This window comes from Streptomyces sp. NPDC002779, from assembly GCF_042888685.1.
Taxonomy (GTDB): Bacteria; Actinomycetota; Actinomycetes; order Streptomycetales; family Streptomycetaceae; genus Streptomyces.
In genome coordinates, this window is the sequence record NZ_JBIAQC010000011.1 from 228,426 (window position 1) to 314,651 (window position 86,226).

Here is an 86,226-nt window from a genome sequence, read left to right on the forward strand (position 1 = left end):
ACGGTGATCGTCAACACCGAGAACATCCAGGCGATCCTGGGCGAGGACGCGGGCGTCCCCGAGGCCCGGGTGTTCCTGCGCAACGCCCTGGGCACCAACAGCCGGGCCACCCTGGGCCACGCCAAGACGTACGCCGAAGCCAGGGCGCGCACATGACCGGGAGTACGGCGCTGGAGGACGCGGTGCTGGAGGACGCGGACGCGTTCCGGCAGTGGTTCGCCGAGCGGCGGGCGGCGAACCACTACCGCGTGACGCCGGTGCCGCTCGACGAGCTGGACGGCTGGCACTTCGACCCGGCGACCGGGAACCTCGGGCACCGCAGCGGCGGCTTCTTCACCGTGGAGGGCATCGAGGCGTCCCTGGGCGAGGACGTCGGCAGCTGGACGCAGCCGATCATCATCCAGGACGAGATCGGCATCCTGGGGATCCTGGTCAAGCGGTTCGGCGGCGTCCCGTACTGCCTGATGCAGGCGAAGATGGAGCCCGGCAATGTGAACACGCTCCAGCTGTCGCCGACGGTCCAGGCGACGCGCAGCAACTACACGCGCGTGCACCGCGGGAGCGCGGTTCCCTTTCTGGACTTCTTCGTGGACCCCCGGCGGGGCAGGCGGGTCTTCGACTCCCTGCAGTCCGAGCAGGGCTCCTGGTTCCTCGCCAAACGCAACCGCAACATGATCGTCGAGGTCCCCGAGGACGCCGAGGTGCCCGCGCACGACAGCTTCCGCTGGGTGAACCTCGCGCTGCTGAAGGAGCTGCTGCGGATCGACAACGTCGTCAACATGGACTCCCGGACCGTGCTGTCGGGGCTGCCCTTCCTGTACGACGACGCGCCGGACCGGGGCCTGCCGGCACCGCACACGGCGGCGGAGATCCTCAGCTGGTTCACCGAGGCGCGCAGCAATCACGTACTGGAGCGGCGGCGGATCCCGCTGAACCAGGTCAAGGGCTGGAGCCGGGGCCCGGAGCGGATCGAGCACGAGCGGGGCGCCTTCTTCACCGTGCTCGGGGTCGACGTGGAGGCCAGCAGCCGGGAGGTGGCCCGCTGGTCGCAGCCACTGCTCGCCCCCGTCGACCGGGGCGTGGTCGCCTTCCTGGCCCGGCGCGGCGGACCGGACGCGGACTGGCAGTTGCTCGTGCACGCCCAGAGCGAGGCGGGCACCTCCGACGTGGTCGAGATGTCGCCGACGGTGAACTGCGTGCCGCAGAACTACGCCCATCTGCCCGAGCGGCAGCGGCCCCCGTTCCTCGACGCCGTGCTGTCCGCGCCGCCGTCCCGGATCCACGTCGACACCGTGCTCTCCGAGGAGGGCGGCCGGTTCCACCACGCCGAGAACCGCTATCTCCTGGTGGAGGTCCCGGACGACTTCCCCGCCGACGTGCCCGAGGACTACATCTGGATGACCCGGCGCCAGCTCACCGGCTTCGTCCGCTACGGCAACCACGTCAACGTGGTCGCGCGCTCACTGCTCGCCTGCCTGATGGACTAGGGAGACCCCGGATGTCCGACCCGGTACGCCTGGGGCTCCTCGGCTGCGCCGACATCGCGGTCCGCAAGGTGCTCCCCGCCCTGGCCGCGGCCCCCGCGAGCGGGCTGCGGCTGGCCGCGGTGGCCAGCCGTACGCCCGAGAAGGCCGAGGAGGTGGCCGCCCGCTTCGGCGCGCGGGCCGTCGCCGGGTACGAGGAGCTGCTGGCGGACCCCGAGGTCGAGGCGGTGTACATCCCGCTGCCGCCCGCGCTGCGCGCGCCGTGGGTACGGGCGGCACTCGACGCGGGCAAGCATGTGTTCGCGGAGAAGCCACTCACCACCGACCCGGCGCGAACGGCCGACCTGGCGGCGCGGGCCGAGGCGTCCGGTCTGGCGCTGATGGAGAACTACATGTTCGTCCACCACTCCCAGCACCACTGCGTACGGGACCTGGTGGCCGACGGTGCGATCGGCGAACTGCGCTCCTTCCAGGCCGCGTTCACCATCCCGCCCCGCCCCGCCGACGACCACCGGCTGCGCTCCGGCCTCGGAGGCGGGGCCCTGCTGGACGGGGCGGGCTATCCGATTCGGGCCGCCCAGTTCTTCCTCGGCGACGACCTCGAAGTGCTCGGGGCGAGCCTGAAGCCGCACGCCACCCATGACGTGGACATCGCGGGCGACGCCCTGCTGCGGCACTCCGGCGGTGTCACCGCCCAGATCGGCTTCGGCATGGAGCACTTCTACGTGTCCCGCTACCAACTCCTGGGCAGCACCGGCCGGATCACCGTGGACCACGCCTTCACCACACCCCGGGACCACCGCCCGGTGATCCGCGTCGACCGCCAGGACCACCAGGAGCTGCGCACCCTGCCGGCGGACGACCAGTGCGCGAACACCCTCTCCCGTTTCGCCGCCGCCGTCCGCACCGGCGCCCCCACGGGCCTTGCGACGAGCGTCGCCCAGAGCCGTGTCATCGCGGCGATACGACATTTCCCGGAATCGCCCGGCCGTTCAGGAAAGGTTCAGTAAAACATTGCGCGGGCCGGTTGCGGAAATCGATTCGGCCCATTGACGACTGCCGCCGTGGCGGCCACCTTTGTGGCGAAAAGCAATTCCCTCGGCCACGAGAGCTGGTACGCCCATGAGTAGAATGCGGCGCTGCGTCACTTCCGTCCTGTCGGCCGCAGCCGTCACCGCGACAATCTTCGTCTGGCCCACGACGGAATCCGCGCGGGCATTTCCCGCGACGCCCAAGCAGACCGTGCTGAACTACCTCCGCACCATCACGGGGAACTCCATCGTCTCCGGACAGCACAACAAGGAGCCCGCTACCGCGCCCGGCCAGTACACGCAGCAGGTCAAGGACGTGACCGGGCAGTACCCCGGGCTGTGGGGCGGTGACCTGATGTTCAACGCCACCGACGTGGCCAACCGCCAGCGGGTGATCGACCAGGCGAAGACCGAGTGGGCGAACGGCTCGCTGGTCACCCTGACCTGGCATGTCTGCCCGCCGACCGGCGGCAGCAGCTGCCCCTTCGAGGGCGGCGTGAAGTCGAACATAACCAACGCGCAATTCTCCCAGATCATCACCTCGGGAAGCGCCCTGAACAATGCCTGGAAGCGGCGTCTCGACGAAGTCGTGCCCTACCTCCAGCAACTGAAGAACGCGGGCGTTCCGGTTCTCTTCCGGCCACTGCACGAAATGAACGAATCGTGGAACTGGTGGGGAAACCGGCCCGGAGCGAACGGCAGTGCGCGCCTCTATCAGATCACCCGCGACTACCTCGCCGGCACGAAAGGGCTGGACAATCTGATCTGGGTCTGGAACGTCCAGGACAATCCCGCGGGCGGCTGGAACACGTACTACCCGGGCCATCAGTACGTGGATGTCGTCTCGCTGGACGTCTGGTACAAGAACCACCCCAGTGCCGCCGACTACCAGCAGATGCAGAGCATCGCGGGGACCAAGCCCATGGCCCTCGCCGAAATGGGCAAGGTGCCGAACTCCACCCTGCTGAACAGCCAGACCAGGTGGGCGTGGTTCATGATGTGGTCCGAGCAGCTGCGCGGGAACAACACCAACGCCGAGATCCAGGCGGCGTACTTCCACCCCCGTGTGCTGAACCAGGGTGAGGTCGTGCTGCCCTGACGGTGCCGGTCACAGCCAGCCGTGCAGTGCCCGCAGGAACCCCGCCGGATCGTCACGGTGGACGGTGTGCCCGGCACCGTCCACCGTGCGGACGTGCCAGCCGCGGCGGCGCAGTGCGGCGGCGGGCGCCGGCGGGATCCGCTCGCTGGGACCGGCGAGCAGGACGAGCGAGGGGACGGCGGGGGCGCCCGGCAGGCCGGGCAGGTGCTGGAGCGCGGTGACCGACGCGGGGTCCCAGGTCGTGAGGGCCTGCCGTTCGGCGGTGATGTCGTCGTCGTGCCACCTCGGATGGGCGGCGCGCAGTTCCCGCCGGCCGGCGTGCTTGCCGGCCCGCAGGGCGTCCAGGTCCCGTGGCCGGGGCAGCCAGACGGGATCGCAGTGGACGGCTCGGGCGCAGCCGAGTCCCGGTACGGCGAGCAGCAGGGCGGCCGAGCCCAGGGAGTGCCCGATGGCGAGGTCGGGCGCCACGGGCAGGGCGTCGAGCAGGGCGGCGGCGAGCGTGGTGGGCGTGTACCCGGGGGCGGGCCCGCTGGCGCCGTGGCCGGGCAGGTCCACGGCGACCACCCGGTAGCCGTGCCCGGCGATCGCCGGGGCGACCCGGCTCCAGCCCCGCGAGTCCGACATGATGCCGTGCACCAGGACGGCCGTACGGGGCCCGTCGCCCCAGACCCGGACCGCGAGCATGGGTCCCTCCCGGTGAGGTCAGCCGGCGTCCCGCGGCGGCGGCGCGCTGCTGCCGCGGGGCAGCAGCACCGGGGTCGCGGCCGGGCCGGACGAGGGGTTGCGCCGGTGGACGACGTCGAACAGCCGGCGGGTGACATCGGCCCCGAACCCGAAGACGTCGTGGCTCATGGCCGACAGGTTGGGATGGGTCAGCTGGCACAGCTGGGAGTCGTCCCAGGCGATCAGGCTGACGTCCTTCGGCACGCTCAGGCCCATCTCGGCGGCCACGGACAGACCCGCCACGGCCATGATGTCGTTGTCGTAGATGATCGCCGTGGGCCGCTCCCGGGAGGCGAGCAGCGACCGGGTGGCCCGGGCGCCCTGCTCCCCGGAGTAGTCGGTGGTGAGGCTGCGGGCGGGCTCCAGGCCCAGTTCCGCCACCATCGCGTCGAGCGCGGCGGTACGGATCATGGTGTGGCCGAGCGCCGGGTGGCCGCCCACCCGGGCGATGCGCCGGTGGCCGAGGGCGGCGAGGTAGCGCACCGCCTCGTGCACCGCGGTCGCGTCGTCGGTCCACACCGAGGTGAAGTCGCCCGTCAGGGACGGGTGTCCGACGGCGACGGCGGGCAGCCCGATCGTCGCCAGCTCGGTGATCCGCGGGTCGTCGTGCTGGATGTCGACCAGGATCGACCCGGCGATCCGGCGGGACTGCCACCACTGGCGGTGGACGGCGATCTCCTGGGCGGTGTCCCGCACGAGGTGCAGCAGGAGCGAGCAGCCCTGCTCCTCCAGCACGGACTCGGCGCCGGAGATGAACTCCATGTAGAAGGGCTCCAGGCCGAGTTGCCGCGCCGGCCGGGCGATGACCAGGCCGACGGTGTCGCCCGCGCCGGTCGCCGAACCGGACAGCTTGATCGCCGCCTGGTTCGGCACCCAGCCCAGCTCCGCGACGGCGGCCATGATGCGCTCACGCGTGGCCTCCGAGACCCCGGGGCGGTTGTTGAAGGCCAGGGAGACCGCGCCCCGGGACACACCGGCGCGGGCTGCCACGTCCGAGATCGTGACGCGCCTCGGCCGGCGTGCCCCCTCATTCACGGACGGCTCCCGGCGTTGACGCAGAACAGCGCCGCCCGGGCGGCCTCCGCGGCGGGCCGCGCACCGGTGACCCGCCATGTCGTGCTCTCGCCGGGCAGGAGCGTCACCCGCCCGTGGTCGGTACGGGCGTCCGCGTCCAGCCGGTCGGCCTGCAGCAGCAGGTCCCGTACGAGCGTGCCGGCCGTGACCGTGATCAGCGCGCCGTCGTCGCCGTCCGCGCTCACCTCCACCTCGTAGGAGGCGGCGGGGTAGGCGAACTCCCGGTCCGGGCAGGCGAAGTGAACCGCGCGCAGCCCGTCCGCGTCGGCGACCAGGAACTCCCGGCGCGCGTCGCCGAAGCGTGCCACCGACTCCGGCAGCCGCTCCAGGGCCACCTCCCGTCCGGCCGCCTTCAGCGCGACCTCGGCGTGGGCCAGCACCGCCCCGTCCGCACCGATCCGGCGGACCGTCACGGTGGTGTCCCAGACCGCCGCGCCCTGGTTGCAGCCCGCGAGCACCAGCTCGCCGTCGCGGTCCTGGATCGTCAGCAGCCGGTCGGCGTACAGGCGGCGCAGCTCGAACCAGAGGGGCTTGAGGCGGCCGTCGCCGTCGATCGCCGCCCAGGACGTGACCGGCCAGCAGTCGTTGAGCTGCCACAGCACCGTGCCGGCGCAGCGCGGCCAGTGGGAGCGCCAGTGCTCGACGCCCGCGGCCACGGCCCGCGCCTGGTTGAGCTGGGTCAGGTAGTGCCAGGTGTCGAAGTCGGCGGGCTCGGTGAAGTGCGGGGCGAGGCCCCGGTTCAGCTTGCCGTTGCCGTCCTCCGCCTTCTGGTGGTGCAGCATGCCGGGTGAGTCCGCCGCCAACGGCCGCTCCGTCAGGGCGCGTTCCAGCGTGGCGAGCGCGGGCGGCGCTTGCCAGCCGAACTCGGCGACGAAGCGCGGCACGGTGGTGAGGTAGTCGCTGTAGTCACGGCGGTTCCACACCTCCCAGGAGTGCGCGGTGCCGTGGTCGGGGTCGTTGGGAGTGTGGTCCCACGATCCCGACCAGGGGCTGCCCGCCCAGTACGGCCGGGTCGGGTCCGTCTGCGCCACGATGCGCGGCAGCAGGCCGAGGTAGTAGCCCTCGCCCCAGGAGTCGCCGGCCAGGGCCTGCTCCCAGTCCCAGTCGGCGAAGCCCCACAGGTTCTCGTTGTTGCCGTTCCACAGGACCAGCGACGGATGGGGCATCAGCCGGGTCACGTTCTCCCGGGCCTCGGCCTCGATCTCCGAGCGCAGCGGCTGCTCCTCGGGGTAGGCGGCGCAGGCGAACAGGAAGTCCTGCCAGACCATCAGGCCCAGTTCGTCGCACACGTCGTAGAAGGCCCGGTCCTCGTAGATGCCGCCGCCCCACACGCGCACCAGGTCCACGCCCGCCTGGGCGGCCTGGGTGAGGCGGGTGCGGTAGCGGTCGGCGGTGACGCGGGCGGGGAAGGCGTCGTCGGGGATCCAGTTCACGCCCCGGGCGAAGACCGGGGTGCCGTTGACGACCAGGGTGAAGGCGCTGCCGTGGGCGTCCGCCGAGGTGTCGAACTCGATCGTGCGGAAGCCGATGCGGCGCTCCCAGCTGTCCAGGGCCTGGCCGCGGTCGGCATCGCTGAGGACGACGGTGCACCCGTACAGCGGCTGCTCGCCGTACCCGCGCGGCCACCACAGCCGCGCGTCCGGCACCCGCACCGTCACCGTCGCGGCGTGCTCCCCGGGTGCGACGGCGATCTCCGCGGACGCGTCCCCGACCGTGGCCACCAGCCGCAGGGCGCGGTCGTGTCCGGTCGCCGTGCGGTCCAGGTCGACGACGATCTCGGCGACACCGGTGCCGTCCTCGGCGACGGTGACCCGCGGACGGACCGCGGCCAGCCGGGCCGTGGACCACTGCTCGATGCGCGCCTCGCGCCACACCCCGGCCGTCACCAGGGTGGGACCCCAGTCCCAGCCAAACGAACAGGCCATCTTGCGTACGTAGTTGAACGGCTCGGGATAGGAGTTGGGCCGCTCCCCCAGCGCGGTCCGCACCGCCTCGGCCTCGGTGTAGGCGGAGGTGAAGGCGATGTCGAGCGGGGCGGGCCCGTCCGCCAGCAGGTCGGTGACGTCGTACCGGTAGGACCGGTGCATGTTGCGGGTACGGCCCAGCAGCCGGCCGCCCACGCGTACCGCGGCGACCGTGTCCAGACCGTCGAAGACCAGGTCCGCACGCTCGAACGCCCCGTCCCGCGCGGGCAGTTGAGTCGCATATGTCCAGTCGGCACGGCCCACCCAGGCGACCTCTTCCTCGTTGCGGTCGAGGTAGGGGTCGGCCAGCCATCCCGCCGCCATCAGGTCGGTGTGGACGCAGCCGGGAACCCGGGCCGGCACGGCGGTCCCGGCCAGCCCCGGGGGCGCCTGCTCGGGGGTGTGACGGTCGGTGTTCAGGCGCAGCGTCCAACCCTGGGACAGCGGGGTGCGGACCTTCATGCGGGACTCCTCGTGAGACGTGGTGCGGGCGCGGTGCGGGCGGGTCATTTGGTGGAACCGGCCGCGAAGCCGCTGTAGATGAAGCGCTGGAGCGCCAGGAAGACGATCAGGGTCGGCACGATCACCAGGATCGCGCCGGCGGAGATGGTCTCCCAGTGGGCGCCGAAGGGACCCTTGAACCGGAACAGGGCGGTGGAGATGGTGCCCAGCTCGGGGTCGGGCATGTAGAGGAAGGGCACGTAGAAGTCGTTGTAGACGGCGATGCCCTTGACGATGACGACCGTGGCCACGGCCGGCCGCAGCATCGGAAAGATGATCTTCCGGTAGATCGTCCAGTGGCTCGCCCCGTCGATACGCGCGGCCTCGTCCACGGACATCGGGATGGAGCGGATGAACTGCAGGAAGATGTAGATGGAGACGATGTCGGTACCGGTGTAGAGCAGGATCGGGGCCCAGCGGGTGTTGAAGGCGCCCAGTTCGTCGATCACTTGGAAGGTGGCGACCTGGGTGGTGACACTCGGGACCAGCGTGGCCAGCAGGAACAGGCCCATCACGAGCTTCTTCAGCCGGAACTGGAAACGGTCGATGGCGTAGGCGGTCATCGAGCCGATCAGTACGGTCCCGACGGTGGAGACCACGAGGATCAGCGCGGTGTTGCCGAACGCCCGCAGCATCGCGCCCTGTTCGAAGGCGGTGGCGTAGTTGGCGAAGTTGAACCAGTTGCCGGGGGGTGACAGCGGCCCGCCGTTCGCCACCTCCGACTGGGTCTTCAGCGACGTCAGCAGGACGACGCCGAGCGGGACGACGACCACGGCCGAGGCCAGCACCAGCGAGAGGTACTTCAGGAAGACGGCGGTCCGGGAGAGCGCGCCGCCGCGGGTGTCGGTGGTCACGAGAGCTCCACCCTCTCCTCGGGGATCAGCCGGCGCTGGACCCAGGTGATCAGCAGGATCAGGACCAGCAGGACGACGGCCGAGGCGGACGCCAGGCCGACCTTGTCGAACTGGAAGGCGAGCTTGACCGTCTGGATGACGAACGTCTCCGTGCCGTTGGCGCCGCCGGTCATGATGTACGGGATCTCGAAGACGGCCAGGGAGCCGGAGACGGCGAGGACGAAGCTCAGGCTGATGATGGGCTTGATGCTCGGCGCGATGATGTGCCGGAACTGCTGCCAGCGGTTGGCGCCGTCCAGCTGTGCCGCCTCGTACAGGTGCGGCGGGATCGACTGGATGGCGCCCAGGAAGAGCACCATGTTCAGCCCCATGAAGCGCCACACCGACACCCCCGCCAGCGAGGGGTTGGCCAGATCCGCGTCGCCCAGCCACAGACGCTCGCCCTCGACGCCGACCATGCGCAGCAGCGTGTCGAGCGTTCCGTCGGGCTGGAAGAAGTACAGGAACACGAAGCCGACGGCCACCCCGTTGATCAGGTAGGGGAAGAACAGCAGGCCCTTGAACAGGTTGCGGAACCGGGTGTCGAAGCTGAGGACCGTCGCGAAGTACAGGGCGAGAGCGATCTGCACGACGGAGGCCACCAGGTAGAAGCCGCTGACGAGGAACACCTCGAACCGGGCGGGCCGCGTGACCAGGTCGGTGTAGTTCTCCCCGCCCACGTAGGAGCGGGTGGGGCTGACACCGTCCCAGTCGGTGAAGCTGTAGCCGATCATGTCGGCCACCGGGAGATAGGTGAACATCACCAGCAGCGTCAGCGGGGCGGCCAGGAAGAGCCAGGGGGTCAGGGCCGTGGCGCGGTGGCGTCTGCCGGTGCCTGGCCGGCCGGCGCCGGGCTCGGGAGGCGGTGCGCTTCCCCGGCCGGCGGCAGGTGCCCCGGCGCGGGTCTTCTGGGCAGCGGTCATCTCATGGTTCCTCGTGGTGGGTTCCCGGTCGGGCCTGCTGAGCGGCGGCGGCACGGCGATCGAGGGGCGCGTGCCGTCCCGGTGCGGCCGGGACGGCCCTGCGCGGTGGTGTCCGCCGTAGCGTGGTGCGGTCAGCCGCCGAGGGTCTGCTGCGCCTCGGACCACTTGCCGTTCAGCTCGTCGAAGTAGCTGTCCATGTCGCCGTCGGCGGCGCCGCGGGCGACGTCCACCAGCTTCTGCCGGTAGTCCTGAGCGGTGATACCGACCTCGGACGCCTTGTCGATCTCGCTGACCTCGGCCCGCTTCTTCTGGTGCTGCTGGATCAGGGTGACATCGTTGTCGGCGAAGTCCTCGAGGGTGTCCGGCAGCGGGGTGCCCCTGACGGAGGAGATGGATCCCTCGGCGGCGGCCTGGCCGGACTTGGTGATGTACCAGTCGATCCACGCCCGGGCGGCGGCCTTCCGGTCGGAGTGGACGTTGACCGCGTACTGGTAGTCAGGGCGCAGCACGGAGCAGAACTTCCCGTCCTTCTGCGCGGGGAACGGCATGAACCCGATGTCCTCGGGGTTCTCACCGGCCGCCTCGGCCGCGGCCGTCATCTGGGAGATCGCCCAGGAGCCGAGCCACATCGACGCGACCTCGCCGGTCGCGATCCGGGACTTGGAGTCCTCCCAGTTGGTGGTGGTGGGGTCGGTCTCGGAGAGCTTCTTGTCGACGATCGTGTAGAGGAGCTTGTCGATCGTGTGCAGGTCCGAGCCCTCACTCCAGGGCTCCTCCGTCGTCGCCAGCGCGTCGTAGGCACCGGGGTCGCAGGCGGGGGAACCCACCGCGTTCGTCCAGTTGGTGAGCGGCCAGCCGTCCTTGTAGTTCGTGTAGTACGGCGTGACGCCGGTCTTCGCCTTGATCGTCTGGAGGTCCGCGACGAACTCCTCGGGCGTGGCGGGCCATTCGGTGATGCCGGCCTTCTTCCAGACCGCCTTGTTGTAGACGAACCCGTTGGCCACACCGATGTTGGCGAGGCCGTAGACCTGGCCGTCCACGGTGGCGTGGTCGGTGTAGTCGAACTTCGCCGACAGTTCCTCGGCCTTGCCCAGGGGGGCGAAGAAGGTGGGGTACTGCTCCACGGACAGGGAGTTGGGGATCAGCAGGACGTCACCGTACTTGTCGGTGTTCATCCGGATCTTGGTCTCGCCCTCGTAGTCGGTCAGTCCCTCGAACTTGACCTTCACACCCGGGTACACCTTGCGGAACTCCGCGGCGTACTTCTTCAGGGTGCCGTCGGCTATCTGGTCCGTCCGGTTGGTGAGGACCGTGATCTCGCCCGACACCTTCGCCGGATCGCTCGGCGGAGCGGCGATCTCGCCACGCTGGTCGTCCTCCTGACCGCTACAGGCTGTGGCCGCCACCATGGTCGCAGCCACAAGAGCCACCCAACTTCTCCGCATCCCCGCCACCTCTCATCGCGAACTGTCGACGCCAGACCGAGCAGAACGCCGCGTTCGACCACGGCACCCCCGGCCTGATGAGCGCTCAACGTAGACGTAACGTCGCGGCAATGTCCATAGACCGGTCTAGATCGATTTCCCCAATCCTGACGGCCTTGATCTGCAGCTTTACTAAACCATGACTAAATCGGACCGGGCCGGGACGCACGCTGTGGCGGAGCTGCGCGCACCGCTGGACATCGTTGTCAAAGGCGTGCTCCGATAGGGGCGCCGTCCCCCTCCAGCACCCACCCCACTCCCCCGGAGACCGATCACGATGAGTAGTCAGGAAAGTGCCGCCCCTGCCCGGGGCGATGCCCTGATAGCCGCCCTCGACATAGGGGGGACCAAGATCGCGGGTGCACTCGTCACGAGGGACGGCACCCTCGTCCACCGCGTGCGCCGCCCCACCCCGGCCCAGGGCTCGGCGGACACCCTCCTCGACACGGTGCACCACGTGCTGGACGCCCTGGCCGCCGACCCGCGGTGGGACACCGTCCGCGCCCTCGGCATCGGCAGCGCCGGCCCGGTCGACCTGGCGCACGGATCCGTCAGCCCCGTGAACATCCCCGCCTGGCGCGGCTTCCCGCTCGTCGCGGCGGTCGGCGCCCACCCGGCGCTGGCGCGCCTACCCGTCGTCCTGGCGGGCGACGCGGTGGCCATGGCCGCGGCCGAGCACCGCCACGGCGCGGCGCGCGGCCACGGAAACGCCCTGTGCCTGGTGGTGTCCACGGGCGTGGGCGCCGGTCTGGTCCTCGACGGCCGGGTCCGCCACGGCCGCACCGGCAACGCCGGTCACCTCGGGCACATCAGCGTCGACTTCGACGGCGACCCCTGCCCGTGCGGTGCGCGCGGCTGCCTGGAGGGCATCGCCAGCGGTACGGCCATCACCCGCCACGCGCTCTCGCTCGGCTGGCGCCCGCCCGCGACGCCGGACGCCTCGGCGGTCGCCACCGCGGCCCGGGCCGGCGACCCGGCCGCCGTAGCCGCCTTCGACCGTGCGGCCCGCGCCCTGGCAGCGGGCATCGCGGCCACGGCCGCCCTGGTCGAGATCGACATCGCGGTGATCGGCGGCGGAGTCGCCCAGGCGGGCGAGGTCCTCTTCTCCCCCCTCACCCACCACCTGCGCCGCTACGCGGCCATGCCGTTCCTGAACCATCTGCACGCCGTCCCGGCCGAGTTGGGCCCGGACTCCGGCCTGGTGGGCGCAGCGACCCTGGCGGAGACGGCAGCTCAGGAACCCTTGGCGGCAGGCTCCAGAATCGCCACGCACTCCACATGATGCGTCATCGGAAACAGATCGAACACCCGCAACGTCCGCACCCGATACCCCCCGTCCCGGAAGTACCCCAAGTCCCGCGCCAGCGCCGCCGGATCGCAGGCCACGTACGCGATGCGCCGGGCGCCCAGGGACGACAGGTGTGCCACCGTCTTGCGGCCCGCGCCCGCCCGCGGCGGGTCCAGGACGATGAGGTCGACCTCCGTGATACCCGTGCGCGGCAGCACCGCCTCGACCTTGCCCTGTTCGATCCGGACCCGGTCGAAGTCCGCGAGGTTGTGCCGGGCGTCCTCCACCGCACGCTTGCCGGACTCGATGCCGAGCACCGCGCCCTGGTCACCGAGGCGGTCGGCGAGGGCGCCCGCGAAGAGGCCGACGCCGCAGTACAGGTCGAGCGCCATGTCGCCCTTGCGCGGCAGCAGTCCCTGCATCACCGCCGTGACCAGGGTGTCCGCCGCCTTCGGGTGGACCTGCCAGAAGCCGCCGCTGCCCACGCGGTGCGTCCGGCCGTCGGCCCGCTCACGGACGAAGGCGCGGCCGTGGACGCGGTGAACGCCGCCGTCCTTCTCCTCGACCCGCATGACGGACACCGGCTTGTTCAGCTCGACCAGGGGGAGCCGCGCGCCCGGCCTGGGCTCGAGGATCACCATGCGGTCCTGGGAGCCGGTCGCCGCGATGGCCTCCACGGACGCCATCCCGGACCAGTCACGGTCCTCGATGCCCAGCTCGCTCACACCCTCGGCCGCGATCATGCAGTGCTCGATCGGCTCGACCTCGTGCGAGCGGTGCCGGCGCAGACCCGCGCGGCCCGTCTCGGCGTCCACCGCGTACTGCACGCGCGTGCGCCACTGCGGCACCTGCCCGGCGGGCAGCTTGTCGCCCTCGGCGGGCATCACCGTGCCGTCCCAGCCGGCCTCCTCGGGCGTGAGCCCGGCGAGCCGCGCCAGCTGCTCCGTGACGACCTCGCCCTTGAGCCGCCGCTGCGCCCCCGGCTTGGCGTGCTGCCAGTCGCAGCCGCCGCAGCGGCCGGGGCCGGCGTACGGACAGGGCGCCTCGATGCGGTCCTTGGACGCGTCGAGCACCTCGACGGCGTCCGCGCGCAGGAAGCGGGCGCCCTCCTCACCCTCGGTGACCCGGGCGACCACCCGCTCCCCGGGCAGCGTGTGCCGCACGAAGAGGACCTGGCCCTCGTCGGTGCGGGCGATGCAGTGGCCGCCGTGGGCGACGGGGCCGACCTCGACCTCGTACTCCAGCCCCACCAGCGACTTCTTCGGTTCTGCCTGCATGGCGGGGTGACTCCAGGTGCGTAGAGGTTCGAGCCGGGACAACAGCCGCCGGGACAACAGCCCACCAGTCTACGACTGTTTCGAGGACTCCTTCGCCCGCTCCTGAGCCGGCCCCCGCCGCACGGAACCCGGCGCGGTCCAGTCCTGCCGCTTGCGGGCCCGCTTCTTCGCGACCTCGGAGGACTGCAGCTGGTAGGGCACCGACGTCACCATGACACCCGGCGTGAACAGCAGCCGCCCCTTCAGCCGCAGGGCGCTCTGGTTGTGCAGCAGATGCTCGTACCAGTGGCCGACGACGTACTCGGGGATGATCACGGACACGGCCTCGCGCGGCGACTCGCGGCGCAGGTTCTTGACGTACTCGATGATCGGCCGGGTGATCTCGCGGTAGGGCGAGTCGAGGACCTTCAGCGGTACGTCGATGCCGCGCCGCTCCCACTCGGCCTTGAGGGACTTGGTCTCGGCCGGGTCGACGTTGACGCTGAGCGCTTCCAGGGTGTCGGTACGCATCAGCTTGGCGTACGCGAGGGCGCGCAGCGTGGGCCGGTGGATCTTGGAGACCAGGACCACGGAGTGCACCCGGGAGGGGCGGACGCTGTCATCGGTCGGGCCGTCGGGCGCCGCGATCTCCTCGGAGACCCGGTCGTAGTGCTTCCGGATCGCGGACATGGTCGCGTAGAAGATCACCATGCCGAGCAGGGCGACCCAGGCGCCGTGGGTGAACTTGGTGACCAGGACGACGACCAGGACCAGGCCGGTGAAGAAGGCGCCGAAGGTGTTGATCGCGCGGGAGCGGATCATACGGCGGCGCTTGGCCGGGTCGGTCTCGGTGCGCAGATGGCGGTTCCAGTGCCGGACCATGCCGGTCTGGCTCAGCGTGAAGGAGACGAACACGCCGACGATGTAGAGCTGGATCAGCCGCGTGGAGTCGGCGCCGTAGATCCACACCAGCAGGATGGCCGCGCCGGCCAGCAGCACGATGCCGTTGGAGAACGCGAGGCGGTCGCCGCGGGTGTGCAGCTGGCGGGGCAGGTAGCGGTCCTGGGCGAGGATCGAGCCGAGCAGCGGGAAGCCGTTGTACGCGGTGTTCGCCGCGAGGAACAGGACCAGGGCCGTGGCGGCGGCGAGCAGGAGGAAGAGGAACGAGCCGTCACCGAAGACGGCGGCCGCGACCTGCGAGATCACCGGGTGCTGGACGTAGTCGCTGCCGACGGGCACGCCGTCCTCGATGAGGTCCTTGGCCGGGTTCTCCGCCATGTGCACATCGGTGGCCATGGCGAGCCCGATGATGCCGCAGAACATGGTGACCGCGAGGCCGCCCATCAGGGCGAGGGTGGTCGCCGCGTTCCTCGACTTGGGCTTGCGGAAGGCGGGGACGCCGTTGCTGATCGCCTCGACACCGGTGAGCGCGGCACAGCCGGAGGAGAAGGCGCGCAGCAGCAGGAAGACCAGCGCGAAGCCGGCCAGGCCCTCGTGCTCGGGCTTGATCTCGAAGTCGGCGGTGGGCGACTTCATGGTCTCGTCGAGGACCAGGCCCTGGAACGCGCCCCAGGCGATCATGAGGAAGACACCGGCGACGAAGACGTACGTCGGGATCGCGAAGAGCTTGCCGGACTCCTTCACCCCGCGCAGGTTCATCAGCGTCAGCAGCACGATGATGCCGATCGCGCAGAACACCTTGTGCTCGACGACGAACGGGATGGCGGAACCCAGGTTCTCCACGCCGGAGGAGATGGATACGGCCACGGTGAGCACGTAGTCCACGAGCAGCGCGCTGGCCACGGTCAGCCCGGCCCTGGGGCCGAGGTTGGTGTTGGCCACCTCGTAGTCGCCGCCGCCGCTCGGGTAGGCGTGCACGTTCTGCCGGTAGGAGGCGACGACCGTGAACATCAGGACGACGACCGCGACCGCGATCCAGGGGCTGAAGTGGTACGCCGACACGCCCGCGATGGAGAGGACCAGCAGCACCTCGCCGGGCGCGTAGGCCACGGAGGAGAGCGGGTCGGAGGCGAAGACGGGCAGTGCGATGCGCTTCGGCAGGAGCGTTTCCCCGAGCCGGTCACTGCGCAGTGCGCGCCCGATCAGGATCCGTTTGGGCACGTCGGTCAGTTTGGACACAACAGAGGATCGTAGGCGTTCGAACGGGCTGCCGCCCACCCGCCACCCCCCTTACGGGCGGCCCCTGCTCTCCGGGTGAAAACGGGGGTGGCGCGGCTGCGGATTCCGCAGGCCGGAGCGTCGGCATGTCTATATGACTAAACCCGCTGGTTCTGCCCGCCGTTGCCGCCCTCCGGAGGTCCCATGGACACCACCGCCCAGCTGATCGGCGCCGCCGCCGCGCTCGTCGGCCTCGGAATCCTGACACTTGCGAGCGTCCGCAGCATCAACCGCCGCTGATCGACCCGTCCCGACGGCAACCGTGCACAGGGGTGCCGACGTCCTACCGCGCGTGTGTAGCTTGGGCGTCGATCTGAGACCCTGATCTGGCTGAGCAGTAACTCTTGACTTCGGAAGGACGGTCGTGCACATCGTCATCATGGGCTGCGGAAGAGTGGGTTCCGCTCTCGCCCAGACCCTGGAGCAACAGGGGCACACGGTCGCTGTGATCGATCAGGACCCCACCGCCTTCCGCCGGCTCGGCCCCGGTTTCGGTGGCCGCCGGGTCACCGGCATCGGCTTCGACCAGGACACCCTGCGCGAGGCGGGCATCGAGGAGGCCGGTGCCTTCGCAGCCGTCTCCAGCGGCGACAACTCCAACATCATCTCCGCGCGCGTGGCCCGCGAGATGTTCGGCGTGGAGAACGTCGCGGCCCGTATCTACGACCCCCGCCGTGCCGAGGTCTACCAGCGCCTGGGCATCCCGACCGTGGCGACCGTGCGCTGGACCGCCGACCAGATGCTGCGCCGGCTGCTCCCCTCGGGAGCCGAGCCGCTGTGGCGCGACCCCACCGGTGGCGTCCAGCTCGCCGAGGTGCACACCTCCCCGGCCTGGGTGGGCCACAAGATCAGCAGGCTCCAGGAGGAGACGGGCGTCCGCGTGGCGTTCCTGACCCGCCTCGGTGAGGCCATCCTGCCCAGCTCGCAGACGGTGTTGCAGGAGGGCGACCTGGTGCACGTGATGATGCGCACCGACGAGGTCGACAAGGTCGAGGCGGCGTTCGCCCAGGGTCCCGAAGAGGAGAGCGGTCACTGATGAGGGTCGCCATTGCCGGTGCCGGCGCCGTCGGCCGCTCGATCGCGGGCGAGCTGCTGGAGAACGGCCACGAAATCCTGCTGATCGACAAGGCGCCGACCGCCATCTCGGTCGAGCGCGTCCCGCAGGCGGAGTGGCTGCTCGCCGACGCCTGCGAGATCACGTCCCTGGACGAGGCCGCGCTGCAGCGCTGCAACGTCGTGATCGCCGCGACCGGCGACGACAAGGTGAACCTGGTCGTCTCCCTGCTGGCGAAGACGGAGTACGGCGTCCCGCGCGTCGTCGCCCGCGTCAACAACCCCAAGAACGAGTGGCTCTTCAACGAGTCCTGGGGCGTCGATGTCGCCGTGTCCACCCCCCGCCTGATGTCCGCCCTGGTCGAGGAGGCGGTCAGCGTCGGCGACCTGGTCCGGCTGCTGCGCTTCAGCCACGGCGACGCCAACCTCGTCGAGCTGACCCTGCCCGAGGAGTCGGCGCTGGCCGGCACCCAGGTCGGCGATGTGGAGTGGCCGCAGGACACCTCGCTGGTCACCATCATCCGCGGCACCCGGGTGCTCACCCCGACCCGCGACGACTCCCTGGAGGCGGGCGACGAGCTGCTGTTCGTGGCCGCCCAGGCCCGCGAGGAACAGCTGGAGGACCTGCTCTCGGTACGCCGCGAGCAGCCTGCCGACTGAGGCCGTACGACGCAGCCGGCCGACTGAGGCCGTACGACGGCGAAGGGCGCCCCGGGATCACCCGGGGCGCCCTTCTTCTCGTACCGTCAGCCGGCGGCCTGCCGATCCTTCTCGGCCTTCTCCGCCGCCTCCATCTCCGCGAACACGTCGATCGGCGCGGGGGCCTTGGCGAGGAAGACCCAGGTCAGCCAGACGGCCAGCAGGAACGGCGGGATCTTCAGGGAGACCAGGACCCAGCCCAGCTGCTCGGTGTCCGCCCACCAGTACAGCGGGAAGAGGATCGCGCACTTGGCGAGCAGGATCGCGCCCCAGGCGTAACTGGCCTTGGCGTACGCCTTCTTGCGGCCGGGGTTGCGGGTGCGCCAGGAGAGGTTCTCCTTGAAGACCGGGCCGAGGATCAGGCCGATCAGCGGGACACCGCACAGGGTGGTGATGATGTACGCCAGGCCCAGGCCCAGCGTGTAGAGCATGCCGGGCAGGTAGAAGTCCTTGGCGTTGCCGGTCATCATCGCGAAGACGACACCGAAGGCGACGCCGAAGACACCGCTGAAGGCGTGCTTGACGGTGTCCTTCATCACCAGGCGGACGGCGACGAGCAGCAGGGACACACCGAGCGCGGCGATCGCCGACAGGTGCAGGTCCTTGTTGATGGTGTAGATCGTGACGAAGAGCAGTCCGGGCAGCACCGTCTCGATCATGCCGCGCAGGCCGCCGAAGGCTTCGAACAGCGCGTCCTGGGTCACCGCCCGGGAGTCGTGCCCGCCTTCTGCGGTGGTGTCTTCGGTCGGCTTGTCGAGCGACGTCACCGGCTACTCCCGTCCGAGCGGTCTCAGTTCGTATTTCGGGTTGAACAGCACCCGGCGGCCCCGGCTCATCGAGATCCGGCCCGATGCGATCAGCTTGCGCCCCGGCTCTATGCCCACGATGGAGCGTCTGCCGAGCCACACCACGTCCAGCGCGGCGGAGCCGTCGAACAGCTCGGCCTCCAGGGCCGGGACCCCGGCACGCGGCCGCAGGGTGACCGTGCGCAAGGTACCAGTAACCGTGACTATCTGTCGGTCCCGGCAGTCACCGATGCGGGTACAGCCGGCCGTCGCGGAGTCCTCGCGCAGTTCCTCGGACTCCAGGTCCTCCTGCGACGAGGAGAGCCGGTCGAGCATGCGCCGGAACCGGCCCGCCGGTTTCTCGGATCGAGGAACAGAACTCATGTCTGAAGCGTACCGGGGCACACCGACACCTACGTAACCCCCGGGGGGCGGCGGGAGACGGCGGGATCGGCCCCGACTTGCCTAAAGCCTTTAGGCAATCCCATAATGGCTTTCGGCAAAAGGAAGGGCGGTCATGGTACGTGCAGGACTCACCCCGGAGCTGCTGACCCGGGTCGGGGCGGAGCTGGCCGACGAGGTCGGCTTCGACCGGGTGACCGTCTCGGAGCTCGCCCGCCGGTTCGACGTGAAGGTCGCGAGCCTGTACTCGCATCTGAAGAACTCCCACGAGCTCAGGACCCGCATCGCCCTGCTCGCCCTGGAGGAGCTCGCCGACCGGGCGGCGGACGCCCTGGCGGGCCGGGCCGGCAAGGACGCCCTGACCGCGTTCGCCGACGTCTACCGCGACTACGCCCGCTCCCACCCCGGCCGTTACGCCGCGACCCGCTACCGCCTCGACCCCGAGACGGCCGCCCGCAGCGCCGGGGTGCGGCACGCCCAGATGACCCGGGCGATCCTGCGCGGCTACGACCTGGCCGAGCCGGACCAGACCCACGCCGTCCGCCTCCTGGGCAGCGTCTTCCACGGCTACGTCGACCTGGAACTGGCCGGCGGCTTCAGCCACAGCTCCCCCGGCAGCGAGGAGTCCTGGACGCGGATCCTGGACGCCCTCGACGCCACCCTGCGCACCTGGCCCCCCTCCTGAAAGCCCACTCCATGCAGACCACGCCCCTCACCCCCGCCCTCGTCCGCGGCGCCCTCGACCTGGAGCGCACCGAGCACGGGCTGCTCCCGCACCGGCTCCCCGCGCGGGCCCGCGCCCAGTGCGCCGACCCCCAGCTCGCCATGGTCGAGTCCCAGCCGTCCGGCATACGCCTCGCCTTCCGCACCCGGGCCACCACCGTCGAACTGGACACGCTCCCCACCAAGCGGTCCTACGTCGGCGTCCCGCCCCGCCCGGACGGCCTGTACGACCTGCTCGTCGACGGCACGCTGACCCACCAGGCCGTGGCGGCCGGCGGCAACACCCTGATCGTCGACATGGCCACCGGCACCACCGAGCACCGCCCCGGACCGGTCGCCACGGTGCTCTTCTCCGGGCTGCCGGCCCGCGAGAAGGACGTGGAGATCTGGCTGCCGCACAACGAGACCACCGAACTGGTGGACCTGCGCGCCGACGCCCCCGTCGAGCCCCTGCCCGACCGCGGCCGCAAGGTCTGGCTGCACCACGGCAGTTCCATCAGCCACGGCTCCGACGCGGCGAGCCCCACCGGCATCTGGCCCGCCCGCGCCGCGACCCTGGCCGGAGTGGAGCTGATCAACCTGGGCTTCGGCGGCAGCGCCCTCCTGGACCCCTTCACCGCCCGCGCGATGCGGGACACCCCGGCCGACATGATCAGCGTCAAGATCGGCATCAACCTGGTCAACCTGGACCTGATGCGGCTGCGCGCCTTCACGCCCGCCGTCCACGGCTTCCTCGACACCATCCGCGACGGCCACCCCGACACCCCGCTGCTGGTCGTCTCCCCGATCCTGTGCCCCATCCACGAGGACACCCCGGGCCCCGGCGCCTTCGACCCGGCCGCCCTGAGCACCGGACACCTGAAGTTCCAGGCCCTCGGCGACCCCGCGGAGCGGGCCACCGGCAAACTGACCCTCAAGGTGATCCGCGAGGAGCTGTCCCGGATCGTCGAACAGCGCACCCCCGAGGACCCGAACCTCGGCTACCTCGACGGCCTGGACCTCTACGGCGAACAGGACTGGGCCGAGTTCCCCCTTCCCGACGACCTCCACCCGGACGCGGCCACCCACCGCCTGATCGGCGACCGCTTCGCGAAACTCGTCCTCCAGGCCTAGTCAGCCGTGGTCAGCGCTGGTCAGCGCTGGTCAGCGCTGGTCAGCGCTGGTCAGCGCTGGTCAGCGCTGGTCAGCGCTCGAAGCGGTACCCCATCCCGGGTTCCGTGACGAAGTGCTTCGGGTGCGAGGGGTCCGCCTCCAGCTTCCGTCTCAACTGGGCCATGTACACCCGCAGATAGTTCGTCTCGGTCCCGTAGGACGGCCCCCAGACCTCCTGCAGCAGCTGCTTCTGGCCGACCAGCCGCCCGGCGTTGCGGACCAGGACCTCCAGCAGGTGCCACTCGGTCGGCGTCAGCCGGACGTCGGCCCCGGCACGGTTGACCTTCTTCGCGGCCAGATCGACGGTGAACGTGCCCGTCTCGACGATCACCTCCTCATCGCCGCCGAGCGGCTCGGCGCGCCGGACCGCCGCCCGCAGCCGGGCCAGCAGCTCGTCCATGCCGAACGGCTTGGTGACGTAGTCGTCGGCGCCCGCGTCCAGCGCCTCGACCTTCTCGTCGGAGGAGTGCCGTGCGGACAGCACGAGGACCGGCACCCGGGTCCAGCCGCGCAGACCCCGGATGACGTCGACGCCGTCCATGTCGGGCAGACCGAGGTCGAGGACGACCACATCAGGATGGCGGGCGGCGGCGAGTTGGAGGGCGCCGGCGCCGTCGTACGCGGCGTCCACCTCGTACTTGCGGGCCTTGAGGTTGATCACCAGGGCCCGCACGATCTGCGGATCGTCGTCGATCACGAGCACCCGGGTCATGGGGCCTCCTGCCTTTCGGGGTGGGGTACGTCCGGTACGGGGGGCAGTACGAGTTCGCCGGCGGCGACGCGGAGCGTGAACACCATCGTCAGGCCGCCGCCCGGGGTGTCCTCCGCGTTCAGCGTCCCGCCCATCGCCTCCGCGAACCCCCGCGCCACCGCGAGCCCTAGTCCCACCCCGGCCCCGCGCGGCGCGTCACCGTACCGCTGGAAGGGCGCGAAGATCCGCTCCTTGGCGTCATCGGGGACACCGGGTCCGCGGTCCACGACCCGTACCTCGACGCGGTCGGCGAGGGAGCTGGCGGAGACGAGGACGCGGACGCCGGGCGGGCTGTACTTGACGGCGTTCTCGACGACGTTGGCGACCGAGCGCTCCAGCAGCCCGGGGTCGACGGTGACGATGGGCAGGGTCTCGGGAATGTCGAGTTCGACGCTGTCCTCGGGCACCCCGCCGAGCGCCACCGGCACCACTTCGTCCAGGCCGGTCCCGCGGAGGATCGCGCTGACCGTGCCGGTCTGCAGGCGGGACATGTCGAGCAGGTTGCCGACCAGGTGGTCGAGGCGGTCGGCGCCCTCCTCGATCCCGGCCAGCAGCTCCGCCTCGTCCTCCTGCGACCAGGCCACGTCGTCCGAGCGCAGGCTGCTCACGGCCGCCTTGATCCCCGCGAGCGGGGTGCGCAGATCGTGGCTGACGGCGGCCAGCAGCGCCGTACGGATGCGGTTGCCCTCGGCCAGCGCGCGGGCCTGCTCGGCCTCCTCGTGGAGCCGGCGCCGGTCCAGGACGACGGCGGCCTGCGCGGCGAACGCGGCCAGCACCCGGCGGTCCTCGGCGGGGAGCACCCGGCCGGTCAGCGCCAGCGCCAGGTGATCGCCGACCGGCATGTCCACGTCCGCGTCCTCGGGCCGCCGCACGGGCCCGCCCTGGCCGGCGCCGCCCGCGCAGGTCCATGGCTCGAGGTCGCCCGCCCGCTCCAGCAGGGCCGCCGACTCCATCCCGAAGGTCTCCCGGACCCGTTCCAGCAGCGCCTCCACGCTGGTCTCGCCGCGCAGCACGTCCCCGGCGAGGAAGGAGAGGATCTCGGACTCGGCGCGCAGCCGGGCGGCCTGGTGGGTGCGGCGGGCGGCGAGGTCGACCACCGAGGCCACCGACACCGCCACGGCTACGAAGATCACCAGGGCCAGGATGTTCTTCGGGTCGGCGATGGTGATCCGGTGCACGGGCGCGGTGAAGAACCAGTTCAGCAGCAGCGATCCGGTCAGCGCCGAGGCCAGCGCGGGCAGCAGCCCGCCGAGCAGTGCCGCCGCCACCGTCAGGGCCAGAAACAGCAGCATGTCGTTGGTGAGGCCCAGGTCGGCGTCGACGTGGGTCAGCAGCAGGGTGAGCAGGGCCGGACCGCCGACCCCGGCCAGCCAGCCCCACACGATCCGGGACCGGCCGAGCCGGGCTCCCCGGGCGACCGGCAGCCCGCGCCCCTTGGCGGCCTCTTCGTGGGTGACGATGTGCACGTCGAGGTCGGGCCCCGACTCCCGGGCGACGGTCGCCCCGACGCCGGGCCCGAAGACGTACTGCCAGGTCTTGCGGCGCGAGGAGCCGAGCACGATCTGGGTGGCGTTCACCCCGCGCGCGAAGTCCAGCAGGGCGGCCGGGATGTCGTCGCCCACGACATGGTGGAAGGTGCCGCCCAGCTCCTCCACGAGGGTGCGCTGTACAGCGAGTTCCTCGGGCGAGGCCGAGGTCAGGCCGTCGCTGCGGGCGATGTAGACGGCGAGGACCTCACCGCCGGCGCCCTTCTCGGCCAGCCGCGCGGCCCGCCGGATCAGGGTCCGGCCCTCGGGGCCGCCGGTGACACCGACCACGATCCGCTCGCGCGAGCCCCAGATCCTCGACACCCGGTGCTCGCCGCGGTAGGCGCGCAGGTACTCGTCGGCCCGGTCGGCCACCCACAGCAGCGCCAGCTCGCGCAGAGCGGTGAGGTTGCCGGGCCGGAAGTAGTGGGACAGGGCCGCGTCGACCTTGTCGGGCCGGTAGACGTTGCCGTGCGCCAGCCGCCGGCGCAGGGCCTGCGGGGACATGTCGACCAGCTCGATCTGGTCGGCCCGGCGCACCACCTCGTCCGGCACGGTCTCCCGCTGCCGTACGCCGGTGATGGACTCCACGACGTCGCCCAGCGACTCCAGGTGCTGGATGTTGACCGTCGATATGACGTCGATCCCGGCCGCGAGCAGCTCCTCGACGTCCTGCCAGCGCTTGGCGTTGCGGGAGCCGGGGACATTGGTGTGGGCGAGCTCGTCCACCAGCGCCACCCGGGGCCGCCGGGCGAGGACGGCGTCGACGTCCATCTCGGAGAAGGTGCCGCCGCGGTAGGCCGGCGTCCGGCGCGGGATCTGCTCCAGGCCGTGCAGCAGCACCTCGGTGCGCGGCCGGTCGTGGTGCTCCACGAACGCCACCACGCAGTCGGTGCCCCGCTCGGCACGCCGGTGCGCCTCGGAGAGCATCGCGTACGTCTTGCCGACGCCCGGTGCCGCACCGAGATAGATCCTGAGCCTGCCGCGTCCCACAGCGTCGACCTTACGACCCGCAAACCGGGCATATGGCGCCGGGTGCGGCAGCCGGTGCGTCCTTGACACAACCCTGACGCACCGACCCGGTGGCGGCCGCGAGCAGTCCGGTTCGTACGCCGTCAAGACCCCCGCGCACGCGAGAGGACCGCATGCGAGAGGGCCGCACCCCCTCGGGGGTACGGCCCTCTCGCTCACGACTGTCTAACGGACCTCGGTGATCTCCGGTCCGCGCTGCAACTGCCCCATGCCGCCCGAGAACCGGGATCCGGCATCCTCCTGCTGGACCCCCTCGGGGACCATCTGGGCGTCGTTCGGCAGCTTCAGGACGATCGGGTCGCGGGGCGCCATCGGGCCCTCGCCGCGGACCACGACCGTGTCCCGGAAGATCTGCTCCAGCAGCCCGGCCGCCTGCGGCTGCACCGCACCCTGGCCCGAGATCACTCCGCGCAGGAACCAGCGCGGCCCGTCCACACCGACGAACCGCACGACCTGGAAGCCGCCCGTGCCGTCCGGCAGCTGCACCGGGACCTGCGCCCGCAGCTCCCAGCCCAGCGGGCCCTCGACCTCGTCGATGATGCCGCCCTGCTGGGTGATGCCGGAGCCGATCTCCTCGCGCACCTCGCCCCAGATGCCCTCGCGCTTGGGGGCGGCGAAGGCCTGCAGCTGGATGGCGCTGTCGCGCAGGACGACGGTCGCCGCGACGATCGCGTCGCCCGCGACCTCGACCCGCAGCTCCATGCCCTCGACCCCGGGCACGAAGAGCCCGCCCAGGTCGACCCTGCCCTCGCCGGGCTCACGCACCTCGGTGCTGTCCCACGGCCCGTCGGGCCGCGGCTCCGGCTCCAGCCGCACGCGCTCGCGCGTGCCCTCGTCGTCCGCCTCGGTGTCGACGCCGTCGACGACCTGCTCGGGCTCGCCGGCCGCGTCCTCGGCGGCACCCTTCTTCTTGCGACGTCCGAACACGTCACTGTCCTTCCCGGTCGGATACGACCGAAGCGTATCTAGTCCCACCCGTCGTGCCGCCCTCGGCGGCCTGACCGCTTGTGCCGCGCCCGCCGCCCACGGCGGCGTGCCCACCGGTGGACCCGAAGCCCCCCTCGGCCCGCGCCGAGCCGGGAAGCTCCGCGACCTCCTGGAAGCGGACCCTCTCGACCTGCTGGACGACCAGTTGGGCAATCCGGTCGAAGCGCTCGAACCGCACGGACTCGCGCGGGTCGAGATTCACCACGATCACCTTGATCTCCCCACGGTACCCGGCATCAACCGTCCCCGGGGCATTCACCAGGGCAACACCGCAGCGGGCGGCCAGACCGGAACGTGGGTGCACGAAGGCCGCGTACCCCTCGGGGAGCGCCACAGACACCCCCGTCGGCAGCACCGCGCGCTCGCCCGGCCTCAGTTCACAGGCCTCGGTGGTGCGCAGATCCGCGCCGGCGTCGCCGGGATGCGCGTACGACGGCAGCGGTACGTCCGGGTCGACGCGGCGGATCAGCACGTTCAGGGGGTCACGGCTCACGGGTTCACCTCGAAGGCGCGGGCCCGCCGCACCTGGTCCGGGTCGTTCATGGCGGCCTGGATCTCCTCCTGGCGGCCGTTGTCGATGAAGTGGTCGACCTTGACCTCGACGAAGAGCGCGTCGGCGCGGACGGCGACGGGTCCTTCGGGGCCGCCGACGCGTCCGGTGGCGGTGCAGTAGATCTTCCGCCCGGCCACCGCGGTCACCTCGGCCTCGAGATGCAGCACGGTGCCGACCGGCACGGGCCGCCGGAAGTCGGTCTCCAGGCGGCCGGTCACGGCGATGGTCCGCAGCAGCCAGTTCAGCGAGCCGAGGGTCTCGTCGAGCGCGGTCGTGAGGATGCCGCCGTGCGCGAGGCCCGGCGCGCCCTGGTGCTCGGGGCGCACGGTGAACTCGGCGGTGAGGGTGACCCCTTCGCCCGCCCGCGCCTGGAGGTGCAGCCCGTGCGGCTGCTCGCCGCCACAGCCGAAACACTGGCCGTAGTGCGCGCCGAGCAGTTCACCGGGCGCGGGGGCGTCCGGGTGTCGCACCGGTTTCACGGCGCCGGCCGGGGGCTGAAGGTTTGCGGATGTACCACTCACAGCCGCAGACCTTACCCGCGCGTCGGCGCCTTCCGGACACCGTGCCAAGCTTGGATCCATGCAGCTCTCCGCCACCCCGTACGAAGAACGCCTCACCGCCCCCCGCTCGTGGTGGCTGGTGTCGCTGCTGGCCGGCTTCGCGCTGGCGCTGATCCTGCTGCCTTTCGGCACCCTGCCGATGCTCGGCGGCCTGGTGGGTGGCACCGCCGCGGCGGCCGTGGTGGCCAGTTCCTACGGCGCGGTGCGGATCCGGGTGGTGGGCGGCTCGCTGATCGCGGGCGACGCGAAGATCCCGGTCACCGCGCTGGGCGAGGCGGAGGTCCTGGACCGCGAGGAGGCCCGGGCCTGGCGCACGTACAAGGCCGACACCCGCGCCTTCCTGCTGCTGCGGGCCTACATCCCGACCGCGCTGCGCGTGCAGGTCACCGACCCCGAGGACCCGACGCCGTACCTGTACCTGTCGACGCGGCAGCCGGAGGCCCTGGCGGAGGCCATCGCGGCGGCCAAGGCGGCCTAGCACACAGGGTCGAAGGGTCCCCGGAACGGGGACCCGGAGCAGGTCATTTCCCCGGCCATCCGCGCCCGAGACGTCTGGGGCGGACCTCCTTCGCGACGTCCCCCAGCGTCAGCGGGTCGGCCGGTGTCTCCAGCGGCGGGAGATCGGGCAGCGCGTCCCACGGCACCTGGATCCGGCGCAGGTCCGCACGGATCCGGTCGGCCAGCTTCTTGGTGTCCCGGCGGTTCATCAGCGCGCCCACGGCCGCGCCGACCATGAACGGCATCAGGTTCGGCAGGTTGCGCACCATCCGCTTCATGATCTGCTGGCGCATCTGGTGCTTCATGTGGCTGTTCAGCGCCGTGCTCACCGTGGCCGGCTTGGTCACGTCGATGCCGCGCTCCCCCGACCAGGAGTCCAGGTAGGCGGTGGAGCGCTGTTTCAGGTTCCCCGGCGGGCGTACGCCGTAGACCTCGTGGAGTTCGGCGATCAGCTTCAGCTCGATCGCGGCGACTCCGGTGACCTCCGCGGCCAGCTCCGCCGGCATGGCCGGCGGCACGGGCAGCATCGCCGCCGCACCAACGCCCGCACCGACCGTGGACGTCGCGGTCATCGCGCCGGCCACGAGCTTGTCGGCGAGCTGTTCGGGGCCGAGCCCCGGGAACTGTCTGCGCAGGGTCGCGAGGTCCCGTACGGGCACTCGCGGGGCGTTGTCGATGATCCGGTCGGCGAGGTAGGCGAGGCCCGCCTTGGCGCGGCTGCCGCCCTTACGGACGCCTTCCAGGGCCTTGTCGCGGATCACCGCGGCCCGTCGCCGGGCAACGGGAGCAGGAGGCTGAGCCGGCACCGGCGGAGTGCCGGAGCCGGCCGCCGGTTCGAGCGAGGCCGATCCGTCAGCGGATGAGCCTCGCCCGTCGTCACGCGCGCCGTAGGGGCCGCCGGGCGGCCCTTGGTCCGCTCCCCGGCCGGGGAAGCGGCGCTTCCAGGGAGGGGTCGAGCCAGTCACGGCCGACCCGCCCTCAGTCGCAGTCGCGGCAGATCGGCTGGCCGTTCTTCTCCCGGGCCAGCTGGCTGCGGTGGTGCACCAGGAAGCAGCTCATGCAAGTGAACTCGTCCTGCTGCTTGGGCAGCACCCGGACGGCCAGCTCCTCGTTCGAGAGGTCCGCGCCGGGCAGCTCGAGGCCTTCCGCGGCCTCGAATTCGTCGACGTCCACTGCGGAGGTCGACTTGTCGTTCCGGCGGGCCTTGAGCTCTTCAAGGCTGTCCGAGTCGACGTCGTCGTCGGTCTTGCGTGGGGTGTCGTAATCCGTTGCCATGTCGCTCTCCCCCTCTGGGTGTCTGCGGTGTCTCCAGCGCACGTAACGCGTGAGAGGCCGGACTTGTGCCCGACCCGAGGCGGAGATTTTGCCTCACATCAAGGTCTGTTACTCAATCGACACCCAACCGGACTCCTCAAGAGTGATCGGCTTGGATGGCGATGCGGACCGTACACGGTCCCAATGCCGCACTTCAAAGGCGTCTCACCGTGTACTTCCCGTGATCACGACCCCCGAAAACCCGGATTATCCCGGCTTTCCGGCGGCTCGCATGATCACGGAGAGTAGATGGCTGGAAATTCGCCCCTGTGATCGATCACACACGGTACCTCTTACTTCACGTCCAGAAAATTCCGCGCAAAGCGAACAAGTCCGAGTGTCGCCTTATCGATCTCTGTTTGGGTCGCCGCTCTCAGACCGGCAGAGCCACTCTCATCACCAGCCCTCCGCCCTCGCGCGGCTGTGCCGCGATGTGCCCGCCGTGCGCCCGGGCCACGGACCGCGCGATGGACAGACCGAGTCCTACGCCCTTGTCGCTGCCCGTGCGCTCCGTGCGCAGCCGCCGAAACGGCTCGAAGAGATTGTCGATCTCGTACGCCGGGACGACCGGCCCCGTGTTGGACACGACCAGGACCGCCTGGCCGTGCTGCAGCTCGGTGGTGACCTCGACCCAGCCGCCCTCGGGGATGTTGTACCGCACGGCGTTCTGCACGAGGTTCAGGGCGATCCGCTCCAGCAGGACGCCGTTGCCCTGGACCACCGCGGGGTCCCGCTTGCCGCGGATCTCCACGCCCTTGGCCTCGGCCTCGCCGTGCACCTGGTCGACGGCCTGCTCGGCCACCTCCGCGAGGTCGACCGGCTTGCGCTCGATGATCTGGTTGTCGCTGCGGGCGAGCAGCAGCAGGCCCTCCACGAGCTGCTCGCTGCGCTCGTTGGTGGCCAGCAGGGTCTTGCCGAGCTGCTGGAGCTCCACCGGCGCGGTCGGGTCGGACAGGTGCACTTCCAGCAGCGTGCGGTTGATCGCGAGCGGGGTGCGCAGCTCGTGCGAGGCGTTGCCGACGAAGCGCTGCTGGGCGGTGAAGGCCCGCTGGAGGCGCTCCAGCATGTCGTCGAAGGTGTCCGCCAGCTCCTTCAGCTCGTCGTCCGGGCCGTCCAGCTCGATCCGCCGGGACAGGTCGGAGCCGGCCACCGCGCGGGCGGTTCGGGTGATCCGGCCGAGCGGCGACAGGACGCGGCCCGCCATGGCGTAGCCGAACGCGAAGGCGATGACGGCGAGGCCGAGCAGGGCCAGCAGGGAGCGGCTGAGCAGGGTGTCCAGGGCGTTCTGCCGCTGTTCGTTCACGCACTCGTTCAGCGCGCGGTTGAGCTCGTCCGCGGGCAGTTGAGTGGCGCGCATGTTGCACATGTCACTGGACACCTGGCCGGACAGGACCCTGAACGGCAGATCACTGCCGACGTTCAGCGCGCTCGCGGCCAGCAGATAGATGATCGACAGCAGCAGGATGCCGGCGATCAGGAACATGCCGCCGTAGAGCAGGGTGAGCCGTATCCGGATGGTGGGGCGCAGCCAGGGGAAGGGCTGCACCGGCTTCCTCGGGTCCCAGGTCGGTTTGGGGGGCGCATGGGGCGGTGCGGGGGTCGCTGCCACGGGGGATCAGATCCGGTAGCCGGAGCCGGGGACGGTGACGATCACGGGGGGCTCGCCCAGCTTGCGGCGCAGCGTCATGACGGTGACCCGGACGACGTTGGTGAACGGGTCGGTGTTCTCGTCCCAGGCCTTCTCCAGCAGCTGCTCCGCGGAGACCACGGCGCCCTCGCTGCGCATCAGCACCTCCAGGACGGCGAACTCCTTGGGGGCGAGCTGCACCTCCTTGCCGTCGCGGAAGACCTCGCGGCGGTTGGGGTCGAGCTTGATCCCGGCGCGCTCCAGGACGGGCGGCAGCGGCACGCTGGTGCGCCGGCCGAGGGCACGCACGCGTGCCGTGAGCTCGCTGAAGGCGAAGGGCTTGGGGAGATAGTCGTCGGCGCCGATCTCCAGGCCCTCGACCCGGTCGCTCACATCGCCGGACGCCGTCAGCATCAGCACGCGGGTGGGCATGCCGAGTTCGACGATCCTGCGGCAGACGTCGTCGCCGTGCACGAGCGGGAGGTCACGGTCGAGGACGACCACGTCGTAGTCGTTGACGCCGATGCGCTCCAGGGCGGCCGCACCGTCGTACACGACGTCGACGGCCATGGCCTCCCGGCGCAGTCCGGTGGCCACCGCATCGGCGAGCAGTTGCTCGTCCTCGACGACGAGTACGCGCACGTCGCTGTTCCTTCCTGAGGTCCACCCGCGTAGCGCCGCTGGGGCGCGCGAGCAGGGGTCTGGTGGGGTGTGTCGGCGTCCATCCTGCCCTTTTCGGCCATAAGTCGGCGGTAAGGCGGGTGAGGGGCGCATGAAGGGCGGCTGTGCGGGCCCGGGAATGCGGGATTTTCTGCGGGGGTTGAGGTTTCCGTGAGGAAGCGCGGGGGGAGGACGGCTGTACACCCCGCGATCACGCTCCGCTTGTGCCGCACCACCATGCGGTACGCGGCAATCCGCTTTCCGCAGAGCGGTCGTGGATGTCCGGCACCGTCGCCGCCCGGCTGGGGCAGCGCCGGGCACCCACAGGGGACGTGATCGCCCCTTCCGAACGGCACACCCCGGTGCCACCGACCCACGACCCAGGACGAGGGGGCACAGCATGGACGCATTCACCGCAGGGCTTCTGCAGCGCATAAGGGCGACCGAGTCCGACCTGACGCGGGCCCGCGACGAGGGCGACGACTTCCTCGTCGAGGTGGAGCAGGGCGAGCTCGACGACCTGCGCCGCCTCGCCGCGGAGCACGGTGTGGAAGTCGGCGCGTACAGCGTCTGATCAGTACTTGCGCACAAAAAACTTACGCACAGGAGCGGGCCCCCGGCGAATCCAGCGCCGGGGGCCCGCTCTCGTGCCGTGCCGGACAGCGGTTCAGTCGTGCCAGGCGCCGAAGTCCTCCAGCAGCCGCTGGAGGGGCTCGAAGACGCCCGGGGTGGCCGCGATCGCCAGATCACCCGTGGAGCCCTCTCCGGGCCGTCCACCGGTCAGGGCCCCCGCTTCCCGGGCGATCAGGTCGCCCGCCGCGAGGTCCCAGGGGTGCAGGCCCCGCTCGTAGTAGCCGTCCAGCCGGCCCGCGGCCACGTCGCACAGGTCGACCGCCGCCGATCCGGAGCGCCGGATGTCCCGCAGCAGCGGGATCAGCCGGTGCGCGATCTCGGCCTGATGGACCCGGACGCCGGTCACGTAGTTGAAGCCGGTGGAGACCAGCGCCTGCTCCAGCGGCGGCGCCGGCCGGCAGGCCAGGGGGCGCTCGCCCTCCCAGGCGCCGGTGGCGAAGGCTCCGGCGCCGCGGACGGCGTGGTACGTCTCGCCGCGCATGGGGGCGGCGACGACTCCGACGACGGTCTCGCCGTCCTGCTCGGCGGCGATGGAGACGGCCCAAGTGGGCAGGCCGTACAGGTAGTTGACGGTGCCGTCGAGCGGGTCGATCACCCAGCGGACCCCGCTGGTGCCCTCGGTGGAGGCGCCCTCCTCACCGAGGAAGCCGTCGTCGGGGCGCTGGTCGGAGATCAGGTCGGTGATCAGCTTCTCGGCGGCGATGTCCATCTCGGTGACCACGTCGATCGGGCTCGACTTGGTCTTGGCCACCGCGAGGTCGGCCGGGCGGCCGTCCCGCAGCAGGTCGCCCGCGCGGCGCGCGGCCTGCCGGGCGAGACGGAGCAGGTCCGTGTGGACGGGGTCGGTCACGGGGCTCCTCAGGCGTAGGGGCTGTCGGCGCCCGCGGCGGCGGGCCGGGGGGCGCGGGCCGGGCAGCAGCCGACCGGGCAGAGGTGGTGGCTCGCGCCGAGCGCGCCCAGGGCGCACGGGGTGACGGCCCGGCCGCTCTCGGCGGCTGCCCGCTCCAGGACCAGCTCGCGGACGGCGGCGGCGAACCGGGGGTCGGCTCCGACGGTGGCCGAGCGGCGGACCGGAAGACCTAGCTCCGCGGCCTTGGCGGTGGCCTCGGTGTCGAGGTCGTACAGGACCTCCATGTGGTCCGAGACGAACCCGATGGGCGCCATGACCACGGCCGGGGCACCGGCGGCGTACCGCTCCTCCAGGTGGTCGCAGATGTCGGGCTCCAGCCACGGGACGTGCGGGGCGCCGGAGCGGGACTGGTAGACGAGCTGCCAGGGGCGGTCGACGCCGGTGCGCTCGCGGACGGCCTCGGCGATCAGTCGCGCCACGTCCAGATGCTGCCTGACGTACGCCCCGCCGTCACCGTGGTCCTCGACCGGTCCGGAGGTGTCCGCGGCCGAGAGGGGGATGGAGTGGGTCGTGAACGCGATCTGGGCGCCGTCCCGGACCTCCTCCGGGAGGTCGGCCAGGGACCGCAGCACGCCGTCGGTCATGGGCTCCACGAAGCCGGGGTGGTTGAAGTAGTGCCGGAGCTTGTCGATCTTAGGCAGCTCCAGGCCCTCGGCCTCCAGGGCGGCGAGCGAGTCGGCGAGGTTCTCGCGGTACTGGCGGCAGCCCGAGTACGAGGCGTAGGCACTGGTGGCGAGGACCAGGATGCGGCGGCGGCCGTCGCGCACCATCTCGCGCAGGGTGTCCGTGAGATACGGCGCCCAGTTGCGGTTGCCCCAGTAGACGGGCAGGTCCAGGCCGTGGCCGGCGAAGTCCTTGCGCAGGGCGTCGAGGAGTGCGCGGTTCTGGTCGTTGATGGGGCTGACCCCGCCGAACAGGAAGTAGTGCTGTCCGACTTCCTTCAGCCGTTCCTTGGGGATGCCGCGCCCCCGCGTCACGTTCTCCAGGAACGGAACCACGTCGTCCGGGCCCTCGGGGCCACCGAAGGAGAGCAGCAGGAGGGCGTCGTAGGGGCTGGCATCGAGCGCGTCTGGCATGGGTCCGATCCTGCCACCCGGCACTGACAGCCGGGACAGTGCGGGGGGTCGACCTGGGCCTCCGACCGGCCGATCGGGTGCATTAGGGTTGCCTTACTCGTAAGCTGTATCAGCTGTGTTCGCGCCTTACGGGCGCAGGGGTGCGCGCCGTGCCGGGCGCGTCCTCGACGAGCCGCCCGCCTCTCGACCGGAGACCCCAGTGCCCAGCCCCTACCGCGCCCTGTTCGCCGCCCCCGGCTCCAAGGCCTTCTCCGCCGCGGGCTTCCTCGGCCGGATGCCCCTGTCGATGATGGGGATCGGCGTGGTGACGATGGTGTCCCAGCTGACCGGGCGCTACGGCCTGGCCGGTGCCCTGTCGGCCACCATCGCGCTGGCCGCGGCGGCGGCCGGGCCGCAGGTCTCCCGATGGGTGGACCAGTACGGCCAGCGGCGCGTGCTGCGGCCGGCGACCCTGGTCTCGCTCATCGCGGCGGCCGGGCTGCTGCTGGCCGCGCACTACCGCTGGCCGGACTGGACGCTGTTCGTGTTCTCCGCCGGCATCGGCTGTGTGCCGAGCGTCGGCGCGATGATCCGCGCCCGCTGGGCGGCCGTGTACCGGGGCACCCCGCAGCTGCACACCGCGTACTCCTTCGAGTCGGTGGTGGACGAGGTCTGCTTCATCTTCGGGCCGATCTTCTCGATCGGTCTGTCCACGGCCTGGTTCCCGGAGGCGGGTCCGCTGCTCGCCGCCTGCTTCCTCGCGGCCGGCGTCTTCTGGCTGACCTCCCAGCGCGCCACCGAGCCCGAGCCGCACCCGCGCGCGCGGCACGAGAGGCGCGGCACCAGCGCGCTGCGCTCCGCCGGCCTCCAGGTCCTGGTGGCCACCTTCGTGGCGACGGGAGCGATCTTCGGGGCCGTCGACGTGGTCACCGTGGCCTTCGCCGAGGAGCAGGGCCACAAGGGGGCCGCGAGCATCGTCCTGGCCGTGTACGCGGCCGGTTCCTGTGCGGCGGGCGCCGTGTTCGGGCTGCTGCACCTCAAGGGGGCGCCCGAACCCCGCTGGCTGCTGGGCATATGTGCGATGGCCGTGAGTATGATCCCCCTCCTACTGGTCGGAAACTTGCCGTTTCTGGCCGTGGCGCTGTTCCTTGCGGGGCTCTGCATCGCTCCGACGATGATCACGACGATGTCCCTCATCGAACAGCACGTACCACGCGCGCAGCTGACCGAGGGCATGACCTGGGTGAGCACGGGGCTCGCGGTCGGGGTCGCGCTCGGCTCCTCCGCGGCCGGCTGGGTGATCGACGCGGCCGGCGCGCAGGCCGGGTACGGGGTTCCGGCGGTGTCCGGAGCCGTCGCGGTCGCGGTCGGTTTCCTCGGGTACCGCCGGCTCAAGCGGCCGGATCCGCGTCGGGGAGGCACCGTTGAGCAGCACAGCGAGCGGGAAGAACGGCACGTGGCGTAACTGGGGCGGAAACGTCTCCGCCCGCCCCGCGCGGGAGGTCACGCCCGCCTCCGCCGAGGAACTGGCTCAGGCCGTGCGCCGGGCCGCCGAGGACGGCCTGAAGGTGAAGGCCGTGGGCACCGGGCACTCCTTCACGTCGATCGCCGCCACCGACGGTGTGTTGATCCGTCCTCAACTGTTGACCGGTATCCGCAATATTGACCGGGACGCCATGACCGTCACGGTGGAGGCCGGCACCCCGCTCAAGAGGCTCAACCTGGCCCTGGCCCGCGAGGGTCTGTCGCTGACCAACATGGGCGACATCATGGAGCAGACGGTCGCCGGAGCCACCAGCACCGGCACCCATGGCACGGGCCGGGAGTCGGGCTCGACAGCCGCCCAGATCAGGGCACTTGAACTGGTCACGGCCGACGGCTCGGTCCTCACCTCTTCCCCCGAGGAGAACCCGGACGTCTTCGCCGCCGCCCGGATCGGCCTCGGCGCGCTCGGCATCGTCACCGCGATCACCTTCGCCGTGGAGCCGGTCTTCCTGCTGACGGCCCGCGAGGAGCCGATGACCTTCGACCGGGTCACCCGGGACTTCGACGAACTGTGGGCGGAGAACGAGCACTTCGAGTTCTACTGGTTCCCGCACACCGGCAGCACCAACACCAAGCGCAACAACCGCAGCGCGGGCCCCGAGCGTCCGGTGGGCCGGTTCAAAGCCTGGTTCGAGGACGAGTTCCTCTCCAACGGCGTCTTCCAGGCCGCCCAGTGGATCGGCCGCGCGGCACCCCCCGCGGTCCCGGCCATCGCCCGGATCTCCAGCAAGGCCCTGTCCGCGCGGACGTACACGGACATCCCGTACAAGGTCTTCACCTCGCCGCGCCGGGTGCGGTTCGTGGAGATGGAGTACGCCGTCCCGCGCGCGGCCGTCGTCGAGACGCTGCGCGAACTGAAGTCGATGCTCGACCGCTCCAACCTGCGGGTCAGCTTCCCCGTGGAGGTGCGCACCGCCCCGGCCGACGACATCGCCCTGTCCACCGCCGCGGGCCGGGACAGCGGGTACATCGCCGTCCACCTGGCCAAGGGGGCCCCCTACCAGCGGTACTTCACGGCCGCGGAGCGCATCTTCACCGCGCACGAGGGGCGGCCGCACTGGGGCAAGGTGCACACACGGGACGCCGAGTACTTCGCCGGGGTCTACCCGCGCTTCGGCGAGTTCACGGCGCTGCGGGACCGGCTGGATCCGGACCGGCTGTTCCAGAACGACTACCTGCGGCGGGTTCTGGGGGCCTAGCACAAGCGCCGGGCCGCGTGAGGTACGCCACATTCCAGATCCCCCAACCCCCTTGCCCTGCGGCCGACTCCCGCCTCTTGCGCCAACTCGGGCGGCGCGCCAATCCACGCACGTGGCCCAAATGGAGTACTGTTGCGAGCCCTGGGTCCGGTCTCCCGCCAGGGCGTCCGTGGCCTTCAAGGACCGCCTGGAGGGGGCTAGTTGCACAGGGTGACGGAGTTAGTCACTTAGCGTTGCGAATAGGTAACCGTGCCATAACGGCGATCCAGGGCCCGTGCCCGACACGCCGGGCAACTCGGCAAGGTTGTGGCAGGCTGCACCCGGGCAGGCCACACTCGACTAGCGGAAGCAGCGACGCACGTGACGTCGGCAGGCACCACCCGGGAGGTCCCCATGCCCGAACTGCGTGTCGTGGCCGTCTCCAATGACGGCACACGGCTGGTGCTGAAGGCTGCCGACGCGACGGAGTACACGCTTCCGATCGACGAACGTCTCCGTGCCGCGGTGCGCGGCGACCGTCCCCGCCTCGGCCAGATCGAGATCGAGGTGGAGAGCCATCTCCGCCCCCGGGACATTCAGGCGCGTATACGCGCGGGTGCCACGGCGGAGGAAGTCGCGCAGATGGCGGGCATTCCCGTCGACCGCGTCCGGCGCTTCGAGGGCCCCGTGCTCGCCGAGCGCGCCTTCATGGCCGAGCGGGCCCGCAAGACCCCGGTCCGCCGCCCCGGCGAGAACGCCGGACCCCAGCTCGGTGAGGCCGTCCAGGAGCGGCTGCTGCTGCGCGGCGCCGAGAAGGACAGCGTGCAGTGGGACTCCTGGCGCCGTGACGACGGCACCTGGGAGGTGCTGCTGGTCTACCGGGTGGCGGGCGAACCGCACTCGGCGAGCTGGACGTACGACCCGCCCCGGCGGCTCGTCCAGGCCGTCGACGACGAGGCCCGCTCGCTGATCGGCGAGTCCGAGGACCTCGCGGCGCCGCCCGAGCCCAGCTTTCCGTTCGTTCCGCGTATCGCCCGGCTGCCCCGTGACCGTCCGCTGGACGGCAGGATCGAGCGGGAGCGGCCGAGCCTGCCCGCGCCCGAGCCGGTCGAGGAGACCGTGAGCGAACGGGACTCGCTGACCAGCCTGTTGGAGGCCGTGCCCAGCTTCCGCGGCGACCTCGTGGTACCGGAGCGCCCGTCGGATGCCCCCGCGGCGGAGGAGCCCCCGGTCGAGCCCGAGGCGGAGGAACCGCCCGCCCCCGCGGCGTCGGCCGGTTCCGCCTACGCCGATGTCCTCATGCCCCGCTCCGTGGGCAGCCACCGCGACCGGCTGATCGGCTCGACCGACCGCCAGGCCGAGGCCGACGGCGTCCGCCCGGGCCGCCGCGCGGCGGTCCCGAGCTGGGACGAGATCGTCTTCGGCACCCGCCGCAAGAAGCAGGAGTAGTCCGGTCGTTACGCCGCCGAGGGCGCCGTAACGACCGACCACGCGGCGCCGCCAGATCGCCGCCCTGGGCCCGCCCCACGCGGCGCGGGCCCAGCCCGTCCCCTGCCCCGCCCGGCCCAGGTCCGAGGACCCCACCAGCCGCTCCACCCGCACCGCCCGAAACCCGTCATGCAGGCCGGGGCCAAGTGCGAGACCACCCACCCCGGCCGGACCGGCCCGCACCGCCCGCCGCCCTGCCCCACGGTGCAACCGGCCCGCCCCCGGTCCGGAACCACTCCACCCGACCGGCTAACACCGGCCCGCCCAGCCGAACCGGCCCTGGACCGCACCGCGGACCGACCACCCGGCCGATCCCGGTTCCGAGACCACCCCACCCGACGCGAGTCAACGCCAGCCTTAGCCAGCACAGGCGGCCCGAGCCGACCACCGCCGACAAGTCCACCCCGCCCAGCAGTGCCGCGGAACCGGGCCGCGCGCCCAGCCGGACCAGGTCCGAGGCCCCCGCCCGATGCCGGTCAGCGTCAGCCCGGCCGACCACCACCGTCCCGGGGCCGGGCCGGGACGGGCCCAAGAGCCTCACGCCGCTCGGTGTCACTGCATCCGGGCCGCGCGCCCGTCCGAACCGGATCCGAGACCCCCCCGCCCGAAGCCAGTCAACGTCAGCCCCGCCGACCACCTCCGTCCCGGCCCAAACCCTCGCCCTCTGCCGTGCGCTACTGCGGATCCGGACCGGTCGCCACCGGGCGGGAAGGGTCTGTGGACCATTCCGACCAGGAGCCGACGTAGAGCGCGGCGGGGATACCGGCGACGGCGAGGGCCAGGACCTCGTGCGCCCCCGAGACGCCCGAGCCGCAGTACACGCCGACCGCCGTGCCCTCGTCGGCGCCGAGGGCCTTGAAGCGGGCGTGCAGTTCCTCGGCGGGCAGGAAGCGGCCGTCGGCGGCGACGTTCTGGTCGGTCGGCGCGGACACCGCGCCCGGGATGTGCCCGCCGACGCGGTCGATCGGCTCCACCTCGCCCCGGTAGCGCTCCCCCGCGCGGGCGTCCAGCAGCAGCCCGGAGCGGGCCAGTGCGGCGGCGCCGTCCGCGTCGAGCAGGCCGGCGGCGCCCGGGTTCGGCCGGAAATCACCCTCCGCAGGCGTCGGGACCGACGTCTCCAGCGGTCCGTCCCAGACCGGCAACCCGCCGTCGAGGACCCGCACGTCCGGGTGACCCGTCCAGCGCAGCAGCCACCACGCGCGGGCCGCGGCCCAGCCCTGGCCGCCGTCGTACACGACCACGGGACGTCCGGCCGAGACACCCGCGCGGCGCATCGCGGAGCCGAACTCCGCGAGATCCGGCAGCGGATGGCGGCCGGCGCTTCCGGGTGCGGCGGCGAGCTCTTCGTCCAGGTCGACGAAGACCGCGCCGGGAAGGTGTCCGGCCGCGTACTCGGCCCGTCCGTCGAAGGGCGGCTCGCCCGCCGCTCGAGCCACGCTCAACTGCCAGCGGACGTCCAGCAGCACCGGCGGACGGGATCCGCCCAGGTCGCCCGCGAGTTCGGTTGCGGAGATGATGGCGTTCATGGCTCCCATCCTCGCGTACGGGGTGGCCGCGAAGTCCAGGTCCGGCTACTCTGCTCGGCCGGACAGCCCCGATCACGAGGCGTACGGGATCGGGCACATGCTGTACAGCCGATCGACACCCGTGGGCCATCGCGCGGAAACGGACGAGAAGCGGCACACCGGGCATCCTCCGGGCACAGCGCGCGGTACCGCGGCGCGCCCGGGACGCACGGCACCACGGGTGGTGCGAGCATCGGCACGGGCGTCCGGAGAGCGGAATCGACGCGGCCACCGTGAGGGGCCGAGGAGAGAGTGACGATGACCGAGGCACGGGGGTCGGCCGGCCTGAACGGCGAAGCGCACGCTCGGCACGCGCCCGGCTCGCCCTGCTGGGTGAGTCTGATGGCGCACGGGGTGGCCGCGACCCAGGAGTTCTACGGTGAGCTGTTCGGCTGGGAGTTCCGGCCCGGACCGCAGCAGCTCGGCCCGTACGTACGGGCGCTGCTCGACGGCAAGGAAGTCGCCGGCATCGGCCAGCTGCCGCCTGACCGGCATCTGCCCATCGCCTGGACGCCCTACTTCGCCTCGACGGACGTGGACCTGACGGCCGAGACGGTACGGCTGTGCGGCGGCACCGTGGGAGTGGGCCCGCTGGACGCCGCCGAGGCCGGCCGGCTCGCGGTCTGCTCCGACCCCTCCGGCGCCGTCTTCGGCGTCTGGCAGGCCGCGGCCCACCTCGGCAGCGCCCTCACCGGAGTCCCGGGCACCCCGGTCTGGAACGAGCTGCTGACCTTCGAGACGGTCGCCGTGACCAAGTTCTACGAGACGGTGTTCGGCCACGAACAGCAGAAAGTGGTCTCCGCGGACTTCGACTACGTCACCCTCCACCTCGCCGGCCGCACCATCGCCGCGGTCCTCGGCCTCGGCCAGTCCCTCCCCCGCGACCGGGGCCCCCACTGGATGACCTTCTTCGAGGTGGCCGACACCGACGCGTCGACGGCCCAGGCCGAAGCCCTGGGCGGCCAGATCCTGACCCCGCCCCACGACAGCGCCCTGGGCCGCATGTCCACGGTGACGGACCCGGAAGGCGCGAGGTTCTCGCTGCTGCAGAGCCGCCCCTGACCCCGGCCCGCGGCCGGCGCCGCTCCCGCTAGGCCGAAGGCACCGGCAGGACGTCCGGGGAGAGGGCCGCCGCCCGCGCGGTGGCCGCTGTCATGCGGCGGCGGTGGTGGCGACGGCAGAGGACCTCGTAGCCGATGGTGTCCGACTGGTCGAGTCGCCGACGACCACCTGGGCGCCCTCCACCACCATCTCGCCGCCCACCGTGCGCGCGTTGTGGGTCGCCCGGGCGCCGCACCAGCACAGGGCCTCCACCTGGAGGACCTCCACGCGGTCGGCCAGTTCCACCAGGCGCTGCGAGCCGGGGAAGAGCTTGGAGCGGAAGTCGGTGGTGATGCCGAAGGCGTAGACGTCGAGGCCCAGGTCGTCCACCACGCGCGCGAGCTGGTCGATCTGCTGCGGGGCCAGGAACTGCGCCTCGTCCGCGATGACGTAGTCCGCGCGGCCGCCCTGGGAGAGGTGGTCCACCAGGTACGCGTACAGGTCCTGCCCGTCCTCGACCTCCACCGCGTCCGTGACCAGGCCGAGGCGGGAGGAGAGCTTGCCCTCGCCCGCGCGGTCGTCCCGGGTGAAGATCATGCCGGCCAGGCCGCGCGCCGAGCGGTTGTGCTCGATCTGGAGAGCCAGCGTCGACTTCCCGCAGTCCATCGTTCCGGAGAAGAACACCAGCTCGGGCATGGCGTGTTGAGCACCTTTCGGCAACAGGGTCGTAACGGGGGGAGGGAGAGGCCTCAGGAACGTACTTCCAGCAGCGGCACCAACTGCTCCGCCGGAGTCATCGAGCCGTGGTTGCCGACCATCGCCGACTCCTTCGGCTCCCGCTCGGAAGCGATGATCAGCACATCGTCGCGAGCGGCAGCGATCACATCGCCGAGCCGGGCGTACACCCGCTCGTCGATCCGCGGGCCGAACCAGCCCGCCGCGATCGCCTCCTCCCGGGAGGCCACCCAGAACTGCTCGCCGAGCACCTCGCGCCAGCAGGTCAGGACGTCGTTCTCGGCGCCGGGCACCGCGTAGACGTGCCGCGCGCGGCCCTCGCCGCCGAGCAGGGCAACCCCGGCGCGCAGCTCCCAGTCCTCGTCGAAGTCGATGCGGTGCTGCTCGTCGAAGGGCACGTCGACCATGCCGTGGTCGGCGGTGACGTACAGCGCGGTGCGCGGCGGCAGCTGCTCGGCGAGGCGCTGGACGAGCCGGTCGACGTACATGAGCTGGCCGCGCCACAGGTCGGAGTCGACGCCGAAGCGGTGTCCGGCGCCGTCCACCTCGGCGTAGTACGTGTAGACCAAGGAGCGGTCGCCGGCGGCCAGTTGCTCGGCCGCGAGATCCATCCGCTCCTCGCCGCTCAGCCGCCCGTGGAAGGTGCCGCCGCTCAGCGCCACCTTGGTCAGCGGCGTGTTCTCGAAGGCGGGGGACGACACCTGCGCGGCGTGCACACCGGCGTCGTGGGCCAGCTGGAAGACGGTGGGGTACGGCTGCCAGGGGCCCGGCGCGGTCCAGGGCTGCCAGCGCAGCTGGTTCATCAGCGCGCCGGTCGCCGGATCGCGCACGGTGTACCCGGGCAGTCCGTGCGCGCCGGGCGGCAGGCCGGTGCCGACGGAGGCGAGGGAGGTCGCGGTGGTCGCCGGGTAGCCGGTGGTGAGCGGCCGTCCGGTGCCGCCGCGGGAGCTGGCGAGGAGCGACGTCATGAACGGGGCGTCGTCGGGGTGCGCCTTCAGCTGCTCCCAGCCGAGGCCGTCGATCAGGAACACGCAGTTCCGGTCGGCCGGGGTCAGCTCGCTGATCGCGGCGGTCATGCCGGGTACGTCCATGCCGGCGGCCAGCGTGGGCAGCAGGTCGGCGAGCGATCCCGCGCCGTACTCGGGCAGGGGGGCGGAGTCGAGGGGCAGCGGCTGCGGGTCGTGCTCCCAGGCGGGCTGGGCCATCAGCGGGCGGTGTCCGCGGTCGCCTCGGAGAGGGCCTGCGCGAAGGCGAGCGCCTGGCGCACGGTCTCCGGTCCGTCGCCGGCCTCGCTGACGCGGAGGCTGAGGTCGTCGGCCGTGGAGCTGCCCGTGTAGCCGTGGTCGGCCTCGCAGTTGGGGTCGCCGCAGGCGGCCGGCTCCAGGTCGATCCGGGAGACCGCGCCCCAGCCGATGGTCAGCACGACCTCGCGGGGCAGGGTGCCGGGCGTGTACGACTCCGGGTTCGCGACCATCCGGCTCAGGACGACCGACGAGATCCGGCCGATCTTGACCGACTCGGTGGAGGTGGTGGCGTACGGGGTCGGAGAGGTGGTGTCGGCGGCCTGCTCATCGGTGTGGCTGACGATGAAGCGGTTGTCGGTGAGGACCAGCACGGTGACATGCCGGCGCACCTCGTTCTGGTCGAACGTGGTCTCCTGGTGGACCAGGTACGACCGGATGGGCTCGCCGCCCACGGCGGCCTCCACCGCCTCGGCCACGAGGGCCGGGTAGTAGCCGCTGCGCTCGATCGCCGCTCGCAGCCCCTGGGTCGTCGTACTGGTCTTGGCCATGGCCCCCATCCTACGGGGGCCCACTGACTGCGAGGGACCGCTCGCGCCGGTCAGTAGGCGGGCAGCGTGCGCGGGCCGAGGTCGTCGCGGGCGGGCGGCGGGGCCAGCCGTACGGTCGCGCCGAGCACGGTCAGGCCGTGCGGGGCGACGACGACGGGCTCCAGGGTCACCGCGACGACCTCCGGGTGGTCGTGGACCAGGCGGGAGACCCGCAGCAGCAGTCCCTCCAGGGCGGGTGTGTCGACCGGGGTGGAGCCGCGCCAGCCGAACAGCAGGGGCGCGGTCCGGATCGAGCGGACCAGCGAGGCCGCCTCCCGGTCGGTGACCGGGATGAGCCGGTGCGCCATGTCCCCGAGCAGCTGGGAGGCGGCCCCGGCGAGCGCGAACGACAGCACGGCACCGGCCGCCGGGTCGATCACGGCCCGTACGACGGTGTCGACCCCGCGCGGGGCCATCGCCTGCACGACCGGCCGCAGCTCCGCCGGCGTCCCGAACAGCTCGGCCAACTCGGTGTACGCCCTGCGCAGTTGCTCCTCGTCGGCGAGGTCCAGCCGTACGCCGCCCAGGTCGGCGCGGTGACGCAGGTGCGGTGCGGTGGCCTTGAGGGCGACCGGGTAGCCGACGGCCCGGGCGGCTTCCGCGGCGGCGTCGGGGGTGGGGGCGGGGAGGGCCCGGCGCACATGGATCCCGTACTTCCCGAGCAGGTCGCAGGTGTCCTCGGAGCCGAGGGTGAGCCCCTGGCCCCTGGCGAGCAGCCCGTCGATGAGGGCGGCGGCCCCGCGCTCGTCGATGTCGTCGTACTCGGGCACGCGCCCGGGCTCGGCGGCCTCCCGGCGCCACTGGGCGTACTTGACCGCTTCGGCGAGCGCGCGAACGGCCCGCTCGGCGGCGGGGTAGGCAGGAATGAGCCGACCCGCAGGCGCCGGCTCTCCCCCACCGGCCTCCTCGCCACCACGGACACTTGGTCCCACGGGGCCACGGGCAGCGGCCTCCGCTCGGCCACGGACAGCGGCTTCCACCTGGCCACGGGCAACTGCTTCCACCTGGCCGCGGGCAACGGCTTCCACCTGGCCGCGGGCAACGGCTTCCACCTGGACGCGGGCAGGCACGTCCACTTGGCCTTGGGCAGTCCCTTCCACCTGGCCACGGGCAGGCACGTCCACTTGGCCTTGGGCAGTCCCTTCCGCCTGATCGCGGGCGGCCTCTTCCGCGTGGCTGCGGGCACCCGCCGCATCCAGCCGGCCGCGGGCGGCCCTTTCCGCCTGATCGCGGGCAACCGCATCCACCTGATCGTCGGCAGCCCCTTCCACCGCACCGCGGGCAGCAGGTTCGGCTCCACCGTGGGCAACGGGTTCGGTTCCACCGTGGGCAACGGGTTCGGTTCCACCGTGGGCACCCTCTCCGGCTCCGCCGCGGGCCGCCTCCTCCGCCTCACCGCGGGCCGCCGGGCCCGTCAGGCCGCGGGCAGTCGTGCCGCCTGGGGCGGCACGGGTGGGCGCGGGCGGCACCGCGTCAGCGCCGGGCCGCGCGTCCGGGCCCGCCGCAGCCCCAGCCCCGGGTACGGCCGACGCCGCCCCAGCCATAGCTCCGGCGCCCGAAGCCGCTCCGGCGGGCGCGGGCGCCGTCTGTGGTGCTGTGCTCGCCGCCGCGGACAGTGCCTCGGCCAGTCCGCCCAGTTCCACGTGCACCACCAGCACCGGCTTGCCCGGCACCTCCTCCGCCGCCGACCTCAGCGCCTCCGCCAGGACCGCCTCCCCCACCGAGGGCTCCCCCAGCGCCGGGATCGCGGTCACCACGACGGAGTCGCAGGCGTCGTCGGCGAGCGCCCGCGACAGCGCCGCCCGGAAGTCCCGCGCCGACGCCCCCGTCGTCAGATCCAGCGGCGGCAGCGGCCGCAGCCCCTCGGAGAGGCACGCGTCGTACGTCAGCAGCCCCAGCGACTCGGAGTTGCCGAGGATCGCCACCCGGGGCCCGGCCGGCAGCGGCTGGCGCGCGAGCAGCAGCCCCGCGTCGACCAGTTCGGTGATCGTGTCCACCCGGATCACCCCGGCCTGCCGCAGCAGCGCCGACACGGTGGCGTGCGGCAGCCGCGTCGCCCGTACCGCGTGCCCCTGCGGAGCCGCCCCGCCGTGCCGCGCGCCCTGCACCACGACCAGCGGCTTCGCGGCGGCCGTACGCCGGGCGAGCCGGGTGAACTTGCGCGGGTTGCCGATGGACTCCAGGTACATCAGGGCGACATCGGTGTCCGGGTCGTCGTACCAGTACTGCAGGACGTCGTTGCCGGACACGTCCGCGCGGTTGCCGCAGGAGACGAAGGTGGACACCCCGGTGACCCCGGTGACCCCGCCGCCGCGCCGGTGCAGCCGGGACAGCAGCGCGATGCCGATGGCACCGGACTGGGCGAACAGCCCTATCCGCCCGGGCCGCGGCATCTCGGGCGCGAGGGAGGCGTTGAGCCGTACGTCCACCGAGGTGTTGATGACGCCGAAGGCGTTCGGCCCGATGATGCGCATGCCGTACGCGCGTGCGTGCCGGACGAGTTCGCGCTGGCGCTCCCGGCCCTCGGGGCCGCTCTCGGCGTAGCCGGCGGAGACCACGACCAGCCCTTGCACGCCGTGCTCACCGCACTCGGTGACGACCTCGGGGACCTGTTCGGCGGGCACGGCGACCACCGCGAGGTCGACATGCCCGTCGATGTCGCGCACCGATCGGTGCGCGGGCACCCCGGCGAGTTCCTTCAGGTCCTCGGGGAACGCCTGGTTCACGGCGTACAGCGGACCGCGGAAGCCGCCCTGCCGGATGTTGTCGAGGACTCCGCGGCCCACCCCGCCGGGGGTCCGGCCGGCGCCGATGACGGCCACCGAGCCGGGAGCCAGCAGCCGTTGGACGGATCGCGCCTCGGCGCGCTGCTCGCGCGCGTGCTGCACGGCGAGCGAGCGGTCCGTCGGCTCCAGGCCGAACTCCAGCCGGACGACCCCGTCCTCGAAGCTGCGTTTCTGGGTGTACCCGGCGTCCGTGAACACCTTGATCATCTTGGTGTTGGCGGGCAGCACCTCGGCCGCGAACCGGCGGATCCCGCGCTCCCGCGCGACGGCGCCGATGTGTTCGAGCAGGGCGGAGGCGACTCCGCGTCCCTGGTGGGCGTCCTGGACGAGGAAGGCGACCTCGGCCTCGTCGGCGGGCGCGGAGGCGGGCATTCCGTCGGCACCAATGCGGTCATAGCGTACGGTGGCGATGAACTCGCCGCCGATGGTGGCCGCGAGTCCCACCCGGTCCACGAAGTCGTGGTGTGTGAAGCGGTGGACGTCCTTGGCGGACAGACGCGGGTAGGGCGCGAAGAAGCGGTAGTACTTCGACTCGTCCGAGACCTGCTCGTAGAAGCTGACCAGGCGCTCGGCGTCATCAACGGTGATGGGGCGGATGCGCGCGGTGCCGCCGTCGCGCAGCACCACGTCGGCTTCCCAGTGGGCGGGGTACTCGTGCCGGTCCGACGCGCTCTGCATGGGGCCCAGACTACGGCTCGCGTACGACAACGGCGCGGGGCAGTCTGTGGAGGACGGGTGTCGGATCGAGGCCGCGGTCCGACGGTCACGCGCGGGACGGGACGCAGGACCGTACCGGGCACGCTTCGCGTTGTGGAACACTGGTCTAGACAACCTGAGAACCTGAAGGGCAGCATCACATGGCTGAGCGCCGCGTCAACGTCGGCTGGGCCGAGGGCCTCCACGCCCGCCCCGCCTCCATCTTCGTCCGAGCCGCCACGGCCACAGGCGTCCCGGTGACGATCGCCAAGGCTGACGGCAACCCCGTCAACGCGGCCTCCATGCTGGCGGTCCTGGGCCTGGGCGCCCAGGGCGGCGAGGAGATCGTGCTCGCCTCCGACGCCGAGGGCGCGGACGCCGCTCTCGACCGTCTGGCGAAGCTGGTCTCCGAGGGCCTCGAGGAACTCCCCGAGACCGTCTGAGCGAATACCGGGCGCGGCAGCCGCCGCCTCCTCACCGGGCTCGTCCGAATTACCGGGCGAGCCCTTCGCATTTCCCGATTCCGGGCAGCGGAAATAATCCCCCGGGAATTACGCCTTCTTTGTATACGGCGCGCATGTTAATGCCGGAGGCCCGACATGTTTACGGGATGTTGCGAATTCCTCACACGCTCCCCGGCGGGGAACCGCAGCCGGTGCGTGCCGCTGGAGCGCTCGGTGTGCACGGCCGTGATCGCCCGCGCGCGTTCGCTGTCGCCGCGGGCCACCGCGTCCACGATCGCCCCGTGCTCCGCCCAGGCGTCCACGGGGGCGGCCGACGCCTCCACCGAGTACATCCAGGCGATCTTGTGCCGCAGCTGGGTCAGCATCGAGGTCAGGGCGGGGCTGCCGGAGGCCTGGGCGAGCGTCTCGTGGAACCAGCCGCCCAGGGAGCGCAGATCCTCGCTGTTGCCCCGCCTGGCCCGCTCCTGACCGAGCCGCACCAGGCCGCGCAGCACCTTCAGATGTGCCTCGGTGCGCCGCTGGGCGGCCCGGGCGGCGCCGAGCGGCTCCAGCAGCGAGCGCATCTCCAGCAGGTCGGCGGCCTCCTGCTCGGTCGGTTCCGCGACGCACGCGCCCGCGTGCCGCCGGGTCACCACGAAGCCCTCCGCCTCCAGCGTGCGCAGGGCCTCCCGGACGGGGACGCGCGAGACGCCGTAGCGGCGCGCGAGCAGTTCCTCGGTGAGTCGGCTGCCGCGCTCGTAGACACCGGCGACGATGTCGTCCCGGATCGCCGTGCATACCGAGTGCGCCGGAATACGCATGACCCGACCTCCGCTTTAATCCCCGTGAAACGTCGACAACTGACGTGTGTTCAGTGACTCTATTCCAATGAGCCGGAATTTCCGAAGGGGGGACGGAATCCATGCATATTTTTTGGACAGCGGGGGGTCGCAAACGCCAAAACCCCGGCTCGGTGAGCCGGGGTCCGGGCAGCGCGGGGCGGGTGCCGTCAGATGTTCACGCCGTGCGAGCGGAGGTAGGCGACCGGGTCGATGTCCGAGCCGTACTCCGCGCTCATGCGGGCCTCGAAGTGCAGGTGCGCCCCGGTGACGTTGCCGGTCGCGCCGGAGACGCCTATCTGCTGGCCCGGGGTGACGCTCTGGCCGACCGAGACGCCGACGGACGACAGGTGCCCGTACTGGGTGTACGTGCCGTCGTGCATCTTGATGACGACCTGGTTGCCGTACGCCCCGCCCCAGCCGGCCTCCACGACGGTGCCCATGCCGACCGAGCGGACGGGGGTGCCGGTGGCGGCGTGGAAGTCGACGCCGGTGTGGGTGCCGGAGGACCAGACGGCGCCGCCGGCCTTGTAGCTCGTCGAGACGTAGGAGCCGGAGATCGGGGAGACGAAGGTGTTCAGGCGCTTGCGCTCGGCCTCGCGGGCGGCGCGCTCCTTGGCCTCGCGGGCCTTCTCGGCCGCCTCGGCGGCCCTCTCGCGGGCGGCCTCCTCGGCCGCCTGCTTCGCCGCCGCCTCGTCGGCGGCCTGCTGCTGGGCGGCGGCCTGGGCGTCGATCTGCTGGGCGACCGAGTCGCCGATGGTGATGACGGGGGTGAGACCGGTCTGCTCGGGCGCGGCCTCCGCGGCGAGCGCCGGGCTCGCGAGGGTGCCGATGACGCCGGTGGTGGTGAGGGCCGCGACACCCGCCGCGCGGGCGGTGGTGCGCTGCATCCGGCTGGGACGTCGGTGCTTCCCGGTGGCGCGCGTGAACGCCATGTGGTGGCTGGTCCTTTCCTTCCCTCTCGCCTACCGGGTTAGCTGACGGGTTCGGAGCAGGAAGGTCTCCTACGGACCCCCTCGCTCACGCGCGGGCGTCCGATTCACCCCAGGGACTGCGATGGGTCCCCGGCTCCCCTGGCTCGCGCCGTACGGGGACTCGGCGATGACTGTCCGGTGCCGCGGGTGCGGCGCACTGCCTGACGAACAGCCCGGATGACGCTAAACGCCGCAACTTTCAATCCCCAAACGGATCGCGGTTTTTGTAGCGCACGCCACAGAGCAGACAGGCAACCTCTCCCTCAAATCGGACATAGAAGGGCCCTGGTGACGCTTCCGTCACCAGGGCCCCACACGCGCGTGACAGCACGTTCACATCCGAGGGTGTGTCTACTCGGCCGTCACGACGGTGACTTCACCGATTCCGAGGGGCTCGACGGCCTTCTTGATCTGCGCCGCGTCGCCGACGAGCACGGTCACCAGCCGGTCCACCGGGAAGGCGCTGACGACGGCCGCGGTGGCCTCCACGGTGCCGGTCTCGGCGAGCCGGCGGTAGAGCGTGGCCTGGTAGTCGTCCGGCAGGTGCTGCTCCACTTGGTCGGCCAGGGTGCTCGCCACGGCGGCGGCCGTCTCGTACTTCAGCGGCGCCACCCCGACGAGGTTCTGTACGGCGACGTCCCGCTCGGCGTCGGTGAGCCCGCCCTCGGCGAGGGTGCGCAGCACCCTCCACAGGTCCTCGAGCGCGGGACCGGTGTTGGGGGTGTCGACGGAGCCGCTGATGGCGAGCATCGCCGCGCCGGTGCCGTCGGGGGTGGAGCGCAGCACCTGCCCGAAGGAGCGCACCCCGTAGGTGTAACCCTTCTCCTCCCGCAGAACGCGGTCCAGGCGGGAGGTGAGGGTGCCGCCGAGGCAGTAGGTGCCGAGGACCTGCGCGGGCCACACGCGGTCGTGCCGGTCGGGGCCGACGCGGCCGATCAGCAGCTGCGTCTGGACGGCGCCGGGGCGGTCCACGATGACGACCCGGCCGGTGTCGTCGGCGGTGACCGGGGGCACCGGCCGGGGTTCGGCGGCGGAGCCGGTCCAGGAACCGAGGGTGTCGGCGAGGAGCGCGTCGAGGTCGGTGCCGGTCAGGTCGCCGACGACCACGGCGGTGGCCGTGGCGGGGCGCACATGGCGCTCGTAGAAGGCGCGTACGGCCGCGGAGTCGATGGCGGCGACGGTCTCCTCGGTGCCCTGGCGCGGGCGGGACATGCGCGAGGTCGCCGGGAAGAGCTGCCGGGACAGCTCCTTGGCGGCGCGCCGGGAGGGGTTGGCCAGCTCGTGCGGGATCTCGTCCAGCCGGTTGCGGACCAGCCGTTCGACCTCGCTGTCGGCGAACGCGGGCGCCCTGAGGGCGTCGGAGAGCAGCCCGAGCGCCTTGGGCAGGCGGGAGACCGGCACTTCGAGGGAGAGCCGGACGCCGGGGTGGTCGGCGTGCGCGTCGAGGGTGGCACCGCAGCGCTCCAGCTCGGCGGCGAACTCCTCGGCGGAGTGCTTGTCGGTGCCCTCGGAGAAGGCCCGCGCCATGACCGTGGCGACGCCGTCCAGACCGGCCGGCTCGGCCTCCAGGGGCGCGTCCAGCAGGATCTCGACGGCGACGACCTGCTGGCCGGGGCGGTGGCAGCGCAGGACCGTCAGGCCGTTGTCGAGGGACCCGCGCGTGGGCGCCGGGAAGGCCCAGACCTTCGGCTCGCCCGCCTCGGGCCGGGGGTGGAACTCCATGGTGGCGAGCTCGGTCACTTGGCCGTCTCCTCGTTGTGGGCGCTTGCTTCCACGGTGGCCGCGGACTCCAGGTCCTCGGTGGGCTCCTCGACGGTCTCCGGGGGGACCGTCGGCTCGTAGACGAGCACCGCGCGGTTGTCGGGGCGCAGGCGGGCCTTGGCGACCTCCTGGACCTCCTCGGGGGTCACCTCCAGCACCCGCTGCACGGCGGTGAGGGCGAGCTGCGGGTCGCCGAACAGGACGGCGTAGCGGCACAGTTCGTCGGCGCGGCCCGCGACCGTGCCGAGCCGGTCCAGCCACTCGCGCTCCAACTGGGCCTGGGCGCGCTCCATCTCCTCCGCCGTGGGGCCCTCCGCCGCGAACCGGGCGAGCTCCTCGTCGATGGCCGCCTCGATGACCGGGACCTCGACGTCACCGGAGGTCTTCACGTCCAGCCAGCCCAGCGAGGGCGCTCCGGCCAGCCGCAGCAGGCCGAACCCGGCGGCGACGGCCGTGCGGTCACGGCGTACGAGACGGTTGTAGAGGCGGGAGGACTCGCCGCCGCCGAGCACCGTCAGGGCCAGGTCGACCGCGTCGCACGCGCGCGTGCCGTCCTCGGGGAGGCGGTAGGCAGCCATCAACGCCCGCGCGGGGACCTCCTCCTCGACGACCTCGCGCAGCTCCTTGCCGATGATCTCCGGCAGCGAGCCGTCGCGCGGGGCGGGCTTGCCGTCATGGGAGGCGATGGAGCCGAAGTACTTCTCCACCCAGGCGAGCGTCTGCTCGGGGTCGATGTCGCCGACGATCGACAGCACGGCGTTGTTGGGCGCGTAGTACGTACGGAAGAACGCGCGCGCGTCCTCCAGGGTCGCCGCGTCCAGGTCGGCCATCGAACCGATCGGCGTGTGGTGGTAGGGGTGGCCCTCGGGGTAGGCGAGAGCGGTCAGCTTCTCGAAGGCCGTGCCGTAGGGGACGTTGTCGTAGCGCTGGCGGCGCTCGTTCTTCACGACGTCGCGCTGGTTCTCCATCGACTCGTCGTCCAGGGCGGCGAGCAGCGAGCCCATGCGGTCGGCCTCCAGCCAGAGGGCGAGCTCCAGCTGGTGCGCGGGCATGGTCTCGAAGTAGTTGGTGCGCTCGAAGCTGGTGGTGCCGTTGAGCGAGCCGCCCGCGCCCTGCACGAGCTCGAAGTGACCGTTGCCCTCGACCTGGGCGGAGCCCTGGAACATCAAGTGCTCGAAAAGGTGAGCCAGGCCGGTGCGCCCCTTGACCTCGTGGCGCGAGCCGACGTCGTACCAGAGGCACACCGCCGCGACCGGGGTCAGGTGGTCCTCCGAGAGCACCACGCGCAGGCCGTTGGCCAGGCGGTGCTCGGTCGCTGTCAGGCCTCCGGAGCCTGCCTGGGTGGTGGCCGTGTGACCCATGGGCATGTACGTCCCTTCGATCGCGGACGCGGTCTCGAAACCGCGGTTTTCCTGCCGGTCCTGCCACTGTATGCAAGCGTGCGGGGCCGCGGCGAAGTTCCCGGGCCGCGTACGCCGAGGGCGGATGCCGACAGCGGATCGCGTAGCCTGCGGGCAGCCGTGAGCGGAGGCCCCTCTCCGCGCCGGGGCGGACGGGCGACGCCGGGTCCTGGTCCGGGTTGTCAGTGCCGCGGTCCACAATGGTCCGCGTCGGATCCAGTTCACGCGTCAGCATGAGCGCCCCGTAGGTGAGCACACAGAAAAAGGAGCCTTGGCAGCGATGGCCCGCCGCAGCACGAAGACCCCGCCGCCCGACGACTCGTACGAGGAGAAGATCCTCGACATCGACGTCGTCGACGAGATGCAGGGCTCCTTCCTCGAGTACGCGTACTCGGTCATCTACTCCCGTGCCCTGCCGGACGCCCGTGACGGCCTCAAGCCGGTGCACCGCCGGATCGTCTACCAGATGAACGAGATGGGCCTGCGCCCCGACCGCGGCTATGTGAAGTGCGCGCGCGTGGTCGGCGAGGTCATGGGTAAGTTGCACCCGCACGGCGACGCGTCGATCTACGACGCGCTGGTGCGCATGGCGCAGCCCTTCTCGATGCGGCTCCCCCTGGTCGACGGCCACGGCAACTTCGGCTCGCTGGGCAACGACGACCCGCCGGCCGCCATGCGGTACACCGAGTGCCGGCAGGCCGCCGCGACCAGCCTGATGACCGAGTCGATCGACGAGGACACGGTCGACTTCGCGCCCAACTACGACGGCCAGGAGCAGGAGCCGGTGGCGCTGCCCGCCGCGTTCCCGAACCTCCTGGTCAACGGCGCGTCGGGCATCGCGGTCGGCATGGCCACCAACATGCCCCCGCACAACCTCGCCGAGGTCATCGCGGCGGCCCGCCACCTGATCCGCCACCCGAACGCGGATCTGGACGCCCTGATGCGCCACGTCCCGGGCCCCGACCTGCCCACCGGCGGCCGGATCGTCGGCCTGACCGGCATCCGGGACGCCTACGAGACCGGCCGCGGCACCTTCAAGATCCGCGCGACGGTGGCCGTGGAGAACGTGACGGCGCGCCGCAAGGGCCTCGTCGTCACCGAGCTGCCCTTCACGGTCGGCCCCGAGAAGGTCATCGCCAAGATCAAGGACCTGGTCGGCTCGAAGAAGCTCCAGGGCATCGCCGACGTCAAGGACCTCACCGACCGCGCGCACGGCCTGCGCCTGGTCATCGAGATCAAGAACGGCTTCGTGCCGGAGGCGGTGCTGGAGCAGCTGTACAAGCTGACGCCGATGGAGGAGTCCTTCGGCATCAACAACGTCGCCCTGGTCGACGGCCAGCCCCTCACCCTGGGCCTCAAGGAGCTGCTGGAGGTCTACCTCGACCACCGTTTCGAGGTCGTGCGGCGCCGCAGCGAGTTCCGCCGCACCAAGCGGCGCGACCGGCTGCACCTGGTGGAGGGCCTGCTCACCGCGCTCGTCGACATCGACGAGGTCATCCGGCTGATCCGCTCCAGCGAGAACAGCGCCGAGGCCAAGCAGCGCCTGATGGAGCGCTTCTCGCTGTCGGAGATCCAGACGCAGTACATCCTGGACACCCCGCTGCGCCGGCTCACCAAGTACGACCGCATCGAACTGGAGGCGGAGAAGGACCGGCTCAACGAGGAGATCGCCGAGCTGACCCGGATCCTGGACTCGGACGCCGAGCTGCGCAAGCTGGTCTCCAACGAACTGGCCTCGGTGGCCAAGAAGTTCGGCACCGAGCGGCGTACGGTCCTGCTGGACTCGGCGGGCGCGGTGTCCGCCGCCGTACCGCTCCAGGTGGCCGACGACCCGTGCCGGGTTCTGCTGTCCTCCACGGGCCTTCTGGCCCGTACGGCGAACGGCGACCCGTTCGCGGAGGACGCCGACACCAAGCGCGCCAAGCACGACGTGATCGTCTCGGCGGTGCCGGCCACGGCCCGCGGTGAGGTGGGCGCGGTGACGTCCGCGGGCCGGCTGCTGCGGATCAGCGTCGTCGACCTGCCGACGCTGCCGGACACGGCGGCGCGTCCCACCCTCTCGGGCGGCGCTCCGCTGACGGAGTTCGTCTCCCTGGAGGGCGACGAGACGGTGGTCTGCCTGACCACGCTGGACGAGTCCTCCCCCGGCCTGGCGCTCGGCACCGAGCAGGGTGTCGTCAAGCGCGTGGTGCCCGACTATCCGTCCAACAAGGAGGAGTTGGAGGTCATCACCCTCAAGGAGGGCGACCGGATCGTCGGCGCGGTGGAACTGCGCACCGGCGAGGAGGACCTGGTCTTCATCACGGACGACGCGCAACTGCTGCGCTACCAGGCCGCGCAGGTGCGTCCGCAGGGCCGGCCTGCGGGCGGTGTGGCGGGCATCAAGCTGACCGAGGGCGCGAAGGTCATCTCCTTCACGGCGGTGGACCCGGCGGCCGACGCGGTCGTCTTCACCGTCGCGGGCTCGCGCGGCACGCTGGACGACTCGGTCCAGACGACGGCCAAGCTGACCCCGTTCGACCAGTACCCGCGCAAGGGACGCGCGACCGGCGGGGTCCGCTGCCAGCGGTTCCTGAAGGGCGAGGACTGTCTCTCGCTGGCCTGGGCGGGCCCCGCTCCGGCCCGGGCGGCGCAGAAGAACGGCACCCCGGCCGAGCTTCCGGAGATGGACCCGCGCCGCGACGGCTCGGGCGTGTCGCTGCCGAAGACGGTGGCGGTGGTGGCGGGCCCGGTCTAGGCCACGTCGCCGGGCTCGTCCTCGGTGCCCTGTACGTAGCGCAGGACGCCCCACATGCCGTGCTCGTCGGCGTGCGGGGCGTCGCTGCGGCACGCCTCGAGTTCCTTGCCGAGGGCGGGGGCGTCGATGCCGGAGCCGATGAGGACGAGCTGGGTGAGCCGCTCCTCGGCGGGCGCCCAGGGTTCGGGGTAGAACCGCAGGAAGCTCCCGACGGCGTGCACGGCGTACCGGTTCAGGGTGTCGTGGGGGCCGAAGTCGACGTACCCCTTGATCCGGTAGAGCCCCTCTGGGCGGCTGTCGAGGAAGCTCATGAGGGCGCGGGGGTCGAGGGGCTGCCGCGACACGAACGAGACGCTGTCGTAGCCGGTGTGCAGATGCCCGTCGTGGTCACCGTGCTCGTGCAGGTCGTCGAAGGACAGCTGCCCGACGCGCTCCTCGCCGGGCCGGCAGTCGAAGAGGAACTCCGGGTCGATACGGCCGTGGACGGCGGGTACGACGGCGGCGCGCGGGGCGAGCTCCCGGACGCGCGGGACGAGCTGGTCCGGGTCCGCGACGCGGTCGAGCTTGTTGACGACGACGAGGTCGGCGAGGGCGAGATGGCGGTCGATCTCGGGGTGCCTGGCGCGGGTGGCGTCGAACTCGGCGGCGTCGACGACCTCGACGAGACCGCCGTAGACCATCCCCGGATGCTCGCTGGCGAGCACCATGCGGACCAGTTCCTGCGGCTCGGCGAGACCGCTGGCCTCGATGACGATGACGTCGAGGCCGGCGGAGGGGGCGGCGAGGCGTTCCAGGTAGCGGTCGAGCTCAGTGGCGTCGACGGCGCAGCACAGGCAGCCGTTGCCGAGGGAGACGGTCGAGTCGCCGAGCGCGCCGGCCACGGCCATGGCGTCGATCTCGATGGCCCCGAAGTCGTTGACGAGCGCTCCGATCCGGCTGCCTTTGCTGCGGTGGAGGAGATGGTTGAGGAGCGTCGTCTTGCCGGAGCCGAGGAAACCGGCGAGAACGACGACGGGGATCTGCTGCGCAGTGCGGCTGCGGACCAACGAGCGACCTCTCTCACACCTACGCGTGCACCGGCTCACGTTCCGGCGAGCGTACGAACAATGAATGCCGGTCCAGGATACGAGCCGCGAGAAACCGCGCGAAGTGAACGATTGTTAGCTGCGCCAGCGGGGCAGACGTTGGGCATGGCGCCGGACTGTGCGACCCTCGCTTCCCTCCGTGCGCCTCCTCTCCGCCTCCCCGCCGATCAGAGCCGCTCGGCACCCTGGGAGACGGCAAGCGCCGCCCACCGCTCGCCGGTCCCCTTCAGTCGACCCGCACCCCGACGACCGGCGGACGGCCGCCTGATTCGGGGGTTGACATGGCCACACAGAGTTCTGGCATTCGGAGGATCGGTTCTGCGGTGCGAGCGGGGTTCGTGGCCATGAGCCACTCCCTGGCCGCACCGAGCACGCGCCACCACAAGAAAGCAGCGCTCCGCGAACAGCATCGACTCCATCTGACCCTGCTCTGCAAGGCCATGGACGACCCTGCGCTCGCCGCGGTCCTCGACACCTACGAGACCGATGTCCCCCTGGACAAGCAGCGCCAGTTCCTCTTCGCCAACGCGCTCTACATCAACGCCCTGCACTTCCACCGGATCGGCGCCCTGAGCCGGGCCGAACTCCACGGACATCTGCGGGTCATGTGCCGCAACGAGGTGTTCCAGGAGTACTGGGAGGCGACGCGGCACCACCGCAAGAGCCTTCCGGCCGTCTCGGAGGAGTTCGAGCTGGGCCGGATGATGGACGAACTCATCCAGGAACTCGCCGACTCCGACACCGAACAGTGGTGGGTCGTCGGCCGGCCACCCTCCGACGACGCGCCTTGATTCCGGCGTGCGGAGCGGTCAGGAGCCGCTCCCGAAATTCACTCCCCCGCCTGTTCGTAACTGCCGCCGCACGCACGGCAAAGTCGATATCTTGTCGCTGGCCCTCTCCGGGCGCTCCGACGAACACCCCTTGCGCTCGGAGAATTTCGTCGACTCCGGCGCACCCTTGTCCGGAGGCCGCCCTGCCTGGAGGACTCATTTTCCCTCCCAAGAAGGCGGTATCTCTCCGTGAAGATCGTGCGACGTGTCGGGGCTTCCCCTCGTGAGCGCGGCAGCGCCACCGGCCAGACCTGCCCCGACATCTTCGAGCTCAGCAACGGCGACTTCGCCGTCATTGGGCGCGAAGCGACCGCGGAGCTCGACCCCGAGCTTCCGTCCGACGCCGCACGGGCCGACTACGAGCGGATCGTGGTCATCTCACGCGAGACACTGCTGCGCGCCAGACCTGACATTCCCGATGCCTGATCCGCCCCGCGCAGCCCGGTACGCCTCCCTGCCGGGCTTCGCGCGTCAGGCCGCCCGCCGGGGTACCGCCACCGGCGCCCCCGGCCCCACGTACCGCGCCGCCGGGCGGATGATCTTGGGGTCCTCCGCCTGTTCCAGGATGTTGGCGCTCCAGCCCACCACGCGGGCCGCCGCGAAGGTGGGGGTGAACATCTCGCGGGGCAGGCCGCAGAGTTCCATGACCACGCCCGCGTAGAACTCGACGTTGGTGTGGAGTTCGCGGCCGGGTTTCAGTTCGGCGAGGATCGCCTCGACCCGGCGTTCCACCTCCACGGCGAAGTCCACGCGCGGACCGCCGAAGCGCTGGGCGATCTCGCGGAGCATGCGGGAGCGGGGGTCCTCCGTGCGGTAGACGGCGTGGCCGAAGCCCATGATGCGGTCGCCGGCGAGGACGCGTCCGCGGATCCAGGGGGCGATGCGCTCGGGCGTTCCGATCGCGTCCAGGGTGTCCAGCGCCCGGCTGGGCGCGCCCCCGTGCAGAGGACCGGACAGCGCCCCGACCGCCCCCATCAGACAGGCCGCCACATCCGCTCCGGTAGAGGCGATGACCCGCGCCGTGAACGTTGATGCATTGAATCCGTGGTCAATGGTTGAGATCAAGTATTGCTCGACGGCCCTCACCCGCACCGGATCCGGTTCCGAACCCGTCAACATGTACAGGTAGTTCGCCGCGTACGACAGATCCTCCCGCGGCTCGACCGGGTCCAGCCCTTCACCCAGCCGGTACAGCGCCGTCAGCAGCGTCGGTACGGCGGCCGCCGCGGTGAGCACGTCCCGGCGGCGCTCGTCCGCGTCGAGGTCGTACACCGGCCGGAAGCCCCGCACCGCACCGAGCAGCGACAGCGCGGTGCGCATCCCGGCCAGCGGGCCGGAGCCGCCCGCGCCTCCGCTCGCCCCGGCGACGGCAGGCAGGACCGCGCGGACCTCGTCCGGCAGCGACCGCAGCGCCGCGGTCTCTGCGGCGAAGGCCGCGGCACGCTCGGCGTCCGGCAGCTCGCCGTGGACCAGCAGATGCCAGACGTCCTCGAAGGCGCGGGTCTGCGCGAGTTCGACGGCCGAGTACTGGCGGTAGTGATAGAAGCCCTCCAGCCCTCGGACGTCACCGATGGCGGTGTCGGTGACGACGACGCCGGCGAGTCCTCGCGGCGCCTCGACGAGAGCAGGGGCCGACCTGTTGACGGACATGATTTCCTCCCTGGACTTGATTTGACTGTCCATGCTTGACTCAATCTCTGTCAATATTGATCGAGTCAATATATGCGTCAATACATCATCCAGCGGATACGGTGACCCCCATGCGCGATCAAGAGCCCGGCTCCCCCCACCCGACCCGGCGGCTGACCACCAAGGAGGCCGCCGAACTGCTCGGCGTGAAGCCCGAGACCGTGTACGCGTACGTCAGCCGCGGCCAGCTCAGCAGCCGGCGGGTGCCCAGCGGCCGGGGCAGCACCTTCGACGCGCAGGAGGTCGAGGCGCTCGCACGGCGCAACCGGCGTGAGAGCAGCGGGACTTCGGGATCGGGCGGTGAGCTGGCGGTGCGCACCCGCATCACGTTCATCGACACGGACCGGTACTACTTCCGGGGCGTCGACGCGGCCGAACTCGCCGTCCGGCACTCCTACGAGGAGGTCGCCGAGTGGCTGTGGACCGGCCTGCTGCGCCCCGACATCGTCTTCGCCGCCCCCGAGGCCACGGTCGCCGCCGCCCGCCGCGCGGCGGACGCCCTGCCCGAACACGCCGGGCCCACCGACCGGTTGAGGGTCGCGGCCATCGCCGCCGCGACAGTGGACCCGCTGCGCTTCGACCTGTCCGAGGACGCCGTCCTGGGCACCGCGCGCAGCCTCATCCCCACCCTCGTCGCCGCCCTGCCGCCGGTGCGCCGCGGCCACTGCGACGCGGGCCCGCTGGCGCACCGGCTGTGGGCCCGGCTCAGCGGCCACGAGGCGGACGAGGCCTCGCTGCGCACCCTGGACACGGCACTGGCCCTGCTGGTCGACCACGACCTCGCCGCCTCGACGCTCGCGGTACGCGTCGCAGCGTCCGCCCGCGCCCACGCCTACGCGGCCGTCTCGGCGGGCCTGGGCGTCCTCGAAGGCCCCCTGCACGGCGCCGCCAGCGGGCTTGCCCACCGGATGCTGCTGGACGTCCTCGACCGCGGCGACGCGGCCCCGGTGATCGCCGAGGAGCTGCGGGCCGGCCGCCGCGTCCCCGGGCTCGGCCACCGGCTGTACCCGGGCGAAGACCCCCGCGCGCGTGTGCTGTTCGGGCTGCTGGAGGAGATCCCGCGGGCCGAACCCGCGCTCGCGGCGGCCCGCGACATCGTCGCCACGACCGCCCGCCACACGCCGCTGCACGCCAATGTCGACCTGGCGCTGGCCGTGCTCACCGCCTCCAGCGGTATGCCCGCCACCGCGGGCGAGACGATCTTCGCCGTGGCCCGAACGGCGGGCTGGATCGCCCACGCCCTGGAGGAGTACGGCGAGCGCCCGCTGCGGATGCGCCCCAGCGGTCACTACGTGGGCCCGAGGCCCCCGCAACCATTGCCGGAGTAGGACGCAGCCATTGCCGGAGCAGGACACGAGCGGTTCGGTGAGCGACACCGGATCAACTCAGGTTAGGCTCACCTTTGTGAGTACTTGCTCAAGTGACTCCCGGGACCTCGGCGAGCCCATCGCGGGCACCGCGGCCACCGCGAGGACCTGGCTGCTGCTGGAACAGCCCGGCCCGTGGGGTGCCAAGGCGCTCACCTCCAGCCATCTGGACCCCGCACTGGGCCGCGCACTGGAGGCTGCCGCCAAGCACACCGGGGTGCGTGTGGCGCTCATCCGCCGCCCCGGGCGGCACGCCGACGGCGGCACACCCGTCGAGCGGCAGGTGTACGCCGCCCACACCACCCCGGGTCATGCCTGGCTGCACGGCGCGGCGGTCCGCGATCCGCGCCGGCTGCTCGACCTCGACTTCGCCGCGCTCGGCAGGGGCGACGCCCGCTCCTTCGACTCGGCGCTGGGGGCGGGGCCGTACACGGGCGACCCGCTCGCGCTGGTGTGCACCAACGGCAAGCGGGACCGGTGCTGCGCCCTCCTGGGCCGCCCCCTCGCCGCCGAGCTGGCCGCCTCCGGCGTCGGTGGCGTCTGGGAGGTCACCCATCTGGGTGGACATCGCTTCTCGCCGACGCTGCTGGTCCTGCCGTACGGCTACGCCTACGGCCGGGCCGAGGCGCACTCCGTGCAGGAGATCCTCCGCGAGGTGCGGGAGGGCCGGGTCGTCGTCGAGGGATGCCGCGGGAGCTCCGCCTGGGAGCGGCCGGGGCAGGCGGCCGAGCTGGCCGTGCGCAGGGCCCTGGGCGAGTACGCGGTGAACGTGCTGAGCGTCGTCCGTACGGAGGGTGCCGCGCCGCGCTGGACGGTGACCGTCGCGCACGCCGACGGACGCCTCTGGCATGTGGTCGTCACCCAGGGAGCCGCGCTGCCGCCCCGCGCGGAGAGCTGCGGAGCCTCGGTGCTGGGCTCGCCCGCGCAGATGGACGTGGTCGCGGTGCGGGAGCTGGCGACCGCGACGGCACTGGCGGGCTGACCGGCCCGTCGACCGTGACCGGCCTCCCTCGTGGACCGGCCCTGTCCACCATTGATCAAGAGGCCCCGCGTCCACCATTGATCAAGAGATCCGGGCCACACCCCCTTCGGTGCTCCCGACGCGTCCACGTACCGTCTGGGGTATGAGCCCCACTGCCCCCGCGCGCCGTCTGCGCCTCGGCCTGCCGCGGCGGATGTTCTCGCAGGTGCTGCTGATGCAGGTGGCCATCGCGGCGGGTGTCGCGGTGCTCGCGACCGGCCTGTTCCTCGCCCCGCTCGGCAACCAGCTCGACGACCAGGCGATGCGCCGGGCCCTCGCCATCGCCCAGACCACCGCCGTCCAGCCGCGGATCGCCGAGGACGTCGTGAACACGCCTCCGACGGCCGGCGGCCCCGTCCAGGAGGCGGCGGAGCGGATCCGGAGGGCCACCCGGGCCGAGTACGTCGTGGTGATGGACTGGCGTGGGGTGCGCTGGTCGCACCCCACGCCCGGCGAGATCGGCAGGACGGTGTCCACCGATCCCGGGCAGGCCCTCGCCGGTCACGAAGTCATGCAGATCGACGACGGCACCCTCGGCCGCACCGCCCGCGGCAAGGTGCCGCTGCGCGACAGCGACGGGGACATCGTGGGCGCGGTCTCGGTCGGGATCGCGTACGACAGTGTCCGCGCCCGGCTGATCCACGCGATACCGGAGCTGCTGGCGTATGCGGGCGGTGCGCTGGCGGTCGGCGCGCTGGCCGCGTGGCTGATCTCTCGGCGGGTCCAGCGGCAGACGCGTGACCTGGCCTTCTCCGACATCGCGGCGCTGCTCGCGGAGCGCGAGGCGATGCTGCACGGCATCCGGGAGGGCGTCGTCGCCCTGGACCGCGCGGGGCGGGTGCGGCTGCTGAACGACGAGGCGCGCCGGCTGCTCGGCGTCGGCGAGGAGGCCGTCGGCCGCTCCCTGGACGAGGCGCTGGGGGAAGGCCGTACGACCGATGTGCTGGCCGGGCGGGTCACGGGCACCGATCTGCTCACCGTGCGCGGCCGGCGCGTCCTGGTCGCCAACCGGATGCCCACCGACGACGGCGGCGCGGTCGCCACCCTGCGCGACCGCACGGAGCTGGAGCAGCTCGGGCGGGAGCTGGACTCCACGCGCGGCCTGATCGACGCTCTGCGCGCCCAGGACCATGAGCACGCCAACCGGATGCACACGCTTCTCGGGCTGCTGGAGCTGGAGATGTACGACGACGCCATGGAGTTCGTCGGCGAGGTGGTGGGTGACCACAGGGTGACCGCGGAACAGATCACGGAGAAGATCCAGGACCCGCTGCTGGCGGCGCTGCTGGTGGGCAAGGCGACCGTGGCGGCGGAGCGCGGGGTCGCGCTGCTGGTGTCGGAGCGGACGCGGCTCCCGGACCGCTTGATCGACCCCCGGGGCATCGTCACGATCGTCGGGAACCTGGTGGACAACGCCCTGGACGCGGTCGCCGGGACGGCGCACGCGCGCGTGGAGGTCGAGTTGCGCACCGAGGGGCGCGCGGCCGTCCTGCGGGTGCGGGACACGGGGCCGGGGATCCCGGCCGCACAGCGCGAGTTGATCTTCACGGAGGGCTGGTCCACGAAGGAGGCACCGGCCCATCGCGAGCGCGGGATCGGTCTCTCCCTGGTGCGCAGGCTCGCCGAACGGCAGGGCGGCGCCGCCACCGTGGACCAGGCGCACGGGGGCGGCGCGGAGTTCACCGTCGTCCTGCCCGAGGCGCTCACCGAGCCGGACGCCGAACCGGCCCTCACCGGGCCCCTGGCACACCGCACCGCCGAGAGGGAGTCGCGATGATCGAGGTTTTGGTCGTGGACGACGACACACGGGTCGCGCGGGTCAATGCCGCCTACGTGGAGAAGGTGCCGGGCTTCCACGTGGCCGGCGAGGCGCACAGCGCTGCCGAGGCGCTGCGGCGGGTCGAGGAGCTGCCCCGGGTGGACCTGGTCCTGATGGACCACTACCTGCCCGACGAAACGGGTCTGTCGGTCGTCCGGGAGATGCGGCGGCGCGGCCACCGGGCCGACGTGATCATGGTGACGGCGGCCCGGGACGTCTCCACCGTCCAGGAGGCGATGCGGCACGGCGCGCTCCAGTACCTGGTCAAGCCGTTCGCCTTCGCGGGCCTGCGCACCAAGCTGGAGGCGTACGCGGAGCTGCGCCGCACCCTCGACGGAGGCGGCGAGGCCGAACAGGCCGAGGTGGACCGGATCTTCGGCGCGCTCTCCGCGCCGTCGGAGCCGGCGCTGCCCAAGGGCCACTCCCCCACGACCGCCGACGTCGTCCGCCGCTGCCTGATCGGCGCCGAAGGCCCTCTGTCCGCCCAGGAGATCGCGGAGCGCACCGGCATCAGCCGCCAGACCGCCCAGCGGTATCTGAAGCTCCTGGAGCGCACGGGCCGGGCACGGCTCACCCTCAAGTACGGGGACGCGGGCCGCCCGGAACACCGTTACGTGTGGGCGACCCGCGCCTGAGGGCACGGCCGGCGGTGGGGGCGGGGAAGCGGCCGTACCCCCTGTCCATACGGATCCGGCACGCCGTTGTCTCCGGCGGCGCCGTTACGGCTAGGCCGCCCCCGCCCCGGTGAGCGACCGCACCTCGGTCTCCGCGTGCTTGGCCTCGTCCGGGACCTCCCCGGAGGTGGCGGTGCCGAGCCAGCCGGCGAGGAAGCCGAGCGGGATCGAGACGATGCCGGGGTTCTGCAGCGGGAACACCTGGAAGTCGACGCCGGGGAACAGGGAGTCGGGGCTGCCGGACACCACGGGGGACAGCAGCACGAGCGCGACGGCCGGGATCAGGCCGCCGTACACCGACCAGACGGCACCGCGGGTGGTGAAGCCGCGCCAGAACAGGGAGTAGAGCAGCACGGGCAGGTTGGCGGACGCGGCGACGGCGAAGGCGAGGCCCACCAGGAAGGCGACGTTGAGGTCGCGGGCGAGCAGGCCGAGGGCGATGGCGACGACGCCGATGCCGACCGCGGCGACCCGGGCGACGGCGACCTCGCTGCGCGGTGCGGCGCGCCGGCGCCGCAGTGACGCGTACAGGTCGTGGGCCACGGACGCGGAGGAGGCGAGGGTGATCCCGGCGACCACGGCGAGGATGGTGGCGAAGGCGACGGCGGCGACGATCGCGAACAGAACCGTTCCACCGGCGGATTCCGGCCCGCCGCCCAGATCGAGGGCGAGCAGCGGTACGGCTGTGTTGCCCGCGGCGTTCGAGCGGCGCACCACGTCGGTGCCGACGATCGCGGCGGCGCCGAAGCCGAGGACGATCGTCATCAGGTAGAAGCTGCCGATGAGTCCGATCGACCAGACCACCGAGCGCCGGGCCGCGCGGGCGGTGGGCACGGTGTAGAAGCGGGACAGGATGTGCGGCAGCCCCGCGGTGCCGAGCACCAGGGCGATGCCGAGGCTGATGAAGTCGAAGCGGGCGGTCCAGTCGGCACCGTACTTGAGCCCGGGCGCGAGGAACGATGCGCCGTGGCCGCTGCGTTCGGCCGCGGTGAGCAGCAGTGCGTCGAAGTCGCCGTGGAAGCGCACCAGGACGAGCACGGTCAGGGTGATGGTGCCGCCGAGCAGCAGGACCGCTTTGACGATCTGGATCCAGGTGGTGGCTCGCATCCCTCCCAACGACACATAGATGACCATGAGCGCGCCGACGCCGATGACGGTCCAGGTCCGCGCCGCCTCGCTCTGGCCGCCGAGCAGCAGCGCGACCAGGCTGCCCGCACCCACCATCTGCGCCACCAGATACAGAACGGACACGGTGACCGAGGAAGTTCCCGCCGCGATCCTGACGGGCCGCTCGCGCATCCGCGCAGCGACGACGTCGGCCAGGGTGAACCGGCCGCAGTTGCGGACCAGTTCGGCGACCAGGAACAGCACGACCAGCCAGGCGACGAGGAAGCCCACCGAGTAGAGCAGTCCGTCGTAGCCGTAGAGCGCGATGAGTCCGGAGATGCCGAGGAAGGAGGCGGCCGACATGTAGTCGCCCGCGATGGCAAAACCATTCTCCATCGGCGAGAAGAGCCGGCCGCCGGCGTAGAACTCCTCGGCCGAACCGTGGCGGTGGCGGCTCACCCAGGTCGTGATCGCGAGGGTGACCGCGACGAACGCGCTGAACAGCAGCAGCGCCAGGGTCTGATGATCGCCCGTCACGAGTGGCCGCCCTTCGCGGCGCGGGTCAGCTCCTGGGTGTCCCAGCGCAGGTCCAGCGCGGGCCGGTCGCGGCGCAGGCGCGCGTGCCGGGCGTAGGCCCAGGTGAGCAGGAAGGTGGAGAGGAACTGCCCGAGGCCGGCGAGCATCGCCACGTTCACCGCGCCGGCCACGGGCCGGGCCATCAGCCCCGGTGCGGTGGTGGCGGTCACGACGTAGCCGATGTACCAGGCCAGGAAGCCGATGACGGCCGGCACCACGAACCTCCGGTACCGGCTGCGCACCTCCTGGAAGGCGGCGCTGCGCTGCACCTCCAGGTAGATGTCGGCCGCGGCCCTCGCGCCCTCCTCGCGGGGCTCGGGGACGGCGTCGGCACCGGCGTCCGCCTCACCCCAGCCGGAGGCCAGCGCGTCGTACCAGGGGTCGTCGTAGGGCACGCGCGCGTGGGAGCGACCGTTGCTTGACTGCATGCCCAAGGATGGACAGAACGGGAAGATCCCCGACTCTTGTTCCCCTCGCCTTTCACCCCATCAGGTGATTTGTCCCGGAGGAAGCCGTGAAACGGGGTGGGAACGGCCTGTGCCGTGCCCACCCCGTCTCTCGCCGGGCGCGGCGCCTACGCGTCGATGCGCGAGCGGTCCAGGGTCGCCGCGGAGGAGGAGATGAACTCCTTGCGCGGTGCCACGTCGTTGCCCATCAGCAGGTCGAAGACCTGCTCGGCCGCCTCCAGGTCGGAGAGGTTGATGCGGCGCAGGGTGCGGTGGCGCGGGTCCATCGTGGTCTCGGCCAGCTGGTCGGCGTCCATCTCGCCGAGGCCCTTGTAGCGCTGGATCGAGTCCTTGTAGCGGATGCCCTTGGTCTGGAACTCCATGAGCTTGTCGCGCAGTTCCCGGTCCGAGTACGTGTAGACGTACTTGTCCTGCCCCTTCTTGGGCTGGACGAGCTCGATCCGGTGCAGCGGCGGTACGGCCGCGAAGACGCGTCCCGCCTCGACCATGGGCCGCATGTAGCGCTGGAACAGCGTCAGCAGCAGACAGCGGATGTGCGAGCCGTCCACATCGGCGTCGGTCATCATGACGATCTTGCCGTAGCGGGCCGCGTCGATGTCGAAGGTGCGGCCCGAGCCCGCCCCTATGACCTGGATGATCGCGCCGCACTCGGTGTTCTTCAGCATGTCGGTCACGGACGACTTCTGGACGTTGAGGATCTTGCCGCGGATCGGCAGCAGCGCCTGGAACTCGGAGTTCCGGGCGAGCTTGGCGGTGCCGAGCGCGGAGTCTCCCTCGACGATGAACAGCTCGCTGCGCTCGACGTCGTCGCTGCGGCAGTCGGCGAGCTTGGCGGGCAGCGAGGACGACTCCAGGGCCGTCTTCCTGCGCTGGGCGTCCTTGTGCTGACGGGCAGCGATGCGCGTACGGGCGGCGGCGACCGCCTTCTCCATGACCACCCGGGCCTGGGCGGCCGCGTCCCGCTTGGTGGACGTCAGGAACGCCTTGAGCTCCTTGGTGATCACGGCGTTCACGATGCGGCGGGCCGCCGAGGTGCCGAGGACCTCCTTGGTCTGACCTTCGAACTGGGGTTCGGCCAGACGCACGGTGACGACGGCGGTGAGGCCCTCCAGGGCGTCGTCCTTGACGATGTCGTCCTCGGCCACGCGCAGCAGCTTCTTGGCCCGCAGCACCTCGTTGAGCGTGCTGGTGACGGCCGTCTCGAAGCCCGCGACATGGGTGCCGCCCTTGGGGGTGGCGATGATGTTCACGAACGAGCGCAGGGTGGTGTCGTACCCGGTGCCCCAGCGCATGGCGACGTCGACGTCGAGCTCGCGGGTGACCTGGGTAGGCGTCATCTGCCCGTGCTCGTCCAGGACCGGGACGGTCTCCCTGAAGGTGCCCTGGCCGGAGAAGCGGAGGACGTCGTTGACCGGCTTGTCGGCGGCGAGATACTCGCAGAACTCGCTGATGCCGCCATCGAAGCGGAAGGACTCCTCGCCCTTGCTGCCGTCCTGGCCGAGACCGACTTCGTCGCGCACGACGATGGTCAGGCCGGGCACCAGGAAGGCCGTCTGGCGGGCCCGCTGGTGCAGGTGCTCCAGGGAGAGCTTGGCGTCCTTGATGAAGATCTGGCGGTCCGCCCAGTAGCGCACGCGCGTGCCGGTGCGGTTCCTGGGGATCTTCTTGGTCTTGCGCAGTCCGCTCTTGGCCTCGAACTTGGCGTCGGCCCCGTCGGAGGCGAAGGCTCCCGGGACACCGCGCCGGAAGCTGATGGCGTGGGTGTGGCCGCTGCGGTCCACCTCGACGTCGAGCCGGGCGGACAGGGCGTTCACCACGGAGGCGCCGACGCCGTGCAGGCCGCCGGAGGCCGCGTAGGAGCCGCCGCCGAACTTGCCGCCCGCGTGCAGCTTGGTCATGACGACCTCGACACCGGAGAGGCCCGTCTTGGGCTCGACGTCGACGGGGATGCCCCGGCCGTTGTCGCGGACCTCTACCGAGCCGTCGTCATGGAGGACGACCTCGATGTGGTCGCAGTAGCCCCCGAGGGCCTCGTCGACGGAGTTGTCGATGATCTCCCAGAGGCAGTGCATCAGGCCGCGGCTGTCGGTCGAGCCGATGTACATGCCCGGGCGTTTGCGCACGGCCTCGAGTCCCTCGAGGACGAGGAGGTGCCGCGCGGTGTAGTTGGAACCGTCCCGGTCTGCTCCTGCCAGCAGCGCTGTGGACGGCACGGACGTCTCGGCGGTCACGCGGTTCGCTCCTCGCTGAATTTCAGGTGGTGCCCTTTGGGGTAAGGGCGCGGCTTCGGTTGCCGCTCAGAGCGTACAGAGGCCTGGTAGAGCCGATGTAACGCCACCCTCGTCTCTGGGCAGAGTAGTGCAGGGTCGCATAGGTGTTCGATCCCTCGATGGAGTGAAGTACATATCACGTTCCCTTCGGGGCATGAACCATTTAGGCTCCGGGCACGTCCTCATGAACAAACCGGCAATCCAGCCGGGAGGACCGACCACTACCGACAGCGCGAACCCGTACGACACACAGACACGCAATACGGCACATTCGCCGCCAACCGGCAACAGCCGGCCGCCTGGAAAGTTTTTTCAAGCAAAAGCCCCGAGCGGGAACGTTTTCGGGCTGGTTGGATGTTGACCCTGGTACGACAGCTCGTCGAGCTAGAGAAGAGGCGACGTGACTACTGTTCTGACCCCCGCGAGCCCGTTGACGGCCGCCGACCGCTGCGACCGCTGCGGCGCTCAGGCATACGTGCGTGTCGTCCTGCTGAGCGGCGGAGAACTGCTCTTCTGCGCCCACCACGGCCGCAAGTTCGAGCCGGGACTCAAGAAGATCGCCGCTGAGATACAGGACGAGACGGAGCGACTGACGGCCGCTCCAGCCACCGCCTCCGAAGAAGAGCGCTGACAACTCGCGTCCACGACGAGCCAGCTCCAGGCATTAGGCCGGCGTACGGGCGGCTGCCCCTGATCCTTCAGGGGCAGCCGCCCGTACGCGTTGCCGTGCCGCTCAGGCCCCCTCAGAGGCCCGTAGCGGCCCCGTCAGCCCGGCCGGTGCCGAGGTCCCAGCCCAGCGTCTTCAGGGCGTGGGACACCCGTGTGTACACCCCGGGGCTGCCGGCGCGGCCGCAGCCGCCGCCCCAGGACACCAGCCCGACCAGCCGCCCCCCGGCCACCAGCGGCCCTCCACTGTCCCCCTGGCAGGCGTCCGGACCGCCGTGCACCTCACCGGCGCACAGCATGCTGTCGGCGCTGTAGGAGCCGCCCGCGCCGCCCGGGTACGCCTGCCGGCACAGGGTGTCGGACAGCACCTGCAGACGTGCCGCCCGCAGGCCCGACGGGTAGTTGCCGCTGCCGGTCGCGTCACCCCAGCCGTAGACCATGGCCCGCGTGCCCGCCACGTACGCCGGATCCCCGGCCGGCGCCATCGCGATCACCGACCCCTTCGGCAGGGACTCGGCGAGCGTGAGCACGGCGAAGTCCCCGACATTGGTGGCGTCGTCGTACCCCGGATTCACCCAGGTCTCGCGGACCTTGATCTCCTGGCCCTCCTTCGTGCGCAGGTCCGTGCGGCCCGCGATGACGCTGAAGTCGGCCACCTGCCCCGGCGGCCCCCCGAGGACGTCCTCGTCCAGGCAGTGCGCCGCGGTGAGCACAGTGGACGGGCCGACGGCCACGCCGCCGCAGAACTGGCCCGAGCGCGTACCCCCGAACCGGTCACGGCTGGAGAGGGCCACCGTCCAGGGACTGTCGGAGGCCTCGACCGGAAAACCTCCGACGACGACGTTGTCGGCGGCCGCCGGAGCGGCGGACGCGAGCGGTATGACGGCCGCGGCGGCGGCCAGGACCAGCGGCCCGGCCAGCGCCCGGACAAGGGGGCGACGCATGCGTACTCCTCACTCAGGGCTGTTGTTGAGAAACCCAGCGTGATCCACCCCACAGCGCCTCGCACCCGCGCGGGCACGCGAAAGACCCGGCTCCCGCTCGGGGAACCGGGCCTTGTACGCCGTAGGACCGCGGCCTAGTCGAGGTAGTCGCGCAGCACCTGGGAGCGCGACGGGTGGCGCAGCTTCGACATGGTCTTCGACTCGATCTGGCGGATGCGCTCACGCGTCACGCCGTACACCTTGCCGATCTCGTCGAGGGTCTTCGGCTGACCGTCGGTGAGACCGAAGCGCATCGAGACGACGCCAGCCTCGCGCTCGGACAGGGTGTCGAGGACGGAGTGCAGCTGCTCCTGGAGGAGCGTGAAGCTGACCGCGTCGGCCGGGACGACGGCCTCGGAGTCCTCGATGAGGTCGCCGAACTCGCTGTCGCCGTCCTCGCCCAGCGGGGTGTGCAGGGAGATCGGCTCGCGACCGTACTTCTGGACCTCGATGACCTTCTCGGGGGTCATGTCGAGTTCCTTGGCCAGCTCCTCCGGGGTGGGCTCGCGGCCCAGGTCCTGGAGCATCTGGCGCTGCACGCGCGCGAGCTTGTTGATGACCTCGACCATGTGCACCGGGATACGGATGGTGCGGGCCTGGTCGGCCATGGCGCGGGTGATCGCCTGACGGATCCACCAGGTGGCGTACGTGGAGAACTTGTAGCCCTTGGTGTAGTCGAACTTCTCGACCGCGCGGATCAGACCGAGGTTGCCCTCCTGGATGAGGTCCAGGAAGAGCATGCCGCGGCCGGTGTAGCGCTTGGCCAGGGAGACCACCAGACGGAGGTTGGCCTCCAGGAGGTGGTTCTTGGCGCGGCGGCCGTCCTCGGCGATGATCTCCAGCTCGCGCTTGAGCTTGGGGGCGAGCTTGTCGGCGTTGGCCAGCTTGTCCTCGGCGAACAGACCGGCCTCGATGCGCTTGGCGAGCTCGACCTCCTGCTCGGCGTTGAGCAGCGGGACCTTGCCGATCTGCTTGAGGTAGTCCTTGACCGGGTCGGCGGTGGCACCGGCGGCGGCGACCTGCTGGGCGGGCGCATCGTCCTCGTCCTCGTCGGAGAGCACGAAGCCGGCGCTCTCGGTGCCCTCCGGCTCCTCGCCGGGCTTGACCTCCTCGAGGACCTCTTCCTCGACGAGCTCGGCGTCGTCCTTCTTGGCGGTGGTCTTCTTGGCCGCCGTCTTCTTGGCGACGGTCTTCTTCGCGGCCGTCTTCTTGGCGGGCGTCGCCTTCTTGGCAGCGGCCTTCTTCGCGGGCGCCTCGTCCTCGACGGCTGCCTCGGCGGCGGGGGCCTCAGGCGTGGCGGTGGCGGTGGCCTTCTTCGCGGTCACCGTCTTCGCCGCGACCGTCTTGGTGGCGGTGCGCTTGGCCGGACTCTTCGCTGCAACGCTCTTTCGGGTGCGCTTGGGCTCCGCGGCACTGACCATCAGCGTCACACCCTCTTCCTCGAGGATCTGGTTGAGGCTGCGCAGTACGTTCTTCCACTGAGTGGCCGGAATCTGGTCAGCTTCGAAGGCCCGACGCACGTCATCGCCGGCGATCTGCCCCTCAGCCTTTCCCCGCTCGATGAGCGCCATGACAGAGACGGACTCGGCGATCTCCGGCGGGAGCGTACGGGATGTGCTGGCCGACACGAACAACCTCTCGGAACGTTGGAAAACGGCTTCCGGCCCCGTCCATGACGGACAGGAGCCGACCACCGGCCTGGGGATGGACCGACGGTGCGGGCGGGGGCCGGGAAGATGCACAGCGCCTTGTATGGCGTCCGTATTCCCTCCGCGGCTGTCACCTCTTAGGTCATCGCGCTGCTCCCACGAGCGTTACGCCCAATCTGCGTGGCCCGAGTCACACCCCGTAAGCGCTCAAAAACTGTCAGATGCGGGCAAATGAGGTCAGTCTCCCGGTCCCATCCGCCGTACGCCACCGCGCCCTCGCCCCGCCGCACCGTCGGACCCCGCCGGATCCGGGTGATCCTGCGGGGTCCGACGGCAGGCGGTCCGCCGGCCGGGCGATGCCACAGGAGGGGGGAGGCATCGCCGGCCGCGCCGCCCGTGGGGCGCGCTCAGTGCTCGCGCGGGGCGGGCACCACGCGCTCCACCTCGGGGTGAACCATCAGAAGCTGCCGCATCGCCGTCTCCGCGCCCGTGCCGTCGCCCGCGGCCAGGGCGTCGGCGATCCGGGCGTGGTGCGCCAGCGAGGCGTCGTTCGGCCGGTCACACCCCGCGACCGGACCGCCGGAAACCTGGAGCGCGGCCGACACGATCCCGGACAGGTGTTCCAGCATGCGGTTGCCGGCGACCTGAATGAGCAGCGAGTGGAACTCGGCGTCGGCCCGGGAGAAGGTCAGGGCGTCACCCTGCGCCATGGCGTGGCCCATGATCTCGACCATGTCACCCAGCCGCTGCTGGACGTCCTCACGGCCGTGACCGGCGGCCAGCCGCGCGGCCAGCGGCTCGATCGTCCAGCGCAGCTCGGTCAGCTCACGTCGTTGATCGTCGCGCTGCGGTCCGAAGGCCCGCCACTCGATGATGTCCGGGTCGAGGAGGTTCCAGTCGCTGACGGGACGCACGCGCGTGCCGACGTTCGGCCGGGCGCTGACCAGGCCCTTGGCCTCCAGGACGCGGAGCGACTCACGGACGACGGTGCGGGAGACCTCGAACCGCTGGCCGATCTCCTCGGGCACCAGCGGGCGGTCGGCGCCCAGGTCACCGGAAACGATCATCTGGCCGAGCTGCTGGACGAGTTGGCCGTGCAGTCCGCGCCCGCGGCCCGCGGAGCGCCGGCCCACGCGGCCCAGCTCCTGGTCCGCGCCCTCCCAGGAGGGGACTGCGACGCGGCCGGCGACAGGGGCCTCGGCGTAGGGGTAGCGGTCGAGTTCGCCCGGGCCGGCGAGACCGGAGTCGGCGGAGCGGGCGGCGGTCATCATGGTGTGCGCAAGGGTACTCACGGATCCTTTGTCGGCGCCCTCTTCAACTCCCTTGAGGTCTTTGGTGAAAAGCACACGAAAGGGTGATCGCTCACCCCGTCGCAATTGACGCCTTATCGGAAAGAAATGGGCTTTCCCCGGGGAGTTGTGCGCACAGGGGGTGCTGAAAGCGGGCGGACGGTCGTCATCGGACCTTGCTGCGCAGGGTCGTGAGCAGATACGCGCACAACAGTGCGGTCAGCGACAACATCAGCGCACCACCCACGGGTTGGGCGACCACCCGTACCGCGGCCGCCAGATACCGCTCTCCCCCGAAGGGCCACTGCATCAGCAGCACTTCCCTGAGCCGCAAGGGAAATCCGGCCGCCGATCGCACCGCGGGCCCCTCCAGCACCTTGTGCACCAGCGGTACGACAACCATGGGTACCGCCACCACGGCGGCGAGCCCGGCACTGGTGGACCGGAACACCCCCGCGGCCAGCACACCGGCCCACGCGCACCCCACCACCAGTCCGATCCAACTCACCCCCAGCGACAGCCAGTCCGCGGGAACCTCCGCCACCTCCCGTCCGTATACGAGGTACAGCACTTCGGCATCGCACCCCACCGTCAGACAAGCCAGCGACAGCGCGGTGACCCCGGAGACGAGGAGCTTGGCGGCCAGCAGCCCCAGCCGGCGGGGCACGGTGCCCCGGTCCACCGCCAGCGCGGGATGGCGGAACTCGTCCCCGAAGGCCAGCGCGCCCAGCAACCCGGCCCCGAGCGCCGCGGGCGGCAACGGCAGCTCCCGCGGCCAGGCAGCCAGCAGCCGGGCCTGCGGGGTGTGCCCGATGCGCGCGAGCACCAGCGCGGTGAGGGCCGACACGACGAGGACGGCGGCAGCGGTGAGGAACCCGGTACCGACGCCCGCGGCGCGGCGGATCTCGTAGCGGAGGGGGCGCAGGGGGGAGGGGGCGGGGCGGACGGAGATGGGGGGTGGGAGGGAGGGGAGGGGGGAGGGGGCCCCCGGACCGTTCTCGGTGGGGCCGGTGTCCCGCTCCTCGCCGGATCCCTGCGCAGCCTCCGTCTCCCCCACGGCGTCGGCCGCTTCCTCCCTCGCCGCCGCTCCGGGCCCCATGTCCCCTACCTCGTCGGCGAGTTGATGCACGAGGACGTCGTGCCGGAAGGCCAGTTCGCCGATGTCGGCACAGGTACTGCCGTACACCGAGAGGCGGTTGCCGCCCTCGCGGACGACTTCCACCGAGCGTTGTGCCGTGCGGGCGCCCTTGGCGATGAGGGCCGCGAGGCGGGCGGCGTGGGGGGTGCGGACGGCGACACGGGGGCGGAGGCGGGTGCGGGCGAAGTCGGCGGCGTCCTGGTCGGCGACGAGCCGGCCCTGGTCCAGGGTGATGACGCGGTCGGCCGTGCGTGCGGCTTCCTTGGGGTCGGCGGTGGTGAGCAGGACCGTGCCGCCCTGAGTGGCGTGGGCTCGCAGGAGGCCGTGGAGCCAGCGGCTCTCACGGGCGGACAGTCCATCGGCGGGGTCGTCGAGGACGAGGGTGTGGGGGTCGGCGAGCAGGGCGCAGGCCAGGCCGAGGCGGCGGTCCATACCGCGGGACAGGGTGCCGAGCCGTTCGTCGCGCAGGCTGACCAGGCCGACGACTTCGAGGACTTCGTCGGCGCGGCGGACGGGGACGCCGGCTGCGGCGCACAGCATGCGCAGGTGGCCGCGGACCGTGCGGGCGGGATGGCCCGGCACATCCCCGAGGAGTACGCCCACCTCGCGGGAGGGGTGGGCGATGCGGTGCAGGGGGCGGCCTCTGAAGTAGGTGAGCCCGCGGCCCTGTTGGAGTTCGAGCATGAGTCTGAGCGCGGTCGTCTTGCCCGCGCCGGGGGCGCCGAGCAGCGCCGTGACACGGCCCGCGTGTGCCTCGAAGGAGACGTCGTCGACGGCGGGCGGAAGCTCCTTGCGGGGGTCGCTGGTCAGTCCGAAGGCCTGGATCACCCGATGCAAGATAGCGCGCTATGTCCGGTTTTTCGGGCACCGCAAGGCCCGTTGCCCGAGCGGCAGTCGGTGTGCTCGGATCCTTGTTCGTGGTTCGTGTGCGGACCCGGGCCGCTGGAGCCCCGGGGCTCGTCTCAGACTTCGGGGCGCAGCATCGGGGGGTTGAGGAGGGTGGCGCCGCCGGCCCGGAAGAGCTGCGCCGGGCGTCCCCCTTGGCGGGTGGTGGTGCCGCCGGTGGGGACGAGGAAGCCCGGGGTGCCGGTCACCTTGCGGTGGAAGTTGCGCGGGTCGAGGGCCACGCCCCAGACGGCCTCGTAGACGCGGCGCAGCTCGCCGACGGTGAACTCGGTGGGGCAGAACGCGGTGGCCAGCGAGGAGTACTCGATCTTGGAGCGGGCGCGCTCGACGCCGTCGGCCAGGATCTGGGCGTGGTCGAAGGCGAGCGGGGCGACGGGTTCGTCCTCGCGGCCGTAGCCGTCCTGCTGGAGCAGTTCCTCGACCGGGGCCCAGCGGGCGTTGCTGGCGTCTCCGCCCGCGCGGGGGGCGGGCAGGTCGGGGGCGAGGGCGAGGTGGGCGACGCTGACGACGCGCATGCGCGGGTCGCGCTTGGGGTCGCCGTAGGTGGCGAGCTGTTCCAGGTGGGCGCCGTTGTCCGGGACGGGTACGGCGGCGTCGTGGGCGCGCATGCCCGTTTCCTCGGCCAGTTCGCGTGCCGCCGCCTGTGCCAGGTCCTCGTCGGCCCGGACGAATCCACCGGGGAGGGCCCAGCGGCCCTGGAACGGCGGCTCGCCCCTGCGGACCGCCAGCGCGCACAGGGCATGGCGGCGCACGGTCAGCACGACCAGGTCCACGGTGACGGCGAAGGGCGGAAAGGCTGACGGGTCGTAGGGCATGCGGCGATCATAGTCGTCTTCCTGACGATAAACACTCCCTTCGCCGGCCGCAGGGGCGGCTGATCGGGTTCCATCGGTGATCGGTCTTTCGGGTGTCGCTCGGCGGTCGCTTCCCTGATCGGGTTCGATCAGTGACCCGGGTCGCGGGTGTCGTTCGCTGGTCTGTCCCCTGATCGGTTTTGTCCGTGATCGGTCTTGCGTCCGCTGTTTCCGGTGGGCTGTCGTACGAGGTCACACTCCCAGTTGCAGGCCGTCGGCGGCCTCCTCCACCATGGCGAGGCCGAGCCGACCCACCCGTACGGAGAAGGGGGCGCCCGCGACGCGCAGTCCAGTGAGGACGATCTCGCCGAGGGGTGCGCCGGCCGCGGGGCGGAGGGTGACCGTGCCGGCGGGGGCGTCGGGGCGGATACCGGCGAGGGTGGTCAGCAGCAGGACTCCGGCCGCCGCGGCGGTGGCGGCGGGTCGGCAGGCCGCGGGGTGCGGGAGGGGAGTGCCGGCGTCGGTGCGCTGCTGTCCGCCGTACATCTCCGGCAGCCGGTGGCCGAATGCCTCGGCGGCCGCGATGACGCCGCGCAGCAGCCCGGTCGCCTCCCTCTCGTAGCCTGCGGCGATCAGGCCCGCTACGGCGATGGCGGTCTCGTGGGTCCGTACGGCGCCGCTGCGGTGGCCGAACGGGTTGAACCCGGCCTCTTTGGCGCCGAGCCCGCGCAGGCCCCAGCCGGAGTCCATGGCTGGGCCGCCGAGGAGTCGGGCGAGCTGTTCGGTCTGCACCTTGTCGAGCAGCCCGGGTGCCTGTTCGCCTCCGCCGAGCAGGCCGGTGTCGAGGAGGTGGACGGTGGCGGAGCCCAGGTGCGGTACGAGCCGTCCGTCCGGGGAGCGGGCACCCGCGGGTCGGCCTCCGCCCAGGTCGTCGATCCAGAACTCCCGCTGGAACGCCGTCCGCAGACTCCTCGCCCAGTGCCGTAGCTCGGCGCCGCCCGGTCTGCCGAAGGTGTCGAGCAGTGCGGCGCCGAGCAGCGCCGCGCGGTGGGCGTGGGCCTGGGTTTCGCAGCGCTGTGGTCCGCCGGGATGGGGGTCGCGGAGGTAGGTGTCGTCGCCCACGGTTCTGCGCAGCCAGGTCAGGCAGTTCTCGGCGGCAGGGAGCAGTTCCTCGGTGTCCTTCTCGGGGAGTCCCCAGCGGTGGGCTTCGGCGAGGAGGGCCGGGAAGAGCAGGGTGGCTTCGGTGGCCGTGCAACTCGGTGGCAGGTGGGGGCCGGCGTCTCTGCGCGGCCCGGGGATCATGCCGGACCGGGGTCCGGATCCGGGCAGCTGGGTGCGGGCCAGGGTGCGCAGTGTGCCCGCGGCGAGCCGGGTGCCGAGGGGCAGGGTCATCCGGGCGGCGGCCAGGGCTTCGGCGGGGGCCAGTCCGCAGCGCCAGGGTGCTCCGGCGGCGAGGTGGATGTCGGTGGGGTGGGCGGGGTCGCGCAGCAGCAGGGCCTGGAGGTCTTCGACGCAGGTGTGCAGCAGTGGCTGGACGCCGGAGTGGTCACCCGAGGCCCGGGCGGGGGCCAGCGGGGTCGTCGCCGATGTCCGGCCCACGGTGCGGAGCGGGCCTGCTCCGTCGGACCGTACCCGCAGTTCCACATGGGCGCTTCCGCCGGGGGGCAGTTCGAACTCCCAGCGCAGCAGGCCCGCGGAGGCCAGGGCGTCGGTGGGCGGGGGGTGGGCTGTGACGGCCGCGTTGCCGGAGGCGCAGGTCCAGCGCAGGCCGGAGTCGTGGACGGTGGCGGGCAGTTCGGGGCCGGTAGTGCCGGCCGCGATGGCTCCCAGGGCGGCCAGGTCGGTGCCGAGGGCGACTTCGACCGGGAGGCGCAGGGGGCGCGGGGCGGAGCTGTGCAGGGTGATCCGCTCGGTGCCGTCCGCGTGACGGACGCGCTCGACGACGATGTCGGGGTCCGGGCCCGCGTCGGGGGAGGCGCGGAGGGTGCCGACGAAACGAGCTTGGTCCGCGGCGGTCATCCGGGCGTGCACGGGGAGGGGTTCGCGTCCGGCGACGCGTACCTGGCATCGGGAGAGCAGGCGCCGTCCCGCTCGGTAGAAGCCTTCCAGCCCTCGGCCGATCAGCTGGCCCTGTTCGGTGGAGATGGCGAGAGCGGGGAGGGCTACGCAGATCAGGGCGGTGTGGGTGGGAGGTAGGTCGGTGGGGCGGTGGGGGTGCGGGGCGTGGGTGGAGTGCGGGGGGTGGGCGGGGGCCTTGGTTCGAGGGTCGCCTGCGACTGAGCCGGCTGTCTGCCGGGGGGTGCCCGACGCGGCGTCGGCTGTGTGGGGCGGTGGTGCGAGGTGGATCGGGCCGAAGGGGGGTTCGGGCGGGCGGGCCGCGGGTGGGCGGTTGCGGTCGGCGGCGGAGGGCGGAGTCGGCTGGTGCATGGGGCGGCTTCCTCTGCGCTCTGTGGACCTGGGGCGTGTTCGGCGCCGGGTGGGGGATCCGGGGATACCCGGGCAGGTCGGCGGCACGGCGTGTGGGGGTGTTCCGCCACTCAGGTGAACGGGGGACGCTCCTCGGGGTCACGCTCGGGGCGGCCGAATGGGGGTGGGAGGGGGCGTGTCGTTCTTGGTCACGGCTCCCCTGGGCCCTTGTGTTCGCGTCGCTCGCGGTCACGACTCCCCCTGCGTCTCGCTGCTCGCGGCCCCCGACTTCCTCTGTCCTCCTGTCCGCGTCGCCGCTCGCGGTCACGCGCCCCCCCTCGGTCCCGGTGTCCACGCGGCTCGCGGTCACGGCTCCCCCTCGGTCCCAGTGTCCACTCCGCCCGCCGTCACGGCTCCCCCTCGGCCCCGGTCTCCACCCCGCCCGCCGTCACGACTCCCCCTCCGTCTCCCTGCCCGCGTCACGCCGCTTCCCCTGGGCTCGGGTGGTGCGGGGCTTTCGGCCCGAGCCGGGATGCGTGCCACTGACCGGGGTGCGCGGACCCGGGACCCTGGTCCCCGGTCGGCGGCCGGCCCTGCCGGCGGGTCCCGAGGAGGCCCCGGCGGTTGAAGTGGCAGCACGCGCACGGTGTTTGCGGGCCGGCTCGGCGGTGGTCTGCGTGGGGGCTCGGTCGGTGCGTGCCGCGCGCAGGCAGCGGCGGATGGACTCGGGGTCGAGCCCTTCGTTGCAGGCCTGGTGCAGGAGGCGGGCGAAGAGGTAGTCGGGGTCGGCGCCGAGGGCCATGGCGAGGGCCTCGCGGGCCTCCAGTTCGTCACCGGTGGACCAGGCGACCCACCCGGCGAGGGTGAGCGGCGCCGCGGCGTGCTCGCCGTAGGGGCCGACGCAGCGGCGGGCCAGTGCCCGCCACAGACGCAGGGCGTGGGTGGCCTCGTCGCCCTCCATCCATTCGGCGGCGCAGTCGCGCGTGGTGCGGTCCTGGAGGCCGAGGATGAGCAGGGCCGCCTCGTCATGGGTGATCAGTTGGTCGTCGCGGAGATCCGCGGTGAGGGTGCCTGAGACGGGGGATGCCCCGGCGAGGCGTTCCATGATCCGCCCGGCCAGTGTCAGGGTCTCCTCGGCAACCTCCCCTCGGCTTGTCTCGTCGAGGATCCGGGGGACCAGGGCCATACCGGCGGTGTCGAGGGCGATTTCCTGTTCCAGGGCAGCGGCCGGGGCCTCCCAGGGGAAGAGCCGGGCCCGCAGTTCGCGCAGGGTGCCGCGCACCTGGAGTCCGGCATAGGTGGCGGCCGCCGCAAGCACGGAGGTCCCGGGCAGGCCCATGGGGGTGCCGTCGGACGGGCAGCAGCCTTCGTTCCCGCAGCAGTAGGACCACCAGCGGCCCTCGGAGATGCAGAGGGCCTCAATCACGGGTACGTCGAGGTGGCCGCACTCGGTGCGCAGCTTCTGGGCCAGCGGCCGTAGCCGCTCCATGACCTGTCGGCCGGTCTCGCCCGGCTCGGGCTCCTTGCAGACGTAGGCCACCATCTGCTCGGGTCGGGTGCCCCGGCGTTCGCTGCCGGTGACGAGACCCTGGGCCAACTGTCGTGCCGCGGAGGGCCAGTCGGCCGGGTTGGTGGGGATGCCGAGCCGGGCTCGTCCGCCGAAGCGGCCGCGGCCGTCGCGGTCGTGCAGGGCGACCAGCACGACGCTGTCCTCGGGCCGGTATCCGAGCAGATACGGCAGCGCGTCGGCCAGTTCGGCGGGGGTGCGCAGGGTGACCTGCCGGTCGCCCCCGTGGTTTTCGTAAGCGGTGCAGGCGAGTTGGTCGGTGGGATGGGTCTCGTGCCCCACGAAGTCGCCGTTCTCGGTGTTTCCAGCGTTTTCGCCGTGATTCGTCATGCCCTGACGATCTCGCGGATTGCGAATCTCCGCTTGAGCCTGTGGATAACTCCGAGCAGGGACATGGCAATTGCGTCAGGAACGCAGACCCGACCTCGACTGCCGTGCGAGCTCGGTCCGGCGGACCTCAGCCCGACCAGGCTCAGCCCGCCGCGGCCAGCACCAGCGGAAGCACCTCCCCGCTCCCCGCCCGCCGCAGCAGACGGGCCGCGACCGCCAGTGTCCAGCCGGAGTCCGTGTAGTCGTCCACGAGCAGCACCGGGCCCGGAGAGCTCGCCAGCGCCTCCGCCAGTTCCCCGGACACGGTGAACGCGCCGGACAGTGCCCTCAGCCGTTGCGCGGAGTTGCTGCGCCGCACCGCATGCGCGCCGCCCGGGCCGGTGTAGGTCAGCGTGCCGAGAAACGGCAGCCGCCCGATGTCAGCGATCCCCTGGGCCAGCGTGGCCACCAACCGCGGACGGGTCAGGGACGGCACCGCGACGACTCCCACCGGCCGGGGCGGGGCGTCCGCCGCACCCCATGCCCAACCGCCGGGGGACCGTGCCCAGTCGGCGAGCACGGACACCGCCGCCCGCAGAACTTCGTCGGGGACCGGGCCGTCCGCCGCGTGCTCGGCCAGCAGTGGCCGCAGGCGGTTGCCCCAGCCAATGTCCGAGAGCCGGCCCAGGGCGCGTCCGGTGGAACACTGCTCTCCGGCGGGGATGCGGCCCTTGAGCTCGATGCCCAGGGCGGGCATCCCCGTGGGCCACATCCGGCGCGGTTCGACCTCCACGCCGGGGCGGTCCAGTTCCTTGGCCGCGCCTGTCAGCGCCTCCGCCGTCACCGTGGGGTCGGCCCAGGGTCCCGCGCAGTTGTCGCAGCGGCCGCACGCGGTCGCACCCTCGTCGTCCAGCTGGCGCCGCAGGAACTCCATCCGGCAGCCGGTCGTACTCGCGTACTCGCGCATGGCCTGCTGCTCGGCGGCCCGCTGGCGCGCGACGCGGGCGTAGCGCTCGGTGTCGTACACCCAGTCGGCTCCGGTGGCGATCCAGCCGCCCTTGACCCGCTTCACCGCGCCGTCGACGTCCAGCACCTTCAACATGGTCTCCAGGCGGCTGCGCCGCAGGTCCACGGCCGCCTCCAGTGCGGGTACGGACAGCGGGCGCCCGGCCCCGGCGAGCGCCGAGAGGGTTTGGCGGACCTGGGTCTCGGGCGGGAAGGCGGTGTCGGCGAAGTAGCGCCAGATGGCCTCGTCCTCCTTGCCCGGCAGCAGCAGGACGTCGGCGTGGGCGACGCCTCGGCCCGCCCGTCCGACCTGCTGGTAGTAGGCGATGGGCGAGGACGGAGAGCCGAGGTGGACCACGAAGCCGAGGTCAGGCTTGTCGAAGCCCATGCCGAGCGCCGAGGTCGCCACCAGTGCCTTCACCCGGTTCGCCAGCAGGTCCTCCTCGGCTTGGAGCCGGTCCGCGTTCTCCGTGCGGCCCGTGTAGGAGGCGACAGCAAAGCCGCGCTGCCGCAGGAAGGCGGTGGCCTCCTCGGCCGCGGCCACGGTGAGGGCGTAGATGATCCCGGACCCGGAGAGGTCGTTCAGGTGCTCGGCGAGCCAGCCCAGTCGGTGGGCGGCGTCGGGCAGTTGGACCACACCGAGGCGCAGGCTCTCCCGCTCCAGCGGGCCGCGCAGCACCAGGGCCTCGCCCGCGCCGGTGCCCAGTTGCTCGGCCACGTCGGCCGTCACGCGCGCGTTGGCCGTCGCGGTGGTGGCCAGCACGGGGACACCGGGTGCGAGCTCGGCGAGCATCGCCCGCAGCCTGCGGTAGTCCGGGCGGAAGTCATGTCCCCAGTCGGAGATGCAGTGCGCCTCGTCGACGACGAGCAGACCGGTCGTAGCCGCCAGCTTGGGCAGCATCTGGTCGCGGAAGTCGACGGAGTTGAGACGCTCCGGACTCACCAGGAGCACATCGGTCTCGCCGCGTTCGACCTCCTCCTGGATGGTGTCCCACTCCTCGGGGTTGGCCGAGTTGATGGTGCGCGCGCGGATGCCGGCCCGCCCCGCCGCCTCGACCTGGTTGCGCATCAGCGCCAGCAAGGGCGAGACGATCACCGTGGGACCCGCGCCGCGCTTGCGCAGCAGGGCGGTGGCGACGAAGTAGACCGCCGACTTCCCCCAGCCGGTGCGCTGCACCACCAGGGCGCGCCGGTGCTCGCGCACCAGGGCGGCGACCGCCTGCCACTGGTCCTCCCGCAGGCGGGCCGTTCTGTCCCGGTCGCCGACCAGCTGACCGAGGATGGCATCGGCTTCGGCACGGAGTTCCAGTTCGTCCATACCCCCATGCAACCTGATAGCACTGACAGTCAGCCACCGCAGCCCGTGCCCGGCCGCTTCCCACCGCCCCGCGCGCGTGCCGAAGCATCACTGCTCGGTGGACACGACCGACGTGTCGCCCCAGGCTGGTAACCAGCGGGTCATGGCGTCGTACGGCGCGCAGAGTGGCCTGTACCGCCGCCGCGCGCCCCCTCACCTCCAAAGAGCGTCGCACCCCACGCGTCACCAGGTGACGCAATGGGTAGGGATATAAGACGCACGCCGTCCTATATCGGTCGGTCGCCCCAATTGCTCGTTGCCGCAACCCAGTTCGACAGGAAGAATTGAAGTCCGCTCCCCGCACGGCTCGCCCGTGGTCCGGCAGGGCTCCGCCGCGGTGTGCGCTCCCCCGATTCCACCCCGCCCGCAGTGTGGGCGCGTAGCCGAAGGGAGGACCGTGACCTTCGGATTCGCTCCGTCCCCCGCGGCATCCACGTCGACCTCCAACGATCTGTCCGCCACCTCGCTGGGCCGCGTGCTGGAGCCCGCGGAGTGGGCCGCCGCCGGAATCCCCCTGCTGCGCAATCCCCGCGAGGTCGTCAGCGGACTGCACTCCCGGCACCACCCCCGGCCCGCGACGGCGATCGTGGCCGTCCTGGATCCGGACGAGCGGCTGCTGGCAAGTGCCTCGTTCACCCGCCGGCCGGCCCCGGCCGACGGCTGGATGTTCCGCAACGTCCTGCTCGACCAGCTGCGCCGGATCATCCCGCACGACCTGCGCCGCCGCACCCCGGTGCGCACCGCCGTCCTGCTCTACTGCCGTGACGGAGACGCGCGTTGGACGCCGGAGGACGGAGCATGGATGTGGGGCCTGCGGGACGCCTGCACTCTGCACGGCCTGCGCTGCGGCGCGTACATCACGCTGACCCGGGACGGCTGGCAGGTGCTCGGTGAGGGGCGCGGCGGCCGTCGCCCCAGCGTCGACTCCATACCGGAGCCGTTCGCCACCTCCGAGTCACCGCCCCCGCTCCCCCGCACCGGCGGCGGCGCCTCGGAACTGTTGCGCCGTGCGGCGGCTCGCTGAGCCTCCCCGAGGAGAGCCTCCCCGAGGGCGGAACGTTTCTCCGCCCACAACGGCCTGTACCTGACGCACGTGCCCTCTTACGCCCCACAAGACGCCGGGCGCCCCACAAGACGCCACATGACGCCGGACCCTAGGGGCGCCCATGAACGCTCAGGCCGGAAGACCCGATGGCGACGGCTGGAGCCGAGCCAGCCCTCACCCGCGCACGCCGAAGCCCACCCCGTGCCGATACCGCCGCGCGCCGCGGCGACACCCCGGCGGACCCGCCTCCGGAGGAAACCGGAGGCGGCTCAGACGCCCGCACCCAGCACCGAGTTGATCTGCTGCGGGTCGCCGCAGACGATCAGCAGGGCGCCGGCCCGGCCGAGGGCCAGGGGCAGGGCGGTGGCGGCAGCGGTGTCGGATCCGCCGTTGACGGCGACCACGACGACGGGGCGCGAGGCGGCACGACTCACGGTGGCGGCGTCCGCGTAGAAGACGTCGTCGCCCGCGTCGTGCTGAGCCCAGTAGGAGGCTTCGCCGAAGGACAGCTCGTGCGCGGCCCACGGGTGCTGTTCGCCGGTGGTGATCACCAGGACGTCACCAGGGGAACGGCCCGATTCCAGCAGCAGGTCGACGGCTTCCTCGGCAGCGTCCAGCGCACCCTCGGCCGAGGCCGGGATCAGCTGGATCTGCGGAGTCGCCGCAGCCGGTGCGGGGACGGGGGCAGCCGGACCGGCCGGTCCGGGCTTGGCCGCGGGCACGTCACGGGGCGTGCGTTGCGCCGGCGCCGTGGGCCGCGGGGGCCCGGGGCGGCCGGGACGCGACGGAGCCGCGAGACGCGGACCGGGTACGGGGCGGGGGGTCGGCGCGGTGCGGCCACTGGCCGGCGTGGCGCGGGGACCCTGGGCACTCTCGTGAATCTGAGGCTCCTCGGGAATGAGAGGCATGGGCTGATATTTATCAAACGTTGGTGCGGCTCACGTGAACGGGTGGCACATGAGTGCGAACAGAACGGTCAGAAATCGAAGCCGAGCTGCCCCTCGATCTCCGGAACACTCCGTTCCGCCCACCTGCGGACCTTCTTGAGGTGCTGCCACTGGGGCAGCGCATCAAGATACGCCCACGACAAGCGGTGGTACGGGGTGGGTCCCCGCTCCTCCAGTGCGGCCTTGTGCACGGGCGACGGATACCCGGCATTGTCCGCAAAACCGAAGTCTGCATGGTCGATACCCAGTTCGGCCATCATTTTGTCGCGCTGAACCTTGGCGATCACCGAGGCCGCCGCGACCGCCACACAGGACTGGTCGCCCTTGATCACCGTGCGGACCTTCCACGGGTCCCCGAGGTAGTTGTGCTTGCCGTCGAGGATCACCGCGTCGGGACGGACCGGCAGCGCCTCCAGGGCGCGTACCGCGGCCAGCCGCAGCGCGGCCGTCATCCCGAGATCGTCGATCTCCTCCGGCGAGGCGTGCCCCAGGGCGTACGACGTCACCCATGCCTTCAACACCACGGCCAGTTCGGTGCGCCGCTTGAGGGTGAGGAGCTTGGAGTCGGTGAGACCGTCGGGGGGCCGGCGCAGTCCGGTGATCGCCGCGCAGACGGTGACGGGGCCGGCCCAGGCGCCGCGCCCCACCTCGTCGACACCGGCAATGATCTTCGCTCCGGTCGTGGCGCGGAGTGAGCGCTCGACGGTGTGAGTAGGCGGTTCGTACGGCATGGCGCCCTTAGCGTACGCCGCCCGGATCACCGGGCGGTACCCCGGTTTCCCCTGACGGCTCCAGGCACCGCTTCCCAGCCGCTCAGCCCCCGCTCGGCCGGAGCACCGGCATCATCAGCTGATCGATCAACTCCGCCAGTTCGTCATCGCCCCATTCACTTCCGCGCATCTTGGAGCGGTACATCATCATCGCCGGGATCGCATCGAAGACACATCCGTTGGCAGCGTCGGAGCGCACTTCTCCCCGCTCTATTCCACGGGTGATGACCTCGCGGATCAGCTTGAGGGTGGGCTCCACGACACCGTCGTAGATCACGCTGTGGAACCGCTCCGCCTGAACCTGGTCGCATTCGTGAATGACCGCACGGAGGGCGAAACCGGGGCGCGAGTACATGGCGTCCCGCGCCATACGGCACAGCGCGAGCAGATCGTCGCGCACGCTGCCGAGATCGGGCACCGCCTCTATCCGGGGCAGCCCGGCCTGCAGCGCGTCGGCGACGAGGTCCTCCTTCGACGGCCAGCGGCGATAGACCGCGGCCTTGCCGGTCTGGGCGCCGGCGGCGACACCCTCCATCGTGAGGCCGTTCCAGCCGACCGTACTGAGCTGTTCCAGCGTGGCGTCGAGGATCGCGCGTTCCAGCACGGCGCCGCGCCGGCGCATCGAGGCCGCCTGAGCGGGGGCGGCCGTCCAGCGCGAGGTAACCATCAGCGTCTCCAGCGAACAAGGGAGCGGGTGTTTCAGGGGATTCAGGAAGACCGCGCGGCAGCGACAGGGGGAACGCCACGCGGCGACAAGCTGAGTGAACGCTTGCGTTCACTACTGGGGACTCACTACCGTTGACGCGACAGTGAACGCGAGCGTTCACTAACGCCTTTGTGGGGGACCCATAGTGACAACCTCTCAGTTGATTCAGGACCAGAAACCAGGTGCGGCCCGCAGGCCGGGCCGTCCCGGCATCGCACTCGCCGTCATCGCGGCCTGCCAACTCATGGTGGTCCTCGACGCGACGATTGTGAACATCGCACTCCCGCACATTCAAGACGCCCTCAAGTTCAGCACCACCGACCTCACCTGGGTCGTCAGTTCCTACACGCTGACCTTCGGCGGTCTGCTCCTGCTCGGCGGCCGGGCCGGCGACATCCTCGGTCGCCGCCGGGTCTTCATGACCGGCATTCTGCTCTTCACGTTCGCCTCGCTGCTCGGTGGCCTCGCCCAGGAGCCCTGGCAGCTGCTGGCGGCGCGCGTGCTGCAGGGCGTGGGTGGCGCCATCGCGTCGCCGACCTCGCTGGCGCTCATCACCACGACGTTCCCCGAAGGCCCGGAACGCAACCGGGCGTTCGGCGTCTTCGCCGCGGTCTCCGCGGGCGGCGGCGCCATCGGACTGCTCGCCGGCGGCATGCTCACCGAATGGCTCGACTGGCGGTGGGTGCTCTTCGTCAACGTGCCGATCGGCATCCTGATCGCCGTCCTGACCCCGCTCTACATCAACGAATCCGAACGGCACAGCGGCCGCTTCGACATCACGGGCGCGATGACCTCGACGCTGGGCATGGCGTCCCTCGTGTACGGCTTCATCCGGGCGGCCGACGAGGGCTGGCGGGACAGCCTGACCATCGGATCCTTCGTCGCGGCGGTGGTCCTGCTGCTGGCCTTCGCGTTCATCGAGAGGCGGGCCAAGGAGCCGATCACTCCCCTGCGGATGTTCGCCGACCGCAACCGCTCCGGCACGTACGTGATCATGCTGAGCCTGGCAGCGGCGATGTTCGGCATGTTCTTCTACATCGTGCTCTTCGTGCAGAACGTGCTGGGGTACACCCCGATCGAAGCGGGCCTCGCCTTCCTTCCGGTGACCGTGGTGATCGCCATCGGCGCGGGTCTGTCGCAGCGGTTCCTGCCGGTGCTGGGCCCGAAGCCCTTCATGGTGGCCGGCTCGACGCTCGTCGTGATCGGACTGGCCTGGCAGGCACTGATCAGCGCCGACAGCTCCTACGTGGGCGGAGTGCTGGGGCCGATGCTGCTGTTCGGCCTGGGCATGGGGCTGAACTTCGTGACGCTGACGATCACCGCCGTCTCCGGGGTCGCCCAGCACGAGGCCGGTGCCGCCTCCGGACTGCTCAACACCACCCAGCAGGTGGGCGGGGCGCTCGGTCTGTCCATCCTGACCACGGTGTTCGGCTCCGCCAGCAAGGAGGAGGCGGAGAAGCAACTGCCGCGGTTCATGGCAGAGGCCTCGCCGGAGCAGAAGGCACAGTTCGCCGAGACGCACCAGATGCCCGGCCCCTGGGGGCACGCGGTGCTCACGCAGGGCATCTCCATGGGCTTCGTGGCGGCCGCCGCGATGGGCGTCCTCGCCCTGGCCACCGCATGGCTGGTGATCAAGGTCCGCAAGAGCGACCTGGAAGCCCTGGCCGGCACGGCGGGCCCGATGGCCGGTTGATCCGGCCGGCGCCGCATGGGACCGCGGATGGCCGGACCTCGCCCGGGGGACCGACGGCGAGGGCGACGGCCCGGTCATCCGCACTCGTCGCAGCAACCGAAGCACCAGCAACCGAAGCGCCAGCACCAGCACCAGCACCACGTACCTGTCCACCCCCCGCGTTACCTTCTTCGTGGCTCCGCAATGGGGCCTCCGGCCTTCGGGTCCGGCATGACTTCCCCCCCTTGTTGCGGTTGATGATCCGGGGGGTGGTG

General features: G+C 71.7%; 72 protein-coding genes, 1 pseudogene and 1 riboswitch (1 of these 74 cut by a window edge). Of the genes and pseudogenes, 26 read left to right on the top strand and 47 right to left on the bottom strand.

Annotated features, from left to right (window positions below):
- The 3 genes in view from ACFYW5_RS28820 to ACFYW5_RS28830 are tightly spaced (at most 11 nt apart) and all read left to right on the top strand, a layout consistent with a single transcriptional unit that may run on beyond the window.
- On the top strand, positions 1 to 156 hold the 3' portion of the coding sequence (locus ACFYW5_RS28820) for an aromatase/cyclase (protein ID WP_389420010.1). The gene continues 789 nt to the left of window position 1, outside the view; 156 of the gene's 945 nt are visible here — the last part of the coding sequence; its start codon lies off the left edge, out of view; the stop codon is at positions 154 to 156.
- A complete protein-coding gene (locus ACFYW5_RS28825; protein ID WP_389420011.1) occupies positions 153 to 1,487 on the top strand; it encodes an NDP-hexose 2,3-dehydratase family protein in 1,335 nt (444 codons plus the stop codon). The genes ACFYW5_RS28820 and ACFYW5_RS28825 overlap by 4 nt, the downstream gene beginning before the upstream one ends.
- Positions 1,488 to 1,498: 11 nt before the next feature.
- Positions 1,499 to 2,494, top strand: a complete 996-nt coding sequence (locus ACFYW5_RS28830) for a Gfo/Idh/MocA family protein (RefSeq protein ID WP_389420012.1) — start codon at positions 1,499 to 1,501, stop codon at positions 2,492 to 2,494.
- Here the strand turns inward: ACFYW5_RS28830 and ACFYW5_RS28835 are convergent.
- Positions 2,477 to 2,683, bottom strand: coding sequence for a hypothetical protein (locus ACFYW5_RS28835; protein ID WP_389420013.1), 207 nt, complete (start codon positions 2,681 to 2,683; stop codon positions 2,477 to 2,479). The two genes, ACFYW5_RS28830 and ACFYW5_RS28835, sit on opposite strands and share 18 nt — an antisense overlap.
- Positions 2,684 to 2,726: 43 nt before the next feature.
- On the opposite strand from ACFYW5_RS28835, the gene ACFYW5_RS28840 reads away from it, so the two are divergent.
- Positions 2,727 to 3,614: a glycosyl hydrolase gene (locus ACFYW5_RS28840; protein WP_389420014.1), complete on the top strand. Its 888-nt coding sequence runs from the start codon at positions 2,727 to 2,729 to the stop codon at positions 3,612 to 3,614.
- 9 nt (positions 3,615 to 3,623) lie between these two features.
- Here ACFYW5_RS28840 and ACFYW5_RS28845 read toward each other — a convergent pair whose 3' ends face one another.
- The 6 genes from ACFYW5_RS28845 to ACFYW5_RS28870 form a co-directional block, all read right to left on the bottom strand.
- Positions 3,624 to 4,298, bottom strand: coding sequence for an alpha/beta fold hydrolase (locus tag ACFYW5_RS28845; RefSeq protein WP_389420015.1), 675 nt, complete (start codon positions 4,296 to 4,298; stop codon positions 3,624 to 3,626).
- 18 nt (positions 4,299 to 4,316) lie between these two features.
- Positions 4,317 to 5,327 (bottom strand): LacI family DNA-binding transcriptional regulator, encoded by a 1,011-nt coding sequence (locus ACFYW5_RS28850; RefSeq protein ID WP_389420016.1) that lies wholly within the window; start codon positions 5,325 to 5,327, stop codon positions 4,317 to 4,319.
- Between the two features lie 41 nt (positions 5,328 to 5,368).
- Complete coding sequence (locus ACFYW5_RS28855; protein ID WP_389420017.1) at positions 5,369 to 7,837, bottom strand: glycoside hydrolase family 2 protein; 2,469 nt, start codon at positions 7,835 to 7,837, stop codon at positions 5,369 to 5,371.
- A 44-nt stretch (positions 7,838 to 7,881) separates the two neighbouring features.
- Entirely contained in the window at positions 7,882 to 8,730 is an 849-nt protein-coding gene (locus ACFYW5_RS28860) for a carbohydrate ABC transporter permease (RefSeq protein ID WP_389420018.1), read from the bottom strand.
- Positions 8,727 to 9,692: a carbohydrate ABC transporter permease gene (locus ACFYW5_RS28865; RefSeq protein ID WP_389420019.1), complete on the bottom strand. Its 966-nt coding sequence runs from the start codon at positions 9,690 to 9,692 to the stop codon at positions 8,727 to 8,729. Before ACFYW5_RS28865 ends, ACFYW5_RS28860 begins: the two co-directional genes overlap by 4 nt.
- A 131-nt stretch (positions 9,693 to 9,823) precedes the next feature.
- Entirely contained in the window at positions 9,824 to 11,137 is a 1,314-nt protein-coding gene (locus tag ACFYW5_RS28870) for an ABC transporter substrate-binding protein (RefSeq protein WP_389420020.1), read from the bottom strand.
- A gap of 316 nt (positions 11,138 to 11,453) precedes the next feature.
- Between ACFYW5_RS28870 and ACFYW5_RS28875 the strand changes: the two genes are divergently transcribed.
- On the top strand, positions 11,454 to 12,458 hold the full coding sequence (locus tag ACFYW5_RS28875; RefSeq protein WP_389420021.1) for an ROK family protein: 1,005 nt from the start codon (positions 11,454 to 11,456) through the stop codon (positions 12,456 to 12,458).
- Here ACFYW5_RS28875 and ACFYW5_RS28880 read toward each other — a convergent pair.
- Entirely contained in the window at positions 12,410 to 13,741 is a 1,332-nt protein-coding gene (locus ACFYW5_RS28880; protein ID WP_389420022.1) for a class I SAM-dependent RNA methyltransferase, read from the bottom strand. The genes ACFYW5_RS28875 and ACFYW5_RS28880 overlap by 49 nt on opposite strands.
- A 69-nt stretch (positions 13,742 to 13,810) precedes the next feature.
- A complete protein-coding gene (locus ACFYW5_RS28885; protein ID WP_389420023.1) occupies positions 13,811 to 15,859 on the bottom strand; it encodes an APC family permease in 2,049 nt (682 codons plus the stop codon).
- A gap of 403 nt (positions 15,860 to 16,262) precedes the next feature.
- On the opposite strand from ACFYW5_RS28885, the gene ACFYW5_RS28890 reads away from it, so the two are divergent.
- Both ACFYW5_RS28890 and ACFYW5_RS28895 read left to right on the top strand, forming a co-directional pair.
- Complete coding sequence (locus ACFYW5_RS28890) at positions 16,263 to 16,934, top strand: potassium channel family protein (RefSeq protein WP_389420024.1); 672 nt, start codon at positions 16,263 to 16,265, stop codon at positions 16,932 to 16,934.
- Entirely contained in the window at positions 16,934 to 17,611 is a 678-nt protein-coding gene (locus tag ACFYW5_RS28895; protein ID WP_389420025.1) for a potassium channel family protein, read from the top strand. Before ACFYW5_RS28890 ends, ACFYW5_RS28895 begins: the two co-directional genes overlap by 1 nt.
- 86 nt (positions 17,612 to 17,697) lie before the next feature.
- Here the strand turns inward: ACFYW5_RS28895 and ACFYW5_RS28900 are convergent, their stop codons facing one another.
- Positions 17,698 to 18,417 carry a DUF3159 domain-containing protein gene (locus ACFYW5_RS28900; RefSeq protein WP_389420026.1) on the bottom strand — a complete coding sequence of 240 codons (720 nt, stop codon included), beginning with the start codon at positions 18,415 to 18,417 and terminating at the stop codon, positions 17,698 to 17,700.
- Between the two features lie 3 nt (positions 18,418 to 18,420).
- Positions 18,421 to 18,819: an OB-fold nucleic acid binding domain-containing protein gene (locus ACFYW5_RS28905; RefSeq protein ID WP_250071191.1), complete on the bottom strand. Its 399-nt coding sequence runs from the start codon at positions 18,817 to 18,819 to the stop codon at positions 18,421 to 18,423.
- Between the two features lie 133 nt (positions 18,820 to 18,952).
- On the opposite strand from ACFYW5_RS28905, the gene ACFYW5_RS28910 reads away from it, so the two are divergent.
- Positions 18,953 to 19,522 (top strand): TetR/AcrR family transcriptional regulator, encoded by a 570-nt coding sequence (locus ACFYW5_RS28910; RefSeq protein WP_389420027.1) that lies wholly within the window; start codon positions 18,953 to 18,955, stop codon positions 19,520 to 19,522.
- A gap of 11 nt (positions 19,523 to 19,533) precedes the next feature.
- Positions 19,534 to 20,673 carry an SGNH/GDSL hydrolase family protein gene (locus tag ACFYW5_RS28915; RefSeq protein ID WP_389420028.1) on the top strand — a complete coding sequence of 380 codons (1,140 nt, stop codon included), beginning with the start codon at positions 19,534 to 19,536 and terminating at the stop codon, positions 20,671 to 20,673.
- A gap of 70 nt (positions 20,674 to 20,743) precedes the next feature.
- Here the strand turns inward: ACFYW5_RS28915 and ACFYW5_RS28920 are convergent, their stop codons facing one another.
- The 5 genes from ACFYW5_RS28920 to ACFYW5_RS28940 form a co-directional block, all read right to left on the bottom strand.
- On the bottom strand, positions 20,744 to 21,424 hold the full coding sequence (locus ACFYW5_RS28920) for a response regulator (protein ID WP_389420029.1): 681 nt from the start codon (positions 21,422 to 21,424) through the stop codon (positions 20,744 to 20,746).
- Positions 21,421 to 23,982, bottom strand: a complete 2,562-nt coding sequence (locus tag ACFYW5_RS28925) for a DUF4118 domain-containing protein (protein WP_389420030.1) — start codon at positions 23,980 to 23,982, stop codon at positions 21,421 to 21,423. Before ACFYW5_RS28925 ends, ACFYW5_RS28920 begins: the two co-directional genes overlap by 4 nt.
- Before the next feature lie 204 nt (positions 23,983 to 24,186).
- Entirely contained in the window at positions 24,187 to 24,948 is a 762-nt protein-coding gene (locus ACFYW5_RS28930; RefSeq protein ID WP_250071186.1) for a DUF3710 domain-containing protein, read from the bottom strand.
- A gap of 1 nt (position 24,949) precedes the next feature.
- Positions 24,950 to 25,501 carry a dUTP diphosphatase gene (dut, locus tag ACFYW5_RS28935; protein ID WP_389420031.1) on the bottom strand — a complete coding sequence of 184 codons (552 nt, stop codon included), beginning with the start codon at positions 25,499 to 25,501 and terminating at the stop codon, positions 24,950 to 24,952.
- Positions 25,498 to 26,082 carry a PaaI family thioesterase gene (locus tag ACFYW5_RS28940; protein ID WP_389420032.1) on the bottom strand — a complete coding sequence of 195 codons (585 nt, stop codon included), beginning with the start codon at positions 26,080 to 26,082 and terminating at the stop codon, positions 25,498 to 25,500. Before ACFYW5_RS28940 ends, dut begins: the two co-directional genes overlap by 4 nt.
- A 58-nt stretch (positions 26,083 to 26,140) precedes the next feature.
- Between ACFYW5_RS28940 and ACFYW5_RS28945 the strand changes: the two genes are divergently transcribed.
- The gene (locus tag ACFYW5_RS28945) at positions 26,141 to 26,599 is read left to right on the top strand and encodes a DUF3093 domain-containing protein (RefSeq protein WP_389420033.1); all 459 of its coding nucleotides are present in this window, start codon (positions 26,141 to 26,143) and stop codon (positions 26,597 to 26,599) included.
- A gap of 43 nt (positions 26,600 to 26,642) precedes the next feature.
- Here ACFYW5_RS28945 and ACFYW5_RS28950 read toward each other — a convergent pair whose 3' ends face one another.
- The 4 genes from ACFYW5_RS28950 to ACFYW5_RS28965 all read right to left on the bottom strand — a co-directional run bounded on the left by ACFYW5_RS28950 (position 26,643) and on the right by ACFYW5_RS28965 (position 30,202).
- On the bottom strand, positions 26,643 to 27,584 hold the full coding sequence (locus ACFYW5_RS28950) for a hypothetical protein (RefSeq protein ID WP_389420034.1): 942 nt from the start codon (positions 27,582 to 27,584) through the stop codon (positions 26,643 to 26,645).
- A gap of 13 nt (positions 27,585 to 27,597) precedes the next feature.
- Entirely contained in the window at positions 27,598 to 27,894 is a 297-nt protein-coding gene (locus ACFYW5_RS28955; RefSeq protein WP_005481602.1) for a DUF4193 domain-containing protein, read from the bottom strand.
- A 412-nt stretch (positions 27,895 to 28,306) separates the two neighbouring features.
- Complete coding sequence (locus ACFYW5_RS28960; protein WP_389420035.1) at positions 28,307 to 29,542, bottom strand: sensor histidine kinase; 1,236 nt, start codon at positions 29,540 to 29,542, stop codon at positions 28,307 to 28,309.
- A 6-nt stretch (positions 29,543 to 29,548) separates the two neighbouring features.
- Complete coding sequence (locus tag ACFYW5_RS28965) at positions 29,549 to 30,202, bottom strand: response regulator transcription factor (protein ID WP_009191109.1); 654 nt, start codon at positions 30,200 to 30,202, stop codon at positions 29,549 to 29,551.
- 418 nt (positions 30,203 to 30,620) lie between these two features.
- Between ACFYW5_RS28965 and ACFYW5_RS28970 the strand changes: the two genes are divergently transcribed.
- A complete protein-coding gene (locus ACFYW5_RS28970; protein ID WP_015657365.1) occupies positions 30,621 to 30,794 on the top strand; it encodes a hypothetical protein in 174 nt (57 codons plus the stop codon).
- Between the two features lie 93 nt (positions 30,795 to 30,887).
- On the opposite strand, the gene ACFYW5_RS28975 is transcribed toward ACFYW5_RS28970, so the two are convergent.
- Both ACFYW5_RS28975 and ACFYW5_RS28980 read right to left on the bottom strand, forming a co-directional pair.
- Positions 30,888 to 31,703 (bottom strand): inositol monophosphatase family protein, encoded by an 816-nt coding sequence (locus ACFYW5_RS28975; protein ID WP_389420036.1) that lies wholly within the window; start codon positions 31,701 to 31,703, stop codon positions 30,888 to 30,890.
- 8 nt (positions 31,704 to 31,711) lie between these two features.
- Positions 31,712 to 32,839, bottom strand: a complete 1,128-nt coding sequence (locus ACFYW5_RS28980; RefSeq protein WP_389420037.1) for a ferrochelatase — start codon at positions 32,837 to 32,839, stop codon at positions 31,712 to 31,714.
- A gap of 199 nt (positions 32,840 to 33,038) precedes the next feature.
- Here ACFYW5_RS28980 and ACFYW5_RS28985 point away from each other — a divergent pair, with 199 nt between their 5' ends.
- The 3 genes from ACFYW5_RS28985 (at position 33,039) to sepH (ending at position 36,990) form a co-directional block, all read left to right on the top strand.
- Positions 33,039 to 34,283 (top strand): MFS transporter, encoded by a 1,245-nt coding sequence (locus tag ACFYW5_RS28985; RefSeq protein WP_389420038.1) that lies wholly within the window; start codon positions 33,039 to 33,041, stop codon positions 34,281 to 34,283.
- Positions 34,243 to 35,562 carry a D-arabinono-1,4-lactone oxidase gene (locus ACFYW5_RS28990; RefSeq protein ID WP_389420039.1) on the top strand — a complete coding sequence of 440 codons (1,320 nt, stop codon included), beginning with the start codon at positions 34,243 to 34,245 and terminating at the stop codon, positions 35,560 to 35,562. Before ACFYW5_RS28985 ends, ACFYW5_RS28990 begins: the two co-directional genes overlap by 41 nt.
- A gap of 393 nt (positions 35,563 to 35,955) precedes the next feature.
- Positions 35,956 to 36,990, top strand: coding sequence for a septation protein SepH (gene sepH, locus ACFYW5_RS28995; protein WP_389420040.1), 1,035 nt, complete (start codon positions 35,956 to 35,958; stop codon positions 36,988 to 36,990).
- A 713-nt stretch (positions 36,991 to 37,703) separates the two neighbouring features.
- Here the strand turns inward: sepH and ACFYW5_RS29000 are convergent.
- The gene (locus ACFYW5_RS29000; RefSeq protein ID WP_389420041.1) at positions 37,704 to 38,555 is read right to left on the bottom strand and encodes a sulfurtransferase; all 852 of its coding nucleotides are present in this window, start codon (positions 38,553 to 38,555) and stop codon (positions 37,704 to 37,706) included.
- Between the two features lie 297 nt (positions 38,556 to 38,852).
- Here ACFYW5_RS29000 and ACFYW5_RS29005 point away from each other — a divergent pair, with 297 nt between their 5' ends.
- The gene (locus ACFYW5_RS29005; RefSeq protein ID WP_389420042.1) at positions 38,853 to 39,656 is read left to right on the top strand and encodes a VOC family protein; all 804 of its coding nucleotides are present in this window, start codon (positions 38,853 to 38,855) and stop codon (positions 39,654 to 39,656) included.
- Positions 39,657 to 39,684: 28 nt separating this feature from the next.
- Here the strand turns inward: ACFYW5_RS29005 and ACFYW5_RS29010 are convergent.
- From ACFYW5_RS29010 to ACFYW5_RS29025, 4 genes and pseudogenes are all read right to left on the bottom strand, one after another.
- Positions 39,685 to 40,331, bottom strand: a pseudogene (locus ACFYW5_RS29010) (thymidine kinase).
- Between the two features lie 53 nt (positions 40,332 to 40,384).
- Positions 40,385 to 41,575 carry an alkaline phosphatase family protein gene (locus tag ACFYW5_RS29015; protein WP_389420043.1) on the bottom strand — a complete coding sequence of 397 codons (1,191 nt, stop codon included), beginning with the start codon at positions 41,573 to 41,575 and terminating at the stop codon, positions 40,385 to 40,387.
- Complete coding sequence (locus tag ACFYW5_RS29020) at positions 41,575 to 42,162, bottom strand: DUF5998 family protein (RefSeq protein ID WP_389420044.1); 588 nt, start codon at positions 42,160 to 42,162, stop codon at positions 41,575 to 41,577. Before ACFYW5_RS29020 ends, ACFYW5_RS29015 begins: the two co-directional genes overlap by 1 nt.
- A 50-nt stretch (positions 42,163 to 42,212) precedes the next feature.
- On the bottom strand, positions 42,213 to 45,665 hold the full coding sequence (locus ACFYW5_RS29025; RefSeq protein ID WP_389420045.1) for a GNAT family N-acetyltransferase: 3,453 nt from the start codon (positions 45,663 to 45,665) through the stop codon (positions 42,213 to 42,215).
- A gap of 179 nt (positions 45,666 to 45,844) precedes the next feature.
- Between ACFYW5_RS29025 and ACFYW5_RS29030 the strand changes: the two genes are divergently transcribed.
- Positions 45,845 to 46,126: an HPr family phosphocarrier protein gene (locus tag ACFYW5_RS29030; RefSeq protein WP_019755624.1), complete on the top strand. Its 282-nt coding sequence runs from the start codon at positions 45,845 to 45,847 to the stop codon at positions 46,124 to 46,126.
- Between the two features lie 137 nt (positions 46,127 to 46,263).
- Here ACFYW5_RS29030 and ACFYW5_RS29035 read toward each other — a convergent pair whose 3' ends face one another.
- The 4 genes from ACFYW5_RS29035 to ACFYW5_RS29050 all read right to left on the bottom strand — a co-directional run bounded on the left by ACFYW5_RS29035 (position 46,264) and on the right by ACFYW5_RS29050 (position 51,067).
- A complete protein-coding gene (locus ACFYW5_RS29035; RefSeq protein ID WP_389420046.1) occupies positions 46,264 to 46,947 on the bottom strand; it encodes a GntR family transcriptional regulator in 684 nt (227 codons plus the stop codon).
- A gap of 188 nt (positions 46,948 to 47,135) precedes the next feature.
- The gene (locus ACFYW5_RS29040) at positions 47,136 to 47,900 is read right to left on the bottom strand and encodes a M23 family metallopeptidase (RefSeq protein WP_389420047.1); all 765 of its coding nucleotides are present in this window, start codon (positions 47,898 to 47,900) and stop codon (positions 47,136 to 47,138) included.
- Positions 47,901 to 47,912: 12 nt separating this feature from the next.
- A riboswitch (cyclic di-AMP (ydaO/yuaA leader) is annotated at positions 47,913 to 48,076 on the bottom strand.
- 214 nt (positions 48,077 to 48,290) lie between these two features.
- On the bottom strand, positions 48,291 to 49,679 hold the full coding sequence (locus ACFYW5_RS29045) for a M16 family metallopeptidase (RefSeq protein WP_389420048.1): 1,389 nt from the start codon (positions 49,677 to 49,679) through the stop codon (positions 48,291 to 48,293).
- On the bottom strand, positions 49,676 to 51,067 hold the full coding sequence (locus ACFYW5_RS29050; RefSeq protein WP_389420049.1) for a M16 family metallopeptidase: 1,392 nt from the start codon (positions 51,065 to 51,067) through the stop codon (positions 49,676 to 49,678). Before ACFYW5_RS29050 ends, ACFYW5_RS29045 begins: the two co-directional genes overlap by 4 nt.
- Before the next feature lie 313 nt (positions 51,068 to 51,380).
- Here ACFYW5_RS29050 and ACFYW5_RS29055 point away from each other — a divergent pair, with 313 nt between their 5' ends.
- The gene (locus ACFYW5_RS29055) at positions 51,381 to 53,837 is read left to right on the top strand and encodes a DNA topoisomerase (ATP-hydrolyzing) subunit A (protein WP_389420050.1); all 2,457 of its coding nucleotides are present in this window, start codon (positions 51,381 to 51,383) and stop codon (positions 53,835 to 53,837) included.
- Here the strand turns inward: ACFYW5_RS29055 and ACFYW5_RS29060 are convergent.
- Positions 53,834 to 54,883 (bottom strand): CobW family GTP-binding protein, encoded by a 1,050-nt coding sequence (locus ACFYW5_RS29060; RefSeq protein WP_389420051.1) that lies wholly within the window; start codon positions 54,881 to 54,883, stop codon positions 53,834 to 53,836. The genes ACFYW5_RS29055 and ACFYW5_RS29060 overlap by 4 nt on opposite strands.
- A gap of 383 nt (positions 54,884 to 55,266) precedes the next feature.
- Between ACFYW5_RS29060 and ACFYW5_RS29065 the strand changes: the two genes are divergently transcribed.
- Positions 55,267 to 55,713 carry a DUF6082 family protein gene (locus ACFYW5_RS29065; protein WP_389420052.1) on the top strand — a complete coding sequence of 149 codons (447 nt, stop codon included), beginning with the start codon at positions 55,267 to 55,269 and terminating at the stop codon, positions 55,711 to 55,713.
- Positions 55,714 to 55,941: 228 nt separating this feature from the next.
- Positions 55,942 to 56,178, top strand: coding sequence for a hypothetical protein (locus ACFYW5_RS29070; RefSeq protein ID WP_389420053.1), 237 nt, complete (start codon positions 55,942 to 55,944; stop codon positions 56,176 to 56,178).
- Positions 56,179 to 56,223: 45 nt separating this feature from the next.
- Here ACFYW5_RS29070 and ACFYW5_RS29075 read toward each other — a convergent pair whose 3' ends face one another.
- Entirely contained in the window at positions 56,224 to 57,402 is a 1,179-nt protein-coding gene (locus tag ACFYW5_RS29075; RefSeq protein WP_389420054.1) for a citrate synthase/methylcitrate synthase, read from the bottom strand.
- Positions 57,403 to 57,512: 110 nt separating this feature from the next.
- On the opposite strand from ACFYW5_RS29075, the gene ACFYW5_RS29080 reads away from it, so the two are divergent.
- The 4 genes from ACFYW5_RS29080 (at position 57,513) to ACFYW5_RS29095 (ending at position 62,283) form a co-directional block, all read left to right on the top strand.
- Positions 57,513 to 58,769, top strand: coding sequence for a citrate synthase (locus ACFYW5_RS29080; protein WP_389420055.1), 1,257 nt, complete (start codon positions 57,513 to 57,515; stop codon positions 58,767 to 58,769).
- A gap of 76 nt (positions 58,770 to 58,845) precedes the next feature.
- Positions 58,846 to 59,790: a sucrase ferredoxin gene (locus ACFYW5_RS29085; RefSeq protein WP_389420056.1), complete on the top strand. Its 945-nt coding sequence runs from the start codon at positions 58,846 to 58,848 to the stop codon at positions 59,788 to 59,790.
- Positions 59,791 to 59,932: 142 nt separating this feature from the next.
- The gene (locus ACFYW5_RS29090) at positions 59,933 to 61,606 is read left to right on the top strand and encodes an ATP-binding protein (RefSeq protein ID WP_389420057.1); all 1,674 of its coding nucleotides are present in this window, start codon (positions 59,933 to 59,935) and stop codon (positions 61,604 to 61,606) included.
- Complete coding sequence (locus tag ACFYW5_RS29095; protein WP_389420058.1) at positions 61,603 to 62,283, top strand: response regulator; 681 nt, start codon at positions 61,603 to 61,605, stop codon at positions 62,281 to 62,283. Before ACFYW5_RS29090 ends, ACFYW5_RS29095 begins: the two co-directional genes overlap by 4 nt.
- Before the next feature lie 90 nt (positions 62,284 to 62,373).
- Here the strand turns inward: ACFYW5_RS29095 and ACFYW5_RS29100 are convergent, their stop codons facing one another.
- The 3 genes from ACFYW5_RS29100 to ACFYW5_RS29110 form a co-directional block, all read right to left on the bottom strand.
- Entirely contained in the window at positions 62,374 to 63,966 is a 1,593-nt protein-coding gene (locus tag ACFYW5_RS29100) for a cation acetate symporter (protein ID WP_389420059.1), read from the bottom strand.
- Positions 63,963 to 64,433 carry a DUF485 domain-containing protein gene (locus tag ACFYW5_RS29105; RefSeq protein WP_389420060.1) on the bottom strand — a complete coding sequence of 157 codons (471 nt, stop codon included), beginning with the start codon at positions 64,431 to 64,433 and terminating at the stop codon, positions 63,963 to 63,965. The genes ACFYW5_RS29100 and ACFYW5_RS29105 overlap by 4 nt, the downstream gene beginning before the upstream one ends.
- 146 nt (positions 64,434 to 64,579) lie before the next feature.
- Positions 64,580 to 66,703 carry a type IIA DNA topoisomerase subunit B gene (locus ACFYW5_RS29110; RefSeq protein ID WP_389420061.1) on the bottom strand — a complete coding sequence of 708 codons (2,124 nt, stop codon included), beginning with the start codon at positions 66,701 to 66,703 and terminating at the stop codon, positions 64,580 to 64,582.
- A 439-nt stretch (positions 66,704 to 67,142) separates the two neighbouring features.
- On the opposite strand from ACFYW5_RS29110, the gene ACFYW5_RS29115 reads away from it, so the two are divergent.
- Entirely contained in the window at positions 67,143 to 67,373 is a 231-nt protein-coding gene (locus ACFYW5_RS29115) for a hypothetical protein (protein ID WP_250071150.1), read from the top strand.
- A 112-nt stretch (positions 67,374 to 67,485) separates the two neighbouring features.
- Here the strand turns inward: ACFYW5_RS29115 and ACFYW5_RS29120 are convergent, their stop codons facing one another.
- From ACFYW5_RS29120 to ACFYW5_RS29155, 8 genes are all read right to left on the bottom strand, one after another.
- Positions 67,486 to 68,352: a serine protease gene (locus tag ACFYW5_RS29120; RefSeq protein ID WP_389420062.1), complete on the bottom strand. Its 867-nt coding sequence runs from the start codon at positions 68,350 to 68,352 to the stop codon at positions 67,486 to 67,488.
- A 134-nt stretch (positions 68,353 to 68,486) separates the two neighbouring features.
- The gene (locus ACFYW5_RS29125; protein ID WP_389420063.1) at positions 68,487 to 70,019 is read right to left on the bottom strand and encodes an RNA polymerase sigma factor; all 1,533 of its coding nucleotides are present in this window, start codon (positions 70,017 to 70,019) and stop codon (positions 68,487 to 68,489) included.
- 428 nt (positions 70,020 to 70,447) lie between these two features.
- Positions 70,448 to 71,332, bottom strand: a complete 885-nt coding sequence (locus ACFYW5_RS29130; RefSeq protein WP_389420064.1) for a FadR/GntR family transcriptional regulator — start codon at positions 71,330 to 71,332, stop codon at positions 70,448 to 70,450.
- Positions 71,333 to 71,495: 163 nt separating this feature from the next.
- The gene (locus ACFYW5_RS29135; RefSeq protein WP_389420065.1) at positions 71,496 to 73,295 is read right to left on the bottom strand and encodes an ATP-binding cassette domain-containing protein; all 1,800 of its coding nucleotides are present in this window, start codon (positions 73,293 to 73,295) and stop codon (positions 71,496 to 71,498) included.
- Between the two features lie 134 nt (positions 73,296 to 73,429).
- Positions 73,430 to 74,188 carry an NUDIX domain-containing protein gene (locus tag ACFYW5_RS29140; protein ID WP_389420066.1) on the bottom strand — a complete coding sequence of 253 codons (759 nt, stop codon included), beginning with the start codon at positions 74,186 to 74,188 and terminating at the stop codon, positions 73,430 to 73,432.
- 231 nt (positions 74,189 to 74,419) lie between these two features.
- Positions 74,420 to 76,594 (bottom strand): glycogen debranching N-terminal domain-containing protein, encoded by a 2,175-nt coding sequence (locus ACFYW5_RS29145; RefSeq protein WP_389420067.1) that lies wholly within the window; start codon positions 76,592 to 76,594, stop codon positions 74,420 to 74,422.
- Positions 76,595 to 77,021: 427 nt separating this feature from the next.
- Positions 77,022 to 78,470: a DUF4192 domain-containing protein gene (locus ACFYW5_RS29150; RefSeq protein WP_389420068.1), complete on the bottom strand. Its 1,449-nt coding sequence runs from the start codon at positions 78,468 to 78,470 to the stop codon at positions 77,022 to 77,024.
- 142 nt (positions 78,471 to 78,612) lie between these two features.
- Positions 78,613 to 80,772, bottom strand: coding sequence for a RecQ family ATP-dependent DNA helicase (locus ACFYW5_RS29155; protein WP_389420069.1), 2,160 nt, complete (start codon positions 80,770 to 80,772; stop codon positions 78,613 to 78,615).
- Between the two features lie 436 nt (positions 80,773 to 81,208).
- Here ACFYW5_RS29155 and ACFYW5_RS29160 point away from each other — a divergent pair, with 436 nt between their 5' ends.
- Positions 81,209 to 81,835, top strand: a complete 627-nt coding sequence (locus ACFYW5_RS29160; RefSeq protein WP_389420070.1) for a hypothetical protein — start codon at positions 81,209 to 81,211, stop codon at positions 81,833 to 81,835.
- A 290-nt stretch (positions 81,836 to 82,125) separates the two neighbouring features.
- Here ACFYW5_RS29160 and ACFYW5_RS29165 read toward each other — a convergent pair whose 3' ends face one another.
- The 3 genes from ACFYW5_RS29165 to ACFYW5_RS29175 form a co-directional block, all read right to left on the bottom strand.
- Entirely contained in the window at positions 82,126 to 82,764 is a 639-nt protein-coding gene (locus tag ACFYW5_RS29165) for a hypothetical protein (protein ID WP_389420071.1), read from the bottom strand.
- A gap of 68 nt (positions 82,765 to 82,832) precedes the next feature.
- Positions 82,833 to 83,534: a ribonuclease HII gene (locus tag ACFYW5_RS29170; RefSeq protein WP_389420072.1), complete on the bottom strand. Its 702-nt coding sequence runs from the start codon at positions 83,532 to 83,534 to the stop codon at positions 82,833 to 82,835.
- A gap of 82 nt (positions 83,535 to 83,616) precedes the next feature.
- The gene (locus tag ACFYW5_RS29175; RefSeq protein ID WP_389420073.1) at positions 83,617 to 84,240 is read right to left on the bottom strand and encodes a TetR/AcrR family transcriptional regulator; all 624 of its coding nucleotides are present in this window, start codon (positions 84,238 to 84,240) and stop codon (positions 83,617 to 83,619) included.
- Positions 84,241 to 84,424: 184 nt separating this feature from the next.
- Here ACFYW5_RS29175 and ACFYW5_RS29180 point away from each other — a divergent pair, with 184 nt between their 5' ends.
- A complete protein-coding gene (locus tag ACFYW5_RS29180; RefSeq protein WP_389420074.1) occupies positions 84,425 to 85,972 on the top strand; it encodes an MFS transporter in 1,548 nt (515 codons plus the stop codon).
- The last annotated feature ends 254 nt before the right edge of the window (positions 85,973 to 86,226 follow it).

Excerpts from the sequence above, each read along its gene's own strand:
- ACFYW5_RS28825 (WP_389420011.1), top strand. The coding sequence starts at position 153 with ATGACCGGGAGTACGGCGCTGGAGGACGCGGTGCTGGAGGACGCGGAC.
- ACFYW5_RS28830 (WP_389420012.1), top strand. The coding sequence starts at position 1,499 with ATGTCCGACCCGGTACGCCTGGGGCTCCTCGGCTGCGCCGACATCGCG.
- ACFYW5_RS28845 (WP_389420015.1), bottom strand. The coding sequence starts at position 4,298 with ATGCTCGCGGTCCGGGTCTGGGGCGACGGGCCCCGTACGGCCGTCCTG.
- ACFYW5_RS28855 (WP_389420017.1), bottom strand. The coding sequence starts at position 7,837 with ATGAAGGTCCGCACCCCGCTGTCCCAGGGTTGGACGCTGCGCCTGAAC.
- ACFYW5_RS28865 (WP_389420019.1), bottom strand. The coding sequence starts at position 9,692 with ATGACCGCTGCCCAGAAGACCCGCGCCGGGGCACCTGCCGCCGGCCGG.
- ACFYW5_RS28870 (WP_389420020.1), bottom strand. The coding sequence starts at position 11,137 with ATGCGGAGAAGTTGGGTGGCTCTTGTGGCTGCGACCATGGTGGCGGCC.
- ACFYW5_RS28875 (WP_389420021.1), top strand. The coding sequence starts at position 11,454 with ATGAGTAGTCAGGAAAGTGCCGCCCCTGCCCGGGGCGATGCCCTGATA.
- ACFYW5_RS28880 (WP_389420022.1), bottom strand. The coding sequence starts at position 13,741 with ATGCAGGCAGAACCGAAGAAGTCGCTGGTGGGGCTGGAGTACGAGGTC.
- ACFYW5_RS28895 (WP_389420025.1), top strand. The coding sequence starts at position 16,934 with ATGAGGGTCGCCATTGCCGGTGCCGGCGCCGTCGGCCGCTCGATCGCG.
- ACFYW5_RS28905 (WP_250071191.1), bottom strand. The coding sequence starts at position 18,819 with ATGAGTTCTGTTCCTCGATCCGAGAAACCGGCGGGCCGGTTCCGGCGC.
- ACFYW5_RS28910 (WP_389420027.1), top strand. The coding sequence starts at position 18,953 with ATGGTACGTGCAGGACTCACCCCGGAGCTGCTGACCCGGGTCGGGGCG.
- ACFYW5_RS28915 (WP_389420028.1), top strand. The coding sequence starts at position 19,534 with ATGCAGACCACGCCCCTCACCCCCGCCCTCGTCCGCGGCGCCCTCGAC.
- ACFYW5_RS28920 (WP_389420029.1), bottom strand. The coding sequence starts at position 21,424 with ATGACCCGGGTGCTCGTGATCGACGACGATCCGCAGATCGTGCGGGCC.
- ACFYW5_RS28945 (WP_389420033.1), top strand. The coding sequence starts at position 26,141 with ATGCAGCTCTCCGCCACCCCGTACGAAGAACGCCTCACCGCCCCCCGC.
- ACFYW5_RS28955 (WP_005481602.1), bottom strand. The coding sequence starts at position 27,894 with ATGGCAACGGATTACGACACCCCACGCAAGACCGACGACGACGTCGAC.
- ACFYW5_RS28970 (WP_015657365.1), top strand. The coding sequence starts at position 30,621 with ATGGACGCATTCACCGCAGGGCTTCTGCAGCGCATAAGGGCGACCGAG.
- ACFYW5_RS28980 (WP_389420037.1), bottom strand. The coding sequence starts at position 32,839 with ATGCCAGACGCGCTCGATGCCAGCCCCTACGACGCCCTCCTGCTGCTC.
- sepH (WP_389420040.1), top strand. The coding sequence starts at position 35,956 with ATGCCCGAACTGCGTGTCGTGGCCGTCTCCAATGACGGCACACGGCTG.
- ACFYW5_RS29000 (WP_389420041.1), bottom strand. The coding sequence starts at position 38,555 with ATGAACGCCATCATCTCCGCAACCGAACTCGCGGGCGACCTGGGCGGA.
- ACFYW5_RS29005 (WP_389420042.1), top strand. The coding sequence starts at position 38,853 with ATGACCGAGGCACGGGGGTCGGCCGGCCTGAACGGCGAAGCGCACGCT.
- ACFYW5_RS29015 (WP_389420043.1), bottom strand. The coding sequence starts at position 41,575 with ATGGCCCAGCCCGCCTGGGAGCACGACCCGCAGCCGCTGCCCCTCGAC.
- ACFYW5_RS29020 (WP_389420044.1), bottom strand. The coding sequence starts at position 42,162 with ATGGCCAAGACCAGTACGACGACCCAGGGGCTGCGAGCGGCGATCGAG.
- ACFYW5_RS29025 (WP_389420045.1), bottom strand. The coding sequence starts at position 45,665 with ATGCAGAGCGCGTCGGACCGGCACGAGTACCCCGCCCACTGGGAAGCC.
- ACFYW5_RS29030 (WP_019755624.1), top strand. The coding sequence starts at position 45,845 with ATGGCTGAGCGCCGCGTCAACGTCGGCTGGGCCGAGGGCCTCCACGCC.
- ACFYW5_RS29035 (WP_389420046.1), bottom strand. The coding sequence starts at position 46,947 with ATGCGTATTCCGGCGCACTCGGTATGCACGGCGATCCGGGACGACATC.
- ACFYW5_RS29040 (WP_389420047.1), bottom strand. The coding sequence starts at position 47,900 with ATGGCGTTCACGCGCGCCACCGGGAAGCACCGACGTCCCAGCCGGATG.
- ACFYW5_RS29050 (WP_389420049.1), bottom strand. The coding sequence starts at position 51,067 with ATGCCCATGGGTCACACGGCCACCACCCAGGCAGGCTCCGGAGGCCTG.
- ACFYW5_RS29055 (WP_389420050.1), top strand. The coding sequence starts at position 51,381 with ATGGCCCGCCGCAGCACGAAGACCCCGCCGCCCGACGACTCGTACGAG.
- ACFYW5_RS29065 (WP_389420052.1), top strand. The coding sequence starts at position 55,267 with ATGAGCCACTCCCTGGCCGCACCGAGCACGCGCCACCACAAGAAAGCA.
- ACFYW5_RS29075 (WP_389420054.1), bottom strand. The coding sequence starts at position 57,402 with ATGTCCGTCAACAGGTCGGCCCCTGCTCTCGTCGAGGCGCCGCGAGGA.
- ACFYW5_RS29080 (WP_389420055.1), top strand. The coding sequence starts at position 57,513 with ATGCGCGATCAAGAGCCCGGCTCCCCCCACCCGACCCGGCGGCTGACC.
- ACFYW5_RS29090 (WP_389420057.1), top strand. The coding sequence starts at position 59,933 with ATGAGCCCCACTGCCCCCGCGCGCCGTCTGCGCCTCGGCCTGCCGCGG.
- ACFYW5_RS29095 (WP_389420058.1), top strand. The coding sequence starts at position 61,603 with ATGATCGAGGTTTTGGTCGTGGACGACGACACACGGGTCGCGCGGGTC.
- ACFYW5_RS29105 (WP_389420060.1), bottom strand. The coding sequence starts at position 64,433 with ATGCAGTCAAGCAACGGTCGCTCCCACGCGCGCGTGCCCTACGACGAC.
- ACFYW5_RS29120 (WP_389420062.1), bottom strand. The coding sequence starts at position 68,352 with ATGCGTCGCCCCCTTGTCCGGGCGCTGGCCGGGCCGCTGGTCCTGGCC.
- ACFYW5_RS29140 (WP_389420066.1), bottom strand. The coding sequence starts at position 74,188 with ATGCCCTACGACCCGTCAGCCTTTCCGCCCTTCGCCGTCACCGTGGAC.
- ACFYW5_RS29145 (WP_389420067.1), bottom strand. The coding sequence starts at position 76,594 with ATGCACCAGCCGACTCCGCCCTCCGCCGCCGACCGCAACCGCCCACCC.
- ACFYW5_RS29150 (WP_389420068.1), bottom strand. The coding sequence starts at position 78,470 with ATGACGAATCACGGCGAAAACGCTGGAAACACCGAGAACGGCGACTTC.
- ACFYW5_RS29155 (WP_389420069.1), bottom strand. The coding sequence starts at position 80,772 with ATGGACGAACTGGAACTCCGTGCCGAAGCCGATGCCATCCTCGGTCAG.
- ACFYW5_RS29165 (WP_389420071.1), bottom strand. The coding sequence starts at position 82,764 with ATGCCTCTCATTCCCGAGGAGCCTCAGATTCACGAGAGTGCCCAGGGT.
- ACFYW5_RS29170 (WP_389420072.1), bottom strand. The coding sequence starts at position 83,534 with ATGCCGTACGAACCGCCTACTCACACCGTCGAGCGCTCACTCCGCGCC.
- ACFYW5_RS29175 (WP_389420073.1), bottom strand. The coding sequence starts at position 84,240 with ATGGTTACCTCGCGCTGGACGGCCGCCCCCGCTCAGGCGGCCTCGATG.